This window comes from Massilia sp. TWP1-3-3 (genome assembly GCF_049897805.1).
In the GTDB taxonomy this organism is placed as follows: Bacteria; Pseudomonadota; Gammaproteobacteria; order Burkholderiales; family Burkholderiaceae_D; genus Telluria_A.
Genome location: NZ_JAFCWX010000006.1, coordinates 170,179 through 266,566, shown reverse-complemented (window position 1 = coordinate 266,566; position 96,388 = coordinate 170,179). Strand labels below are relative to the sequence as shown.

General features: G+C 64.0%; 65 protein-coding genes (1 of these 65 cut by a window edge). 36 read left to right on the top strand and 29 right to left on the bottom strand.

The window, feature by feature from the left end; all coding sequences use genetic code 11:
• Positions 1 to 149 precede the first annotated feature (149 nt).
• Together ACP7D4_RS08440 and ACP7D4_RS08435 are read right to left on the bottom strand one after the other, a co-directional pair.
• Entirely contained in the window at positions 150 to 1,517 is a 1,368-nt protein-coding gene (locus ACP7D4_RS08440) for a type II toxin-antitoxin system HipA family toxin (protein WP_426208614.1), read from the bottom strand.
• Complete coding sequence (locus tag ACP7D4_RS08435) at positions 1,517 to 1,855, bottom strand: helix-turn-helix domain-containing protein (RefSeq protein ID WP_426107924.1); 339 nt, start codon at positions 1,853 to 1,855, stop codon at positions 1,517 to 1,519. The genes ACP7D4_RS08440 and ACP7D4_RS08435 overlap by 1 nt, the downstream gene beginning before the upstream one ends.
• Before the next feature lie 262 nt (positions 1,856 to 2,117).
• Here ACP7D4_RS08435 and ACP7D4_RS08430 point away from each other — a divergent pair, with 262 nt between their 5' ends.
• Positions 2,118 to 2,678, top strand: a complete 561-nt coding sequence (locus tag ACP7D4_RS08430; protein ID WP_426208612.1) for a DUF883 family protein — start codon at positions 2,118 to 2,120, stop codon at positions 2,676 to 2,678.
• A gap of 136 nt (positions 2,679 to 2,814) precedes the next feature.
• Positions 2,815 to 5,229, top strand: coding sequence for a catalase (locus tag ACP7D4_RS08425; protein WP_426208610.1), 2,415 nt, complete (start codon positions 2,815 to 2,817; stop codon positions 5,227 to 5,229).
• Between the two features lie 49 nt (positions 5,230 to 5,278).
• Here the strand turns inward: ACP7D4_RS08425 and ACP7D4_RS08420 are convergent, their stop codons facing one another.
• From ACP7D4_RS08420 to ACP7D4_RS08400, 5 genes are all read right to left on the bottom strand, one after another.
• Positions 5,279 to 6,052, bottom strand: coding sequence for a PEP-CTERM sorting domain-containing protein (locus tag ACP7D4_RS08420; protein WP_426208608.1), 774 nt, complete (start codon positions 6,050 to 6,052; stop codon positions 5,279 to 5,281).
• A 201-nt stretch (positions 6,053 to 6,253) separates the two neighbouring features.
• Positions 6,254 to 9,388: an efflux RND transporter permease subunit gene (locus tag ACP7D4_RS08415; protein ID WP_426208607.1), complete on the bottom strand. Its 3,135-nt coding sequence runs from the start codon at positions 9,386 to 9,388 to the stop codon at positions 6,254 to 6,256.
• A 10-nt stretch (positions 9,389 to 9,398) separates the two neighbouring features.
• Positions 9,399 to 10,526: an efflux RND transporter periplasmic adaptor subunit gene (locus tag ACP7D4_RS08410; RefSeq protein WP_426103409.1), complete on the bottom strand. Its 1,128-nt coding sequence runs from the start codon at positions 10,524 to 10,526 to the stop codon at positions 9,399 to 9,401.
• Between the two features lie 53 nt (positions 10,527 to 10,579).
• Entirely contained in the window at positions 10,580 to 11,962 is a 1,383-nt protein-coding gene (locus tag ACP7D4_RS08405; protein ID WP_426103408.1) for an efflux transporter outer membrane subunit, read from the bottom strand.
• Positions 11,959 to 12,684, bottom strand: coding sequence for a CerR family C-terminal domain-containing protein (locus ACP7D4_RS08400; RefSeq protein WP_426103407.1), 726 nt, complete (start codon positions 12,682 to 12,684; stop codon positions 11,959 to 11,961). The genes ACP7D4_RS08405 and ACP7D4_RS08400 overlap by 4 nt, the downstream gene beginning before the upstream one ends.
• A 152-nt stretch (positions 12,685 to 12,836) precedes the next feature.
• On the opposite strand from ACP7D4_RS08400, the gene ACP7D4_RS08395 reads away from it, so the two are divergent.
• Together ACP7D4_RS08395 and ACP7D4_RS08390 are read left to right on the top strand one after the other, a co-directional pair.
• Positions 12,837 to 14,240: a DUF1800 domain-containing protein gene (locus ACP7D4_RS08395; protein WP_426208605.1), complete on the top strand. Its 1,404-nt coding sequence runs from the start codon at positions 12,837 to 12,839 to the stop codon at positions 14,238 to 14,240.
• 13 nt (positions 14,241 to 14,253) lie between these two features.
• On the top strand, positions 14,254 to 15,492 hold the full coding sequence (locus ACP7D4_RS08390) for a DUF1501 domain-containing protein (RefSeq protein WP_426208603.1): 1,239 nt from the start codon (positions 14,254 to 14,256) through the stop codon (positions 15,490 to 15,492).
• A 184-nt stretch (positions 15,493 to 15,676) separates the two neighbouring features.
• On the opposite strand, the gene ACP7D4_RS08385 is transcribed toward ACP7D4_RS08390, so the two are convergent.
• The 5 genes from ACP7D4_RS08385 to ACP7D4_RS08365 form a co-directional block, all read right to left on the bottom strand.
• On the bottom strand, positions 15,677 to 17,026 hold the full coding sequence (locus ACP7D4_RS08385; protein ID WP_426208601.1) for a hybrid sensor histidine kinase/response regulator: 1,350 nt from the start codon (positions 17,024 to 17,026) through the stop codon (positions 15,677 to 15,679).
• A 42-nt stretch (positions 17,027 to 17,068) separates the two neighbouring features.
• Positions 17,069 to 17,845 carry a 2OG-Fe dioxygenase family protein gene (locus ACP7D4_RS08380; protein ID WP_426103403.1) on the bottom strand — a complete coding sequence of 259 codons (777 nt, stop codon included), beginning with the start codon at positions 17,843 to 17,845 and terminating at the stop codon, positions 17,069 to 17,071.
• A 49-nt stretch (positions 17,846 to 17,894) separates the two neighbouring features.
• Positions 17,895 to 18,389, bottom strand: coding sequence for a DUF6702 family protein (locus ACP7D4_RS08375; RefSeq protein ID WP_426208599.1), 495 nt, complete (start codon positions 18,387 to 18,389; stop codon positions 17,895 to 17,897).
• A complete protein-coding gene (locus tag ACP7D4_RS08370; RefSeq protein WP_426208597.1) occupies positions 18,386 to 20,746 on the bottom strand; it encodes a M1 family metallopeptidase in 2,361 nt (786 codons plus the stop codon). Before ACP7D4_RS08370 ends, ACP7D4_RS08375 begins: the two co-directional genes overlap by 4 nt.
• 67 nt (positions 20,747 to 20,813) lie before the next feature.
• On the bottom strand, positions 20,814 to 23,156 hold the full coding sequence (locus ACP7D4_RS08365; protein WP_426208620.1) for a M1 family metallopeptidase: 2,343 nt from the start codon (positions 23,154 to 23,156) through the stop codon (positions 20,814 to 20,816).
• A 154-nt stretch (positions 23,157 to 23,310) separates the two neighbouring features.
• Between ACP7D4_RS08365 and ACP7D4_RS08360 the strand changes: the two genes are divergently transcribed.
• A complete protein-coding gene (locus ACP7D4_RS08360) occupies positions 23,311 to 24,402 on the top strand; it encodes an HD-GYP domain-containing protein (protein WP_426208595.1) in 1,092 nt (363 codons plus the stop codon).
• A 179-nt stretch (positions 24,403 to 24,581) separates the two neighbouring features.
• Positions 24,582 to 26,828, top strand: coding sequence for a CHASE domain-containing protein (locus tag ACP7D4_RS08355; protein WP_426103416.1), 2,247 nt, complete (start codon positions 24,582 to 24,584; stop codon positions 26,826 to 26,828).
• Between the two features lie 144 nt (positions 26,829 to 26,972).
• Here the strand turns inward: ACP7D4_RS08355 and ACP7D4_RS08350 are convergent, their stop codons facing one another.
• The 4 genes from ACP7D4_RS08350 to ACP7D4_RS08335 form a co-directional block, all read right to left on the bottom strand.
• The gene (locus ACP7D4_RS08350) at positions 26,973 to 27,812 is read right to left on the bottom strand and encodes a phytanoyl-CoA dioxygenase family protein (RefSeq protein ID WP_426103399.1); all 840 of its coding nucleotides are present in this window, start codon (positions 27,810 to 27,812) and stop codon (positions 26,973 to 26,975) included.
• A 178-nt stretch (positions 27,813 to 27,990) separates the two neighbouring features.
• Positions 27,991 to 31,272: a carboxypeptidase regulatory-like domain-containing protein gene (locus tag ACP7D4_RS08345; RefSeq protein WP_426208594.1), complete on the bottom strand. Its 3,282-nt coding sequence runs from the start codon at positions 31,270 to 31,272 to the stop codon at positions 27,991 to 27,993.
• Between the two features lie 137 nt (positions 31,273 to 31,409).
• Complete coding sequence (locus ACP7D4_RS08340) at positions 31,410 to 32,468, bottom strand: hypothetical protein (protein WP_426208593.1); 1,059 nt, start codon at positions 32,466 to 32,468, stop codon at positions 31,410 to 31,412.
• 81 nt (positions 32,469 to 32,549) lie between these two features.
• A complete protein-coding gene (locus ACP7D4_RS08335) occupies positions 32,550 to 33,146 on the bottom strand; it encodes a pyridoxamine 5'-phosphate oxidase family protein (protein ID WP_426208591.1) in 597 nt (198 codons plus the stop codon).
• Between the two features lie 211 nt (positions 33,147 to 33,357).
• Here ACP7D4_RS08335 and ACP7D4_RS08330 point away from each other — a divergent pair, with 211 nt between their 5' ends.
• The 6 genes from ACP7D4_RS08330 (at position 33,358) to ACP7D4_RS08305 (ending at position 42,268) form a co-directional block, all read left to right on the top strand.
• The gene (locus ACP7D4_RS08330) at positions 33,358 to 34,836 is read left to right on the top strand and encodes a hypothetical protein (RefSeq protein ID WP_426208589.1); all 1,479 of its coding nucleotides are present in this window, start codon (positions 33,358 to 33,360) and stop codon (positions 34,834 to 34,836) included.
• A complete protein-coding gene (locus ACP7D4_RS08325) occupies positions 34,833 to 36,329 on the top strand; it encodes a hypothetical protein (protein ID WP_426208587.1) in 1,497 nt (498 codons plus the stop codon). The genes ACP7D4_RS08330 and ACP7D4_RS08325 overlap by 4 nt, the downstream gene beginning before the upstream one ends.
• Before the next feature lie 36 nt (positions 36,330 to 36,365).
• Positions 36,366 to 36,803 (top strand): hypothetical protein, encoded by a 438-nt coding sequence (locus ACP7D4_RS08320; protein ID WP_426208586.1) that lies wholly within the window; start codon positions 36,366 to 36,368, stop codon positions 36,801 to 36,803.
• A gap of 28 nt (positions 36,804 to 36,831) precedes the next feature.
• Complete coding sequence (locus tag ACP7D4_RS08315; protein ID WP_426208584.1) at positions 36,832 to 40,563, top strand: tubulin-like doman-containing protein; 3,732 nt, start codon at positions 36,832 to 36,834, stop codon at positions 40,561 to 40,563.
• A gap of 5 nt (positions 40,564 to 40,568) precedes the next feature.
• Positions 40,569 to 41,705, top strand: coding sequence for a hypothetical protein (locus ACP7D4_RS08310; protein ID WP_426208582.1), 1,137 nt, complete (start codon positions 40,569 to 40,571; stop codon positions 41,703 to 41,705).
• Between the two features lie 89 nt (positions 41,706 to 41,794).
• Complete coding sequence (locus ACP7D4_RS08305) at positions 41,795 to 42,268, top strand: hypothetical protein (protein ID WP_426208581.1); 474 nt, start codon at positions 41,795 to 41,797, stop codon at positions 42,266 to 42,268.
• A gap of 56 nt (positions 42,269 to 42,324) precedes the next feature.
• Here the strand turns inward: ACP7D4_RS08305 and ACP7D4_RS08300 are convergent, their stop codons facing one another.
• Positions 42,325 to 44,544 carry a molybdopterin-dependent oxidoreductase gene (locus tag ACP7D4_RS08300; RefSeq protein WP_426208579.1) on the bottom strand — a complete coding sequence of 740 codons (2,220 nt, stop codon included), beginning with the start codon at positions 44,542 to 44,544 and terminating at the stop codon, positions 42,325 to 42,327.
• Positions 44,545 to 44,666: 122 nt separating this feature from the next.
• Between ACP7D4_RS08300 and ACP7D4_RS08295 the strand changes: the two genes are divergently transcribed.
• Positions 44,667 to 44,996 carry a hypothetical protein gene (locus tag ACP7D4_RS08295; RefSeq protein WP_426103389.1) on the top strand — a complete coding sequence of 110 codons (330 nt, stop codon included), beginning with the start codon at positions 44,667 to 44,669 and terminating at the stop codon, positions 44,994 to 44,996.
• A gap of 62 nt (positions 44,997 to 45,058) precedes the next feature.
• Here ACP7D4_RS08295 and ACP7D4_RS08290 read toward each other — a convergent pair whose 3' ends face one another.
• Positions 45,059 to 47,107 carry a diguanylate cyclase gene (locus ACP7D4_RS08290; RefSeq protein ID WP_426103388.1) on the bottom strand — a complete coding sequence of 683 codons (2,049 nt, stop codon included), beginning with the start codon at positions 47,105 to 47,107 and terminating at the stop codon, positions 45,059 to 45,061.
• A 341-nt stretch (positions 47,108 to 47,448) separates the two neighbouring features.
• On the opposite strand from ACP7D4_RS08290, the gene ACP7D4_RS08285 reads away from it, so the two are divergent.
• From ACP7D4_RS08285 to ACP7D4_RS08275, 3 genes are all read left to right on the top strand, one after another.
• Complete coding sequence (locus ACP7D4_RS08285; protein WP_426208578.1) at positions 47,449 to 48,315, top strand: ABC transporter ATP-binding protein; 867 nt, start codon at positions 47,449 to 47,451, stop codon at positions 48,313 to 48,315.
• Positions 48,312 to 49,874 (top strand): hypothetical protein, encoded by a 1,563-nt coding sequence (locus tag ACP7D4_RS08280; RefSeq protein WP_426208576.1) that lies wholly within the window; start codon positions 48,312 to 48,314, stop codon positions 49,872 to 49,874. Before ACP7D4_RS08285 ends, ACP7D4_RS08280 begins: the two co-directional genes overlap by 4 nt.
• Before the next feature lie 76 nt (positions 49,875 to 49,950).
• Positions 49,951 to 51,240, top strand: coding sequence for a hypothetical protein (locus tag ACP7D4_RS08275; RefSeq protein ID WP_426103385.1), 1,290 nt, complete (start codon positions 49,951 to 49,953; stop codon positions 51,238 to 51,240).
• 15 nt (positions 51,241 to 51,255) lie between these two features.
• Here the strand turns inward: ACP7D4_RS08275 and ACP7D4_RS08270 are convergent, their stop codons facing one another.
• From ACP7D4_RS08270 to ACP7D4_RS08260, 3 genes are all read right to left on the bottom strand, one after another.
• Positions 51,256 to 53,046: an ABC transporter ATP-binding protein gene (locus ACP7D4_RS08270; protein ID WP_426103384.1), complete on the bottom strand. Its 1,791-nt coding sequence runs from the start codon at positions 53,044 to 53,046 to the stop codon at positions 51,256 to 51,258.
• Positions 53,036 to 54,787, bottom strand: coding sequence for an ABC transporter ATP-binding protein (locus ACP7D4_RS08265; protein WP_426208575.1), 1,752 nt, complete (start codon positions 54,785 to 54,787; stop codon positions 53,036 to 53,038). Before ACP7D4_RS08265 ends, ACP7D4_RS08270 begins: the two co-directional genes overlap by 11 nt.
• A gap of 109 nt (positions 54,788 to 54,896) precedes the next feature.
• Positions 54,897 to 55,703: a phasin family protein gene (locus ACP7D4_RS08260; RefSeq protein ID WP_426103382.1), complete on the bottom strand. Its 807-nt coding sequence runs from the start codon at positions 55,701 to 55,703 to the stop codon at positions 54,897 to 54,899.
• A 198-nt stretch (positions 55,704 to 55,901) separates the two neighbouring features.
• Here ACP7D4_RS08260 and ACP7D4_RS08255 point away from each other — a divergent pair, with 198 nt between their 5' ends.
• From ACP7D4_RS08255 to ACP7D4_RS08220, 8 genes are all read left to right on the top strand, one after another.
• Complete coding sequence (locus ACP7D4_RS08255; RefSeq protein WP_426208573.1) at positions 55,902 to 57,176, top strand: amidohydrolase family protein; 1,275 nt, start codon at positions 55,902 to 55,904, stop codon at positions 57,174 to 57,176.
• Positions 57,177 to 57,181: 5 nt separating this feature from the next.
• Entirely contained in the window at positions 57,182 to 57,703 is a 522-nt protein-coding gene (locus ACP7D4_RS08250) for a GNAT family N-acetyltransferase (protein ID WP_426208572.1), read from the top strand.
• A 123-nt stretch (positions 57,704 to 57,826) separates the two neighbouring features.
• Positions 57,827 to 58,693: an STAS domain-containing protein gene (locus ACP7D4_RS08245; protein WP_426208571.1), complete on the top strand. Its 867-nt coding sequence runs from the start codon at positions 57,827 to 57,829 to the stop codon at positions 58,691 to 58,693.
• A gap of 5 nt (positions 58,694 to 58,698) precedes the next feature.
• Complete coding sequence (locus ACP7D4_RS08240; RefSeq protein WP_426103378.1) at positions 58,699 to 59,055, top strand: STAS domain-containing protein; 357 nt, start codon at positions 58,699 to 58,701, stop codon at positions 59,053 to 59,055.
• 28 nt (positions 59,056 to 59,083) lie between these two features.
• The gene (locus tag ACP7D4_RS08235; RefSeq protein ID WP_426103377.1) at positions 59,084 to 59,500 is read left to right on the top strand and encodes an anti-sigma regulatory factor; all 417 of its coding nucleotides are present in this window, start codon (positions 59,084 to 59,086) and stop codon (positions 59,498 to 59,500) included.
• A complete protein-coding gene (locus ACP7D4_RS08230) occupies positions 59,497 to 60,516 on the top strand; it encodes an ATP-binding SpoIIE family protein phosphatase (protein WP_426208570.1) in 1,020 nt (339 codons plus the stop codon). The genes ACP7D4_RS08235 and ACP7D4_RS08230 overlap by 4 nt, the downstream gene beginning before the upstream one ends.
• Complete coding sequence (locus ACP7D4_RS08225; RefSeq protein ID WP_426103375.1) at positions 60,513 to 61,919, top strand: ATP-binding protein; 1,407 nt, start codon at positions 60,513 to 60,515, stop codon at positions 61,917 to 61,919. Before ACP7D4_RS08230 ends, ACP7D4_RS08225 begins: the two co-directional genes overlap by 4 nt.
• Positions 61,920 to 61,927: 8 nt before the next feature.
• Positions 61,928 to 63,451, top strand: coding sequence for a response regulator (locus ACP7D4_RS08220; protein ID WP_426208568.1), 1,524 nt, complete (start codon positions 61,928 to 61,930; stop codon positions 63,449 to 63,451).
• Between the two features lie 19 nt (positions 63,452 to 63,470).
• On the opposite strand, the gene ACP7D4_RS08215 is transcribed toward ACP7D4_RS08220, so the two are convergent.
• From ACP7D4_RS08215 to ACP7D4_RS08200, 4 genes are read right to left on the bottom strand one after another with little or no spacing between them, the layout of a single operon-like run.
• The gene (locus tag ACP7D4_RS08215; protein ID WP_426103373.1) at positions 63,471 to 64,541 is read right to left on the bottom strand and encodes an alpha/beta hydrolase; all 1,071 of its coding nucleotides are present in this window, start codon (positions 64,539 to 64,541) and stop codon (positions 63,471 to 63,473) included.
• Between the two features lie 14 nt (positions 64,542 to 64,555).
• The gene (locus ACP7D4_RS08210) at positions 64,556 to 67,312 is read right to left on the bottom strand and encodes an esterase (RefSeq protein WP_426208567.1); all 2,757 of its coding nucleotides are present in this window, start codon (positions 67,310 to 67,312) and stop codon (positions 64,556 to 64,558) included.
• Positions 67,309 to 69,612, bottom strand: a complete 2,304-nt coding sequence (locus ACP7D4_RS08205) for an amylo-alpha-1,6-glucosidase (protein ID WP_426208565.1) — start codon at positions 69,610 to 69,612, stop codon at positions 67,309 to 67,311. The genes ACP7D4_RS08210 and ACP7D4_RS08205 overlap by 4 nt, the downstream gene beginning before the upstream one ends.
• Complete coding sequence (locus ACP7D4_RS08200; RefSeq protein WP_426103370.1) at positions 69,609 to 71,468, bottom strand: glycoside hydrolase family 13 protein; 1,860 nt, start codon at positions 71,466 to 71,468, stop codon at positions 69,609 to 69,611. Before ACP7D4_RS08200 ends, ACP7D4_RS08205 begins: the two co-directional genes overlap by 4 nt.
• A gap of 565 nt (positions 71,469 to 72,033) precedes the next feature.
• Here ACP7D4_RS08200 and ACP7D4_RS08195 point away from each other — a divergent pair.
• The 5 genes from ACP7D4_RS08195 to ACP7D4_RS08175 all read left to right on the top strand — a co-directional run bounded on the left by ACP7D4_RS08195 (position 72,034) and on the right by ACP7D4_RS08175 (position 78,556).
• Positions 72,034 to 74,880: a TonB-dependent receptor gene (locus ACP7D4_RS08195; protein ID WP_426103369.1), complete on the top strand. Its 2,847-nt coding sequence runs from the start codon at positions 72,034 to 72,036 to the stop codon at positions 74,878 to 74,880.
• Between the two features lie 124 nt (positions 74,881 to 75,004).
• The gene (locus ACP7D4_RS08190) at positions 75,005 to 76,513 is read left to right on the top strand and encodes a tryptophan halogenase family protein (protein ID WP_426103368.1); all 1,509 of its coding nucleotides are present in this window, start codon (positions 75,005 to 75,007) and stop codon (positions 76,511 to 76,513) included.
• Between the two features lie 20 nt (positions 76,514 to 76,533).
• Positions 76,534 to 76,662: a hypothetical protein gene (locus tag ACP7D4_RS08185; RefSeq protein WP_426103367.1), complete on the top strand. Its 129-nt coding sequence runs from the start codon at positions 76,534 to 76,536 to the stop codon at positions 76,660 to 76,662.
• 21 nt (positions 76,663 to 76,683) lie between these two features.
• Positions 76,684 to 77,676, top strand: coding sequence for a hypothetical protein (locus tag ACP7D4_RS08180; protein ID WP_426103366.1), 993 nt, complete (start codon positions 76,684 to 76,686; stop codon positions 77,674 to 77,676).
• 16 nt (positions 77,677 to 77,692) lie between these two features.
• The gene (locus ACP7D4_RS08175; protein ID WP_426103365.1) at positions 77,693 to 78,556 is read left to right on the top strand and encodes an alpha/beta hydrolase family protein; all 864 of its coding nucleotides are present in this window, start codon (positions 77,693 to 77,695) and stop codon (positions 78,554 to 78,556) included.
• Here ACP7D4_RS08175 and ACP7D4_RS08170 read toward each other — a convergent pair.
• Both ACP7D4_RS08170 and ACP7D4_RS08165 read right to left on the bottom strand, forming a co-directional pair.
• The gene (locus ACP7D4_RS08170; protein ID WP_426103364.1) at positions 78,553 to 80,067 is read right to left on the bottom strand and encodes a tryptophan halogenase family protein; all 1,515 of its coding nucleotides are present in this window, start codon (positions 80,065 to 80,067) and stop codon (positions 78,553 to 78,555) included. The two genes, ACP7D4_RS08175 and ACP7D4_RS08170, sit on opposite strands and share 4 nt — an antisense overlap.
• A gap of 204 nt (positions 80,068 to 80,271) precedes the next feature.
• Complete coding sequence (locus tag ACP7D4_RS08165) at positions 80,272 to 80,757, bottom strand: hypothetical protein (RefSeq protein ID WP_426103363.1); 486 nt, start codon at positions 80,755 to 80,757, stop codon at positions 80,272 to 80,274.
• Between the two features lie 251 nt (positions 80,758 to 81,008).
• On the opposite strand from ACP7D4_RS08165, the gene ACP7D4_RS08160 reads away from it, so the two are divergent.
• From ACP7D4_RS08160 to ACP7D4_RS08150, 3 genes are all read left to right on the top strand, one after another.
• Positions 81,009 to 82,898, top strand: a complete 1,890-nt coding sequence (locus ACP7D4_RS08160; protein WP_426103362.1) for a DEAD/DEAH box helicase — start codon at positions 81,009 to 81,011, stop codon at positions 82,896 to 82,898.
• Positions 82,899 to 83,107: 209 nt separating this feature from the next.
• Positions 83,108 to 83,452, top strand: a complete 345-nt coding sequence (locus ACP7D4_RS08155; RefSeq protein ID WP_426208563.1) for a low molecular weight protein tyrosine phosphatase family protein — start codon at positions 83,108 to 83,110, stop codon at positions 83,450 to 83,452.
• An 85-nt stretch (positions 83,453 to 83,537) separates the two neighbouring features.
• A complete protein-coding gene (locus ACP7D4_RS08150; RefSeq protein ID WP_426208562.1) occupies positions 83,538 to 87,287 on the top strand; it encodes an ATP-binding protein in 3,750 nt (1,249 codons plus the stop codon).
• Positions 87,288 to 87,638: 351 nt separating this feature from the next.
• Here ACP7D4_RS08150 and ACP7D4_RS08145 read toward each other — a convergent pair whose 3' ends face one another.
• Positions 87,639 to 88,916 (bottom strand): MFS transporter, encoded by a 1,278-nt coding sequence (locus tag ACP7D4_RS08145; protein WP_426103359.1) that lies wholly within the window; start codon positions 88,914 to 88,916, stop codon positions 87,639 to 87,641.
• A gap of 176 nt (positions 88,917 to 89,092) precedes the next feature.
• Here ACP7D4_RS08145 and ACP7D4_RS08140 point away from each other — a divergent pair, with 176 nt between their 5' ends.
• From ACP7D4_RS08140 to ACP7D4_RS08125, 4 genes are all read left to right on the top strand, one after another.
• Complete coding sequence (locus ACP7D4_RS08140; RefSeq protein WP_426208561.1) at positions 89,093 to 90,421, top strand: MFS transporter; 1,329 nt, start codon at positions 89,093 to 89,095, stop codon at positions 90,419 to 90,421.
• A gap of 57 nt (positions 90,422 to 90,478) precedes the next feature.
• Entirely contained in the window at positions 90,479 to 92,110 is a 1,632-nt protein-coding gene (locus tag ACP7D4_RS08135; protein ID WP_426208559.1) for an alpha-D-glucose phosphate-specific phosphoglucomutase, read from the top strand.
• A gap of 22 nt (positions 92,111 to 92,132) precedes the next feature.
• Entirely contained in the window at positions 92,133 to 93,803 is a 1,671-nt protein-coding gene (locus ACP7D4_RS08130; protein ID WP_426208558.1) for an alpha-amylase family glycosyl hydrolase, read from the top strand.
• An 87-nt stretch (positions 93,804 to 93,890) separates the two neighbouring features.
• Positions 93,891 to 95,741 (top strand): glucokinase, encoded by a 1,851-nt coding sequence (locus tag ACP7D4_RS08125; RefSeq protein ID WP_426103355.1) that lies wholly within the window; start codon positions 93,891 to 93,893, stop codon positions 95,739 to 95,741.
• On the opposite strand, the gene pulA is transcribed toward ACP7D4_RS08125, so the two are convergent.
• Positions 95,742 to 96,388 carry the end of a pullulanase-type alpha-1,6-glucosidase gene (gene pulA, locus ACP7D4_RS08120; protein WP_426208556.1) on the bottom strand. Its footprint extends 2,056 nt past the window's final position, so the window shows 647 of its 2,703 coding nt (coding positions 2,057-2,703); its start codon lies beyond the right edge, outside the window — the gene reads right to left on this strand; the stop codon is at positions 95,742 to 95,744.

Sequence of the window (96,388 nt, the reverse complement as noted above, 5' to 3'; positions counted from 1 at the left end):
AGAATTCGATGCATAGGCCGGTCCCGATGGTATGTGTGTTGCGTGAGAACTTCACACGATATCAGAGGAGTACTGGCCTATCTTTTTTGCATGACGTCCCACGCTGCCATGGGTGAAAGTTTACTGAACGCCCTCGAAGAGCCCGGGATTTAGCGCCCCGGCGAGCCTAGGATTTCAAAGGACGTAACAATGCGTCTCAGGCGTTCGCTTTGATGGATGACTCCTCCCAGGATGGCATCTGCCAGATCTTTGGGAAACTCTAGCGGCAGCCGGCGATACACGGCGGCCACCACATCGCCCGCCACAGTAACGAGCTCGTCAATGATCGTTTCGGCCGCGGCCGCCCCCAGCCCTGCCAGAAGCGCATGGCGTGTCCAGTGCCGCCGCTGTACCTGTTGAAGATGATAGTGATTTTCCACACCGCGAACCGCCATGGCCAGTTTGGCGCGCTGGACAGCGACATGGTTTGGCCCGCTACCCAAGACAGGATGCGCGGACAGCACATCGTAGAGAGGCGTCGCCGTGAAGCGGCTTTGCGGCAGGTGGAAAATGCTGAAATTTTTGGCATGCCCGTCAGTTGCAGCGAGTAGCCAAAACACGATCTGGGTTTTGAAGAACTGGACTCGATCGACCTTCGCATTCTCGGAGCCCAGAAGTATGTCCATGACCTTTGTGATGCCGGGGCCGCCGTCGGCCTGGTATTTTCGCAGCGGCGACGTGCCGGTGGCCTGGCAAAAGTCTTCTTGGGGCAAGCGCACAATCCAACTGGCGTCGTTGGCAAGCCGACGGTCGAAGCGCTCGACGATAAGCACCTTTACCCCGTCGAACCAGGCGATCTCGCAGGGCGCAATTGGCAAGCCGAAAGCGTGCACGAGCTGCGCGCACAGCCACTCGTTTTCGACGGACGTGCGCATGTCGGCCCGCATCGCGCCCACCAGGCCCATGGGTAACTTGAAGATGTGCGTGGTTGGCGTGCTGCCCGTCGGCCGGTGCCACTGCCCCTCGTGCTTTAATAGCGCGCTTTTCTCCTGTGCCCCGGCAATTGACAGGCGAAGGTCGATTTCGTCATCGTGTTGTCCCAGGGGACGCTCCGATGTTGCATTCCTGAGGATGGCGGCGACCTCGCCTTCGGACAAGCTTTCGCCCGTGATCGAAAACAGATTCTGCGGCACTTCGTCGCCTGGTAACAGCTGGATGGCACCCACGCAATCGCGTCCTATGGCCGCGAGCAATTGATACGGTTCGATGCCATCGGTATTGAAGTGCCGGGCAATTCTCCTGCGGATCGCTTCGCTATCGGGAAGCAGGTTGTCAAAGTAGTTGCCGACCACGGCGCCATGATGGCTCGCGTTTTGCGGTGTAACAGGCAGCGAAAGCGACAGTGGGCGTACTTGCTCATCGGCCAGCCACTCATCAAAGTAGGACAAGGCATGGCGGCCATGCGACGTTTCCCAGTACCCGACCGGAATGCCGTTAAGCCAGATAGTGAGTCGTTGCGCGTGGGATTTCCGGCCCATTACCAGCTCTCCGTCTCTTTGGACGGAGGAATCAATTTTGCGGGAGCTGGAGATGCCTTTTTGCTGTTGTTTCCGGGCGCCTCGCTTGCCCGCTTCAAGGAAGAGGCCGAAGGCTCTGCTGGCATCCGGTCACTCAGGATGAGGTTTCCGCCGAGTAAGCTCACGATTTTGAACAGCCGTTCGACGCTCGTCGTGGGCGGATGCAACTCGATCTTGGCATAGCTTTGCTGGGATACGCCCAGCAAAGCGGCGAGCGCCGCTTGGGACAGGCCAGCCTGCTTCCTCAGACCAACAAGTATGGGCCGCAGTTGCTCGAGAGTTTTGATCTGATAGTCCATGGCAACCCCTTATACCGAACCTACAGTGTAGAACGTGTAAATCCTAATTACAATCCATGGCTTGTAAATATTCAATACAACGTGTAATACGTAATTTTGTTATACACCGCTTGAGTTGTAGGGTGGAGTGTTCCCGGCGGCCTTGACAGCTCTGTTAGTTAACGCACAGTGAGCGCAAGGTAATCGTTATATTTTTTGTATTCGCTACATCGCTTCAGATGAAGCACCCGCGCTGGATTACAAAACTTATAGAGGAACGATCATGGACACTCAAAAACCGCAGCAAGGTAATGGCAGCAACGTTGGCAATGAAGGCTCGGGCAGCAGCATGGGCAAGGATCTGAACAAGGATATGGGCGGCAACGACCATGTCAGCAGCAAGACCGTTGGCTTCGGCAATCTCGACAACGGTATCGACAAATCCCACGACAAGTCGCTCGACAAGGCCCAGGACAAGTCGCAAGACAAGTCCTTCGACAAGTCCCTCGACAAGTCCCTCGACAAGTCGCTCGACAAGTCGCTCGACAAGTCGCTCGACACCAGCGCCTCGCAAATGCACCAGACCATTGACAAGGCAGCCGATGCCGCCAAGCCAATGGCCGACCGCATCGCCACCACCGCCCACGCTGGCGTCGAGAAACTCTCGTCCGCGCTGACCGATGCTGGTTCGCGTTTCGAAGACAGATCTAAGCAACTTAGCGAAGCTTACGGCCGCTTTGCGGACACGGGCCGCGAGTATGTGCGCACCAGCCCGGCAAAGTCGGTACTGATCGCGCTGGCGGCCGGCTACACGCTGTCCAAGCTGCTGGGACGCCGCAATTAATCACTACGCGACACGGTTTGTCGCCCGTGCGCCGGATGGCTTGCCGCCGACCGGCTGTACAGGCGCGTCTGTATCGTAAATTTTGCAGAATAGACATTTCTGCCTTGTCATCCCTTTCCCAAGTTCGAGGTGTTTAATGGTTACACGTAAGAAATCCGGCCAATCCGACGAGGGCGCCGGCTCCATCCTCAGTACGGTGTCCGGCCCTTCCAATGCGCCGCCGCCCTCTACTCTTGGCAACATGAATCCCGTCTCGGAACGCTTGTTGGAGAAAACCGTTGCTGGCCAGCAGCTCGCCGCAGCGATGCCTTCCAATGAAAACAAGGCCGCCGAACACGGCGACGCCGCACGCACGCCCCCTGCAGGGCAGACGCGCACGCCATCGTCGCCGGCCGCTACCGGCAGCACCAGCAGCGAAATCATCACCTCCGACAAGGTGGGCGCAGGCATGCCGCCACCGGGATCGAATCCTACCGTCGACCCGCTCGACCGTGTGCGTGTTGACGGCGGCGGGCAGCGCCTGACCACCAACCAGGGCGTGCCGATCGCCGACAACCAAAACTCGCTCAAGATCGGCTTGCGCGGCCCGACCGCGCTGGAAGACTTTATCCTGCGCGAAAAAATCACCCATTTCGACCATGAGCGCATTCCCGAGCGCGTGGTCCACGCGCGCGGTTCAGCTGCCCATGGTTACTTTGAAAGCTACAAGGACTTGAGCGAACTGACCCGCGCGACCGTGTTTGCCGAGCCAGGTAAGCGCACACCGGTCTTTACCAGGTTTTCGACCGTCGCCGGCGAACGAGGTTCCTCGGACACGGTGCGCGACGTGCGCGGTTTTGCCGTCAAGTTTTATTCTGACCAGGGTAACTGGGACCTGGTTGGCAACAACATCCCCGTCTTCTTCATCCAGGACGCGATGAAATTCCCGGACCTGGTGCACTCGGTCAAGCCCGAGCCGCATCACGCGATGCCTCAAGCATCCAGCGCTCACGATACCTTTTGGGACTTCGTCTCGCTGATGCCCGAGTCGACCCACATGCTCATGTGGCAAATGTCGGACCGCGCCATTCCGCGCAGCTACCGCACCATGCAAGGCTTCGGTGTGCACACCTTCCGCCTGGTCAACGCTGCCGGCGAATCGCGCTTTTGCAAATTCCACTGGACGCCGCTGCAGGGCACCCACTCGCTGGTCTGGGACGAGGCCGCCAAGCTGATCGGTGCCGATCCCGATTACCACCGGCGCGACCTGTGGGAGGCGATCGAAGCGGGCGCCTTCCCGGAATGGGAACTGGCGGTACAGGTCTTTACCGAAGAGCAGGCGGACGCTTTTGAGTTCGACGTGCTCGATTCGACCAAGCTGGTGCCCGAAGAATTGGTGCCGCTCACGCCCATCGGCAAGATGGTATTGGACCGCAACCCGGATAACTTTTTCGCGGAAACCGAGCAAGTGGCATTTTGCACCGCCCACATCATTCCCGGCATCGACTTCACCAACGATCCGCTGTTGCAAGGGCGTATTCATTCCTACCTGGATACGCAGATCAGCCGGCTGGGCGGCCCGAATTTCCACGAAATCCCCATCAATGCGCCGGTGGCGATGGTGCAGAACAATCAGCGCGAAGGCATGCACCGGCAGGCCATACACCGTGGGCGCGTCAATTACGAACCCAATTCGCTGGGCGGGGGCTGTCCGTTCCAGGCGGGTACGGCCGGCTTTACCAGCTTCCCGCAGCCGGTCGCAGCCGACAAGGTGCGCGGCAAGCCGGAACTGTTTGCGGACCACTATTCGCAGGCGCGCCTGTTTTTCCACAGCCAGTCGCCCGTCGAGCAGGCCCACATTGCTGCCGCGTTCCGTTTCGAGTTGACGCGGGTGCAGACCCCGGCCGTGCGCGAGCGCGTGCTGTCGCTGCTCGCCAATGTCGACATCGCTCTGGTGAACGCAGTGGCCTCAGGCCTGGGCATGGAAGTGCCGGCGCCGCAGCCGATGGCCACCACGCTGCCGCTGCCCGAGTACGAGCCGTCGCCGCCGCTGTCGCTGCTCAGCCGTCCGGGCCAAACCGGTATCCAGACGCGCAAGGTTGCCATTTTGGTTGGCAATGGGGTTGACGGCGTGATGGTACGCAAGATCTACAGTTCCCTGCTGGCCGATGGCGCCGTACCGCGCCTGGTGGGTAGCCAGTTGGGCAAGGTGCAGTCGAGCGACGCCAGCGTGCTGTTTGTCGAAATCACGCTCGAAGCGGGGCCTTCGGTGCTGTATGACGCGGTCGTCGTGCCCGACGGCGAAGCAGCCGTCAAGGCGCTGAGCCGCGACGCGCATGCGCTCGACTTCATGCGCGAGCAGTACCGCCATTGCAAGCCGATCATGGTCGTGGGCACGGCTGCGGCGCTGCTCCAGCAGGCTGGTGTGCCGCCGGCCTTGCCGGACGGCTCGCCCGATCCCGCCCTGATCGGTACCGACAATGACGACCTGGCGGCCGCCGTCGACGCCTTCAAGCAAGCCCTGGCCTCGCACCGCTCGTTCGCTCGCGAGACCGATCCGCCGATGGTGTAAGCGAAAAAAAACGCCAGCGTTGAGCTGGCGTTTTTTTTGGTGCATGACATCAGGTTTGCTTGCGGCGGCGCCCCATGAATCCCATGACGCCAAGGCCCAGCATCAGCATGCCCAGCGTGGCAGGCTCGGGCAGGTCGACCGCAGCGCTGTCGTCCGGTGGCCTGGGCGTTGGCGTTGGTGTCGGCGTGGGTGTCGGCGTTGGTGTTGGTGTTGGCGTAGGCGTGGGTGTCGGCGTAGGCGTTGGTGTCGGCGTTGGTGTCGGCGTCGGCTCTTTCGCAGTCAGCAGCATGCCGCTTCCGAACAGCGTCAGATTCGAAAAGTCGCCGGCGTTCTTGCCATTATTGAGCATGCGCTGAACCCACGATCCGTTCAAGGTGGTGCCCGCCAATAAGACTTGATCGTCAAACAGCCATGCGCCACTACCGCCGCCGGTATGCATGGAAAATACCAGGTCAAGCGTGATGTCGGTATCCTTGAGCGTGTTCGTGACCGACCAGGTACCGTTTTTCATGTCGGCGCCAAAGGCAAAACCGAACTGAAGCGGACTGTTGACCTGGCCATGGGCGAGCGTCGCCTTGCCGCCACTGCCAAAGGCGCCGATAGCGCTCCAGTTGCCCGCGTACTCGTCGGCGAACGGCGTGCTGCCCTGCACGCCCTGCGTGTTGACCTTGCCGAGGTAGTCGAAGGTGTCGGCAGCGCTCAGCCCAAGCTGCACATCGTTTCGCGAGGCCGCAATCGTCGGAGCCTTGACCGGGCCGGCGCTGGCCGCAGTGGCCAGCAGTGTCAGGGAGCATAGGGCAGCGCTGGGAATGAAATTTTTCACGATGTTTTTCCAGAAAGATTGAGGAGCTGAGGAAAACACAGTGCGAAGCTTGGGCAGAGCTTTCCTAAGGGCAAATTCTACCTCAAAATCTCGGGAAATGCATAGTTGCCAACACAAGTTACAAAAATACATCTGTTCGTTACTTAACATAAGATGAAAAAAAGCCAGCGATTGCGCTGGCTTTCCTGGTTTTTCACCTTGCTATTTCGCGTTATTGAGCTTCGGAATGACTGTTGGCGGCGTCGGCGCCGGATGCTTGCGCAGGCGCTGTACCGCCCGCCGTAAGAGATGCTCAAGATCATCAATGTAGGTGAAACCGGCCGGCACCACCAGCAAGCTGAGCAGCGTGGAGGTGATCAGTCCGCCGATCACGGCCACCGCCATCGGCGAACGGAAACTCGGGTCGGCGCCCCAGCCCAGCGCCAGCGGCATCATGCCGGCGCCCATCGCAATGGTGGTCATGATGATCGGGCGGCTGCGCTTGTGGCAAGCGTCAACCAGGGCATCAAAACGGCTCATGCCCGCTTCGCGCGCCAGGATGGCATAGTCCACCAGCAGAATCGAATTTTTGGTCACGATCCCCATCAGCATGATCAGGCCGATCATCGACGGCATCGACAAGGCCTTGCCGGTCACCAGCAGCGCAACAAAGGCGCCGCCGATCGACAGCGGCAGCGCCAGCAAGATGGTAATCGGCTGCATGAAGTCCTTGAACAGCAGCACCAGCACGCCATAAATACACAGCACGCCGATCAGCATGGCCACGCCAAAGCTGGCAAACAGCGCCTGCATTTCCTGGGCGTCGCCCAGTTCGGCGATTTTCACCGAGGCGGGCAAGGCCTTCATCGATGGCAGCGCGCGCGCCTCGGCGTTGACTTCGCCCAGCGAGCGGCCCGACAGTTCCACCTCGAGCGTCACGTTGCGGCTGCGGTTGAGGCGGTCGATTTGCGCCGGACCGCTTTCCATCGTGATGCTTGCCACGTTGGCCAGCATGACCGGCCCGTTCTTGCCGGGCACCGTCAGGCGCGCAATCGCAGCCAGGTCGGCGCGCACGGCGTCGGGCAGCTTGACTCGGATCGGCACCTGGCGTTCGGCCAGGTTCATCTTGGTCAGCGCCTGGTCGTAGTCGCCGGCGGTGGCCACCCGCACCGTTTCGCCGATGGACGCGGCGGTCACGCCCAGGTCGGCCGCTTTTGAAAAATCGGGCCGTACGATGATCTCGGGGCGCACCAGCGAGGCGCTGGAACTGACGTTGCCAATACCCTTGAGCGTGCGCAGTTCGCGCTCTACCTTGCGCGCCGACTCGACCAGCGCCACCGGGTCTTCGCTGCGCAGCACCAGCTGCATCTTCACGCCAGTGTCTTGCGGGCCGACGTTAAAGCGCGCGCCGGGAATCTGGTCGAGCCGGGTGCGGATCTGGCGTTCGACCTGGTCGAGCGAGTCCTTGCGCTTGTCGCGGTGCAGCGTGGTCAGGGTCAGCACGGCGCGCCGCGCTTCGGCCGCAGCGCCTGGGGCAAACGCGTCGCCGCTGGAGCCGCCGCCGATGGAGCTGAAAATGCTGGTGACGCCCGGCACCTGCATGGCCGCCAGGCGCGCCTGTTCGGCTACCACGCGCGTTTCGGCCAGCGTCGAGCCGGGGGGCAGTTCGACGTTGATCATGGTTTGCGCGCGGTCGGCCGGCGGCACAAAGCCGGTCGGCAGCAAAAACACCAGGCTGATCGACACCACGAAAAACACCAGCGAACCGATGGCCGTCACCAGGCGGTGGTTCAGGCACCACTTCATGGCGCTGATGTAGCGCGTCATCAGCCAGCCGTCTTTTTCTTCGCCGTGCGGCAGCGGCTTCATGATGTAGGCCGCCATCATCGGCGTGAGCAGGCGCGCCACCACCAGCGAGGCCAGAATCGCCAGCACTGCGGTCCAGCCGAACTGCTTGAAAAACAGGCCGGGCACGCCGCCCATGAAAGCGGTTGGGAGGAACACGGCCACCAGCGCAAAGGTGGTCGCAATCACCGCCATGCCGATTTCGTCGGCCGCTTCCAGCGCCGCCTGCATCGGGGTTTTACCCATGCGCAGGTGGCGCGAGATGTTCTCGATCTCGACGATCGCGTCGTCCACCAGCACGCCCACCACCAGCGCGAGCGAGAGCAGCGTGACGGTGTTCAATGTGTAGCCAAACCAGTACTGCCCCAGGAAAGCGGGAATCACCGACAGCGGCAGCGCGGCGGCGGCCACCAGCGTGGCGCGCCAGTCGCGCAGGAACCAGAACACCACCAGCACCGCCAGGATCGCGCCTTCATAGAGCAGCTCCATCGAGCCGGTGAAATTTTCCTCGACCGGGCGGGCGTTGTCGATCACTTCCTTGAGCGCCACGTTGGGGTGGGCTGCCTGCAGCTCGGCGATCGCGGCGCGCGCGCCCTTGGCGACCGCGATTTCGCTGGCACCCTTGGTGCGGAACACTTCAAAGCCCACCACGCGCTTGCCGTCATGCTCGGCGATCGAGCGCGGCTCGGCCACGGTGTCGGTAATTTTCGCGACCTGGTCGAGGCGCACGCGCCGTCCGCCGGGGATGGGAATATCCATCGCCGCCAGTTCGGCCGCCGTTTTGACGGTGGCGATGGTGCGCACCGACTGCTCGGCGCCGCTGACGTCGCCACGTCCACCCGGCACTTCGCGCTGCACGCTGCGCAGCTGGCGCGAAACGTCCACCGCGGCCACCTGCAAGGCGGCCATGCGCTGGTCGTCGAGCTCGACGCGGATTTCGCGAAACACGCCGCCCACGCGCTTGACCGCGCCCACGCCCGGCACGCTGAGCAAGCGCTTGGCGACCGAATTGTCGACAAACCAGCTCAGTTCCTGGTCGTCGAGCGGCACGCCGTTGGCGCCAGTGCTGCTGCCAGCGGCGGCGGCCGTAAAGGTCATGATCACGCGCCCGGCGGTCGACGCTTTCGTCACGGTCGGGTCGCGCATTTCAGAAGGCAAGTCCGACTTGATGCGGGCTACCGCGTCGCGCACATCATTGACGCCTTCGGCGATATTTTTCTCGAGGACGAATTCAACGGTGACGGTGGCCACGCCGTCGAGCACGCGCGAATAGATATTTTTCACGCCTTGCAGCGTGGCGACGGAGTCTTCGATCTTGCGCGCGACTTCCGTTTCCAGCTGGGCCGGGGCGGCGCCGTCGAGGACCGCGGTCACGGTCACGATCGGCAGTTCGATGTCGGGAAAATCCTGCACCGCGTTGGCGCGGTAGGCCATCAGCCCGGCCAGCGTGAGCAGCACGAACAGCATGATGGCCGGGATCGGGTTCTTGATTGACAGGGCGGAGAAATTCATCGCGCGCTCCTTATTTTGCCGGCGGCGGCGCGGCGGCGGCTACGCGCACCACATCGCCTTCATTGAGAAAGCCCGCGCCGCTGACGGCCACCGTCGCGCCCGGGGCCAGGCCCGACAGCACTTCGATGCGCTCGCCCAGGCGCCGGCCCGCCTGCACCTTGACCTGGCTCACGCGGTTGTCGGGTTTGAGCTGGAATACATAGCTAAAGCCGTCGCGCACCACCACCGCCTGCTGCGGCACCGTCATCGCGCTCGACGTGCCCAGTTCGAACTGGCCGCTGGCGAACATGCCGGCCTTGAACGGCGCGTTCGCGCCCACCGTGCCGGGCAAGTCCACATACACTAGCGCCGAGCGGGTCTGGGCGTCGATGGTCGGGGCGATCATGCGCACCTTGCCCGTCAGTTCGCTGCCATTGGCCGCCTTGACCTGTGCGCTGGCCCCTGGCCGGATCTGCGCCAGTTCGGATGCGGTCACCTCGGCGCGCCATTCAAGGCGCCCCTTGCGGATCATGCGGAACAATTCGGTGCCCACGCCCACCACCGAGCCGACCGTGGCCTGGCGCGCCGAGATCACGCCGTCGTCGGGCGCGAGCACCTGGGTGTAGCGCAGGCGCAGCTGCTGCGACGACAGCGCCGCCTTGGCCGACGCGATGCGCGCGCGCGCCGTCATTTCGCCCGTCATGTACTGGCTGATCTGCTGGGCCGACAAGGCGCCCGAGCTTTTCAAGGTTTGCGCGCGGGCCGCATTGGCCACCGCTTCGGCGGCATTCGCCTCCGCTTCCATCAGCGCCGCGCGCGCCTGCGCCACGTCGGCGTTCACGCTGTCAGCCGAAAACACGGCCAGCACGGCGCCCTTTTTCACGACGTCGCCCACATTCACGCGCACCTCGGTCAGGCGCAGGCCGCCCGACTCGCTGCCGATGATCGCTTCCTGCCACGCCGCCACGTTGCCGTTGGCGGCCAGTTTGATTGGCAGCTGCGCCGGCGTGGCCTGCGTGGTGGTGACGGTCAGCGCCGCCTTGACCGGCGCGGCGACCTTGTCGGCGGCTTTCGGTTTATTAAGGAAAAACACGCCGGCGCCCACCAGGGCGGCCAGCACGCCGACGATCAAAACAGGTTTGAGGATACTTTTTTTCATGTTGTTTTCCAGATGCGGTTCGATGTGGTCAGATGGCACTTATCGGGGGATACTTAGCTGCCAGCACGGCTCCAGCCGCCGCCGGCGGCGCGGTACAGCGCAATCCAGGCGGCGCTGCGTTCGCGCTGCAGCGTGACGATGGCGTTTTCGGACGCGAGCCGCGTGCGGCGGGCGTCTTCCAGTTCGAGCAGGCTGCCAAGGCCGTTCTTGTAGCGGTCTTCGGCTGCCACAAAGGCGATCCGATAGCCTTCCAGCGAAACCTGGGCGTCACTGCTGCGCGCCGTGCTGCTGTTCAGGTTGACGAGCGCCTGTTCCACTTCGCGCACCGCGTCGCGCACCGTTGCGCGGTAGGTGATAACGGCGGCCTCGTAGCGCGCCTTGGCAGCGTCAACGTTGGCGCGGCGCACGCCGGCGTCAAAAATCGGCAGGCTCACGGCCAGCGGGCCGATAGTCCAGGTGTTGGTTTGCAGGTTCTCGCCGCCGGAACGGAAATTGGCCGCGCCAATCGCGCCCGAGAGCGACAGGCGCGGAAAGCGCTGGGCCTGCGCGCTGCCGATGTCGGCGCTGGCGGCGGCCACTTCGCGCTCGGCCGCAAACACGTCGGGACGCTGCGCCAGCAGCTGGGCCGGGAGCGTCGTGATGGCAATCGGCGGGGCCGCGACGGGGCCGCCGGCGGCAAGTTGCGCGCGCAAGGCCGGCTCCTCGATTGCGGCGAGCGACACCAGCGTTTTGATGTCGATGTCGCACAGGGCGCGCTGCAGCGTGGCGCGGCTGTTGCCTTCAGCGGCGCTGGCGCGCGCCAGGGCGGCGCTGGCGGGGGCCTGAAAGCCCGCGTCCGCAGTAAGCCTGGTCAAGCGCGCGGTGTCGGCGCGCGAAGCGGCGTCCTGCTGCGCCACGGCCAGCAACTGCTCGCAGGCGCGCAGGCTGTAATAGGTTCCCGCCACTTCGGCGGCCACCGCCACGCGCGCTGCATGCCATTGGGCGCTGGCGCCGGCCAGGCGCGCCTGGGCCGCATTGCGCGCGGCGACGCCGCCACCGAACAGGTCAATTTCCCAGGCCGACTGCAGGCCTGCGTAGCTGGTGGTGCCGCCCGGCTGCAAGCTTTGCTGGTTGGCGCGTGAGATGCTCGCGCCGGCGTCGAGCGTGGGCAGCAGCGCGGCGGTGGCGGCCGTGCGCTGGGCGCGCGCGGCGGCAATGCGGCTGGCGGCGGCGGCAATGCTCGGGCTGGACACCTGGGCCGAGGCGATCAGTTGCGCCAGCAGCGGGTCGCCCTGTTGGCGCCACCAGCTGGCCAGGTCGGTCAGGCTGCCATTGTGCGGCAGCGGCGCCTGCCACTGGGCGGGCGCGGGCAGGGCTACGCTGGCCGGCGGCGCCAGTGCGCACGCCGACAGCGCCAATGGCAGCAGGGTGCTGCCCAGGATGTGCAAGCTCTTCATGCTTTTTTCTTTCGTGGCGGTGGTGTGAGCGCTGGTGTGAGCGGTGACGCGAGTGCGGCCCGGCGTGCCTGTTCTGCATTGACGATGGCTTCGGCGTAGTCGACCAGGCGGTCCATCCAGGTGTCGATCGCCGCGCTGGTGTCCAGCAATTGGGGACGGATCTGGTCGACCACGTCGCGCACCAGCAGCATCTGCAGCGCCATGCCGGCCACGCAAAAGGCCACCCGGGCCAGGTCGTCGTCAGCTTCTGCTACGTGCATGTGGCGCCCGATCACCAGCATCAAGCCCGCATGCGCCGGCTTGATGCCATTGTCGATTTCCTCGCTCCACAGACCGGTCGGCTCGAGCATCTCGCGAAACCACAGGCGCATGCACAGGCGCGCCAGGTCGCCCTCCTTGAGGGGGCCGAGCAGCTGCGAATAGAACTCGCGCAGCGACTCGCGCAGCGTGGCCTCCGGCCTGGTGAAGGCGGCGATGTCTTCGCGCGCATGCGGCGCCGGCTCGGTGAAGGCGGCGCGGTACAGGCCCGCCTTGTCGCCAAAATAATAGCTGATCGAGGCGATGTTGGTGCCTGCGGCGAGCGCGATTTCGCGGGTCGAGGTCTTGGCGAAGCCCTGCTCGGCGAACAGGCGCATGGCGGCCAGGACCAGCCGTTCGCGCGACTGGACTCCGTCCGAGCGCGACTTGCGCGCCTCGTCGTTAGGTAAGTGTGGTTTTTCCATGGTGGCGATTAGACCATAAAAATCAAACGATTGATATAACTTAATCACTTGCTTAAATTAAATTGCTTTAATTCAATTGGAACTTTTTATCCTTTGCTGCGCAATACTATCGATGGGCCCGTCTTGCGGCCCTTGTTCAAGAGGCTGAGCTCATGAGATTGCCATTTGCCACCGTCGCCGCCGTGCTGCTGATATTGTCCAGCTCAGCTAACGCGGCTCCCAGCGCCGCCGAGCGCGACGCGCTGCACGTACTGAACCGGGTCGCCTACGGTCCCGCGCCGGGCGACGTGGCGCGCGTAGCCCAGATGGGCGTGCAGCGTTACATCGCATCCCAGCTGGCACCCCAGCAGATAGCCTATCCGGCGGCGCTGGCCGAACGGCTGGCCGCGCTTGACATCCCCAACCGCAGCAGCGGCGCCGCGCTGGCGCAATTGACCGAACTGCGGCGCGACGTGCGCGACGGCGACGAAGGCGCGAAACAACGGCGCGCGCTCGCCTACAAAGACATGGCGCGTGAAACGGCCGAGGCACGCCTGCTGCGCGCGCTCTACAGTCCTCGCCAGCTGGAGGAAGTCATGGTCGACTTTTGGTTCAACCATTTCAACGTCTTTTCGGGCAAAGGCATTACCCGCGCGCTGGTGGCCGGCTACGAGCGCGACGCCATCCGGCCTAACGTATTCGGCTCGTTCCGGGCCATGCTGGGCGCCACCGCGCGCCATCCGGCCATGCTGTTTTACCTGGATAACCACCTGTCAAAGGCGGGCGCCGTCAACGAAAACTATGCGCGCGAACTGATGGAGCTGCACACGCTGGGCGTGGACGGCGGCTACACGCAAAAGGACGTGACGGAGCTGGCGCGCATGCTCACCGGCTGGACTTTTGCGCCGGCGGCGCTGGCGCGCGAGAACCAGGCATTTCGCTTTGACGCGAAGCGCCATGACCAGCAGGGCAAGACCTGGCTAGGCAGCGTGGTGGCGCAAAAGGGCGAGGCCGAAGGCGAGTACGCGCTCGACGTGCTGGCGCGCCATCCGGCCACGGCACGCCATATCGCCTACAAGCTGGCGCAGTACTTCGTGCAGGACGAGCCGCCGGCGCCGCTGGTCGAGCGCCTGGCGCGCAGCTTTCACGACAGCGACGGCGACATTCGCAGCGTGCTGCGCACCCTGTTCGCCAGCGACGAATTCATGGCCCCGGCGAGCGTCGGCGCCAAGTTCAAGACGCCGTACCGGTATGTAGTGTCGGCCGCGCGCGCCGGTGGCGGCCAGATGGCCGACATGATGCCGCTGCTGCGCTCCCTGAACGAGCAGGGCATGCCGCTGTACGGCTGCGCCACGCCGGACGGCTACAAGAATACCGAGGCGGCCTGGCTCAACCCGGCCGCGCTCACGCGCCGCATCGCCTTTGCCGGCGCCACCGGCGCCACGCTCGACGCCGCAGCGCTCGAGGACAGCATCGGCGTGGGGATTGGTGCGCACACGCGCGCCATCGTCGCGGGCAGTCCGGTGCGCCTGCGCGCCGCCATGCTGCTTGGCAGCCCGGAATTCATGCAGCACTGACCAGGAAACCGCTATGAACCGCAGACATTTTTTGGAACAGATGACGCTGGGCGCGGGCCTGGTGCTGCCGCTCGGGCGCCATGCGTGGGCGGCGACGGCGGTCAAGCCGACGCGCCGTAAATTGATCGTGGTGATGCTGCGCGGAGCAGTCGACGGCTTGAACGTGGTGGCACCGGTGGCAGACCCGAACTATGCGCGCCTGCGCCCCACCATTGCGCTGGGCGCGCCGGGGCAGGACGGTGGCGCCCTCAGGCTTGATAACTATTTCGGCCTGCATCCGGCGCTCGCGCCACTGCTGCCGCTGTGGGAGCAAAAACGGCTCGCCTTCGTGCACGCCAGCGGTTCGCCCGACGCCACGCGCTCGCACTTCGACGCCCAGGATTACATGGAGTCGGCCACGCCGGGACGCAAAAGCACGCAGGACGGCTGGATGAACCGCTTGGCGACGCTGCTGCCGCTGCTGCCTGGCCCGGCGAACCCGAGCCGCGCGCTCAGTATCGGCCCGCTGATGCCGCGCATCCTCTCCGGCCCGGCGGCGGCGATGAACCTGCCTAATGGCGCGGCGGCCACCCGCGCCGACCTGCTGGACCGCCCGCAGGTGGGCGCCGCGTTCGACCAGCTGTATGCGGGGCACGCCCGCTTTGGCAAGGCTTACGCGCAGGGGCGCGAATCGCACCGCGACGTGATGCAGTCGGCCAGCGCCGAGATGCAGGCAGCCGACAATGGCGCGCCGCTGCCGAACGGCTTTCCGGCCGACGCGGCGCGCCTGGCAAATCTCATGCGCGGGAACGACGCCATTGAGCTGGCCTTCGTCGCGCTCGGCGGCTGGGACACGCATGCGCGCCAGGGCGGCGCGAGCGGACAGTTGGCCGGCCGCCTGGCGCCGCTGGCAACCGGCCTGGCGACGCTGGCCGAACGGCTCGGCCCTATGCTGCAGGATACGGCTATCGTCGTGATGTCCGAATTTGGGCGCACCGCGCGCGAAAACGGCAGCGGCGGCACCGATCACGGTCACGGCAACGTGATGTGGGTGATGGGCGGCGCGGTGGCGGGCGGCAAGGTGCTCGGCGACTGGCATGGCGTGGGGGACGCCGCGCTCAACGAAGGGCGCGACTTGCCCGTGACCACAGACTTTCGCGCTGTACTGGCGCAGCTTGCACAGCGGCATTTGCGCCTGCCGGACCAGCGCATGGAAACGCTGTTCCCTGGCTGGACCGCGCGCGAGCCAGGCTTCCAATTGTTCCCCGGATAGAAATCGCGCTGGGGAAGACAGTACCGTATTTCTACGGTATTGCAGTGCAACATAAATCGCGTTATATTGGAATTGTCTCCTCCAAACCTTCTTCGAAGCTTGGATTGCCGCCCGCCCACCGCAAGGTCTGCGGGCGTTTTTTTGCGTTTTCGCGCCCTCACCGCCTGAGGTTGTGGAAATGGGGCTAGGGTTTTTCGGGCAGCGTCAGTGTGAAGGTGCTGCCGTGGCCGTATTGGCTGGTGAACGACAGCGCGCCGCCCAGCAGGTTGGCCAGGTTCTGGCACAGATACAGCCCCAGGCCCGCCCCTTCGGCATGCCGGGTCGAGGTGGAGTCGAGCTGCGAAAACGCCTGGAACAGCTTGTGCTGGTCCTCGGTCTTGATGCCCACGCCCGTGTCGGCCACGCTAATGCGCGTCAACAGAACGCCGTCCACCAGCGCGTGGGCGAGCGAGACCTTGATCTCGCCGGTCTCGGTAAATTTGATGGCGTTGTTCACTAGGTTGATGATCACCTGCGTGAGCGCGCGCCGGTCGGTGTCGACCAGCATCGGCTCGGCCGGCAGCTGAAACGACAGCGCCAGCCCTTTTTGCGTCGCGAGCGGGCGCAGCGTGTCGACCGTCTGCGCCACCAGCGCCTGGCAATCGATGCTCTCGACCTGCAGCGTCACCTTGCCAGCCTCGATCTTGGCCACGTCCAGGATATCGTTGATCAGCGAGAGCAGGTGGCGCGCGCTGGTGCGAATCGTGTTGAGCTGCTTGTCCTGGTCGGGCGTGAGCGGCCCGGGCAGCTTCATCAGCAAAGCGCCGGTGAAGCCGATAATGGCATTTAATGGCGTGCGCAGTTCGTGCGACATGTTGGCGATAAAGGCGGACTTCATGCGGCTGGCCTCGGCCAGTTCCAGGTTTTTGCCGGCGATCTCGCGGTTGATGATTTCCAGTTCCCCCGCGTGACGCGCCAGGCGCATGTTCAGTTCAATGACCTGCCGTTCGCGCGCCTGCAGTTCGCCATTGACTTGCACCGCCTGCTCGTAGGTGGAAATGAGCAGGTCGAGGATTTGCTGGCGCCCGGCGTGGATGAAGTGCTTCTGGTTGCCCAGGTACAGCGCGATGCCCTCGGTTTCGGACGTTTCGCGCAGCTTCTGGTTGACCAGCATGTGGCTGATCCGGCTAAGCAGGTAGTCTTCGGCATACGGCTTGCGCACGAAGTTGTCGGCCCCGCATTCGATGCCGCGGATGATGTCCTTGGCGTCGTTCAGGGTGGTCACGAGGATCACGGGAATGCTGCGCAGCTCAGGGTCGGATTTGATGGCGCTGCACAGTTCATAGCCGTTCATTTCGGGCATGATGATGTCCGACAGGACCAGCTGCGGGCGCCGTTCGCGCAGCATGGCCAGCGCCAGGCGCCCATTGGCGGCCACCCGCACGCGATACGACTGCGATTCAATCAGCCGGCGCAGGCGCTCGGCCTGCGTGGGACTGTCCTCGACGATCAGGATTTCACATTCTTCTGGGAGGATGACGTACGTCGAGTCCACGGCTTTGCTCCTTGCACCGATGCTGAGGTGGCTACGACTATATCATGCATCTTCGCCCTGGAAAGCCTTCGCACGCCAGGTCAGCACCAGCGTGTCGCGGTGGCCGTTTTCGCCCAGCGGCTGGATCGGAGTCGACTCGTGGATCACTCTTGCGTCGTCGAGCAGCAGTAAGGTCCACGGTTCAAGCAGGGTGAAACGCTTCCCATCGGGACCGTCGGCGTCGAATACGCGCGTCTCGCCGCCCTTGACGTTGCTGCGGCCAACCAGCAGCACGGCCACGAAGTCGACGCCGTCGCGGTGCGCGCCTTCCGGCGTAGGCCGGCCGATGCCGCCCAGCGTGTCGATCCTGAACTGGTGCGCCTCGACGAACCAGGGTTCCACGTTCTCGATGTCCCGGCTCTGCGGCCCTTTCACGCGCCGGCACGCGCTCGATAACGCGCGCACCAGGCGCGCAAAAACCGGATGGGCCAGCGTGGCCGGCTCGATCGGTTCGAACAGCCGGTGCATGCCGCCGTGCAGGGCGTTGTACTCGATCGGCTGCCAGTGCGCCCGATGCGCCGTTTGCGTCAGCTGCGCGCCGTCGTCGATAAAACAGGAATGGCGGCGGCGCCGGTAGTGGCCGCCGTCCTTGAGGTAGGCGTCGGGCGCCAGCGCATTCCAGCTGGCGGCCAGCGCGTCGAGTTCGGCCAGCGCGCACCCGGCCAGCGCGCACACGTCAGGCGGGGACAGCAAGGCGTAGCCGGCCGTGCGCAGCGCGCCAGTCAGGTGGGCGAGATCGGTAAAGGGAGGTGCGTAGGTGGGAGGTGCGTAGATTGTCATTTTGCTAGCGTAGCATTTTTACGCCAGGCCGTCCGGGCATGGCCGGTTTTTACTTCAGGCGCCGTTCCTGCGTGGTGCTGTCGAAGGAGAGCGATTCGGTCACGCCGCCACGCGTGATGTTGACCGTGTTGGCCTGGCGCGGCATCACGTCCATCAGCACCGCGTCATGCACCTGGGCGATGCGCGAGAGCGGCGTGGCGGGCAGTTCGCGGTAGATGATGACGCTGTCAACGCCCACCGTGATGCCCACCCACTGCAAGGGCAGGCGCGCCTTGTCCTTGTCCAGCAGGTAGAAGCGCTCCTCGATGTACTTGCGCAGCAGCGCTTCGTCCTCGGACCGGGTCATGTCGACCGCTCGCCCGGCCTGCGCGGCGAGCAGGGCGTCGAGATCGTGCGCCATATAGGTGTGGACCACTTCCACGCTGCCGCTCTGGGGGTTGAACGCGATGTCGGCCAGGCCCGCATGGAAGCGGTGCGCCCACGCCGGTGCGCCGGCGCCGCACAGGGCGCAGGCCAGCAGCAGCGCGCTGGCGAAGCGCTTCACTTGCCATCCTTGGGTTTGGCCAGCGGCGTATTGAAGTCTTTCATCAGGTCGTCCTTGCCTTTTTCAGTCTTGAACAGCTCCAGGCGCGACGGCGTGATTCTGCGCGGCCAGGCGTTGTTGCTGGTGTCGATGTCGGCCGTCTCCCAGTACGGGTCTTGCGTCAGGCTCACCATCGGTTCGTCCGTGACGATCAGCTTGGTGATCTTCTTGCTCGAATAACGCCACACTTCGGCCGGAATGCGCTCGATATATTTTTTGCCGGATTTAAGTTCAATTTCCAGCACCAGCGGCGTCACCAGGCCGCCCGAATTGGAAAAGTCGACCAGGTACAAGTGCTTGCCCTGCTTGAGCAGCGCCTTTTCCCATGGGTCGAGCTCGGCCATCGCTTCCTGGTACTTGTTGCGGTCCTTGTTGGTGACGGTGAATTCGTCATGCTCGTTATAGAAGTCCTTCAGTTCCGGATGGGCGTCGACGCGGCGCGCCATGCCCTTGTTGCGCTGGGCCGAGAGCGACTGCGGCTCGGCGTCGCGTTGCGCTTTTTTCCAGGCCTTTTCAACGACCGGGTCCTTGCTGCTCACGCCATATTCGGTGATGCCGTCGATGCCCACGTCGACCGCGTCGGTGGTGTAGAACCAGCCGCGCCAGAACCAGTCAAGGTCGGTGCCCGAGGCGTCTTCCATGGTCCTGAAAAAGTCGGCCGGGGTGGGGCGCTTGAACTTCCAGCGCTGCGCATATTCGCGAAAGGCGTGATCGAAGGCGGCGCGCCCGAGCACGGTCTCGCGCAGGATGTTGAGCGCCGTGGCCGGCTTGGCGTAGGCGTTGTTGCCGCGCTGGGTGACCGAGTCCGAATTGGTCATGATCGGCACCTGGTTCTTGCTGCGCATGTAGTCGGTGATCGCGCGCGGCTCGCCGGTGGTGTCCGGATAGTTCTCTTCCCAGGCGCGCGTGGCGAGCATTTCGAGGAAGGTATTCAAGCCTTCATCCATCCAGGTCCACTGGCGCTCGTCGGTGTTGACGACCATCGGAAAATAATTGTGGCCCACTTCATGGATGATCACCGAGATCAGGCCATACTTGGTGCGCTTGGGCCAGGTGACTTCGCCGGTCTTTTTGTCGCGCGTGGGGCGCGGGCCGTTAAACGAAATCATCGGGTACTCCATGCCGCCCACCGGTCCGTTGACCGAGATCGCCACCGGGTACGGGTAGTCGAAGGCGTACTTGTTGTACTGCTCGATAGTATGCACGATCGCCTGGGTCGAGTACTTTTCCCACAGCGGGTTGCCTTCCTTCGGGTAGTACGACATGGCCATCACGTCGGTCGCGTCCTTCTTGAACCCTTGCGCGTCCCACAGGAACTTGCGGCTGCTGGCAAAGGCGAAGTCGCGCACATTGGCGGCCTTGAAGTGCCACGTCTTGGTGCCGGCGGCGCGCGTTTTTTCGGCCGTTTGCGCTTCCTGCTCGGTGACGATGACGACCGGCTTGTCGCTCGTTCTGGCCCGCGTCAGACGCTCGCGCTGCGCCGCCGTCAATACCGCCTCCGGATTTTGCAGCACGCCGGTGCTGGCGACGACATGGTCGGCGGGAACCGTCAGCTGCACGTCGTAGTCGCCAAATTCGAGCGTGAATTCGCCGTCGCCGATGTACTGCTTGTTCTGCCAGCCGGCCACGTCGTAGTAGGCGGCCATGCGCGGGAACCACTGGGCGATCTCGAACAGGTCGTTCTTGTCGGCGTCGTCGAATTTTTCGTAACCGTTGCGCCGCCCCAGCACGTTCATTTCGGGGATGTTGTAGTTCCACGCCACCTGGAACGCGAAGTGCGCGCCCGGTTTCATCGGCTGCGGCAGGTCGATGCGCATCATGGTCTTGTTGACCGTGTACTTGAGCGCATTGCCGGCCGCGTCCTTCAAGGCGGTGATGTTAAAGCCGCCGGCAAACGTGCGGCTTTCCAGCAAAAAGCGCAAGCCTTCGAACTTGACGCCGTCAGCGGCGCTGCCGCGGCCCCACGCCTCGCGCGAGGGCAGGGTGGCGCTGCTTAGCCGGTCGGAGTCGCTGCCGCGCACCATGTTCTGGTCCAGCTGCACCCACAGGTAAGAGAGCGTGTCGGGCGAGTTGTTATGGTAGGTGACGGTGCCTTCGCCCGTGATGCGGCGCTGCGCCTCGTCGAGCGTGGCGCGCAACTGGTAGTCGGAGCGCTGCTGCCAGTAGGCGTGGCCGGGCGCGCCGGACGCGGTGCGGGTGTCCGACGGCGTGGGCAGCAGTTCGTCGAGCTGGCGGAACTTGTCTTCAAACGGCTCGGCCGCGTGGGCCGAGAGCGTGATGCAGGCGGCCAGGCTGGCCAGCAGGTGCTTCTTGAACATGACGACTCCGATTACTCTGTTTACCAGGTGACTACTGGGTGACTGCTGGGTGACGACTGGGTGACGATTACTTCGTGGCTTTGAGCGGGGTGCGGAAGTCCTTCATCAGGTCATCCTTGCCTTTTTCGGTCTTGAACAGCTCCAGGCGCGACGGCGTGATTTTCCGCGGCCAGGCGTTGTTGCTGGTGTCGGTGTCGGCCGTCTCCCAGTACGGGTCTTGCGTCAGGCTCACCATCGGCTCGTCGGTGACGATCAGCTTGGTGATCTTCTTGCTCGAATAGCGCCACACTTCGGCCGGAATGCGCTCGATGTATTTTTTGCCCGACTTGAGCGTGATCTCCAGCACCAGCGGCGTGACCAGCCCGCCCAGGTTGGAAAAATCGACCAGGTACAGGTTCTTGCCCTGCTTGAGCAGCGCCTTTTCCCAAGGCTCCAGTTCGGCCATGCCTTCGTTGTACTTGTTGCGGTCCTTGTTGGTGACGGTGTAGTCGTCATGCTCGTTGTAGAAGTCCTTCAGTTCCGGATGGGCATCCACGCGCCGCGCCGTGTCCTTGTCGCGCTGCTCGGACAGCGACACCGGCTCGGCATCCTTCTGCGCCTTTTTCCAGGCTTTTTCAATTTCCGGGTTCTTGCTGCTCACGCCGTATTCGGTGATGCCGTCCACGCTGACGTCGACCGCGTCGGTGGTGTAGAACCAGCCGCGCCAGAACCAGTCAAGGTCGGTGCCCGAGGCGTCTTCCATGGTTCTGAAAAAGTCCGCCGGCGTAGGGCGCTTGAACTTCCAGCGCTGCGCATACTCGCGAAAGGCGAAGTCGAACAGCTCGCGCCCCAGCACCGTTTCGCGCAGCACCGTCAGGGCGGCCGCCGGCTTGGCGTAGGCGTTGTTCCCGAACTGCAGCAGCGACTCCGAATTGGTCATGATCGGGACCTGGTTCCTGCTGCGCATGTAGTCGGCAATCGCGCGCGGCTCGCCCCGGCCTTTTGGATAATTCTCTTCCCATGCGTCGGCGGCCAGCTTTTCGAGAAAGGAGTTCAAGCCTTCGTCCATCCAGGTCCATTGGCGCTCGTCGGAATTGACGATCATGGGAAAATAATTGTGGCCCACTTCGTGGATGATGACGCTGATCAGGCCATACTTGTCGCGCTTGGACCAGGTCAGCGCGCCCGTCTTTTTGTCCTTGGTCGGGCGCGGACCGTTAAACGAAATCATCGGGTATTCCATGCCGCCGATCGGGCCGTTCACTGAAATGGCGACCGGGTAGGGATAGTCGAACGCGTACTTGTTGTACTGTTCAACGGTGTGGATGATGGCCTGGGTCGAATACTTTTCCCACAGCGGATTGCCTTCCTTGGGGTAGTAGGACATGGCCATCATGTCGGTGCCGCCCTTTTTGTAGCCCTGCGCATCCCAGATGAACTTGCGGCTTGACGCAAAGGCGAAGTCGCGCACGTTGGCCGCCTTGTAGTGCCACGTCTTGGTGGCGCTGGCGCGGCTCTTCTCGGCGTTGGCGGCCTCCGCCTGGCTGACGATGATCACCGGTTTGGAACTGGTCTTGGCCTGCTGCAAACGGTCGCGTTGCGCCGCGCTCAACACCGCTTCCGGATTTTGCAGCACGCCGGTGCTGGCCACGATGTGGTCGGCCGGGACGGTGATCTGCACATCGTAGTCGCCAAACTCAAGCGTGAATTCGCCGGCGCCCAGGAACTGCTTGTGCTGCCAGCCATACACGTCGTAATAGGCCGCCATGCGCGGAAACCAGTGGGCGATCTCGAACAGGTCGTTCTTGTCGCCGTCGAAGCTTTCAAAGCCCGTGCGTCCGCCCTGGATCTTGGCGTTGTTGATCTTGTAGCTGAAGTCGACCGCGAACACCACCTGCGCGCCCGGCTTCAAAGGCTGGGGCAAATCGATGCGCATCATGGTCTTGTTAATCGTGAACTTCAAGATCTGGCCGTCGGCGCCCTTGACCGCGGCGATGTTAAAGCCGCCGTCGAAGCTGCGGTTTTCCAGCAGCGAGCGCATGGTCTCGAAGTGCACGCCATCATCCGCGCTGCGCCCTTTGTCCCAGGCATCGCGCGCGGTGATGGTGGACGAGGTGCGCGCATCGGCGTCGGGCGCGAACACATTCTGGTCCAGCTGCACCCACAGGTAGCTGAGCGTGTCGGGCGAGTTGTTATGGTAGGTAACGGTTTCGGTGGCGCTGATGGCGCGCTTGGCTTCGTCGAGCGTGGCGCGGATGGCGTAGTCGGCGCGCTGCTGCCAGTAGGCGTGTCCCGGCGCGCCGGCCGCGTTGCGCACGGCATTGCCGGTCGGGATCAGTTCGTCGAGCTGGCGGAACTTGTCGTCGAAAGGCTCGGCGCCAAAGGCTGAAAAGGTAAGGCACAGGGCCGCGAGGCCGATCGGCAAACGCATCATAAGTTACCTGACTCTATGGAAAATTTCGATCAAGCATTCTAAACGTACCTATTAAGCAATTGACTCGCGGAATTGTAAAAAAGCTGAAACATCGCACGGCCGGGCGCGTTATGATCGCTGTGGAATATGCATATATGGGCAAGGGGAATGGATGGATAGTGATTTCAAGGCAACGGTGCTGGTCGTCGATGATGCATCCGACAAGCTGTTGCAAATGGAGCAATTGCTGCGGCAACGCTACCACGTGAGGCTCGCGCACAGCGGCGCCGACGCCCTCCACCTGGCCCGGCAGGCGCCCCATCCGGACCTGGTACTGCTCGCCATGGACCTGCCCGACATGGATGGCTTTGCCGTCTTGCGCGGCCTGAAGAGCAATGTCGCGAGCGCCGATATTGCGGTGATGTTCCTCACCGCCGGCGAGCCAGTGCGCGACGACGAGGCGCGCGCGCTGCGCGAGGGCGCGGCCGACATCATGGCCCGTGCGTCGGCGCCCGGCACGCTGCTCGCGCGCGTGGACACGCACGCCGAACTGCGCGCCGCGCGCCGCATGCTGGGCGACCGGCAGCGCCACCTGGCGCACTTGGTCGCCGAGCGCATGCGCGAAGCGGACCAGATGCAGGACGCGATCATCATCGCGCTCGCTTCGCTGGCCGAGTCGCGCGACCTTGACGCCGGCAACCACATCCGGCGCACCCAGCATTTCGTGGCGGCGCTGGCGCGCGAACTGCGCTTTCATACGTGCCACTGGGCCGAGTTGTCGGACGACAATATCGCGCTGCTGTTCAAGGCGGCGCCGCTGCACGACATTGGCATGGTGGGCGTGCCCGACGCTATCGTGCGCAAGAGCGGCAAGCTGACCGGCGCTGAATTTGAACAAATGAAACTGCACACTGTGTTCGGGCGCGACGCCATCGCCGGCGTTGCGCGCACGCTCGGCGCGAGCAACGCTTTCCTGCGCTACGCCGGCGAAATCACCTATTCGCACCAGGAGCACTGGGATGGTTCGGGTTATCCGCAGGCGCTGGCGGGAGCGGCCATTCCCCTGTCGGCGCGCCTGATGGCGGTGGCCGACGTGTACGACGCCTTGATTTCCGAGCGTCCTTACCGGCCCGCCTTTACGCATGAAACGGCGGTCGAACTGATCCGCCAGGAGCGCGGCGAACACTTCGATCCCGATGTCGTCGACGCCCTGCTGGCAATTGCGGAAAGCTTTAAAAGCATCGCGCTGCAGTTCCAGGCGTAGCGGGGCTGAACTGGTGCGCCGCCACCGGGCGGATGAGATTTCTGAAGGTCAATATGCTATAGTCATTCTGCATGGTCGGGCGCTGCCTGGCTGCCAGGAAAGGTGGAGCGCGACAGATGCGGACACAAGGGTTTCTCGCGTTTATAGTCGGGATTTGCCTGACCGCATGGACGTGCGTGATGGTCATGGATGCGCAGCAGGCGGCCGTTCGCGCCACGTTCCAGCGCGACACCGAAAAGGTGGCCAGCGACACCAATGTGCGCCTGCAGATTTACTTCGACATGCTGCTCAGCATCAAGGGCACCTTTGTCATCAACGAAACGATGGACCGCGCGCAGTTCACCAGTTTCGTGCGTGAACTTAACCTTGCCCAGCGCTATCCCGGTTTCCAGGCGATCCAGTTCGTGCGCCACGTGCCGGACGCCGACCTGGCGCGTTTCACCGCCGCCGTGCGGCGCGACAAGTCGCTCGACCCGGGCGGCTATCCCGAGTTCACGATCCACCCGCCGTATCCCGGCGGCGAACACTACATCATTGAATACACCGAGCCCTTGAAGGGCAATGAAATTGCCTTCGGCCTCGATTTGGCGGCTTTGCCGCCGCACCGCGCCGCGCTCGAATCAGGCCGCGACAGCGGTTTGATCGTCGCCACCGAAAGGATCACGCTGGTCCAAGACGCCGCCCGCCAGCCCGGCTTTGTCGCGCGCGCGCCCGTGTACCGCAAGAACATGCCGCTCGACAGCGTGGCAGCCCGGCGCGCCGCGCTGGTGGGCTGGGTCGCGATCGTCTTCAAGGTCAACAACTTGATGCAGGAAGTGATCGATCCGGCGCTGCTGGACCAGCTCGCGTTTCGGATCCACGATGCGGGCGACCTGGCCGACGGCGCCAATATGCCGGCGCGCGAGGCCAATCTGATGTTCGACAGCACCGGCGCCAGTGCGCCGGCCATTGCCGGCCTGGTGGCTGAAAAGCGGCTCAATGTGGCGCAGCGCCAGTGGGTGGTGCGCTTTACCGCCCTCGCAGGCGGGCGCTACGGACGCGACCTGACGCCAGTGTTGATGATTGCCGCCTGCGGCCTGCTGGTCAGCGCCCTGATCGGCGCCTTGCTGATCGCTTCGCGCCGCAGCCGCGATCTGGCCGCGCAGGTGCGCGTCACGCTCGACGAGCAGCGCGCCTTCCAGGACAGCGCCAGCGTGGGCATCGCTTTGTTTGCCGGTGGCGTGATCGTGCGCTGCAATCGGGGCATGGAAGAGATGTTGGGATACGCGCAGGGCGAACTGGCGGGCCGGCCAACGGCGGTGCTGAGCGGGACCGCGCCGCCCGCCGCCGACGCCTTTGCGGCCAGCGCCGCCAGCCGGCGCTGGCAAAGCGAAGCGGAACTGGTGCGCAAGGACGGCAGTGCAATCTGGTGCCTGATCAACGGCAAGGCGGTCGACGCCGCCAACCTGGCCGAAGGCGGCGTGTGGGTGATCCAGGATATCAGCGACCGCAAGAGCACGGAAGCGGCGCTGGTGGACGCGCGCGACGGCCTGCAGCACAGCCTGACCGAACTGGCGCGCCAGAAGGCCAATGTGGAGTCGGCCCACGGCGATTTGTCGACCGTGCTGGCCACGCTCAAGCAGGCGCAAACCAACCTGATCACCTCCGAAAAGATGGCGTCGCTGGGTTCCCTGGTGGCCGGCATCGCGCACGAATTGAACACCCCGATCGGCAACAGCCTGCTCACGGCAACGGCGCTGGACGACATGGTCGCCGACTTCGAACGCAAGTATGCGGGCGGGGGCGTGAAGCGCTCGGCGCTCGAGGCGCTGCTGGCCGACAGCAAGCTTGCCTGCGGCATCATGACCAGTTCCCTGCGCCGCGCGGCCGACCTGATTACTTCGTTCAAGCAGGTGGCGGTGGACCAGACCAGCGACCAGCGGCGCCGCTTCGATTTGTCCGAAGTCATTCGCGATACGCTGGCCACGTTCCACGCGCAGCTGCGGCGCGCCAACTGCGAGACCCGGGTCGAGTGCGCCGGCACGCTGGTGATCGACTCGTATCCGGGCGGCGTGGGCCAGGTGCTGTCGAACCTGATCAACAACGCGCTGCTGCACGCGTTTGAAGGCCGCGCCAAAGCGCTGATGGTGATCACCGTGCGCGCCACGCCCGACGACGAGATCGTACTTGTTTTCAGCGACGATGGCGTGGGCATGCCGCCCAAGATTTTGCACCAGGTGTTCGACCCATTTTTTACCACCAAGATGGGGCAGGGCGGGTCCGGGCTGGGAATGAATATCGTTTATAACATTGTCACCGGCATGCTGGGCGGGAGCATCGAAATCGAGTCATCGACCGAGCGCGGGACCAGCGTCACGATCAGGATGCCGAGGATGGCGCCGGATCGGGAGACGGACGGGGCGGAGTTGAATTTGCTGTTGATGTAGACGAGATTCACGCCGGCGCCTTGCAACGGGTACTGTTGATATGCTGCGCACTGGCAGGGACGTAGGTCGGAAAAGCGGGCCGCCCAGGCCTTCGCTTTTCCGACCTACGGCAGTTAACTCTTTTGCGCCAGCATCGCCGCGACCTCACATGAAACCGCGCACCGGAAAGGCAATGTCGCGCTGGATCCAGTTTTGCGGCGAGTAGGCCGCGCCGGCGTCGGTCGCATGCAGCGTGTAGGCGTGGCGCGACACCGCCGAGCGGTTCGGCGCGCTGTAGTGCGGCAGCAGGCCGTGAAAACACACCAGCGTGCCGGCCGCCGCTTCCAGCGCGCGTGCGCGCGCCGTGTCGGGCCAGGGCGTGCTGTCCAGCTTTTCCATCCGGATGTCGTCGCCGTTGCGCACGAAGCGCTCGCGCATCGGGCTGCGGTGCCCGCCCGGCTCCACCCACAGGCAGCCATTGTCGACGGTGGCGTCTTCAAGCGCGAACCAGAAGGTGGTGACGGTCACCGGATCGGTGTCGAAAAACGTCGCGTCCTGGTGCCAGCCCACTTCGCCGCCAATGCCTGGCTGCTTGAAGATGTACATCGACTGCCACACCTGCGCATTTTTCAAGCCCAGGTCGCGCGCCACGGCAGCGAGCCTGGGGTCGCGCGAAAAGGTCTCGAAGACCGGGTCCAGGTCGTGCAGCGCGTGGCCGATTTTATTAATCGAGAGCGACTTGTCCTGGCGTAGCGCGCCTTGGGCGTCGAAGGCTTCCTCTTCGAAAAAGCAGCGGATGGTATTGTCGGAGCGCAGAAAATAATCGTCCGTACTCTTGAGCTGGTCGCGCGTGGTGAAAATCGAACGGTGTTCGGTGGGGTCGAAATCGTCGACGATCTCGGCCGCGCGCCGGCGCAGCGCGGCGATGGCATCCATGCTCTTAAAGCCGGGAATGACGACATAACCGTCGGCCTCGAATTGGGCGCGTTGGTCGGGACTGAGCATGTGGTGTACTCCTGGAGACGATCATACTTATATTGTAGGCCGGCGATCAGTGCATTGCAATTAGCCAAACGGTTGACATATTGTCGCCATTTGGCTGATGATCGGCGCGATTGCCAGGTCGAGCAATACCAGGGCGGGCCGCCCTGGTACGCCGCGCCGGGCGACCGATGGCCATCCTTTATGGCAAGGCGATCTTGGTCATGCCCGGCTGGTCGGTCTTGATCAGGTAGCTGACCACGCTGTAGTTGTCCTGCTTGGTGGGATCCATGATGTACTGGCTCAGCACGCCGGTCTGTCCCCACGCCGTCAAAAAGCCGAACGACAGTATGTTGGTCAATGGCACGTTCGGCAGCGTAATGGCGCCATACGTGATGCGCGCCGCGCCAGTGGCAGCATCATAGCTGCGCACCGTGCTGCCCTCGAGAACCATGATGGCATCGCAGGCCAGGAACGCGCTGTCGACGGCTGCAATTGGCTTGTGGACGCAAGCAATCAGCCTGCCCCCGGTCAAGGTTTGCACGCTGCTGCCATCGCTGTTGAGCGAGACGACAGAACCATTCACGTCAAGCCACAAGCGCTCGCCACTGCGCTGCGCTGCGTACGCGAAACCGCCCTGCGGCGTCGTGTAGATCAGCTGCGGCGTGCCGCCGGTGAGCGGCACCGACAGCAGCGCTCCCAGCGCGCCGTTCAGCACCACGCGCGTTGGCGTGACCGTTTTGGCACTGGTCATGCCGTTGACCGTGGCAACCGCGTTCACGGCTTTGGTGCCGGTCTGGTAGCGCAGCAGGCGGGTTGACGTGGCGCCTGAGATGGCGATGACGACATCTTGCTCATTGGCGTAGGTGGTGCTGCCCAGTGTTTCCCCATCGGCCAGCGTGGCGACCGTGGTCAGCGCCACCGGCGCGGCAGCGCCGAGGTCGACCGCGTAGACCTTATTGCCCGAGGCAAAAATCCAGTGGTTGGCCAGCGTGGCGTCGTCATCAAACTCAAGGTCATTGCCAGGCAGTGCGAACAGCGGGACCGGGTTGGTGAAGTTGGCATTCAAACGCTGCATCTGCACGCCATTGCGTACGATCCAGCCGGTCAGGGCGCCGGTCGGCGAGTGGACGGTGGCAACCGGCAGCAACACTTCCAGCGGCGCTTCCAGCGGGCCCATGTTGGTGCGCACGGCATAGTACTTGTCGTCTTCGGTGCCGCACGCAGCATCGGGGCCGCGCTTTTGGTAAATATGCCAGGTCAGGTTGACGTCGGTGACGTCGCCGCCGGTGGAGGCGTAGCCGGACCTTCCATCGCACAGGTCGACAGACGTGATTGACGAGACGCGCACTTCCGCCGGCAAGCCGGTGACACCGATCAGGTCGCGCCGGACCAACTGCTGATTCTTCCAGAACAGCATGCCGCGGACGTGGATGTTGCTCACCAAGTTGTTGTTCAGTTGCCCCTGCATCAAGTAGTCGGCAACCTCGCCGGCGCCTGCCGGCCAGAACGGAACCGCTGCCCCGCCGCCAACAGGGATCGCGCCGTAGCCAACCTGGCCGTTCACGGTGATGCCCGTCGGGAACGCGAGGTGCAGGCCGGCCACCGAGGAAGCCTGGCTCACCGTCAAGGTGGCCGCCGCGCTCAATACCGTGCCTTTGGCATTGGTGATCCGGACCGTATAGCTGGCGCCATTGTCGGCCAGCGTGGTGGCCGGCGTCTGGTAGGTGGCGGCGGTGGCGTCGGCAATCGCGCTTGCATTGCGCAGCCACTGGTAGGTGAATGGCGCGGTGCCGGTGGCAACCACGGCAAAGGTGCCGCTCTGGCCGACCGCCACCGAGGTGCTGGCTGGCTGCACCGAAATTGCCGGTGCGACCGCTTCGGCCGTTACGTGCAGCACGGCGTTGCTGCTGACCAGGGTGCCGGCGCCATTTTTGATGCGCACGCTGAACAGCGCGCCGTCGTCGAGGGCGCTGACCGGGCCGAGCATCAGCTTGGGCCCCTGGGCGCTGGCGATTTCAACGCCGTTGCGCAGCCATTGGTAGGTGAGCGAATCGCCCTGTGCCTGCACGGCAAAGCTTGGCGTGGCCCCGGTCAGCACGCTGACTTCTTGCGGCTGCGCCGTGATGAAGGGCGCAATGACTGCCGGCGCCACCGTGACGGTGACGGTGGCGCTGGTCACGCTGCCGTGGGCATTGCTGACAATCACGTAGTAGCTGCCACCGGCGCTCGCGTTGCCATACAGGGTCAGGTAGCGCGAGTCGGTCTCGACCAGCGTGCCATTGTGGTACCACTTGTATTGGGCGGCGTTGTTGGCAATCACGCTCAGCGTCGTCATGCTGCCGGGCGCCAGCGTCAGGCTGGTTGGCTGCACCACGATCACCGGCGGCTTTTGCGCGATGACCAGGCAAGCTGGCAATGTCAGGTCGGTCACGCCGGTGGCGACAGTGACGCTGTCGCCGTCCGCGCCGCTTGAGGCGCCCACCTGTACCTGGCTGCTGCGCCGCGCCGCCACCGAAAATTTGCCGTCGGCAGTCGTATGCGCGTAAGCGGTGCCGAAGTAGTCGATGCCTTCGGAGAGCACGCTGGCGTCGATCGGCTGGCCGGCCGAATTGACCACGCAACCGTGGATCATGACGGTGTCGTAAGGCATGTCGGCATTCCACGTCGAAAAGTGCGACACCTGTCCCTCGTAATACTGCTGCGGCAAGTTGCCGGCCAGCGCAGCGGTCCCTTCGCGCACCCACAGGCCGCTCGATTCCTTGAAGTAGTACAGGGGAATGGACAGCGGCGGGCTCTTCGCACCTTGTGGCACGGGAATGCGGATCGTCGCGCTCTTGCCGGGCGCCAGGTTCAGCATGGCGCCGGCGGCGTCGCGCAACGCCACCTGCAAGGCGCCAAAACTTTCAATCGGCGCCGCTTCGCCTTGCGCGCGGTAGTTGCCGGGCATATTGAGCGCACTGATGCCCGGGTCAATCGGCGTCATTTCGACCGAGACCGTGCCGCTGACGGGCGCGCCGGTGGCGGCGGTCACAAAACCGGCAGCGGGCAGCTGCACTTGCGCGGCCGAGCCGGCCAGCACCACTGTGCCGCCCGTTGCCGCGTTGATGTCTTGTTTGGCGGCCACTTTTGCCAGGCGCCGGTCGGCGCTGCTGGTCTTGCCGTTTGCCACGTCGACGGTCGCGAAGTTGGCCGCGTAGTTTGCCTTGGAAAATTGCACGACCACTTGCGTGCCCAGCGGCACGCCGGCCAGGCTGTAGGCGCCGTTGGCGTCGCTGGTAACTTTGAGGCTGCCGATCTTGACGTCGACGCCGGCAATTGCCGCACCGGTTTGCGCATCGGCCACGTGGCCGCTGACAATGCCGGCGTTGGCTTGCCCGGACGGCGTATCGTTATGGTTGCTGCCGCCGCTGCAGCCGCTGACGGCAAACAGGACGGCGCTGGTGAGCGTCAAAGCACGCAAGGCTGTCGTAAATGTAGGCATGGGAAAGTCTTTTCGATGTCGCGTTATAGGATCTGTTTGAAGGGAATAATCAAACAACACCCGAATCTTAATATCAAGATTAACTTTTTTGCAACTACAATCGAAAAATAGTGGTATGCATGTCTATGGGCGCGGACTTACGCGACGCACCAGCCGCCGTCCTTGTACACCAGCTCGTCGTCCAGATACACCGCATCGGTCACCGCAAACACATCGACGTGATAGCGCGCATCTTTGCGCTTGAAGCCGCTCTTTTGATAAACGCCGTGCTTGGCGCCCAGCGACAAGTGAATGCCGCACATGCGTTCGTAGGTGCCGATATCGTTGACCCTGCGCTCGCGCGTAAAAGCGCGGTTCATGCCAAAGCCCAGTTCGCGCACCCAGACTTCGCCTTCGTCGGCGGTGATGATGTCAAGGAGTTTGTCGAATTCGGGCGTGGCATCGATGGCGCGCACCACGCGCCCGCGTTCGATGACCAGCGTGATGGGTGTATCCGGCCGGTTGACCAGGTACGCGGTGTCGCCAAACACATGCACTTGCACGCGCCCGTTGACCGCTTCCAGGTCTTGCGCCTCGGTGAACACTTCGCCGATCGGGAACTGGCCGCCGACATTGTGCATGCCGCTGTAGTGGCCGATATTGAGCTTGGCCGGTTCCAGCGCCGAAGCAAACACCAGCACTTCGCCGCCGCCATGCACGCGTGCGCTCGCGGCCGCGTCAATGCGCACCTTGAGCGCCTGGCCCACGCCGCGATAGTAGGCGCTGTCATAGGCGAGCGCCTCGATGTAATGGGCGCCCTGCGCGCCGGGCATGCGCGACAGGTGGACATGCTCGATCACTTTCAGACCGAGCTTGAACAGCTCGACCCGGATGCGAAACGCTTCAAGGCGAAAATTGGTCGACTGGATCAGCACCACCAGGTCGTGCGCCTGCATGCGCCGGAAGGCGGCCAGCACCTCGGTGGGCGCGACGGTATCGAAGTCGATGAACTGGCCGTGCGGCAGGTTGCGCCGATAGCCTTCGGTGAGCGCGCGCGCCAGGTCCGAGCGGGTGTCGTAGACGACCAGCGCGTTGTGCGCCGGCCCATGTTCGACCACGGTGTGGAGCACGTCGCGCAAGTGGCTGGCGGCAGAGTCGACCGCTTGCGCGTCGATGTCGCCCCAGTGGTCGTGGGGTGCCTGGGCGGGCAAAGTCATGGGGAGGACGGCGTGGATGAATGAGCCATCCATTATACGTGCGTTACACGTGCGTTACACGTGCGTTATATGTGCTAGCTGCTACAGGTCGCTCGCATAGCGCGCTTCCATCTCCTGCTGCGTTTCCAGCGTCTGCATGCCGGTATGGTCATTGAGCATCTGGCCCATGGTCGGCAGCACGCTGCGCATCTGGCTGCTGGCCGGGTCCCACAGCTTGGCGCGCATCAGCGCCTTGGCGCAGTGCAGGTAGGCTTCGGTGACGGCGACCTCGATCACCAGGCGCGGCATGCGCTTTTCCTGCGCAAAGTGCGCCAACAGCGGCGCCTCTTGCGACAGGCTTGCGCGCCCGTTCACGCGCAGCGTTTCATCGCCCCCGGGGATCAGGAACAGCAGCCCGATCTTGTCGTTCTCGACCAGGTTGGACAGCGAATCGAGCCGGTTATTGCCGGGAAAATCGGGCAGCAGCAGCGTGCCGGCCGCCGTCACCTTGACAAAGCCGGGCGGCCCGCCGCGCGGCGAGGCATCCATCTCGCCGCTGGCGCCGGTGGCCAGCACCACAAAGGGCGCCAGCGCAATAAAGGCGATGCAATGGTGGTCAAGCCGGCTTAACTGCTTGGCCACGCTGCGTCCGTGTGCGGGAGGGTAGCGCTCGCGCAAAGCTTCAAGGGTATCGATCATGGAACCCATTATGCCACTAAAATGTTAGACAAAACATCACATGAGAATGTGACCGAAATTCCCCTCGGCATCTCTTCGCGCCCCCGGGCGTTCCACGAAACGGTACCGGGCAATAAAACTGCCCGCCCAAGCCAGTTGCGCTATGATTTGAAAGGCAACAGCGGCCCAGTAACGCGGGACTGCTTTTTATACATATATGGTGGCTAGCAAGATGGCATACAGATGGGAAACGCCGGCCAGTGTCTGGCTGGAAGACGAACACAGCGCCCAGTTCGAACTGAGCTCAAGCGAGGGCTTGAGCCGGATCGACTGGCAGGAGCAGGTGCGCGGCCGCCTGCCGGACGTGGCGCACCTGCTGGGCGCGTCGCTGCCGTCGAGCTGCGCCTGCGCGCCAATTTATCCGGAGGGGTTTGCCTTTTGCCCCACCTGCGGGCGTCCCTTGACTAAACTGGCGGGGCGCGCCAAGGCGCGCGCGGACTGGTGGGGGCCGTGGTCCGACCAGTCGCTGCCGCGCCATGTGCCGCATGGCTTGCCGGTCAGTTCGCTGGCGCTGGGCGAGAGCCTCGAGGAGCGGCCCGCCGCCCCCAGCGTGGGCCGCGCCGAGCTGGCCATGCCGGTGCCGCCCAATGCGCAGTGCGCCTTTGCCGCGGGGGCGTTCGGCTTTCCGGTACAGCGCCTGATTGCGCTCGCGCCCGCCCGCGGCGTGCTGCAGTACTGGGATCCGCTGGCCGCGCTGTGGCACGTGATGGCGGCCGAAGAGCATAGCGCCGACCTGTCGTTTACTTCTTCCGATTACGCGTGGCTGCCGGTTGCCCCCGGGCGCCGCGGCGAAGTGGCGCTGGTGCCCACCGACCGCGGCCTGCAACGCCTGTGGATCAATCCGGTCAGCGAAACCTACCGCACCGAGGCGGTGTTTGACGCAGCCATTGTCGGCGCGCCGGGCGCGATGCGGCGCCACGTGGCCTGCCTGTTCAATACGTCCGCCGGCACGCGCCTGTGGAGCGCGCTGTCCGACCTGACCGGCGTGGTGCTGTACGACTGCGGTGCGCCGGCCAGTGGCTGGTCGCGTCCGATCGGCTACGACTCGCGCCTGTTCTGGCTGCACGCGCAAGGCCAGTTGATCTGGCAGCCGGGCGCGCCGCCGCAATGGATGCCGTGGCCGGCCGGCTGGTCGCCGCGGCTTGAATTTGGCGGCCCCACGCAAAGCCGCGACGGCCGCCTGTGGCTGATCGGTCACGCCGAGCAGTCGTACAGCTTTCTGGAACTGGGCAGGCAACACCCGCAGGTGGAGCCGATCAGCGGCGCGCGCCTGGGCTTTGCCAGCCTGCTGTTCCGGCGCGGCCACGCGGTGGTGGGCGAGCCGTGGGACAGCGAGCAGGTCGAAGACCCGCACGAAGAAGACTCGCTGGTGCTGCCGCTGCTGCGCGGCTTTAACAATAACCGCAGCCAGCCGAGCGGCCTGGTGCTGCGCTTTCATGCCTACACCGGCAAGGCCGAAGACGCGCTGGCCGAGCGCATCATCGCGCGCACCACGGTCGAATGGATCGGCAAGCGCAATGTGATTCTCGACGAGATCGCGCGCCTGTCCCGCCCGCTCGAATGCGTGCCCTTCGTGTACGACAATTGCCTGTGGCTGCACCATCCCGACTGGAATCAGGTACGCGGCTGGCGCCTGGAAGAATTGACGTGAAGCGCGCCCTGGCATGCCTGGCGCTGCTGGCCCAGTCTATGTCGGCGCCGGCGCCGGCGCTGGCGCTGGGTGTATCGCACGTGTTCCTGGTCCAGAACTCGGGCTGGATGGAGCCGTTCTATACCGATCCGCAGTCGCGCTACAAGCCTTTGATCACCGAACTGGTGATGGCGGTGGCGCAGCCGGGCGACCCGATGGTGCTCGCTGCGTTCAACCAGGCGCTGCCCGGCGCGCCGTCGCCCAAGGCGCTGCTCTCGTTCAAGTTCGACGCCAAGTCTTCGCGCAAGCAAGTCGGCGGCGCGCTGGCCGCGCTCGAGGTGGCGCGCAAACCGGGCAGCTTGGCCTACGCCGATACCGACCTCAATGAAGCCGTCGGCACGGCGATTCGCAGCGCGCTGGGCGGCAAGAGCGGCCTGGTATGGCTGGTCACGAACAACCGCAACAGCCCGAACAACGACTTGCAGACGGCGCGGCGCAACCGCGAATTCTATGAGCTGATCCACAGCGGCAGCGCCATCACGCGCGCGCTGGCGTTTCCGCTGCAAATGCCGGTGCAAGGCGCGCACTACCACGCCAACGGCCTGATGATTTACGTGTTTGCGGTGGGCGACGAAGGTGCGCGCCAACTGAAAACGCTGGTGGCCTCGGGCGCCATCGCCAAGGTCATCACCGAACCGGCGGCGCGCTTGAAACCGCTCGACCAGGACCTGGTGCGCCTGGTGCCGCGCAAGGTGAGCGACGCGCCCGGCGTGGCGTTTTCCATGACGCCGACCGGCATGCTGCGCGCCGACGTCAATGCGCAGGCGCGCTCGCCCGCGGCCAGCATCGAATGGCATCTCGAGAACACGATCTATCCGTACACCATCGCCAGCGCGCAGATCAGCGCGCGCTCCAAGGTTGGCAGCGAAGAGCGGCCCATCAGGCTGGCCAGCAGCAGCGTGACGGCGCTCGCTCCCGGCAAGAGCGCGCCGCTGTCCTCGACGATGGCGCTGCCGGTGCGCGAGCTGCCGGGCAAATGGTCGATGGCGGCGGTCGGCAGCGCAGGTTCGGCCTATGTGATGCCGGGCCAGATCGAGCTGCAGCTGACGAACCAGCGGCTCGAACTGTCGCAGGCGTTCCGCCAGCGCATGGCCAGGCTGTTCCCGGGCGACCCGCTGCCCGAGATTTTCACGCCGCCATCGCACATCAAAAGCTCGGTGGCCAAGCTGCCGCTCGTCGTGCGGGTGCACTACGGGGTCGCTCCGCTGGTGGCACTGATTGCCGGTGCGCTGGCGCTGCTCGGCGCGCTGGGCGCGGCGGCGCTGGCCTTTGCGCGGCCGCGCAAGGCGCTCGTCACGGTGGAAGACGAACTGCGCACCATGCACGCGCGCGCCGGCAGCACGCAGCCGATCTTCGACAAGGCGGGCAACAAGGTAGCGCAACTGAAAACCACGCTGTTCGGCCACCAGCTGCTTGACCTGCGCGAAGGCGCGCAGGTGCGGCTGGGCCGCTAGAATTTTTCATCTCTTAAAATAAAACCAGGACCACGCATGCAAACCAACCAGCCACCACAACCCGACCCAGGCTTCAAGCTGCCCGAGGACGACAAGGCATCCAAAGACCCGTTGCCAAAAACGCCCGACAGCAATGCCAACATGCCGGTCGAAGTGACCCCGGTCGCCGGCGCGCCCGTCACCGACACCTCGTCGCGCGACCTGGCTATCGGCGGTGCCGTGTTCATGGTCTTGTTGATCATCTACTTCTTTGTGCGTAACGCCTACGTGCACCACCTCGTGGTCAAGCGCGTGGCGCCGTCTTCTGCCGGCAGCGCCGGCTGGCTGCTGTTCGTCGGCCTGTCGTTCGTTAGCGCCGCGGCGGTGCTGGCCATTATCAACGCCAGCAAGTTCCTGACCTTCGCGGTCACCGCGCCGCTGGTCATCGTCGGCCTGGTTGCATTGGTTGCGGCGCTGTTCGTCGGCCGTCGCTGAACCTTATTGAAAAGATCGAGAAGAGAATATGGCAGAGTTTCCCAACACTGGTAGCGGCAAAAAGGAAGAACTGAAGATCGACCTGCGCCCCACGCTGTTCATCGGCGCCGGCGGCACCGGCATGGAAGTGATGCTGCGCATCCGGCGCCGCATCCTGTCGGAAGTGTGGAACCGCCACAATCCGACCCGGGTCGAAGCGATCGGCCAGTTTCCGGTCGCGCGCTTCCTGCACTTCGACCTGGACAACAACGCCATCATCGACGAGGGAAAATCCCAGCGCAGCGACCCGTGGTTCGAGCTGGTCAAGCTGACCGACGAAGAGCGCCTGATCGAGCCGATCGACCTGCAGCAGTATCACGAGTCCGACGACAGCCTGTCGCGCTTTCCGCTGATCGAATCGTGGATGCCGCTGCGCCCCAAAAAACTGCGTTCGCTGGGCATCGATCCTTCCAAGGGCGCCGGCCAGATTCGCGCCGTGGCGCGCCTGTACCTGTTCGACAAATACCCCAAGCTGCGCGGGCGCATCAAGGGCGCGCTCAATTTCTTGAGCAGCAATGCCGGCAACGAGCGCAAGGAAACCTACCAGCGCCTGGGTTTACAGGTCGATACGTCCAAGTTCCGCATCGTCGTCATCGCTTCGTGCGCGGGCGGCACCGGCGCCGGCACGGCGATCGACCTGGGCTGGATCAGCAAGGCCATCGCGCGCCAGGAAGTGTCGGACAACCAGGTTGACCTGGTGATGTTCATGCCCGCCGGTTACGCCAAGGCCAACAAGGAACGCACCGAGGCCAACGCCTACGCCACGCTGATGGAGCTGGAAACGACCATGCGCGACATGAACGCGCAGGTGCGCTGGGCCGAGCCGGACAGCTTGGTGGGCAAGGGCGCGCCGTTCGACGACGTGTATTTTGTCGACACCGCCAACCTGGCCAACAAGGCCACGCAGGACATCAAGGACGTCTACCAGATGGTGGCCGACACCTTGTTCGAAGACTTCGCCTCGGCCGATTTTGCGAATAAAAAGCGCTCGATCGCGGTCAACCAGCAGCAGCACAAACTGGGCCCGTTCAATCCGCGCGTGCCCGAGCAGCGCTTCGGCGACATGCGCCTGTCGTACTCCAAGGTGTATTCGGCCTTCGGTCAGGCGGTGCTCGACACCCAGCAAAGCCTGCGCGACGATATCCGCGCCTACGAACTGGCCGCGCTGATGGTCAAGGCCTTCTTTGGCCTGATCGGCAGCGACGGCACGGCCGCGCGCCGCGCCGGCGACCAGGAACGCGACATCTTCATGCGCGAGCAGATGTCGATGAGCGAAAGCCCGTTCGATGAATTTCCGGACTTTCGCAAGGGGACGGTCGACGTCACGCCGTTCCAGGAATATGCGCTCACCGGCCAGCTGTTGATGGACAAGGACCAGCGCTCGCTGCTTGAGCGCGTCGAAAGCAAGGTGCAGCACGAGATGGACCGCATCATGGCCTCGTTCGACCTGGGCCTGTGGCGCGAAAAGGTGGCCGAACTGCTGCCGCACCTGGAGCGCGATGCGATCCGCGAAGCCGGCGCCACCGCCGAAACCAGCGAAGACCGCATCAAGCGCCACACCGTGGAACTGATGACGCGCCTGAAGGGCCGCGCGCGCGACCAGCTGTATGCGCTGCTGGACGACCGCAAGCAGGGCGGCCTTGAATTCGTGCTCTCGCTGCTTGAACAGATCAAGGCGCGCCTGCTGCAGCGCGACCTGGGCAACGCCGAACGCAACGGCAAGCGCTACCGCGACATTCGCGACGCGCTGCGCACGCGCCAGGTCGAGGAGTCGCTCGGCAACTTGGGACAGGCGGCCGGAAAACTGTTCGGCAAGGATGCGCAGGCGCGCGAAATCATGGCCCACCTCAAGCGCGACATCGCCGACTATCTGCGCTTTCACATGCTCGCCGTTGCCTCCGGTCAGGCCGTCGAAGTCATGCGCGGCATGTCGGCCTGGCTGGGCGACCCGCTCTCGACCGACGACACCGGCCAGGCCGAATGGAGCGGCATTGCCGGCGAATTCCAGGAAGGGCGGCGCTGCGTGCAGGCCATGCTCGGCGCCGTCGACCAGCGCATCGACCAGCTGCGCGCCGACGCGCGCCACGAACACGCCACCTATATCAAATTGGCCAGCGACGTGCTGCCCGAGCCGGTGAAACTGACCGGCGACATTCAAGGCTGGAGCGAAGAAGTGCTGCTTGAATTCGGCGGCTCGTCGCGCCTGTTCCCGCAGTTGGGCGACGACCGCCTGCGCGCCAGCTTGCTGCTCAAACTGTTCAGGCGCGCGCAGACCCAGTTAAGCGTCGAGCAATTGGCCGGCGAGGAACCGGTCGACCCGCTGCTCGAACGCCTGGGCGCCATGTCGCCGCAGGAGCGCCAGCGCATTTTCAATGAATGGATCAAGAGCGCCATGCCGTGGGTGAACGCACGCTTTTCGGCCGAGTTCACCCCCAAGGCCGACCAGTTCAAGTGCTTCATTGGCGTGGGCGACGTCAACGCCTGGCGCAAGCTGGAAGATGAAATCAAGGCGGCGGTGCCGACCGGCTCCTTCCACGGCGACCTGGTCTCGATCGTCAACACGGGCATCAGCGGCAAGGCCGTGTGCTACATTGAATTGTCAGGCTACCCGATGACGGTGCTGCGCGGGCTGCCGACCTGGCGCACCTCGTACCAGATCGAAAACCCGAAAATCCCGACTCACCTGCATTTTGATGCGACGCGCTTTCGCCATCCGATTTCACCGTCGATGGAAGAACTCAATCGCCTGGCCGACGACTACGAGTGGTTCTTGCAGGCCAATGCGCTCGGCGTCATCCGGCGCAAACCGGACCTGGCCGACCGCGAAGCGTCTTTCCAGCCGCGCGGCCAGTATCTGTTTGAAGTGGAACCCGGTTCGGGCGAGTGGCTGCAGATCGGGAACGAGTTTGCGATCCGCTCGAACGGCTTGCCCGCGTATTACCGCGAGCAGGTCGTCACCGCCGTCCAGCAGCGCCTCGCCAACCTCGGGCCCAGCCAGCTCACGCTGCTCACGGCGCTGATGCGCCACTATCAGCAGCGCGTGTACGAGCCGAAGCTGGAAGTGGACGAAACCGGCGCCCAGCTGCCGTCGCCGTCGCTGCCCAACATTACCGCGCGCCGTCTGTACGAGGACTGGTTCCGGCGCGCGCGCAGCATGACACCGAGCCTCACCACGCGCGACATCGACGCCGCCGCCGCCAGCATGCTTGCCTGGACCGACCTGGTGCCCAATTCGGCCAGCGACGCCTATGCGTGGGAAGTGGAGCGGCCGGTGGACAAGCGGGTGATCAAGCCCGATGTGCTGGCCAGCGAGGCCGAGGCGGCCGTCGCGCTGCAGGAACGCAAGGAGGTTGCGCCAGCGACGTTGGCGGCAGGTGCGGCGTTGGGTGCAAATGCGGGTACAAGTACGGGTGCAAGTGCGGGTGCAAATGCGGGTGCAAGTACGGGTGCAAATGCGGGTGCAAGTACGGGTGCGGGTATGGCCCCGGCGCCGGCGCGCTTCAAGGTATTTTTGAATGGCGCTCAGCATGGTCCGTATTTGCTCGATGAAATCGCCTTGCGCATCGCGCGCGCCGAAATCGGCCCTGCGACTAAAGTATGGCATATGCAGTGGAATCCCAAGGCCGACAAGTGGAAGGCAGCGGGCGACATGCCAGAACTATCTGAGCTGTTCGACAGCGCCATCCCCGACCCTGACAATGACATCCCCGATCCGGAATGACGGCAATGAACCTGCAAGACCAAGTGATTTATCGCTGCATCCACGCGGCCTGCGCGCGGCAGCTGCCGCGCAGGGTGAATTTTTGTCCCTGGTGCGGCACCGGCCAGCACGACGGCGTCGTCAATCCGTCTCATGTGGCGCGCCCGGTGCAGGCCGAGTATCTGGTCGAGCGTCAAACTGAGGGCCAGGGCGGGCACCAGGTTGAGTACCAGGCCGCCTACGAATCGGAGCGTGCCGTCGAAGCGGACGAAGCGGCAGTGGTGCCGGAGATGGCTGCCGCGCCGGTCATTGTCGTGCCGGAGGCGCTGCCGCCTGCCGCGTCCCCACCGCCTCCCGCGCCCCCACCGCCTCCCGCGCCCCCTCCGTCCCCGCCACCTCCCACGCCGCCACTGGCCAAGCCCGCCCCCATGGGAGCTGCAGCCCCGCCAAGGCGCGAACCGGTGCGCCTGCGCTGGTGGCTGGTCGCGGTGGCGGCGCTATGGCTGATCTGGATTTACGCCAAGCCGAACGCCGCCAAGAAAATCGAATCGCGCATTGAAAGCGCGATGACCGCCAGCGCCGAATGCCGCCTGAACGACGCACAGTCCGAGCTCATCGCACTGCGCATGACGCGCGCCACGCCCGCGCAACTCGAGCGCCTGCAGTCGGCCATCAGCACGGCGAGCGCCACCTGCGGCAAGAAAAAGCAGCGCGACAAGGCCTGGGGCGACACCACCAACGCGGTCGAAAGCGCGCTTGCCGAAGGCGATTTCGGTCGGGCGCAGGCGCGCCTGTCGCAGTTCACCAAGCGCTGGAACGAGGATGAGGAATCGCGCAAGCTCAAGGCGCGCATCAATGAACGGCGCGCGGCCGCGCCGCCGCTGGCGCCGTTGCCGCTGCCCGAAGTGATCGAGCGTTCGCGCCCGGTGCTGCCCGCGCCGGCGCCGGGACAGTCCGCGCGCAACCTGATCGACGAAGCGGAACGGGCGCTGCGCGCCGGTAATTACCGCGCCGCCGTCGACAAGCTCGAAACGTGCATCACCATGGTCGATGAAGGCAACCGCGAATGCGCCGCGTTCAAGGTGCATGCTGACCGCATGCTGCGCGAGCGCGAGCGCTGCGTGGCGGCGGGGCGGGTGTGGGTGGAGGATCGCTGCATTTAAGCGGAAAGTATCGTCTTGTAACTTTTGCGCCGCACGCACCGAAACCGGCGTAAGGTGGCCTCTCAATCCTATCCTGACAGGAAGATGCCATGAACCAAGCGAAACCGCTGGCATTGTTCGCGTTGCTGCTGATGTCTGCCGCTGTTCAGGCCGCTGCTCAGACTGCTGTTCAGGCCGCTGTTCAGACCGCTGCTCAGGCCGCTTCTAAGGCTGACACGCAGGCTTGCGCCGCGCCCGTATTTCCGAACTATTCCACCTCGAACCACGAGATTCGCCGCGTCGCGCGCGAGGTCAAGCATTTTCGCGCATGCCAGGATGCGGCGGCGCTCACGGCCGACGTGGCGCAGATTAATCGCCAAACGGCGCAGGTGGAAGCCGGACTGGAAACCTGGCTGGCCGCCACGCTCGATTATTCGCAAGGCCAGCGCGCGCTCCAGCGCCCCTTAAGTTTTGTCGATATCGACCGGATCGAACGCGGGCAGGCGCCGCGCGCAGAGCCGCGCCCAATGCGGCGCCTGCGACCGGCCGCAAGGTCGGATCCGCCGTCGGCGCCGACATTCTGATAGCGCAGCACGGCAGAATAAGCCGCGCGAGGACGATGCCGGTTTGGGCTTTTGAATTACCCCAGCGCCTGCATCTTGATCGCGATCCCCGACAGCACCGCATTGCCCGACAAGGGATCGCGCAAATTCTCATCGAGCAGCGCGTTCAAGTTCACGCCCGGCCGCTCGGCCGCCACGCCCAGCTGCGTGCCCGGCAAATCATGGCCCCAGCCGTGCGGCAGGCTCACCACGCCCGGCATCATGTCGTCCGACACTTCTACCTGCGCGACGATCTGGCGCGCGCCATTGCTAATTTGGGCCCGGGCGCCGTCGGCCAGCCCGAGCCGCGCGGCGTCGTGCGGGTGCACCAGCGCCGTGCAGCGGTAGGCGCCCTTGGCCAGCACCGGCAGATTGTGCATCCAGCTGTTGTTTGAACGCAGCTGGCGCCGCCCGATGATGACCAGGTCCGGCACCGGCGAGGCCAGGTCGGCCTGCACCCGCGCCAGGTCGTCTAGCAGCATCTGCGGCGCCAGTTCGATGTTGCCCGATGCGGTGCGCAGCGCTTCGGGAATGCGCGCGCCCATGGGACCCAGGTCGATCCCCGAAGGCGCGGCCTTGAGGCGCGCCAGCTTCAGTCCGCCCGGCTGCGCGCCGAACTGGTCGCCATACGGACCGCTGCGCAGCGCCAGTTCCAGCTTGCGCTCGGCGCCCTTGAGCGGCGCCAGCGCGGCCAGCACGGCGGGAGCAGCCGCCCCCATCGTCTTGTGCACCTCCTGCTCGAGCGCGGCGTCGTCCAGCGCGCCGATGTCGGCCTGCGCGCCCAGTCCCATGGCGATGGCCGCGATGCGCAGCATGCTCTCCCATTCTTCGGGCTGGCCGGGCGCGCGCGCCAGCACGGGCGCACTGTAGCGCGCATGGTTGTGATGCGAGAATTGGGTGAAGGTGACGTCGTAATGGGCTTCTTCCAGCGGCGACAGTCCCGGCAAGATCACGTCGGCGTGGCGCGAGGTTTCATTGAGGTAGATGTCCATGCTGACCATGAAGTCGAGCCCGTCGAGCGCGGCAGCCAGGCGCGCGCCGTTCGGCGCCGACAGCACCGGATTGCTGCCAATGGCGATCAGCGCCTTGATCTGGCCGGGGCCGGGCGTGTCGATTTCTTCGGCCAGGCAGGTCAGCGGCAGTTCGCCGAGCATTTCGGGCACGCCCGAGACGCGCGAACGATAGCGGCCGCTGACAATGCCGCGCCCGGCGCCCGGCGCGCCGCGCGTGTTGGCGGCAAAGGCAGCCGCCTTGGGGAACATCGCACCGCCTTCCTCGTCCAGATGGCCCGAGAGCACGTTGATGACGTCGATCAGCCACGAACACAGCGTGCCAAATTGCTGGGTGCAGGTACCGATGCGCCCGTACACGGCGGCGCGCGGCGTGGCCGCAAGCGTGCGCGCCAGCTCGCGCATGGTGGCCGCGCCAATGCCGCAGCGCCCGGCCATGGCCTCGGGTGCGAAGGCGCGCAGTGCCGCGCCCAGTTCGGCCACGCCGGCAACGTGCCCGTCCAGCCGGCCCAGGCGCACCAGCTGCTCGTCGAACAGCGTGTGTGCGATCCCGAGCAGGAAAAAGACGTCGGCCCCGGGCCGGATAAAGTGGTGGACGTCAGCCACGGCCACCGTTTCGGTGCGGCGCGGGTCGATGACGACAATCTGGCCGCCCCGCGCGCGCAGCGCCTTGGCCTTGCCGCGAAAGTCGGGCACCGTCCACAGGCTGCCGTTCGAGACCATGGGATTGGCGCCCAGCATGAGTAGAAAATCGGAACGCTCGATGTCGGGTACCGGCACCGACATCCAGCTGCCGAACATCAGGCCGCACGCGAGCATCTTGGGGATCTGGTCCACGCTCGAGGCCGAGAACATATTGCGCGTGCCAAGTGCGCGGGCTAGAGGCGGAAAGTAGAGCGACAGGCCCATCTTGTGCGAGACCGGGTTGCCGAGCACGGTGGCCACCGCGTTCGGCCCGCCGGCGGCGATGATGGAAGGCAGGCGCCGTTCAATTTCGGCGTAGGCTTCTTCCCAGCTCGCTTCCATAAAGACGCCGGCGCGCTTGATGAGGGGCGTACGCAGGCGGTCCGGGTCGTCGTGCAAGTCTTTCAGACCGATCGCCTTGGGGCACAAAAAGCCGTGCGAGAACACGTCCTTCGCGTCGCCCCGGATGCGCACCACCTTGCGCTCTTCCAGATCGAGTGCGAGGCCGCAGGCGGCTTCGCAAAATGGACAAATCCGGTGCGCGCTGGCAGTGTGCAAGGTCATGGCGGTCTCTTTCTCTGAAAATCGAACGGTCGTTCTATTGTCAGGATTGCAGCAGCAACTGTCAACCGTAATCTCGTGCGCGGGTGTATGCTACAGGGCAACCACAACCGTATGAGGGCACCATGAACACGACTATTTTTACCCGCAGCGCCGTCGCGCTTGCCATGCTCGCAGCGCTGGGCGCCTGTACCAAGCCGGGCGAGCCGGTAGGGCCGGCGCAAAAGGCGGGCGCCGCCCTCGACAAGACGGGCGACCAGATTGCGGCCGAACTGCACAAGCCGATCGACAAGGCCAATGAAGCGCAAAAGGCGATGAAGGACGCCGCGCAGCAGACGCGTTCAAATATTGAGGAAGCCACTGCCGACGCCAGCCGCGGCATCGACAAGGCGACCGTCGAAGTGGGCAAGAAGGTCGAGCAGGCGGGGGAGAAGATCCAGGAAGCGGGCAAATAGGACGACAAGGCGACGGCAGGGCGCCTTTGGCGGGCGCCTTTCGGCAAGCTGGCTCGCCGCCCTTACACGCGCGCGCGCTGCTCGGGCGCGCCGGCAGTGCGCGGCAGCGGCGGCGCACTGCTCCCGCCCAGCACGATCGACAGGTCGACGAAGCCTGCGCGCCAGGCGCGCTCCAGATCCTGTTCGATCGATTCCATCGAAGTTTGCTCGAAGTTCGAAAATCCGCGCACACCGTAGGCGCGGTTGCGCCCGTGCGCCTTGGCCAGATACAGCGCCATGTCAACCAGGTTGACAGCGCGCTCCCATGGCAGCGCGTGGGTGCCGGGCACCAGCGGAAACGGCGCAAAGCCGATCGACACATCCACCGCAATCTTGGTGTCCTGGTACTCGATCACGGTCGATGAAATGCCCACCAGCAGGCGGCGCGCGATTTCCTCGACGCCGCTGCGCGGAATGGCCGGCAAGAAGGCGAGGAACTCTTCGCCGCCCCAGCGTACGATCATGTCGGTCTCGCGCAAGATGTCGCGCATGCTGTCGGAGATCATTTTCAGCACGGCGTCGCCGGCGGCGTGGCCGAAGGTGTCGTTGACGTGCTTGAAATGGTCGACGTCGAGCAGGAACAGGGCGCCCACGATCTCTTCGCCGGAGGTGCCGGCGCCGCGCTTTTCCACCTGCAGGTGGGTGCGCATGAATTCCTGGAAGTGGCGCCGGTTGTACAGGCCCGTGAGCGGATCGCGCGAACTTTGCTGCTTCAGTTCCAGGTTCTTGACCTTGAGCTGGGCGTTCGCGTGGCGCACCTTGCGGTACAGGATGCCGACGATGCCGGCGGCCAGCGCAAAGACCACGGCTAGCAGCCACCAGACGCGCTGCTGCAGGCGGCGGTTGTCGATCTCGGTGGTCTTGAGCTGGTTCTCGCGGCTGAGCAGCTCGATCTGGCGCTGCTTTTTCTCCGCTTCGTACTTTTCCTGCAGTTCCCAGGTGGCCTTTTGGCGCCGCTTTTCGAACAGCTCGTTGGAGATTGCGCGCTCGCGGTGATAAGCCTTGACCGCGCCCGCGTAGTCGCCCGCGCGTTCCAGCGCGGCGCCGTACTCGATCAAGACATCTTGCAGCTCCGGCTTGTTGCCCGATTTTTCATACCAGGCCAGGCCTTCCTCGAAGTTCTTTTTTCCTTCGGCCATGCGGCCCTGGCCCAGAAAGGCCTGGCCCAGGTTCAGGCGGCCGGTGGCGATGGTATTGTCGTCGTTGATTTTCTGCGCTGCGGCGATCGCCTGCAGCGCGTAATCGATGGTGCGCTGGTAGTCGCGCTCCTTCAGGTAGCTGTCCGACAGGTTGACCAGCGAGGACGCCATCATGCCATCCGCGCCGATCTGCTTTTCGTATTCGAGCCCGGCCAGCAGCGCGCGCAGGCCGCGCTGCGGCTGGTTGGTCTGGATCGCCAGGCCGTATTCGGTCGATTTCAGCGCTGACATGCGGCCAGGCGAGTTGGTCTTTTCGGCGATCGCCGTCGCTTCGGCCAGCGTTTCGAAACCTTTGTCAAACTCGTGCATCTGGCCGTACAGCGTGGCCAGCGCATCGAGCGCGGTGACCACCAGGCGCGGCTTGCCCAGCTCGCGCGCCAATTTCAGGCCGACCTGGATCTTGCCCAGCGCAGCCGGAAAATTGCCGTCTTCGACATACGCATCGCCCGACGAGAGCGTGGCGCGCGTGCGCAGCTGCAGGTCGTCGGTCAGGTTGGCGACCCGCTCGCCTTCCCACACCAGCTGGTGCGACAAAGTTTTTTCATTGTTTGCAAAGGCCGAATAACCCTTCGTCATCAGGGCCATGGCCAGCGTGCGGTTGTCCTTGCTCGAGCGCGCCAGCGCCATCAATTCGTCGGCAACCGCAGTGCCGGTCTTGTTGTCGCCATTGGCTCGGTGCGACCAGCTGAGTAATTCAAGGTAGTCTGCCTTGTCGCGCAGCGGCGCGCTGCGCGACTCGGCGTCGAGCTTGAGCAGCAAGGCGCGCGCCCTGGGCGGCACGAAGCGCTCTTCGGCCACTTGCTCGAGACGGTCATGAATGGTGGGCGGCTGGGCCAGGGCGAGCGACGACAGCAGGCATAGCGGTGCCAGCATGCTGCGGCTCTTGCGAGCCCACGAATTGTCCGATGACCTAGCCAACATCCGGTTCCCATTGCAAATGATTAATAGTCTTGTGGAGAGACTACGGCGGTAATTATATTCTTGTTGCAGCATGGAAATCTCAACCAGTATCGAAATTTTCTCGTGATGTGCACAAATACAGAATGTGTTGGATAAAATGCATGTCTGTTTAATATTGATTGGCAGCTCAGGTGACGCATCGGCCCGATTCGCCTTCTATGCCGTGATTCCTGCGCTTTGTCCGATTGCCCCCAACGGCGCGCTCGCTCTGCCTTACATTGCCTACATACCAACCCTCCAGACCAGGAATCGCCATGCTTGAGATCCGCAACGTCGTCAAACAATTCGGCAAGAACGTCACTGCGGTGAGCGACGTGTCGCTCACGCTCGAGCGCGGCGTAGTCGGTCTGATCGGCCACAACGGCGCCGGCAAGACCACCTTGATGCAGATGATCGCCACTTTGATGCGCCCGTCCAGCGGCCAGATCGTCTTCGACGGCGTCGACATCGTCAAGAAGCCCGACCACATGCGCCGCCGGCTTGGCTTTTTGCCGCAGGACTTTGGCGTCTACCCGAATCTGTCGGCGCTCGAATTCATGCAGTACTTCGCCGCGCTCAAGGGCGTGCGCGACCCGGCCCGCATCCGCTACCTGCTCGAGCTGGTGAACCTGCACGACAAGGCCGACCGTCCCGCAGCCGCGTTCTCGGGCGGCATGCGGCGCCGCCTCGGCATCGCGCAGGCGCTGCTGAACGACCCGGAGATCCTCGTGGTCGACGAGCCGACCGCGGGCCTCGACCCGGAAGAGCGGCTGCGCTTTCGCAACCTGCTGGCCGACCTGGGCTTCAATAAGCTGGTCATCATCTCGACCCACATCGTGTCCGACGTCGAGACCATCGCCGGCCAGCTGGCCATCATGAACAAGGGCAGCCTGGTAGTGTGCGACACGCCCGAAGCGATCCTGGAGCACGCGCGCGGGCGGGTGTGGGCGGCCAGCGTCGAGGCGGCCGACTACGACGCGCTGCGCGCCAGGGTTCACGTGCTGCACGCGCAGCGCCAGGGCCAGACGGTGGCGCTGCGCATCACCCACGGTCAATCGCCGTGCGCCGGGGCGCAGCTGGTTGAGCCGAGCCTGGAAGAAGCGTTGATGGCGCAGCGCCAGGCACTCCAGGAGGCCGCGTGAACTTCGCCGCCTTCAAGGCGCTGGCGATGAATGAAGTGAGGCTGCGCCTGCGCCGCACCTCGACCCTGGTCGCGCTGCTGGCCGTGTCCATCATCAGCTGGGCCATGATGGGCGACCCGGCAAGCGGCGACGCCGTCATCGTCATCAACAATACGCGCGTGCTCTATACCAGCAACGTGATCGCCATCGGCAGCGCGTCGCTGGCCTGTATCCTGTTTGGCCTGGGCGGGTTTTACCTGGTGCGCGGCCGGGTCGCTGAAGACGTGCGCAGCGGGATCGGCAGCGTGATCGGCGCCACGCCGGTTGGCAATGCGCTGTTTCTGGTAAGCCGCTGGGCGGGCGGCGTGGCCTACCTGGGCGCGCTGATGGTCGCCTTCATGTGCACCATGCTTGCCTTGCACCTGGTGCGCGGCGACGGGCCGATCGCGCTGCTGGTTTACCTGCAGATCTACGCGCTGCTGCTGTTGCCGATGCTGTTCTTTACCGTCAGCTGCGCGATCCTGTTCGACAGCGTCGCTTCTCTGATGGGCAAGGCGGGCGACGTGCTGTACTTTTTTGTCTGGTGTTTTCAGCTGAGTGCGGCCATCGCCGTCACGGCGGGCGTGTCGCGCCACGTGCCGCTGGTGACGATGTTCGATTTTTCCGGCATTGGCGCAGCCATGCTGCTGATTCGCCAAGGCTTCGACACGACCAATATTTCGCTCGGCGGCGGCTCGTTCGACGCGGCACTGGCGCCCTTGACGCTGCCGCACTCGCTATGGTCGGCCAGGCTGGTCGCCATGCGCTGTGCGTCAGGCGCGCTGGCCTTGCTGCCGCTGCTGCCGGCGGTGCTGCTGTTCCACCGCTTTTCGCCCGACCTGGTCAAGATCTCGAGCGCGGCCAAACGCCGCTCGCCGCTGGACGTGCTCGATGGGATGCTGCGCCCGCTCGCCAAAACCGTGCAGCCGCTGTTTCGCCTGGCCGCCAGGCTGCCCGGCATGGCGGGCCAGGTACTGGCCGACATCGCGCTCACGTTCGTCACTTCGCCGTCCGCGCTCGTCGCCGTGCTGGGCATCACGCTGGCCGCCATGGTGGTGCCAGCCAAGGCACTCGGTCCGCTCCTGATGTTCTCGGCGGCGCGTTGGGGCATCCTGGTGTGCAACCTGAGTACGCGTGATATGGAAGCTGATACGCAAGAGATGACGGGCGCCGTGAAAGGGGGCGTCATCCGGCGCTTCGTGCGCCAGTACGCGGCCACGGCGCTGCTCGGCTTCATGTTCATGGGCATGGTGGCGCTGCGCTTTTCGCTCACGCAGCCGGTGCGCGCCCTGGCGCTGGTGGCCGGGGTGCTGTGCCTGTCGGCGCTGGCCAGCTTGTTCGGGCGCTGCGCCGGCACCTCGCGCCTGTTCCTGGCGCTGTTCTTGTTTGGCCTGTACGTCGCCGTCAATGTCGTCACGGTGCCGATGATCGATGCCTTTGGCTTTAACGGCGTGGCCAACGCGCATTCGGCGCTCGCTTACCTGGCCGTCGGCGCGCTGGCGCTGGTTGGCGGGTATTGGTGGAACCGGCGCGCCGCCTGAACGAACAGGACTTGACCAACAGTCGCGTTTGCCGCACACTAGAACGTTAATTTAAGAGCAATATAGAATCTTATTCATGTTCACACAAAATTCCACGCGCGGTGTACGGCGGGTCCGGGTTGTGCTGGCAGTGAGCATTGGCGCCATGTTGGCGGGCTGCGCCGCGCCCCCGGCGCCGGCGGTGGAGGCCAGCGCGCCGGTCGTGGTTGCACCTTTCATGGCGCAAGTGGTCGGCCTGCAGTGGCTCAACCCCCTGCAGCGGCGCGACTATCCGGTCGAATGGCAACTGCTGTGGACGCTGGGACTGGTCCAGCCGAACAAGACCGACACCAAGCCCTTACCCAAGAAATATGCCTCGGTGCAAGCGCTGAACGCCATTGCCAAGGGCAAGGCAGGCAAAACCAAGTTGGCCTCCTACCATCAAAAATACGTGCGGGAGTTGACCGGGCAATTTCACGAGAATTATTTTTCAAGCTCCCAGTATTTCTATAACGCTTACTCGCTGCAAGACAAGAGCACCTGGCGCGAACTGGCCGGCATCCATGTCGAGTACGCGCTGCCCAAGAGCGGCCTGGATGCGGCCACGGCGGCAGCGTTCACGCGCGACAGCATCACGGCCCGCTTTGAAATCGGCAACAAGTTCGCGCCCACGCTGTGGACGCGCGCCACGCCGCCGGACGTGCAGGTCACGCTCGGCGGGGCCAATGCCGGCTTCGCGTCGCTGTCGGCGGCGCTGGCCTACCTCGAGGCGCACCCGGACCAGACAGTGTGGGTCATGAACTGGGACGCACCGAGTTTTCCGCCCAAGGAAAAGCAAATCAACGAGAACATGGTGCTGCTGATGCTGGCCGGCCCCGCCTACAAGACCGAGCGCGCGCCGCTGGCCTGGCTGGCTTATCCGGCCACCCGCAAGGCCGGCGCGACGTGGCCCGCCACGCTGGCCGAAGCGACGCGCAATGCGGGCCGGCGGCCAGCGGACATCGGGTACGTGATTCACGATGCGGGCAACCAGAGCGCAACGTCGGCGCCGCGCCGTGCCAGCCTGGCGGCGGCGCTGGGCACGGTCGACTTTACGAAGCAGGCCTTCGATACGCCGGCGCTGCTGGGCGAGATGGGGGCGGGCACCGCGCTGACCAATGTGGCGCTGGGGATCGCGTACGCCAATCACTTCGGCAAGCAGGTGCTGGTAGCCGGAACCACGGCGCCGGACGACACCACCGCGATGCTGGTGTCGCCGCCGGCCGTGGTGCGGCCGATTGACGCCAACGCGCCCTGGCACCGGGCGCGCGTTGGCAATCTCGCCTTCAAACCATGGTGGGGCTTGCGCCATGATGCGAAGCCGGCGCTGCAGGGGTTCTCGAACTAAACCCTCGGCGCGCTCTTACACGGCCAGCTGCTGCAGCAAATACAAGCGCTGATACAGGCCACCGTCGATCTGCATCAGCGCATCATGCGGTCCCGATTCCTCGATCCGGCCGTGATTGAGCACCACGATCTGGTCCGCGTCGCGGATGGTCGACAAGCGGTGCGCAATGGCGATGATGGTTACCTTGCCGCGCAATTCATTCATTGCCTCCTGCACGACCTGCTCGGTCTGGCTGTCGATGCGCGACGTTGCTTCGTCCAGCAGCAGGATGCGCGGCTTGCCGGCCAGCGCGCGCGCAATGGCGATCAGCTGCTTTTGTCCGCTCGACAGGCGCGAGCCGCTTTCGCCGAGCGAGGTCTCGTAGCCATGTTCGAGCGCCATGATGAAACCGTGCGCATGCGCCGCGCGCGCCGCCTCTTCGATCGCCGCGTGCGGCAAGCCGCGCCCCATGTCGATGTTTTCGCGCGCGGACGCCGCCAGCAGGAACGGATCCTGGGGCACCAGCCCCACGGCAGCGCGAAAATGTTCATTGTCGATGGCGTCCAGCGGCCGCCCGTTGATCTCGATACAGCCTGGCGGCGACGGGTAATAGCGCAGCAGCAGCGAGAGCAGCGTCGACTTGCCGCTGCCGGTATGCCCGACGATTCCGAAAAACGCGCCCTGCGGCACAGCCAGGCTAAGCTGGTGCAGCACATCCTGTCCGGGTGCATACGCAAACGTCAGGTTGCGAATTGCCACCGCCGGCGCGCCGGCCACCGGCCCCGCCCCCTGTGCTGCAGCGCCCTTGCCGGCATCGTGTTCAGGCGCGCCCGCTTCGTCCAGCAAGGCCGACACGCGCGCCGTTGCCACCACTGCCTGCTGCAAGCCGCTGAACTGCATGGTGATCTGGATCAGCGGCTCGATTACGCGCGCAATGTAGCTGATAAAGGCGTACAGCACGCCCACCTCGATCGCATTCATCTCGCGCTGGCCAAAGCTGTAGATCACCACCGCCAGCAGCACCACGTTCAAAAAGTCGAGCGCGGGCCGCAGCAAAAACGCGTTGGCCCGCAGTTCGGCCAGGCGCGCCTTGTAGTGGCCGTGGTTGGTGGCGGCGAAGCGCTCGGCAAAACGCGATTGCGCATTATTGGCCTGCAGGACGCTCATGCCGCTGATCGATTCCGCGATCTGGCCATTGATCTCGCTGCGCAGCGCGCGCGCGCGCGTGACGGCCGGCGCCGACAGGCGCTGGTACAGGAACACGATGGCCACCACCGCCGGCACCAGCGCCAGCACGATCAGCATCAATCGCCAGTCCAGCCACGCCATGGCGATCATGGTCCCGATCAGCACGATCAGACTGTCGAGAATGGCAAACAGCACCTGGATGTACAACGTCTTGACCGCTTCGGTGTCGTTGGTCACGCGGCTGATCAGCTGGCCCGTCACGGCGCGGTCGAAAAACGCCATCGGCAGGCGCAGCACATGGCCGAACACCCATTCGCGCAGGCGCTGCACCGAGCGCATCGCCAGGCCCGACAGGCGCACCAGCTGCAGGTAGCGCAGGCCGGACGCGATCCAGCCGGTCAGCAGCATGGCGCCCAGCAGGGTGGCCATGCGCGGCCAGTCGAGGTGGCGCGGCAGCAGATGTTCGTCGATCAGCGCCTTACCAAGGATCGGGCCGATCACTTCCAGGCCGGCGGCCAGGATCAGCCAGAAGGTGGCCCAGCCCAGGTGGCGGCGGTCGGGATGGGCGGCGCGCCGCAACAGGGCGAAGGCTTGCGCCGCCTGCGCGCGCATCGCCTTGGGCGTGGTATCAGAGTGCATCGAGACTGGCCTCCAGTTGTTGGTAGCGCCACTGGCTGGCGTACCAGCCGCCGTGCGCGAGCAGTGCGTCGTGGGTGCCCGATTCGGTGATGCGTCCGCCCTTGAGCACGACGATCAGGTCGGCGCCCACCACCGCCGACAAGCGATGGCTGGCGATGATGGCGCTGCGCTGCCTGGAGCCGCGCCGCAGTTCTTCAAGATGCTCGAGGATGCGCGTTTCGGTGCCGGTGTCGACCGCCGAGAGGGCGTCGTCCAGCAGCAGCAAACTGCTGTCGGCCAGCAGCGAGCGGGCAATGGCCACGCGCTGGCGCTGGCCGCCCGACAGGGTGATGCCGCGCTCGCCCACATGGGTTTCGTAGCCGGCCGGGAAACGCAAAATGTCGTCGTGGATCGCCGCCATGTCGGCTGCATGCTCGACCTGGGCGCGCGTGGCGAGCGGCCGGGCCAGTGCGATGTTGTCGGCAATGGTGGCCGAAAACAGGAACGACTCCTGCGGCACCCAGCTCATCGCGCGGCGCAAGGTTGCCAGCGTATAGTCGCCCAAGGCATGAGCGCCCCACGAGGCGCTGCCTTGCTGCGGCGTGACCTGGCGCATCAGCACCTTGAGCAGCGTGGTCTTGCCGGCGCCGGTGGGCCCGACCAGGCCGAGCGTCTGGCCCGGCTGCAGCGTCAGTGAAATGCCGGCCAGCGCCGGCGTGGCCTGGCCCGGGTAGGCGTAGGTGACGGCATCAAGCACCAGAGGGCCGCTCGCGAGCGCGCTCAAGGTGCCGTCATCGTCCACCGACAGCGGCGCGTCCAGCAGCGGCTGCACGCGCGCCAGCGCGGCGCGCCCCCGTTCGATGAGCGAGAGCACCCAGCCGGCCGCGAACATGGGCCAGATCAGCTGGCCAAGGTACATCGTAAAACTGGTCAGTGAACCGATGCTGAGTTCACTGTTCCACACCAGGTAGCCGCCCAGGCCGAGCGTAAGCACGCTGGCGGCGGTCAGCGTCCAGCCGACTGCCGGCTCGTAGGCCGCTTCCCACTTTTGCGCGGCCAGGCTGGCGTCGGCAGCGCGCGCGGCAAGCTCGCCGAACTGTTTTGCGCTGTGCTGCTCCAGCCCCAGCGCGCGCAGCGTACGTACGCCCGTCAGCGCTTCCTGCACATGGTCGTTCAAGGCCGAGAAGCGCTTGAGCGAATCGGTTGCTGCCACATGGATGTGGCGCGAGATGCGCCAGAACGCGAACGCCATCAGCGGGAACGGCAGCAGCGCAATGCTGGCCAGGCGCCAGTCGACGCCCAGCATCATAATCCCCAAGACCATCACCAGTGTCAGCGAGCCGTCAAAGCCGGCCAGCATCGCTTCGCCGGCCGCCATTTCAATGGCGTCGATGTCGTTGGTGGCCAGCGCCATCAGGTCGCCCGTGCGCTGCTGCTGATAGAAGGCCGGACCCTGGGCCGACAGGCGTGCGTAAAAGCGGGTGCGCAGTTCGACGCCCAGCTGGTAGGCGGCGGCGAACAGGCGCAATCGCCAGCTCACGCGCAGCAGGTAGATCGCCAGGCCCATGCCGAGCAGTTGCGCGATATCGAGCAGCAAGGCGTGCGCGCCCAGCGTGTGCGCGGCCAGGCCGTCGATCATGGCGCCCACCTTGCGCGGAATGAGGACGGTAAACGCGGCCACGCCGATCAGCATGGTGCCCGACGAGACGTAGGAAGGCCAGTGGCGACGCACGAAATTGAAGACGAGCCGCGATAAAGTCATTCCCCACCCTATTGATGCGGCCAGAAACAATTAACGGGCCGAAGCCCGTCAATTTACTACTTCTGGCCCATCGGCGCTGAGCGCGCCTGATTGTGGTCTTGTTTCTTCTTTATTTCTTCTTCTTGGATTTGGCCGTCGGCAAGTCGAGCTGCTGCTGGGCGACGACCGGTTTGCCCGACACGGGCGCTGGCGGTGGCGACGCCTCGACCGGCTTGATGCCGGTGACAACCAGCGGCTTGGTGGCGACTGCAGGCACCGGCGCGGCGGCCGGCGTGGCGGCCACGGTACCGTGCGCGACCTTGCCGAGCGCCTTGGCGATGGGCTTGGCTTTCGCGTCAAGCGGGGCAGCCGGGGTGGCGACCGCTACCGCAGGGGCAGCGGCTTGCGGCTCGGCGACCGGAGCGATAAATTCAACCGCTGCCGGTTCCGGGCTCAGCTGCGCGTTCAGCTCGGTTTCCAACTGCGCGTTCAACTGCGCCGGCGGCACAGCTTCCGGTTCAGCTTGCGGCGCAGCTTCCAGTTCAGCTTTCGGCTCAGCTTCCGGCTCAGCTTCCGGCTTGACCAGGGCCAGCCCTGGCTGTGGCGCTGCCGGCTTCGCGTCGGCAACCGTGTCGGCCAGCACCGCGCCGGCGCCGGTGGCAATGGCCATCAATTGGCGGTTGTAGGCCAGCAAGCCGTCAATACTTTCCTGGGTCCGATTGGTCAGCGCGAACAGATCGCGCGGATCCTTGGCGGCCAGCAGTTCGACCACGGCGGCCGACGATTTCTCCATCGACGCGCGCGAAACGCTCAGGTTCAGGGCGACGATTTTCTGCGCGCTCTCGAGTGCCCTTGCGGTAAAATTTTGAAAGAAATTCATCTGTGCTTCAACTTGCGACTTGCTCGCAGCGGAAAACTGTTCCGGAAGAGTGCTCATGGGATGTCCTTTGGATGTTTGTGATGCGGTGCAATATTCCTTAGTCTATCCATGATTGCTGGTGTTGAAAAGAACTTTCTCCAAGATTGGCGCCAATAAATATTGCAATGCAGCATGCATGATTGACAAAGATAATTCGCTTAGACGCATATCCGACTCAAGCACTACAATCAGGATTCCCCCAGCACAGGAGCGGTTATGGATTTCGTGATTCGCAATGCCAGCCTGCCCGACGGCCGGCGCAACATCGACATCGCCATCGACGGTGGAACAATTGCCGCGGTAGCCGAGCGCCTGCCGCTGCAAGGCGCGCGCGAATTTGACGCCGAAGGCGACTTGGTCACGCCGCCTTTCGTGGACGCCCATTTCCATATGGATGCCACCCTGAGCGTCGGCCTGCCGCGCGTCAATGCGAGCGGCACGCTACTGGAAGGCATCAGCCTGTGGGGCGAACTGAAACCGAGCCTGACCCAGGATGCCTTGATCGAGCGCGCCATGCAGTACTGCGACTGGGCCGTGGCGCGCGGCTTGCTGGCGATCCGCTCGCATGTCGACATTTGCGACGACCGCCTGCTGGCCGTCGAAGCGCTGCTGGAAGTCAAGCGCCGCGTCGCGCCCTACCTCGACCTGCAGCTGGTGGCCTTCCCGCAGGACGGCATTTTGCGCAGCCCGGGCGCTTTCGCCAACCTGAAGCGCGCCATCGGCATGGGCGTGGATGTGGTGGGCGGCATTCCCCATTTCGAGCGCACCATGCAGGAAGGCGCCGCGTCGGTCAAGCTGCTGTGCAAGTACGCCGCCGAGCAGGGCTTGCGCGTGGACATGCATTGCGACGAATCGGACGACCCTTTGTCGCGCCATATCGAAACGCTGGCATACGAAACGCAGCGCCTCGGTTTGCAGGGCAGGGTGGCGGGCTCGCACCTGACCTCGATGCATTCGATGGACAATTACTATGTCAGTAAATTGCTGCCGCTCATTGCCGAGGCGGGCGTTGCGGCCATTGCCAACCCCTTGATCAACATTACGCTGCAGGGACGCCACGACAGCTATCCCAAACGGCGCGGCATGACGCGCGTGCCCGAACTGATGGCCGCCGGCGTCGACGTCGCCTTTGGCCACGACTGCGTGATGGATCCGTGGTACAGCCTGGGGTCGGCCGACATGCTCGAAGTGGCGCACATGGGCCTGCACGTGGCGCAAATGACGGGCCAGGAAGCGATGCACCGCTGCTTTTTGGCGGTCACCGAAACACCGGCCAACATCCTGGGCTTGACCGGCTATGGCATTGCGCCCGGCTGCCACGCCGACCTGGTGCTGCTGGACGCCGGCAGCACGGTCGAGGCGATCCGCCTGCGCGCCGCGCGCCGCCTGGTGATGCGGCGCGGCGCGGTGGTAAGCGAAGCGCCGCGCGCCAGCGCGACATTGAACTTGCCGGGCCGGCCCGGTCAAACAGGCTTTCGACTGGGACGCTGACTGCCATGGCCATGCACATACTCGATACCGAACGGCTGCGCCTGCGCACCATCGACGAGGAGGATGCGCCGTTTTATCTGGAACTACTCAACAGCGAACCGTTCATTGCCAATATCGGCGACCGCGGCATCCGCACGCTGCCGGCGGCGCGCGCGGCGATTGCCGCCGGCCCCGTGGCCATGCAACAGACGCACGGCCATTCGATTTACCTGGTTGAGCTGCTGCACAGCGGCGAGCCGATCGGCATGGCTGGTCTCATCAAGCGCGCTGCGCTCGATGATGTGGACCTGGGTTACGGCTTGCTGCCGCCGCATTTCGGGCGCGGCTACGCCACGGAAGCGGCGCGCGCGCTGCTGGTGCACGCGCGCGAGGCGGTCGGCTTGCGCCGCCTGCTGGCCATCACCTCGCCGCACAACCATGCCTCGCATGCCTTGCTGCTCAAGATCGGCATGCGCTACCAGGGCGTGCTGCAGCTTGACGACGGCCCCGCGCGGCTGTACGCCATCGGGCTGGCCTCAGGCGCCTGAATCAGGCCATGTTGTTTGTCGATCATTTTCGATTCGTGCGCGGCAAATAAATTGCACTCTGTATATATAATGCCCGACTGATCGCGTATTTTTTGTTCTTCTACGCCACTATCAAAGGATCCAATGTCCAACCATAAAAGTTTGCAGCTTGCAAAGATTATTACCAAGTATGAGGCCGAATTGCTGGAAGTATGGCTGTCAGGCTTGATGACACGAATGATTCGCCGCGACAAGAACGCCGAAGCCGAACTGCGCCAGCAGGCGGCGCGCTTCCTGCCGCTGCTGGTGCAGGCGATCGAACGCGGCGCCACCACCGATATCGAAGCGGCGCCCTGGGACGACACGCGCCACATGCTCACCGAGATCTCGCAGGCGCGCGTGCGCCAGGGCTTCTCGTCGATCGAGACGGCCAGCTTCATCTTTTCGCTGAAAGACCCGCTGTTTACCTACCTGCGCACCGAGCTGGCCAACGATCCGCTGCTCCTGATCGAAGAAACCGCCGCCACCAGCAGCCTGTTCGACCGCCTCGGCCTGTTTACCGTCGAGGTGTACCAGAAGGCGCGCGAGCAGATCATCCTGCGCCAGCAGCAGGAACTGCTCGAGCTGTCCACGCCCGTGGTGCAGCTGTGGGACGGCGTGCTGGCGCTGCCGTTGATCGGCACGCTCGACAGCGCCCGCACCCAGGTGGTGATGGAAAGCCTGCTGCAAAAAATCGTCGACACCGGCGCCTCGATTGCGATTATCGACATCACCGGCGTGCCGACGGTCGACACCCTGGTCGCGCAGCACCTGCTCAAAACGATTGCGGCGGCGCGCCTGATGGGTGCGGACTGCATCATCAGCGGCATCCGCCCGCAAATTGCGCAAACCATCGTGCATCTGGGCGTGAACCTGGAAGACGTGGTGACCAAGGCCACGCTGGCCGACGCCTTTGTCGTGGCGCTCAAGCGCACCGGTTCGAGCATCACCCGTCCGCAGAACGCGGCTTAACAGCCATGGATCGCATTCCCATTCTGAAGATCGGCCGCCTGCTGCTGGTCACCATCCAGGTCGATATGCACGACCGGCTGGCCATGACGCTGCAAGACGACCTGACCGCGCGCATCGTCAAGGACCGCGCTACCGGCGTATTAATTGATATTTCGGCGCTTGACATTGTCGACTCCTTCATCGGGCGCATGATCAGTAATACGGCCGCGATGGCCAAGATCCTCGACGCGCGCACGGTGCTGGTCGGGATGCAGCCGGCGGTGGCCATCACGCTGGTCGAACTTGGCCTCACGCTCGAAGGCGTGCGCACGGCGCTGAACATCGAACGCGGCCTGGACTTGCTCAGGCAGGAACCGGAATGAGCGCGCCGGTGGCCAAGCGGGGCTGCCAGTGAGCGCGGCGGGCGAGGGCGCCGTGCGCGCGAGCCTGGTGACCGATGAAGACGTGGTCAGGCTGCGCAAGATGGTGCGCGACGATATGGTCACGCTGCGATTTTCGCTGACCGACCAGACCAAGATGGTCACGGCGGCAAGCGAACTGGCGCGCAACGTGCTGCGCTACGGCGGCGGCGGCTACGCGCAACTGGAACTGCTGACCGAAGATGGCGTGCCCGGCGTGCGCGCCACGTTTGTCGACGAGGGACCCGGCATCGCCGACCTGGACCTGGCCATGACGGACGGCTATACCAGCGGCGGCGGCATGGGGCTGGGCCTGTCGGGCGCGCGCCGGCTGGCCGACGAATTCGATATTGATAGCGCCCCGGGCAAAGGCACCACCGTCACGATCACGAAATGGAAGCGCTTTTGAATAAACTGGGCAGGCAGGTCTCCCATCACATCGGGGAATCGAGCGAGATAGCTGCAGCGCGCCGGGCCGGCAACGAGCTCGCGCGCCGGGTCGGCTTTGATGAAGTGCGCGCCGGCCAACTGGCGCTGGTCATCACGGAAGCGGCGACCAATATCGTCAAGCACGCGCGCGAGGGCGAGATTTTGCTGCGCACGCTTGCCGCTGACGGCAAGTTCGGCGTCGAAGTCATTGCCCTGGACCGCGGGCCCGGCATGGCCAATATCGCGCTGCGCATGGAAGATGGCGTCTCCACCGCCGGCACCTATGGCGTGGGCCTGGGCGCCATCCGCCGCCTGTCGCAGGAGTTCGACGTCTATTCGACCGAGGACCTGGGCACGGTGCTCATGATGGTGGTCTGGGGCGACGGCGTGGGCGCTGCGTCTTCCGACTGGCAGGTGGGCGCGGTGTGCTTGCCGGTCGCCGGCGAAGAAGCGTGCGGCGACGCGTGGGACATCGGCATGGGCCGGTCGAGCGTGGCCATCTGCACCGCCGACGGCCTGGGCCACGGCCCGGATGCCGCCTTGGCATCCGACCCGGCGGTGGTGCTGGCCTCGCAGCGGCCGGACCTGAGCGCAACGTCGCTCATCGCCTTGGCGCACGAAGCGCTGCGCGGCACGCGCGGCGCGGCGATGGCCATTGCCGTGATCGATGAAGAAAAGGGCCAGCTCGGCTTTGTCGGCGTAGGCAATATCGCCGGCTGCATTTTTACCGACGGCGCGCGGCGCCACCTGATGTCGCACAACGGCATCGTGGGCAGCAACCTGCGCAAGGTGCAGGAATTTTGCCATCCGTGGGAGCCTGGCGCGATGGTGATCCTGGATTCGGACGGGATCGCCACGCGCTGGGACCTGGACAGCTACCCCGGCCTGGTGTTTCGCCATCCGAGCCTGATCGCCGCCGTGCTGTACCGCGATTTTGCGCGCAAGCGCGACGACGCCATGGTCGTCGTGGTGCGCCAGCGCAGCACCCACGCATGACGTTGCGGATACTGAAGCTGGCAGTCGGCACCGAGCTGGACGTGATTGCCGCGCGCCAGCGCGCGCGTGAAATCGCGGTCCACTGCAACTTTGCAATGCAAGACCAGGTACGCATCGCCACCTCGGTCTCCGAGCTGGCGCGCAATGTCTACAACTACGCGCAGGGCGGGCGGGTCGAGTTTTCGATCTGCGAAGTCGATGGCAACCAGGTCCTCGAAATCAGGATCGAAGACCTGGGGCCGGGCTTTGGCCACCTCGACGAAGTGCTCGACGGCGGCTACAAGTCGTCCACCGGCAAAGGCCTGGGAATTTTGGGCGCCAAGCGCCTGATGGACCGTTTCGACATCCGCACCGCGCTCGGCTCGGGCACCCAGATCATCATGCACAAACTGCTGCCGCTCGACTGCGGACGGATGACGGCGCCGATGGTGGGCGACCTGGGCGAGCGACTGCGCGCGCGCCTGCCCGACTCGATGCTGGCGGAAGTGCAGCAGCAAAACCACGAACTGCTCAGCACCATGGCCGAACTCAAGGCGCGCCAGGAAGAACTGCTGCAGTTGACGGGCGAACTGGAAGAGACCAACCGCGGCATGGTGGCGCTGTACGCGGAGCTCGACGACCGGGCCGCCAACCTGCACCGCGCCGACCAGATGAAGTCGCGCTTCCTGTCGAACATGAGCCATGAATTTCGCACCCCGTTAAGTTCGATCCGGGCGCTGGCCAAGCTGCTGCTGGCGCGCACCGACGGCGAGTTGTCGCCGGAACAGGACAAGCAGGTCAACTTCATCTTGCAGGGGACCGTGTCGCTGGGCGACATGGTCGACGATCTGCTCGACCTGGCCAAGATTGAAGCGGGCAAGGTGGTGGTCTATCCCGACCATGTGGACATTGCCGACATGTTCAGCACCCTGCGCGGCATGCTGCGTCCGCTGCTGGTGAACCCTGCGCTGGCGCTGGTGTTTCGCGCGCCGGCGCCCGGCCTTGCCATCTATACCGACCAGGGCAAGCTGGCCCAGATACTGCGCAATTTCGTCTCGAACGCGATCAAGTTTACCGAGTCGGGCGAAATCCTGGTACAGGCCGTGCTGCGCCCGGGCCACGGCGAGATCGAGTTTTCCGTCGCCGATACGGGCCTGGGCATCGACGCCGACCACCTCGACATGATCTTCGAAGAATTCAACCAGATTGAAAACCGCCTGCAGGCCAAGGTCAAGGGCACCGGGCTGGGGCTGCCGCTGTGCCGCAAGCTGGCCGCGCTGCTCAATGGCAGCGTGCATGCCAGGAGCGTGCTGGGCGCCGGCTCGGTCTTCACGGCGGCGATCCCACTGGTGTACATCGCACCGCCAGACGCCGCCGGCACCTCTTCAAACAGCAAGCAACCAGATAGCAACCAACCGATTTAGGGTATCCCATGACGTCCATGCCATTTTCCGACTCCGTCATCCTCAACGTGGATGACAGCGAAGCTGCCCGCTACGCCAAGACGCGCATCCTGACCCACGCCGGCTTCAAGGTGATTGAAGCGGCCAGCGGCAGCGCAGCGCTGTACCGGGCGCGCGAAGACAAGCCGGACCTGGTGCTGCTGGACGTCAAACTGCCCGACATCAACGGGCTCGAAGTATGCCGCCTGCTCAAGGCCGATCCGGCCACGCGCGCGATCCTGGTGCTGCAAATGTCGGCCTCGTATATCGGCGTGGCCGACAAGATCCGCGCGCTCGAAGGCGGCGCCGACAACTACCTGTTCGAACCGATCGAGCCTGAAGAACTGATCGCCAATGTCAAGGCGCTGCTGCGCCTGGGCCGGGTCGAACGCGAACTGCGCGACGTCGACCGCCGCAAGGACGATTTTCTGGCCACGCTGGCGCACGAACTGCGCAACCCGCTGGGGCCGATCCGCACTGCGGTGGAGCTGCTGTGCCGCCTGGACCCTGAAGTGCCGCCGCGCCAGGACCAGGCGCGCAAGACGATCTTGCGCCACACGGGCCACCTGGTGCGGCTGGTGGAAGACCTGCTTGATGTAGCCCGCATCTCGCGCGGCAAAATCACCTTGCACCAGGAACGGGTCAAGGTGCGCACCTTCATCGACAGCGCCTGCGAGTCGGTGGCGCATATTGTGGAAATGCGCGAGCAGCAGCTGAGCGTCAAGCTGCCCGAGCGCGAAATCTGGATCGAGGGCGACAATGTGCGCCTGACCCAGATCGTCGGCAACCTGCTGCACAACGCCGTCAAGTTCACCGCGCCCAAGGGCGCGATCGGGCTCGATGTCGAGGTGGACGGGCGCGAGCTGCTGATCCGCGTGAGCGACAACGGTATCGGCATCGATGCCGGTAAACTCGACATGGTGTTCGACATGTTCACCCAGGACGGCTTTGCCGACGACCGCGTGCAGGACGGCCTGGGCATCGGCCTGTCGCTGGTGCGCACGCTGGTGGGAATGCACCACGGCAGCGTGACCGCGTCCAGCAAGGGCGAAGGCAAGGGCAGCACGTTCGAAGTGCGGCTGCCGATCTTTGCCTTCGACCGCGGCGACGACCAGGGCGCGGCCGAAGTGCCCGATGAAGTGGTGGCCACGCGCATCCTCGTGGTCGACGACAACGTGGACGCGGCCGACATGCTGGCCGAACTGCTCACCATCGACGGCCATGAAGTCAAGGTGGCCTACAGCGGCCAGCAGGCGCTAGATCGCGCGGCCGAGTTCCAGCCGGCGTATGTGTTCCTCGATATTGGTTTACCCGACATGAGCGGCTACCAGGTCGCCACCAGGATGCGCGAGATCGCGGGGCTGGAAAATGCGTTCCTGATTGCGCTGACCGGTTACGGCCAGACACGCGACCGCGAACTGGCGATGAATGCCGGCTTTGACGAGCATGTCGTCAAGCCGATGGATTTCGCCAAGATCAGTTCACTGAAGCTGAACGCGCGCCACTCAAGGTAATAGCCACGCAATAGAAAAGTTACTGCCTGGTGCTCCCCCACGGGAAGAACCAGGTCAGCGGCCGGTCCACCCGCGCCGCCCACGATGCTTCATTGTGGATGCCGCCCTCGGCGGCAAAAAACCTCAGGTCGGCATCGAGCCGGTAGCCCTGTTTGAGCATGGCGTCGCGCATCGCCTCGGTGCCTTCCAGGCCATCGTCCCTGGTGCCGGCGTCGAGATAGAACTTCACCGGCACCCGCGCCGCCGGCTTGGCGACCATGCTCCCTTCATTCCACCAGAACGAACTCGATACCCCGCCCGCCTTGGAAAACACGTGCGGCCGGTGCTGCGCGATGGCCACCGATGCGATGCCGCCCAGCGACGAGCCCATGATCGCGGTCGTCTCGCGCCCCGGCAGCGTGCGCCAGGTGCGGTCCACATAGGGTTTGACGGTGTCGATTACAAAAGCTTCATAGGCGTCCAGCATGCCGCCGCCATGCTTGGGGTCGCAGCAGGGCGTGTACTCGGGTATCCGGTCGGGCGTGTTGTCGATGCCGACCACGATGATTTCGTCCATTGCGCCGGCATCAATCAAACGGTCGGCAGTTTCGTCGATGCCCCATTCAACGCCATACGCCGCCGCCTTGGCGTCGAACAGGTTCTGGCCATCGTGCATGTACAGCACCGGATAGCGCTTGGCCGCGTTTTCGCCGTAGCTGGGCGGCAGGTAGATGCGCAGCTTGCGGCTGTTTTTCAATTGGGGCGAGGCGATGGCGTCGACAATCGTCACGCGTCCGGTCGCCACGCCAAAGAACGGGTAGATGTCTTCGGTGGCGCCGGCCTTGATGCGATACGCGCCCCCCGTCGAGACCTGGTCCTTGCCCAGGGCCGGCTTCATGGTGACGTCGCCTAGCCGGTCGGGCCAGGTGTAGGTCCACACCTGGCCCGGCCCCGCCAAGGCGGGTGCGCCCTTGGTCCACGACATCGGTCCCTTGTCGCCGCGCAGGAAAATCGCGCGCTGGCCCGCCTCGTAATGGATCCGGACGGTGGTGGCGCCGGCGCTATTGGCCAGCATCGCGGCGGCCAGGGCCGCAAGGGTTGGTAGTCGCATGCATTCTCCGTAATTTATTTGGTGCGCAGGATGCGCACCGCGTGGATGTCGGCCGTGTTCAACGCTCCGGCGGCGCCGCCGGCGGCGCTGAAGGTGCTGTTGGCCTGCAGGTAGCTCATGTTGTAGAAGTCGGTCAGCGCAATCGTCACCGGACCGGCGGGCAGCTTGGCCGCGAGCGGCGTGGAATACACCGTTCCCGCCTCGCGCCGGGTGTGGGGCATTTGCACGACGCCTTCTGCCAGGACGCGGCCGGCGGCGTCTTTCACGCTCATCCATTTGACCGCGCCGCTGACACCGAGGTTGATCTGGTTGGCGGTGTTGGCATAGCGTAGCTGGACCTGGTAGTTGCCCGCTTGCGCAATGTTCGCTGCAAGGCCTGGCGCCACTTCGAACACGGCGCCGCGGCAGGTTGAAGGGCTGTGATGGCTGCGGTTGCCCGAGCCGGTAAATTGCGCTTCGATGGCGTAGCAGGCATTCGCGTGGCCCGCGCGGTCGGTCCATGCGCTGGCGCGAATGCCGGACGCCGCCAGTTGCCCGTCGCGATAGACGTTGTAGACAATGCCTTTGCCGGGCGCGGAAAACGTCAATGTCGCCGCGCCCGCAAAAGTCGGCGGCGCCGGATCGGGCGGCGCAAAAACGCTGCTCGCCCGCGTGTAGGGCCCGGCGTGCACGCGATGGAGTTGCTGGTCGCCGCTTTGCAAACCACCCAGCGTGATCTCGATCCGGCCGTCGGCGGGCAGCACGTCCCACCGGATTGCAGGGCCAACGGCTGCCTGGTTCAGAGTGATGGAGCCGATTGCATAGTAGCCGTTCGCGCGGGACGCCTTGGGCAGCCGGATGCTCACCGACAGGCGCTTGCCGTGCAACGGCAGATCGTGCAAAGCAATCAAGTCGGTCGCGCCAAAGACGTCGCGCCGCAGCTTGGCCGTGATGAAGGGCTTGATGGTAATGCCGTCGGCCGTGGTCGCAACGCCAAACACGTTCCCGATCACCATGCCGAGATAGGCGCCGACAGACCACAGCTGGCGCTTTGAATTGATGACCGGTCCGATCAGCTCGGGATGCTGCTCGTCGAGCAGCAGCGGCTGCCCGGAGAGCCACTCCAGGTTTTCCATGTTCGACAAGTTGAGCGCGGCGGCGCGGATCAATGTGTCGTACGCGGCGTCGGCCACGCTGACGTTGCCGGACATGGCGGCCGCCTTCAAGCCATAGGCGGTGACGAAGGGCCAGATGGCGCGGTTGTGATAAACCGGCACGCCTTGCTGCTGCGGGTAGATCACCGGCGCGCCCATCGGGCCGTGCGGATAGTGGGACAGGATCTTGCGCGCGCGATCTTCATCGGCCACGCCGGTGACGATCGCCAGCGCCTGGCCCAGCCAGTCGAACTTGTACATCGGCGCGCCGTCGAAATGGGGCGCCGTCAGGCTGCTGTATATATTGGCGTCGTTAAGCCACAGGCGCTCGTTGATGGCCACTTTCAGCGCGAGCGCCCAGGCGGCATATTTTGCCTCCTGCGCATGGGCGCCCTGTTCGCGCGCCAGGCTGGCGGCCAGCGTCAGCGCCTTGTAGTGCGCCACGTTGGTTGACAGGGCTTTGGAACTGGCCAGCGCCGCCAGGTCATTGACGATCCACGAGGCGTAGCTCTGGTCGCGCCAGTCGAGGAAGGATTGCTCGCCCGCGTACAGGCCAGAAACGGCGTCGAAGGCGGCAAGGCGGTCGTTCTCGATCGTGTTCGACAGCGCCTTGAAGGCGCGCGGCACAAACCCGGCGCGCTCTTGCGCCGGCAGTGACTTGAGCACCTGTTCGGCGCCAAAGGCCCAGCTCACGCGGTCGGTGCTGACCGGCCAGCTGCCGCCGCTGCCGGTGTCCTGGAGGATCTGCAGGCCGTCAACGCTGCCAGCCACCTGCGGCGCCTTATGCACGCCGTCGCGAAACGGGGAGAGCTTGAAGTCGAGCGAAAGCATCACGCGCTGCGGGTCCAGCATGGCCAGGCCTAGGTCGGCCGCGTACGACAGGTCGCGCGTCCACACATAGTGCCACTTCTCGCCCGTCTCGAAGCAGTCGCAGGCGATCTGCTTGCCGTCGTTGTAGTTGCCGTCCTTGATCTGGGCGACCGAGTCGAGCTTCATTTCGGCGCCGGCCAGCGCGAACAGGGCGTCGAACGCCAGGCTGCCGCTGCGCACCGTGGGCAGCGCTGCCGACTCGGCGTAACTGACATATTGGGGGCCGGGGTCGCGCAACTGCAATGTGCTCGACTGCGAGTAGCTGCGCCGCGCCGCGCGCGCGTCGGGCGACGAAAAGCGCGCGCTTTCACGCTTGCCGTCGTAAGTGGCAAACGAGAGCGACGCAGTGTCGCGCCGGCCCTGGTGCGGGTCGTTCGTTGCAACCGGCGGCGCCTCAATGCGCGCCACGCGCAGCAGGGGAGCGGTTGGCTCGGACAGGTCGAGCCGAAAGGTGTAGTCGGCCGTCCTGCGCACGAACAAGTGGCCATCCCGGCCCTTGTCGGCGACCATCCGGTAAGCCCGGCCCGCTGTTACGCCGGCGCCGGCATCGCGCGCGACGGTCAGTTCGGTCGACCAGTCGCCGCTGCCCACCTTGAACGCATGGTTGCCCGGGCTGAGGGTGACGCGCGCTTCGTACACGCCGTGGCCAAGCGGGACCAGCAGATTGTCCGTGCCCCAGCCATTGAAGCCCCCGCGCACATACATGTCGCCTGCAGCGGCGCCGCTTGACAGCAGCACGCCAACAATGAGCCCGAGGGTCTTGATCATTTGTATTCGCTCCGTTCGACGATGCCCTTGAGGACATCCTTTGATTGCAGCATGGGGAAGTGTTGCGTACGGTAGGCCCTCGGCGTTTGAAAGCGCAGCGTGCCGATGGTGCTGGCGAACGAGGCTTGGCGCGGGCTCACCGCGAGCGGCTTGCCGTCCAGCGTCGCAATGCCATTGGCAACTGCCAGCAGCGCCGTCTGGCCGGGTGCGAGTTTGAACGCCGTCTGTGAGCGGCTTTTGTCGCGGTTCAGAAAATCAAAACTGACGGTGCGCGCAACACTGCCGTCAAGGTGCAGCGACCAGCGCTGCACGGGGCCGCGCCGGGTGAAGCGGATGGTCATTTGTTCGCCCGCGCCAAACGGCAGCACTGCCTCGAACCTGGTCCATGCCGACGGTATCGCCGGGCTCAATGCCAGGGTATTTTCAAGCAGGTCGGGCTTGAACCCGACAAAGTCCTGGTAGCCGTTGCGCGCGTATTCGGCCACGCTCCACGATTGCGCGTACGTGCCAGAGGGTTTCAGGCGGCCGCCTTCATGGGGCAGGGCGTCGAGCAGTTCGCTCATGTTGCCCAGCGTGCCCAGGCCCAGGATCTGGCGGCCCAGGTTCTGCGCCAGCGGCCAGGCCAGGTCCTGGTAGCCGAACTTGTTGAGCGCGGTGACGGTGTAGCCGGCGTTCCAGCCCCAGATGGTGCCCTGGTGGTAGGCGGCGTCCTTGTGATGAAACAGCGGGTTTTCGTGGCGCGGGTGAAAGTAGGCGTCGTTCTGACTTAGCGACGCGATCCCGTAAGGGTAGAGCAGTTCGGATACGGCATTGCGCAGCACGCGCGCCTGGACCTGCGCGGGCACGAAATCGTCGAAGGGGACCGAGACCAGCATCAGCTGGTTGGGGCGCACCTTGGTGTCGGCGCTGGCGTCGGCGCGCAAGCGGTCGGCCATCACGCTGCCATTCCAGTACAGACGCAAAAAGCGCTGTTTGGCGCGTGCGGCCAGCGCCTGCCAATCGGCCGCCTTTTGCTGGTCGCCCGCTTCGAGGGCGAGGCTGGCACCGGTTTGCAAGGCGGTGTACCACAGCGCCTGGATCTCGACCGCGCGCGGGCCGCGTGCCGACCAGGGCTGCTTGTTTTCGATGCGCGCGTCCATCCAGGTGTCGGCCGAGTCGTGCGCCAAAAGGCCATCCTGGTCCATGTAGTTGGCGATGGCGCCGTCGAAATAGGCAAGCGCCAGCTGGTACATCTGCCGAGCGAAGGGCTTGTCGCCCGTGTAGCGGATATACTCGAGCGCTTCGCGCAGCATCCACGGCGTGCCGTCGACCGTGTTGTAGATGATGCTCTCGCCGGCCGCCACGCGGTTCGGGATGCGGCCATATTCCTTGTCGCCCCGGTTGAGGTTCTGGTAGCGCGCAAAGTTGGACAAGACTGCTTTGGCGTCGTCAAACTGGCCCGACACCAGTAGCGTGCCGGGCAGGGCGATGAAGGTGTCGCGGCCCCAGTTGTCGCGAAACCAGGGAAGGCCCGCCCAAATGCCGGCGCCGAACTCCTCGACCACGAACATGCGGCTGGCAGCCTTGGCCCAGTTCAGCGCCTTGTTGTATTGCCTGTCGCTGGTGGCGAGGTAGCTTTTGGTCAGCGCCTGGTACAGCTTGCGCCGCTCGGCCAGGATCGGGTCGGCCGCGACCAGTGCCAGCGCGCGCCGGCGCGCTTCCTCGGCACTGGGCGCGAACGCGGCCACCACCAGCAGGGTTCTGGCGGGCGCGCTGGCCGTGAGCGTGAAGTCGTCGTCGAGCGTGAACGGCTGGTCGGCGGCCAGCGCGGCGTACAGCGTCTGGCCGGCGCCGGGAGCGATTATCGCCAGATTGCCGGCGCGCGTGACGGCGCCCGTCTGTTTCAGCAGCGGGCGAATCGCCAGGCGCGCAGCGTCAATGCTGGTCACGCGCATGGCGATGGCCTGCTGTTTTGACAGCAGCGCCATTTCCTCGCTGGCGCCGTTCGCGTAGCGCACCTGGTGGCCGTAGGGCAGCACCTGTTCGCGGGAAGCGGCGCGCACGTTGGGCGCGTTGTCGGCAAAGCTGGCGTAACCCTGGAACACCGCTTCGTTTTTGATCAGGTAGCCGGCGCCGCGCGCGCTGGTTTGCGTATAGCCTTCATAGTAGCCGGCGATGTTGTCGCCGGCAACGAACTGCGCCTGCCGGCCCGGCGCGACCTTGATCGCCATCTCGCTGAAAAAGGTGTCGAGGTCCGGCTTGTGCGCCGAGGCCAGCGGCAGCGCCAGCGACAGCGCAGCGGCAAGCACGCGTGTTTTCATTGCAGCTCCAGGATCACTGTAGCGCGCGCCGGCAGCGTCAAGGCCGCATCAAGCGCAAAAGTCTCGCCGCTGATGACGTCCACACCCGAGCGCACGCCGGTCAGCATTTCGCTAAAGCGCCCCACCGGCAGCACCGCCGGGGCGGTGTTCTTGTGCAAGGCGACTATCACCTTTTTTTTGCCGTCGTAGCGGAAGTAGACGTAGGTACCGTTTTCGGCGCCGTAATGCATCATCTTGCCCGAGTGGATAACCGGCTGCGTCTTGCGCCAGGTGACCAGCCTGCGCACCAAGGCTTGCGCGTCGCGCTGCTGCGCCGTGAGGCCCGTGCCAGTAAAGGCATCGACCTTGCCCCCAGTCCAGCCGCCCGAAAAATCGCGCCGGTAGCTGGCGTCGTCGCGCGCGGTGGTGGAGCTGGTCATCTGGATCTCGGTGCCGTAATACAGCTGCGGGATGCGCGGCATGGTCAGCAGCCAGGCCAGGTTCATCGTGTACAGGTCGATGTCTTGGCCGACCACGCTGAACATGCGCGCCATGTCGTGGTTGCCTTCAAACAAGACCAACTGGCCGGGGTTGGGGTACAGGTAGTCGAGCGACAGCGTCTCATGCACGTCGGTAAAGCCCGCCTCCGGCGCCTTGCTGGCGAGCGCGGCGCGCATCACTTCGCTCATCGGGACGTCTATCAGGCTTGGCAGGGAGCTGACGTAGCCGTCGAAGTTGCGCTTGCCCTTCTGCCAGCGCGACACCACCGCCGGCGACTTGTGCCACTCTTCGCCGACCATGTTTAGGTGCGGATACTCGGCCATCAGACGGCGCGTGTACTGCGTCAAGAAGGCGCCGTCGGAGTAGTCGTAGGTGTCGATGCGCAGGTCGGACAGGCCGGCATACTCGATCCACCATATATTGTTTTGGATAAAGTAGTTCGCCACCAGCGGGTTGGTCTGGTTCAGGTCGGGCATGGCGCTGGTGAACCAGCCGGTGGTGAAGTTTTCACGGTCGTCTATGGCGCCATACGGATCCTGGGCCGAGACCCGGTGATGGCGGGTGGGTACAAAGGCGCCGCGGTGCTTGGTCCAGTCGGGAAAGGGCATGTCCTTCATCCACCAGTGACCGCTGCCAATGTGCGAGAGCACCACGTCCTGGGGGATGCCGGTGCCGGTGCCGCGCTTGCGCGCTTCTTGCGACAGGTGCCGAAAGTCCTCATTGCTGCCGTAGCGCGGGTCGATACGATAATGGTCGGTGGCGGCGTAGCCGTGATACGAATAGGACGGCATGTCGTTTTCAACCAGCGGCGTGGGCCAGAGCTGGGTAAAGCCCATGCCGGCGATGTAATCGAGATGGCCGATCATGCCCTGGATGTCACCACCGTGGCGAGCGCCGTCGCCGGCGCGGTCAGCTTTGTCAGCCATGCCGGCCACGCTGTCGTTGGCCGGGTCGCCGTTGGCAAAGCAATCCGGCATGACCTGGTAAATCACATCCTTGCTGGAAAAACCTTGGCGCGCGGCCGAGCCTTTGCCGCGCGCCAGCAACTGGTAGCCGTGACGCAGCGCATCCGCCCCGCTGCCAAACCGGATGTCGAACTTGCCCGGGCGCGCAGCGGCGAGCAGCTGCAGGTCGATGAACAAGTAGTTGGGATTGGCCACCCGCGTTACTTTGGCGATGCGCACGCCGGGATAGCTGAGCGAGGGCGCAAGCTTGCCGATGGAGGCGTCGTGCACCATCAGTTGCACTGACTTGTCCTGCATGCCAGTCCACCAGAACGGCGGCTCCAGATGGTCGATCCGGGGAGTCTGCGCCTGGGCCGAGCAAATCGACAAGGCGGCTGCGGCCAGCAGTACGCGGGGAAGAGTGGACGTCATCAAGTTGTCTCTTATTGTCACATTCGGATTCGCCGGCATTCATCACGGTAAAAATTGTAGTTCCACTACAATTTTTTTGCGCGAAACCAGCATACTACACTCCGAAATTCCCATCTACGACGGTGCAGATGGCGCAGATGTTCAACTAGTTTGGGTACAACGCAGCGAATTTGCCGTGGCAGCACGCGCAATCAGCTGAATTATTCGCTGTGGGTAGATTCCTGTAGCACGGCGACCATGCTAAGTTATGGATACCCAGAGCAACTTGCACCGACGCGGTGCAAATTCAACATCTTTTTGATTAGTTACAGAGATAATGTAGTCGTACTACAGCATTGGCCTGAGCTTGATGTGGCCGAAATACAACGACGTAGCCCTTCAGATTGGTAAGTTTGCGTCAAATTTTCCGATTTGCGTAGTCTGATGCAACTGTCGTTGACAGTGCATCTAGTTTTAGTACAAAATTCCTATCAGGGCGTCTTAGAACGCACGGCTAAAGGATCCCGGAAAGTCGCTGTAGGCTGGTTACTGGGAATTGTGAAGTACTGATGAAATGAGGGGACACATGAACATTTTGAACAAACGCCGCAGCGGTTACTACCAGCTCAAACCAGTTGCGGCAGGCTGCGCAATCCTGTTGAGCGCCATGACGACCAGCGCCTTCGCCCAGCAAGCCGACGTCGTGCCGGTACCGGCGGACACCACCAAGACGGTCGCCAAAACGGACGAAGCACCAGGAACCCAGACCGTGGTTGTCTCCGGTATTCGCCGCGGTATTGAAGCGGCTATCTCGATCAAGAAAAATTCCAGCTCGATCGTCGAAGCGATTTCTGCGGAAGACATCGGCAAACTGCCTGATTCAAGCGTCGCCGAGTCGATCGCCCGTTTGCCAGGCGTGACCACCCAGCGTAGCCGCGGCACCGGCAAGCCGTCCGAGATCAGCGTGCGCGGTCTGGCGCCAAGCTTTAACGGCACCCTGGTCAATGGCCGCGAGCAGGCTTCGACGGGCAACTCCCGTAGCCCCGAATTCGATCTGTTCCCCGCCGAACTGATTGGCAGCGCCGTGATTTACAAAACCCCCGATGCAAGCGTGATCGGCCAGGGCCTGGCCGCCACCATCGACCTGCGCACCGTGCAGCCGCTGGACTTTGGCAAGCGCGTGGTTGCCGTCAGTGCTCGCAAAGAGCGCACCGGCATCAACACCCCGTCGCCTGAAGGCAGCGGCCACCGTTATTCCTTCAGCTACATCGACCAGTTCGCCAATCGGACCATTGGTGTGGCAGTTGGCTTGACTACCTACAAGAGCGTCGGTGGTGGCCAACAAAAGTTTGAAGGCGGCGGCACCGGCAAGAGCGACTACAACGGTCAGTCAGTGACCACCCCTAGCGGCTTCAAGGCCGATACCGAAACGTCGACCTATGACCGCAAGGCCGCTTCGCTGGCTTTGCAATACCGTCCAAACCGTGATTTCAAGACCACCTTGGATGTCGTTCACTCGGAAGGCTCGAGCGCGCTGAAAAAGACCGGTCTGGAAGGTTCGATCAGCGGTTCTTGGGGCGGTTACGATCCACAGGGCATGTTGACCAATGCCACTATCGCCAACGGCGTAGCAACCTCGGGTACGTTCACCGGGTACAAGGGTGACGTGCGCAACCACATGGAAAGCGCGGACGACAAGCTGACCTCGATCGGCTGGAACAGTTCGCTCGACGCCGGCGGCTGGAAGCTCGGTTCCGACCTGTCAAGCTCGAAAGCGACCAAGAAGGCCCAGCGTTTCGAAACCCTGGCAGGTCAAGCCGGCAACACGCCTGCAGGTCAGGTCAGCTCGATCTCCTGGACGGGCTTCAATGGTTCCGACTTGTCGGCCATGAAACTGTCGACCAGCCACGATTTCTCTAACCGCGCTACCACGTTCCTGACCGATACCACTGGCTGGGGCGGTGGTCCGCAGTCGCCACAGGCCGGTTACGTGGCGTATCCGACTGTCGACGACAAGATTCTCAGCCTGCGTCTGACGGGCCGCAAGGAAATCGAATGGGGTGTCGTCAACGCGGTGAGCGTGGGCTTTAACTCGACCAAGCGCGACAAAGAGCGTGTCGGTGCCGAAGGCCGCCTGGCGGTCATCGGCGCCGGTGGCGGCTACGCCACCGCGACCGTGCCTGGCACGGCGATCGCCACCGCCGGCACCACGGGCATTCCAATCGTCTCGTTCGACCCAACCGGCACTGTTGGCTCGATCTACGAATTGGCACGCTGGGTTGATGCAACGACCCTGGCCAAGGATTGGTCGGTTTCCGAAAAAGTGAACACGATGTACGCCATGGCTGACATGGACGGCAAGCTTGGCAGCCTGCCGTACAAAGGTAATGTCGGCTTGCAAGTTGTGCGCACCACGCAATCGACCGTTGGCAACAAGGTTGACCTGGCAACCTGTAAAGGCATCACCGAGGCAACCTGCCCATCGAGCAAAATTCATAATGGCACCAGCTATACTGATTTCCTGCCTAGTGCAAACGTGACCTTCGATCTCGGCCGCGACCAGGTCATCCGTGTCGCAGCGGCCAAGGTGCTGGCCCGTGCCAATCTGGACGATATGCGCGCAAGTTCGTCGTTTGGTGTTGACACCACCGACAACAAGATGCCGATTCTCTCCGGTAGCGGCGGTAACGCCAAGCTTGAGCCGTTCCGTGCCAAGGCACTGGACGTGTCGTACGAAAAGTATTTCGGCAAGAAGGGTTATATCAGCGCAGCCGTGTTCTACAAAAAGCTCGATACTTACATCCTGCGCTCGCCACGCGCCTTCGACTTCGGCAGCCAGGTGAGCGCGAATACGCCTTTGCCGCAGAGCGGCCCGTTCAAGGGTTCGACGGTGGGCGTGTTGACCACCCCAACCAATGGTGATGGTGGCAATATCCGCGGTGTTGAAGTAGCAGTGAACGTGCCGTTCTCGTTGTTTACGCCTTACCTGGACGGCTTTGGCGCTTCGCTGAACCATTCGGATACCACGAGCGGTATCGATCTGCCGGCAGTCGGTTTTGCCACCATAAACGTCAGTCCAATCCGCATCCCGCTGCCAGGCTTGTCCAAGCGCGTCAGCAACCTGCGCCTGTACTACGAAAAAGCCGGCTTCCAGTTTGCCTGGGCAGCACGCAAGCGTTCCGACTTCCTCGGCGCGATCAGCGACTACCAAGACAACAGCCAGCTGACGTTCGTCAAGGGGGAAACGGTCATCGACCTGCAAGCGTCGTACGAAGTCCAGGCCGGTCCGTTGAAAGGTGTCAGCGTATTTGCAACGGCTAACAACTGGAATAACACGCCGTACCAGGAATATAATGGCGTGGACCGCAATGCGCCATCATACAAGACGACCTACGGCCGCACTTACCAGTTCGGCGCGAGCTACAAGTTCTAAGCCGCATGCGGAGGTCTTGACCTCGGCGTGATTGACAACCCCGGCCGCTCAGGCGCCCGGGGTTGTTTTACGTACCACCTGCGCGTTTTACCTATCAACCTTGGATTCCAGCCAGGACATCACCATGCCAACTTGCGTCATCAAAAACATCGTCATCGTCGGCGGCGGCACTGCCGGCTGGATGAGCGCCGCGGCACTGTCGGCCGTGCTCAAGGATCGCTACACGGTGCGGGTCGTCGAGTCCGACGAGATCGGCATTGTCGGGGTGGGGGAAGCGACCATTCCAATGATCAAGCGCTTCAACCAGGTCGTGGGCATCGACGAAGCGCACTTCCTGCGCGCCACCCAGGGCACCTTCAAGCTGGGCATTGAATTCGTCAACTTCGGCAAGCTGGGCGACCGTTACCTGCACGGCTTTGGCACCCTGGGCCAAGACCTGGCCACCGTGCCTTTTGACCAGTACTGGCAAAAAATGCGGCGCCTGGGCAAGGCCAAGGATCTGGATGCGTATTCCATCACGCGCCAAGCTTGCAGGCAGAACAAATTCATGCCGCCGCGCCACGACGCACCGAATTCGCCGCTCAATGACATCGCTTACGCCTACCATTTCGACGCCAGCCTGTATGCGCGCTACCTGCGTGGCGTGTGCGAACAACGCGGCGTGACGCGCATCGAAGGCAAGATCGTGCACGTGTCGCAGCGCGAAGGCGACGGCCATGTCGACGCGGTCGTGCTGGAAAGCGGCCAGCGGATCGAGGGCGATCTGTTCATCGACTGCTCCGGTTTTCGCGGCTTGCTGATCGAAGGCGCGCTTGAGACCGGCTATGAAGACTGGAGCGCCTATTTGCCGTGCGACACGGCGGTGGCAGTGCCGTGCGAATCGGCCGCTGAGCTGCTGCCCTACACCCGCTGCACTGCGCACACGGCCGGCTGGCAATGGCGGATCCCGCTGCAGCACCGGATCGGTAACGGCTACGTGTATTGCAGCCGTTTCATCAGCGATGATGAGGCGCGCGCCACCTTGCTGGCCAATCTGGACGGCAAGCCGCTGGGTGAGCCGCGCATCATCCGCTTCAAGACCGGCATGCGCAAGCTGGGCTGGAACCGCAATGTGGTTGCCATCGGGCTGGCCAGTGGTTTCCTGGAGCCGCTCGAGTCAACCAGTATCCACCTGGTGCAAGCTGCGATCGGACGACTGATCAATTTCTTTCCCGACCAGGGCTTCAACCAGACTGACATTGACGAGTACAACCGCCAGAGCCGTTTCGAATACGAGCGCATCCGGGATTTCATCATCTTGCACTACAAGCTCAACCAGCGAGACGACGCGCCGTTCTGGCAAGCCTGCGCCGCCATGCCCATCCCGGAGACATTGGAGCGCAAGATGGCCTTGTTCCGCGCGCGCGGGCGCGTGGTGCGCCTTGATAATGAACTGTTTGCCGAAGTCGGCTGGCTGCAGGTGCTTTACGGACAGAATCTTGCGCCCGAAGGCTACAACCCCCTGGTCGATCTGATTGGGGAAAACGAAACTGCCGAGTATCTCGACAATGTCAGCGCCGTGATTGCCGCCTGCGTCGACGTGATGCCGTCGCATGCCGAGTATGTTGCCCAATTTTGCGCCGCGCCGCGCTAGACTTTTACCAGGAATTGCCCATGCATTTTTCAGTATCGCGCCTCGCCTTTCCAGCCCGCGCAGCCATGATCGCGTTGGCGTTGGCTTTGGCAAACCTGGCGGTGGCGGCAAGCGCCGCTGCGCTGCCACCGGCCACGCAATTTTTCTAGGCACCGCAGCTGTCCGGCGCCGTGTTGTCACCCGACGGACGAGCGCTGGCATTTCGCCAGCCTGGTCCCGACGGCAGGTTGCGCCTGGTCGTGCTCGACCTGCTGAGCTTCAAGCCCACGGTAGTGGCATCCTATGCCAATGACGACGTTGACCGGATCGCATGGGTCAATGACCAGCGCCTGGTGTTTACCCTGAAGGTTGAATTGACCGGACCGAACCGCACCGACACCGGGCCCGGCCCCGGCCTGGTTGCCGTCAACCGCGACGGCGGCAGCTTGCGCGCCCTGGTCGAGCGCACCCGTTATTTCGCTTCCAGTGGCGCCACATTCGACAAGTTGCAACCTATTAATACCTTTCTGGTCCACGCTATCGGGGGCCAACGCGGTGACGAGGTGCTGGTGGCAAGTCCACAGGCGATGGACGAAAAACAGGTCGACTATATCGAATTGGGCAGTCTGAATACCGTCACTGGCCGCTTGCGCAATCTGGACACACCCTTGCATTCGGACTACTGGCTGCGCGACCTGCACGGCAAGCTGCGCGTTGCCATGTCCGTCGAGGGCGCCACGCGAACCATGCATTACCGTAAGCCGGACGGCGATTGGAAAAAGCTTGCCCAGTTCCCCCGCTTCGATCACAACGCGATTCACCCCTTGTTTATTGACAATGCCGCTCGCCTGTACGTCAGCGCTGTCCAAGGCGACAAACGGGCGGTCTTCACCTTCGATCCGGCCACGGGAAAGCTGGGCGCCAAGCCGGTGCTCGCTTCGGCCGAGTATGACATCGATCCCCAGTTCATCGCCACCAATGACAAGTTGCTCGGCATGCGCTACCACATCGATGCCGAGGTCACGGCATGGCTCGATCCAGCCATGCAAGCAGTTCAAGCCAGCGTCGACACGCTGCTGCCTGCCACCCGCCAACTGCATCTCGGTGCCGGCCCATGCCGCCACCAATTTCGTGCTGGTGGAATCGTTTTCCGACGTCCAGCCGCTGCGCTATGCACTGTATGACACCAAAACCGGCTAATTGACCATCATTGGCGCTTCACGGCCGGCCTTCGATCCGCAGCAGCTCGGGGTGATGGACATGGTGCACTACAAGGCGTGCGACGGCTTGCCGATTCCCGCCTATCTGACGCTGCCGCCTGGCGGGGTCAAGAAAAACCTGCCCTTGTTGGTGTTTGTGCATGGCGGGCCGTGGGTACGCGGCGCAACCTGGGGCTGGGATAGCGAAGTGCGGTTCCTTGCCTCGCGTGGCTACGCAGTGCTGCAGCCGGAATTTCGCGGCAACCGGGGTTTCGGGCGCCGTCATCTTGAAGCCGGCTTCAAGCAATGGGGCCTGGCAATGCAAAACGACCTGGCCGACGGCGTGCGCTGGGCGATTGCCGAAGGCATTGCCGACCCCAAGCGTATTTGCATCATGGGCGCCAGCTATGGCGGTTACGCGACCATGATGGGTCTGGTACACGCCCCGGACTTGTTCCGCTGCGGCGTCAACTGGGTGGGCGTGACCGACATCGATCTGATGTATGGCGTGGGCTGGAGCGATCTGTCCGATGACTACAAGCGCTACGGCATGCCAGCGCTGGTGGGCGACCGGGTCAAGGATGCGGCCCAGTTCAAGGCAACCTCGCCGGTGGCCAGGCTGCCCGCATCACCCAGCCGCTATTGCTCGCCTATGGCGGCTTCGACGTGCGCGTGCCCATCGTGCACGGTGAAAAACTACGCGACGCGGTCAGGGCGCGCAACAGCAATGTCGAGTGGGTCGTGTACCCGCAAGAAGGGCATGGCTGGCACAAGCCGGAAAACCAGGTCGACTTCTGGACCCGCGTCGAGAAATTTTTGGATCGCAACCTGCGCGCGGCCAAGTAATCTGGCGCGGCGGTGTTAGCCCGGAGGCGCGGCCTTGCAATTGGCGGCGATGAATTCTTCGTGGCTTGGCATGGCTTGCGCGCAGTTGCGGATCACCTGCTGTACATCGCTCAGGAAGCTGGCGATCTGGGCCTTGCTGCGCTGGTCCACCAGCGGGTTGTAGCCCTGGGCCCGCATGCCTTGCCCGTGCATCACCTGCAGCCAGCTGGTCTCGGCGAACAAATCATCGCTGTCGCGCACAATGCGCCCGTTGCTGCGATACAGATCCATCTTTGCCTGCAAGGTAGCGGGGATCTCCATTTCCCGGCAGTAATCCCAGAACGGCGAACCGGTGCGCTCATTGGCCTTGTAGTGCAGGATCAGGAAGTCGCGAATGGTGGTGTATTCGCGATCGCTCTGCGCATTGTAGGCGTCGATGTCGGCCGTATCGAAGCGCGCATGCGGAAACATCATCATCAAGCGGGTAATCGCCGTTTGCACCATGTGGATGCTGGTTGATTCGAGCGGCTCCATGAAGCCGCCCGACAAACCAATCGCCACGCAGTTCTTGTTCCACGCTTTTTTGCGTTTGCCGGTGGTGAACTTGAGATGGCGCGGCGACGCCAGTGGGGCGCCGTCAAGGTTGTTCATCAACGTAGACTCGGCTTCGTCCGCGCTCATGAACTTGCTGCTGTAGACGTGTCCATTGCCGACCCGGTGTTGCAGCGGGATGCGCCATTGCCACCCGGCCGCACGCGCGGTCGATCGGGTGTACGGCAGCAAGGCGCCATGCGATTCGCAGGGAACGGCAACGGCGCGGTCGCACGGCAGCCAGCCGCTCCAGTCCTCGAAGCCGGTATGCAGCGCCTTTTCAATCAAGAGACCGGCCATGCCGGAACAGTCGATGAACAGGTCGCCGGCAATGCGTTCACCGTTTTCCATGATCAGCGCTTGAATAAAGCCGTCGCCCTCGCGCAGCACGGTCCCGACGATCTTGCCTTCGGTGCGCGTGACCTGCGCGGCCTCGGCGCGCTGGCGCAAGAATTTGGCGTACAGGCCGGCATCGAAATGGTAGGCGTAAGCAATGTCTGCAAGGGGAGAGTCGCTGCAGTCATACGTGCCGCGCATGAACTTGCCCATGCGCGGCGCCACGGTATTGAGCGAAAAATGTTCGAGCTCGGGTGCTTCACCAAGCTGGTACAGCTTGAGCCAGTATTGATAGAACTTGGCCAGCATCTGGTCGCGTCCGATGCTGCCAAAGCCGTGGATATAGGAGTCGCCCTGCCTGCCCCAATTGACAAACTCGATGCCAAGCTTGAAGGAACCCTGGGTGGCGCGGATGAATTCGTTTTCGTCTATCCCCAGCAAATCGTTAAAACCACGGATCAGGGGGATGGTCGCCTCGCCTACGCCGATGGTGGAGATTTCGTTCGATTCGATCAGGCGGATGCGGTAGTCTTCGGGCATCAAATGCGATAGCGCGGCAGCTGTCATCCAGCCTGCGGTACCGCCACCGACGATGACGATGTCGTTTATTAGCTTGATAGTCAATTATCGCTCCATCCTGGACTGCCGTCCGTCAACAATAGTTCGAAAGACTGGCCGAGCTGCCAGCGAAGGCAAGCTGCTTTGCCCTTTGGCAATATAACATTTCAGCGTTAACTATTCAATCTCGGTAGGCGCGGCGCGCGCAACACAGTCTCGCGCCTACAACGCCGCCGGCACGCGCTTGTCCATCGCGCTCGGAAGTGATTTTTATGAGGCGCAAAGGCGGGCGCGAATGCGCCGCAAATTGGCGACCGGGCCCGTCAGCACCAGCGTATCGCCATCGCGCGCCACGTGGATATTGCCCTCATCCCAGCGCAGCAGGCGCGGCAAGTTCTGGCGATACACGATGGCGTTCCCGCGCGCGCCCACTTCGATATAGCGCGCGCACTCCACTTCGGTGACCACGCGCCGCACCGCCGCTTCCGACGCCGGCGACACGCTAAAGCGCGCCTTCATCACCATCAGCACCGAGATCAGCGCGCCCACCGCCAATCCGGCGAGCAAGGCGCCCAGCGGCATGACGCGCGCGCCGGAAGCGATTGCCAGGCCATGAATGGCCAGCGTGCAAGCCAGTACGATAAGCAGATACGATTGCAGCTGCGTCCACGATTGAAACAGCATCCAGTAGCGTTTCGCTGGCAGCGGATACGTGATGGCCGAGACGGCAAGCTTGGCTTTGACTGATTCAGGCATGGGTAGCAATAGCATCATGAAAGCGCGCATCCTACCATGACAAAATAGTTTATTTTGCCGCGTGTGGCGTGCAAAATCAGTGACAGCAGGTGACAGGAAAGGGGGGCAGCGACCCCACGCGCATGAAATACTAGCAGCATTCCCCCAGCAATTTGATACGGAAATCGTGGTTTTGGCACATAAAAATCGCCAACAGGGTAAACTACAGGGTGCTTTCCCGTCGGGATGGCAAGTCTAATTGCGAGTGTCCTATGTCTGAATCCCCTGTACTGCTGTTTTCCGAACTCAATCTTTCCGCCCAGGTGCTGAAAGTAATGAAGGAGGTCGGTTACGAAACCCCTTCGCCGATCCAGGCAGCCACCATCCCGCTGCTGCTGGCCAATCGCGACGTGTTGGGACAGGCCCAGACCGGTACCGGCAAGACTGCCGCCTTTGCGCTGCCTATCCTGTCGCGCATCGACATCAAGCAGCAAACGCCGCAGGCGCTGGTGCTCGCGCCCACGCGCGAACTGGCGATCCAGGTGGCCGAAGCGTTCCAGAAGTACGCCACCCACATCAAAGACTTCCACGTGCTGCCGATCTACGGCGGCCAGAGTTACGGCCCGCAGCTGTCGGCCTTGCGCCGCGGCGTGCACGTCATTGTCGGTACCCCTGGCCGCGTCATCGACCACCTTGAAAAAGGCTCGCTCGACCTGTCCAAGCTGAAAACGCTGGTGCTCGACGAAGCCGACGAGATGCTGCGCATGGGCTTTATCGACGACGTCGAACAGATCTTGCAAAAGACGCCCGAATCGCGCCAGACCGCGCTGTTCTCGGCCACCATGCCCTCGGCCATCAAGCGCATCGCCAAAACCTACCTGCGCGACCCGGCCGAAGTGACCGTGGCCGCCAAGACCGGCACCGCCGACAATATCCGCCAGCGCTACTGGATGGTGAGCGGCATGCAAAAGCTCGAAGCGCTGACCCGCATTCTGGAAGCGGAACCGTTCGACGGCATGATCATCTTTGCCCGCACCAAGCTCGGTACCGAAGAACTGGCCACCAAGCTGCAGGCGCGCGGCTTTGCCGCCACCGCCATCAATGGCGACATGCAGCAGACGCAGCGCGAGCGCACCATCGAGCAGCTCAAGAACGGCAAGATCGACATTCTGGTTGCCACCGACGTGGCCGCGCGCGGCCTGGACGTCGAGCGCATCAGCCACGTGATCAACTACGACGTGCCGTCCGACCCTGAAAGCTACACCCACCGCATCGGCCGCACCGGCCGCGCGGGCCGCAGCGGCGACGCGATCCTGTTCATTACTCCGCGCGAGCAAAGTCTGTTGAAGGCCATCGAACGCGCCACGCGCCAGCCGGTGGCGCCATTGACGTTGCCTACGGTCAAAGCGGTCAACGACGTGCGCATTGCCAAATTCAAGGACCAGATCACGGAAGTAATCGCCGCCGGCGGCCTGGACGTGTTCCGTTCGCTGATCGAAGAATACGAGCGCGAGCAGAACGTGCCCGCGATCGAAATTGCCGCGGCGCTGGCCAAGCTGGCGCGCGGCGACGTGCCGCTGCTGCTAGAAAAACCGAACCGCGACGCCAAGTCGGCGCCATCGTGGGCCGCCACCGAAGCGCCGGGCGCGCGCGCACCGCGTTCCGATTCGCCGCCGCGCGCGTTTGTCCCTAGCGAGCGCGGCGAACGCAGCGAGCGTCCGGACCGTGGCGGCGAAGCACCGGCCTTCAAGCCGCGCGAGCGCACCATGAAGCCGCAGGAAGAGGGCATGGGCACGTTCCGCATTGAAGTGGGCCACGCGCACGGTGTCAAGCCGGGCAATATCGTCGGCGCGATTGCCAATGAAGCGGGCATCGAGTCCAGGTACATCGGGCGCATCGAGATCTACGATGACTACAGCACGCTTGATCTGCCGTCGGACATGCCGCCTGACTTGATCGATCACCTCAAGACGGTGTGGGTTGCGGGCCAGCAGCTGAACATCACGCGTGATGGTGAAACGCCGCCGCCGAAAAAAGCGGGCACGCCGTTCGTCAAGAAAGCGGGCGACCGCCGTTTTGAAGAGAAAAAGCTCGGACCCAAAAAGCCATACGACGCGACCAAGAAGAAAGAGCACCGCAAAGGCCCGGTAAAGCCTGAGTAATTTGACGCGATGGCGGATCGTATCCGCCCTACGCAAGCCGTGCGAGCAGCGGTCCGTAGGGCGGATGCATTCGGCCACGCTCCGCTAGCGACTTCTATCCGTAGGGCGGATGCAATCTTCCATGAGCCGCTCATGGCTTCTCGCTCATGACTCCTCGCTCATGACTTCTCGCTCATGACTTCTCGCTCACGACTTCTATCAGTGAGTTCATGCCCCAACCCGACAAACACCACGTCCTTTTCATCTGCAGCCGCAACCAGTGGCGCAGTCCCACCGCCGAGCAAGTCTGGCGCAAGCATCCCCTATTGTCCGTGCGCTCCGCCGGCACCAGCCCCAACGCGCGGCGCCAGGTGTCCGCCGACGATATCAGCTGGTCCACCGTCATCATGGTCATGGAAGAAAAGCACAAGTCGCGCCTGAAAGCCGAATTTTCCCGCTTGCTGGAAGGGCGCGTAATCCACGTGCTCGACATCCCCGACGACTACAAATACATGGACCCCGAACTGGTGGAGCAAGTCGAGCAATCGGTGGCTTCGCTGCTGGACCTGGAATAAACTGTCGGGTTTCCTATCGGAACGTCCCTTCCGTCCGATTTGTTCTATGATTTCATCAACGACAATGCCGTCGATTGAGAGGAATATGGATAGTCTCTTGGCCAGCGATACCAGCTTTTTGAATGGCAGCGGCGAGATGGCCGCCTTGATCCGTTCCCTGGACTGGTCCGGCACGCCCCTCGGTCCCGTGCAAACGTGGCCGCAAAGCTTGCGCACCATGGTCAGCCTGTGCCTGGCGTCGAGCTTTCCCATCAATATCATCTGGGGGCCGGCCAACACCCAGATTTACAACGACGGCTACCGCGCCATGTACGGCGCGCGCCATCCCGGGGCGCTGGGCATGGATTACACCGAATGCTGGGCCTCCGCATGGACCGGCGTGGGCGAAGCGTTCGAGCAGGCGCGCAAGGGCGGCACCTCCTTCCGCGAAAACGAGCGGATGTTCCTGTTTCGCAACGGCTACCTGGAAGAGACCTTTTTCACGTTTTCCATGAGCCCCGTGCGCGACGAGTCGGGCGGCATCGGCGGCGTGTTCCATCCCGTGACCGAGACCACCACCAGCACGCTGGCGGCGCGCCGCACGCGCGCCTTGCGCGACCTGACGGCGCACCTGGCCGAAGCGAAAACTGCCCACGACGTGTGCCGCCTGGCCATCGAAACGCTGGCCGGTTACGCGCTCGACCTGCCTTTCGCGCTGCTGTACTGCCTGGACGCGGACCGCGGTGCCTACCGGCTGTTCGGCAGCGCCGGCGTCGACGAGGGCACGGCGATCAGCGCACCGGCCATCGCGGCGGACGCCGGCGGCGTATGGCCGCTGGCGCGCCTCGAACGCGACGCGCCGACCTTGTGCGTGGACGGTTTGCGCGCGCGTCTGGGCTCCGTCCAATGCGGTCCCTACGACGAGGCGCCCGAGTGTGCCTTCCTCATGCCGGCCTGGCGCGACAACGGCAAACTGCCGGTGGCGCTGCTCATGGCTGGGGTCAGCGCGCGATTGCCGCTGACCGACGCCTATCGCGACTTTTACGCGTTGCTGGGCGCCGCCTTTGGCGCCGCGCTCGCGCGCGTGGCCGCAGCCGAAGAAGCGCGCCTGCGCCTGGACATGCTGACCGCCATGGACCGCGCCAAGACCGAATTTTTTTCCAACGTCAGCCACGAGTTCCGCACGCCGCTCACCTTGCTGCTTGGCCCGCTGGAAGATGCCGCGCACGATGCGGCCATTCCCCAGGCCCAGCAAGACCGGCTGGAGATGGCGCACCGTAACGCGCTGCGCCTGCTCAAAATGGTCAATTCGCTGCTCGATTATGCGCGCATCGAGGCGGGGCGCGCCGTGGCGCGCTTTGTCTCCGTCGACCTGGCCGCGCTGACGGCGGACCTGGCCAGCGGCTTTCGCTCGGCCTGCACCAATGCCGGCATCGCGTTGAACGTCACCGCGCCGCCGCTTCAGGAAGCGGTCTATGTCGACACCGAGATGTGGGAAAAAATCATCCTCAACCTGCTCTCGAACGCTTTCAAGTTCACGCTGGCCGGCAGTATTTCGCTCACGCTGCGCCGCCATGGCGACGCCGTGCAGCTGACGGTGGCCGACACGGGCGTGGGCATCCCGGCCGCGCAACTGGGCAGCGTCTTTGAGCGCTTTCACCGCGTGCAGAGCCAGAAGGGCCGTTCGGTGGAGGGCACCGGCATCGGCCTATCGCTGGTCAAGGAGCTGGTGCACTTGCACGGCGGCGCGATCGCTGTCGACAGCGTCGAGGGCGCCGGTACTACTTTCACACTGTCGATCCCGTTCGGCTGCGTGCACCTGCCGCCCGAGCAGGTGCACGCCAGGTCGGCCTGGCCGGCGCGCGCCTGGCGCGGCGGCGAATATGCCGAGGAAGCGATGCTCTCGCTGCGTCCGGACGCGGCGAGCGTCGCGCCGATCTTCATGCCGGGCGCGCCGCGCATCGTGCTGGCCGACGACAACGCCGACATGCGCGCCTATATCCAACGCATCCTGGTCGACGCCGGCTACCAGGTCGATGCGGTGGGCGATGGCGCGGCGGCGCTGGCCGCGATCCGGAGCAGCCCGGCACCCGACCTGGTGCTGACCGACCTGATGATGCCGGGGATGGATGGTTTCGAGTTGCTCGGCCAATTGCGCGCCGACGCGGCCACCACGGGTCTGGTGGTGATGCTCATTTCAGCGCGCGCCGGCGAAGAAGCGCGGCTCGAAGGCTTGGCCGCGGGGGCCGACGACTACATCGTCAAACCGTTCAGCGCGCGCGAACTGCGCGCGCGTGTGGACGGCGCCATTGCGCTTGCGGGGCATCGGCGCAAGGCCGACGAGCGCGTCAGCGCGCTGCTGGTGGAAATTGAGAAGGAGCGCGGCCGCGCGGCGCTGCGCGAGACCGAGGCCCACGTGGCGTCGTTCTTTGAGCAGAGCGCGGCCGGCGTGGCCGAAGCCGACCTGGCAGGGCGCCTGATCCGCGTCAACGAGCGCTATTGCGAGATCGTCGGGCGCACCCGCGAGGCGCTGCTGGGGCGGCCCGGCGACGGCTTCGACCTGGCGCAGGGCGGCCTGGATGCGTTCGAGGCCGACCGCCGCTACGCGCGGCCCGACGGCAGCGCGGTCTGGGTCAGCATGGCCGTCACGCCGATCCGCAACGCAGCCACCGGCGTGGCCGAAGGCGCGCTGGCCGTGGTGCTCGACATCACGGCGCGCAAGCTGGCCGAAGAGGAAGTGATCGAAGCGAGCCACCGCAAGGATGAATTTCTGGCGATGCTGGCGCACGAACTGCGCAACCCGCTGGCGCCGATCAGCGCCGCCGCCGAACTGATGGCCATGGTCCAGCTCGACGAAGCGCGGCTGAAACGCACCAGCGCCATCATCACGCGCCAGGTGCGCCACATGACCAGCCTGGTCGATGACTTGCTTGACGTCTCGCGCGTCACACGCGGCCTGGTGGCGATCGACCGCAGTCCCCAGGACATCGGCCGCATTGTCGCCAACGCGGTCGAACAGGTCACGCCGCTGATTGAAGCGCGCCGCCACCAGCTCATTACCGACCTGGCCGCGCAGGACGGCGTGGTGCTGGGAGAGCACAAGCGCCTGGTGCAAGTGCTGAGCAACCTGCTCAACAACGCGGCCAAGTACACGCCCGATGGCGGCGTCGTCACCTTGCGCACGCGCCTGGAAGGCGGGCGCATTGCGATCAGCGTGGAAGACACCGGCATCGGGATCGCGCCCGAACTGCAGGGGCGCGTGTTTGACCTGTTCGCGCAGGCCGAGCGTACGCCGGACCGCTCGCAGGGCGGGCTGGGTCTGGGGCTGGCCCTGGTCAAGAGCATGGTGGAGCTGCACGGCGGCACGGTGGTGTGCAGCAGCGAAGGCCTGGGCAAGGGGAGCTGCTTTACGGTCAGTCTGCCGCTTTTGGAAGAAGCGGGCAGGGATGGTACTGCCGGGGAGCCCGCGCCGCTGGTGCAGTGCGCAGGCACGCTCAGGATCATGGTCGTGGACGACAATGTGGACGCGGCGATGATGCTCTCGCTGCTGCTTGACGCGTCAGGCTATGAAGTGATGGTGGAGCATGACTCGACCAAAGCGCTGGCGATGGCAAGCGCGCGCCGGCCCGATATCGGCATTCTTGATATCGGTCTGCCCGATATGGATGGCAATGAACTGGCGCGGCGGCTGAAGGCGGGCGCGGCCACCTCGCACATGGTGCTCATTGCCGTGACCGGGTACGGGCAGGAGAGCGACCGGGCCAAGGCCATGGCGGCCGGGTTTGACCATTACCTGGTCAAGCCAGTGGATACGGCGCGGCTGATGGATATTCTCAACGGCTTGCGCCGGGCGTAATTGGGCGTAATCGGGTTCAAAGCCGAAGCCGCCGATTTACCAGAGCGCCGCCCACCCGGCTGCGGCACCAATGCCATGCAGCCGAGCCGGCATCGGGCGTTTCGACGGCGCTTGGCGCAATGCGGGCGATGCCCTTTTCCGCCCTACGTAAGGCCGAGCCGTCAACTTGCGTAGGGCGGAAAAGCGAAGCGCATTGCGCCATGGGGCCGCCTGCGGCATCGGGCGTTTCGACGGCGCTTGGCGCAATGCAGGCGATGCCCTTTTCCGCCCTACGCAGGGCCGAAGCCGTCGACTTGCGTAGGGCGCAAAAGCGAAGCGCATTCCACCACGGCGCCGCCCGCGGCTTCAACCTCAATGCTGCGCCGCCAGCGCCCCCACCGGCATGGCCGCCCCTTGCTTGTCCTTCACCAGGCACCACAACGCGGCCGACACGGCCAGCGAGGTCCCGCAGATCACATACAGCAAACTGTTGTTCCCCGCGCCCTTGAGCACATACCCCACGCCCGTCGACATCAGCTGCGGCACCACCACCGACAAGTTGAACAAGCCCATGAAAAAGCCCATGCGGCTCTTGTCGACCTTGTCGCTCATGATCGCAAACGGCAGGCTCACGATCGCGCTCCAGCCAATGCCCACCACCGCCATCAGCGCATACAGCATGGCCGGCGTGCGCGCGAACGAGGCGATCATGAAGTACCCGCCGGCCATGATGGCAATGCACAGCGCCTGCGTGTTCACGCGCCCGATGCGCCTGGCGACGGGCGCTAGCACCAGCGCCGGCAGCAAAAAGCCCACGGTGTTGAGCACCGCGAACGAGTACGCGATGATCTGCCCGCTCTGCGCGTTGGCCGCAGCCTGCGGCAGGCCGGCCGGAATGATATGGGTCTGGATGAAGCCATACGTGAACACGAACATTGACTGCACGCCCAGCCACGAAAAGCCATGCGCGATATAGATGCGCCACAGCTGGCCCCAGTCGGCCTTGGTTGCCGTGGCCGCCTCGGCCACCGTCACCAGTTCGCGCCGCTCTTTGATGAAGAACATCGGCACCACCGAGAACGCGAACACGACGATGGCGCCCAGCTGGATCAGGGCATCGTTACCAAGCGTGGCCCCGACGATGTAGGCGAGCACGCCCCAAAAGCCGGAGATGGTCTGCATCCACGTGTACCCTTTGGTACGCGCCTCCCCTTCGGGAGTGAGGTCGGCGATGATGGCGCGCGTGGGGTTGAAACTGATATTGATCGACAGGTCGAGCACCACCACGATCACTACCGCCACCATCAGCAGGTTGCCCACGCCAAGCGCCTGGTTGACGATGTCAATGCGCGGCAGCAGGAACACCATCAGTGCCGCCAGCGTGCCGCCAATGAGGATGAAAGGCCGGCGCCGGCCGCCCCAGAACCAGGCCTTGTCGCTGACCAGCCCGATCAACACCTGGCCCAGAATGCCCGCAGTCGGGCCGGCGGCCCAGACAATGCCGATCTGGTGGATCTCGAGCCCGAAGCGGGTGCTCAAGATCCAGCTCAGCGCCGAAATCTGGATGCACAACGCAAAACCCATTGCCGTCGAGGGCAAACTAATCGTCGCGTAGAAAAAATTACTCAAGCGCTTTTGCATATCCAGCATGGTGTCTCCGTCCAATTCTGTTATTTGACTACAATTTCTATTGTTTTTATTTGATTGCTACCTTAATTCTACTATGGAACGGTTTGGATTGACACGTAGAAATCGCCATGTTACTTTGCTACAAATGATGAAAATAAGCCTGGCATGTTGCGCGGGCGACAAATTTGGGGACACAGATGCAAATGCAACTCTCGGCAATCAAGCCGCGGCTGACCTTCTGGCAGCTTTGGAACATGAGCTTCGGCTTTTTTGGCATCCAGTTCGGCTTTGCGCTGCAAAATTCGAACAGCAGCCGCATCTTCTCGACCCTGGGCGCCTCGCCCGACGACTTACCCTGGTTCTGGCTCGCCCCGCCCGTCACCGGCCTGCTGATACAACCGATTATCGGCTACTTGAGCGACAACACGTGGCACCACAAGTGGGGCCGTCGCCGTCCCTTCTTTTTTGGCGGCGCCATCCTGGCCACGCTGGCCATGTTTATGATGCCCAATTCGACCGCCATCTGGATGGCCGTGTTCGCGCTGTGGATCATGGACGCGTCGATCAACGTGGCGATGGAGCCGTTTCGCGCCTTTGTTGGCGACAAGCTCGATCCGGCGCAGCAAACGTCCGGCTTTGCGATGCAGACCTTCTTCATCGGCTGCGGTTCGGTGATCGCGTCCTTGCTGCCGTCGATCTTCGAGCACTTCGGGGTGAGTAACTCGGTCATCGACGGGAACATCCCGCCGACCGTACGCTACTCGTTTTATGTAGGCGGCCTGGCGTTCATCAGCGCCGTTGCGTGGACGGTGTTCAGCAGCACCGAACTGCCGCCGGCCGACCTGGAGGCTTTTCGCGCCGAACGCGCCAAGCGCAAGGGTGTCGGCCACGCCTTTTCCGAAATTTTCAGTAGTCTGGTAAAGATGCCGCTGGTGATGCGCCAGCTGGCTGCGGTTCAGTTTTTCTCGTGGGCCTCGCTGTTCATCATGTGGGTCAATACGACCAACGCCGTCGCCGCCAATGTGTTCGGCACCACGGATGCCAAGTCGGACGCCTTTCAGGCTGCCGGTACCTGGGTGAGCATTATGTTCGCGGTCTATAGCGGCGTCTCGGCGCTGGCTGCCTTCATTTTGCCGGTCATCGCGCGCAAGACCAACCGCAAGGTGCTGCACATGATCTGCCTGTTCATCGGCGGGGCCAGCCTGGCCAGCATCATGTTCATCACCCAAAAGGAAATGCTGCTGCTGCCGATGGTCGGCGTGGGCATCGCGTGGGCCAGTATCCTGACGGTGCCGTTTGCGATTCTTGCCGGTTCCGTGCCACCGGAAAAAATGGGCTTTTACATGGGCGCGTTCAACTTCACGGTCGTGGTTCCCCAGATCGTCATGGTACCCGTGCTGCCATTCGTCCTGAGCCACTTTTTGGGCGGCCGGGTCGTGGCCACGCTGGCCTTCAGCGGCGCCTGCATGGTCATCGGTGGCCTGTGCACGCTGCTGGTAAAAGACACCGTGGTCGTCAGCGCTTAACGTGGCGTCAGGATCGCACTGCTTGTCATATCATATTGATAATTGACAGGAGAAATAATGACCATCCAGACCATTGCAACAACACCATTTGCCGGGCAAAAGCCCGGCACGTCGGGACTTCGCAAAAAAGTGGCCGAGTTCCAGCAGGGCGGCTACCTTGAAAACTTCGTGCAGTCGATCTTCGCCACCCTTGGCGACTGTGCCGGCCAGAGCCTGGTCGTGGGCGGCGACGGGCGCTTTTTTAACCGCCACGCGATCCAGGTCATTTTGCGCATGGCTGCCGCGCACGGTTTCGCCAAGGTGCTGGTCGGGCGCGCGGGCATCCTCTCGACGCCGGCGCTGAGCTGCGTGGTGCGCAAGCATGGGGCGCTGGGCGGCATCGTGCTCTCGGCCAGCCACAATCCGGGCGGCCCGGATGGCGACTTCGGCATCAAGTACAACATCGGCAACGGCGGACCGGCACCCGAGCGCATCACCGACGCCATCTACGGCCATACCCAGGCAATTGCCGCCTACCGCATCAGCGACGCGCCCGCTACCGATATCGACCAGATCGGCCAGGCGCACATCGAGCAAATGGTCGTCGAAGTGATCGACCCGGTGCGCGACTACGCCGACCTGATGGCGCGCCTGTTCGACTTTGCGGCCATCAAGGCCTTGTTCGCAGGCGGCTTCACGATGCGCTTTGACGGCATGCACGCGGTGGGCGGACCGTATGCGCAGGCCATCCTTGAAGGCATCCTGGGCGCGCCCAAAGGCACCGTCATCAACGGCGCGCCGCTGGAAGACTTTGGCGGCAAGCACCCCGACCCCAACCCCGCCAATGCGGCCGACCTGATCGCTTTGATGGCCGCGCCCGACGCGCCGGACCTGGGAGCGGCCACCGACGGCGACGCGGACCGCAACATGATCGTCGGGCGCGGCATTGCCGTCACGCCGTCCGACAGCCTGGCCATCATCGCCGCCAACGCCGGCGTGGTGCCCGGGTACCGCGCCGGCATCACGGGTATCGCGCGTTCGATGCCCACTTCCACCGCGCCCGACCGGGTAGCCGCGGCGCTCGGCGTGCCGTGTTACGAAACGCCGACCGGCTGGAAGTATTTCGGCAACCTGCTCGACGCCGGCCTGGTCAACCTGTGTGGCGAAGAAAGCTACGGAACGGGGTCAGACCACATCCGCGAAAAAGACGGCCTGTGGGCGGTACTGTTCTGGCTCAATATGGTGGCTGCCAGCGGCCTTTCGGTGGCCGACATCGTCGAGCGCCACTGGGCCCGCTTCGGGCGCAATTACTACTCGCGCCACGATTACGAGGCGGTCGATGCCGCTGCCGCCGAAGCCATGATGGCGCACCTGCGCGGGCAGCTTGGCGCGCTTGGGGGCACCGTCCACGACGGCTACACCGTGGCGCTGGCCGACGACTTTGTCTACACCGACCCGGTTGACGGCTCGGTCGCGAACAGGCAGGGCGTGCGCATCATCATGAGCGACGGCTCGCGCATTGTTTTCCGCCTGTCGGGAACCGGCACCGAGGGCGCCACCGTGCGCCTGTATCTTGAAAAATACGAGCCCGGTCCGGCCCGCCACGCTCTGGAAGCGCAAAGCGCCCTTGCGGGCCTGGCGCGCATCGCCGACACGCTTTCGCAACTGAAGTCACGCACCAAGCGGGCAGGTCCCACCGTCATCACCTAAATTTTTCACCGACAGGAAGTACATGAAACGTTCCGCATTAGCTGCCGCACTCGCACTTGCACTCGCCTCTGGCGCCGCATCGACTCCCGCATTCGCGCACGGAGCGAATCAGCCTTTTGTGTGGGAGGGCGCGACGGTGTACTTCCTGTTGACGGACCGGTTTAGCAACGCCAATCCCGCCAACGACCTGGCGTACGGGCGCAAGCGCGACGGGGCCGTCCTACGCAGCTACATGGGCGGCGACCTGGCCGGCGTGACCGCCAAGATCAAGGAAGGCTACTTCACCACGCTGGGGGTCGACGTCATCTGGATTTCGCCGCCGGTGGAGCAAAACCACGCCAGCACGGACGAAGGCACGGGCACCTCGTACGGCTTTCATGGCTACTGGGCCAAGGACTTCACCAGTGTGGACGCCAACCTTGGCACCGAAGCGGACGTCAAGGAACTGGTCGATACCGCGCACGCGCACGGCATCCGCGTGCTGCTCGACGTGGTGATGAACCATACCGGCCCGGTCACGCAAGCCGACCCGGCGTGGCCCAAGGAATGGGTGCGCCTCGACCCGGTGTGCACCCACCAGGATACGGCAACGACGGTCGACTGCGCGCTGGTCAAGAACCTGCCCGACATCCGCACCGACAATAACAAGGCGGTGCAGCTGCCGCCGACGCTGGTGGCCAAGTGGAAGCAGGAAGGGCGCTACGAGCGCGAAGTCAAGGAGCTCGATGCTTTTTTCAAGCGCACCGGTTTTCCGCGCGCGCCGCGCTATTACGTGATGAAGTGGCACGCGGACTGGGTGCGCAAGTATGGCTTTGACGGCTTTCGGGGCGACACGGTCAAGCACACCGAGCCTGGCGTATGGAAGGACCTGAAAAAGGTCGCCAGCGAAGCGTACGAAGACTGGAAGCGCGCCAACCCGGCCAAGCGGCTGGGCGACGACAAGTTCTTCATGACAGCCGAAGTGTTCAACTATTCGGTCAATCATGGGCGCATGTTCGACATGAACGGTGGCAAGTACGCGGACTTTTTCGCCAACGGTTTTGACAGCCTGATCAACTTCAGCATGGTGCGCGACGCGAAACAAAGTTACGAGCAGCTGTTCAGCGGCTATTCAAAGGCGCTCAACGGGCCGCTGAAAGGTTATTCGGTCCTCAATTACATCAGCTCCCATGATGACGGCAACCCCTTCGATCCGCTGCGCACGCGTGCGTTCGAAAGCGCGACCAAGCTGATGCTCGCACCCGGCGCGGCGCAGATCTATTACGGCGACGAGACGGCGCGCGTATTGAAGGTTGACGGCGCGGTGGGCGACGCAACACTGCGTTCGTTCATGAACTGGGGCGACCTGGCCGACAACGCGCAGCGCGCCGGCTACCGCGTTAGCGACCTGCATCTGCACTGGAGCCGGCTGGGCCAGTTCCGGCGCGCGCACCCGGCGGTGGGAGCGGGCGTGCATGAGCAACTGGAAAGCAGTCCCTACACGTTCGCCCGCAAGTTCGAGCGCGCCGGCGTGCGCGACAGCGTGGTGGTGGCGCTGGACCTGCCGCCCGGCAAGCCAACACCGGTCAGCGTGGCGGGCGTCTTTCTGGACGGCCAGACGGTGCGCGATTACTACTCCGGTAAAACGGCGCTTGTCGCCAACGGCAAAGTGCAGTTCGACACCGGCAATTCGATGGTGCTGATCGGGTTCTGAACGCAACATTTCCTGACCCCGGGGGAGATTTTGGTGCATTTCGTACAATAGGGTATGCTACACGCGATCCAGCCCCTATTTATTGCGATGACCAAAGAAACCGACTCCGAACAGAAATACAGCCGTACCGCCTATGCGGACGGTCCACGCCTGCTTGCCGACATCGGCGCCACCCACGCGCGCTTCGCACTTGAAACCGCGCCCGGCGTGCTGCGCTCGGTTCGCGTGCTCAAGTGCGACGATTTCAGCGGCATCGTGCCGCTGCTGCATTGCTACCTGGCCGACCATAAAAACATCCGCCTGAACCACGCCGCGTTCGCGCTGGCCAATCCGATCAGCGGCGATACGATCCGCATGACCAACCGCGACTGGACTTTCTCGACCGACGAAGTGCGGCGCGAGCTCGGCCTGAACACGCTGCTGATCGTGAACGACTTCACGGCGCTGGCAATGTCGCTGCCCGGCCTGTCCGGCGCGGATCTGATGCAGGTCGGCGCCGGCGCCCCGGCGTCGAACGCGGTGATCGGGGTGCTGGGGCCTGGCACCGGCCTTGGCGTCTCCGGCGTCATTCCCACCGTCGACGGCCTGGTTACGCTGGGCAGCGAAGGCGGCCACGTCAACTTCGCGCCGGCCGACGAGCGCGAGTTTGCGATCCTGCAGTTCGCCTGGAAAGAGTGGTCGCACGTGTCGAACGAGCGCTTGATTTCCGGCCCCGGCATGGAAATCATTTATCGCGCGCTGGCTGAACGCAACGGTCAACAGGTCGCCGCGCGCTCCTCGCCCGACATCATCAGCGGCGCGCTTGACGACAACGATCCGCTGTGCCTGGAAGTGCTCGAATGCTTCTGCAACATGCTGGGCGGCGCGGCCGCCAACCTGGCCGTGACGCTGGGCGCGTTCGGCGGCATTTTCATCGGCGGGGGCATCGTGCCGCGCATGGCCGAATTGTTCGCCAAGTCGGGCTTTCGCGCGCGCTTTGAGGCAAAGGGCCGCTTCACCGAGTACCTGGCCCAGATTCCGACGTACGTGATCATGACGCCGAACCCGGCCTTTTACGGCGTGGCGACGATCCTGTCCGAACACCTGCGCGGGCGCAGCGGCGCCAACACGCTGATGGAGCGCGTACAGCACTTGCAGCACGAACTCTCGCCCGCCGAGCAGCGCGTCGCCACGCTGGTGATCGAGCATCCGCGCAAGGTACTGGGCGAGCCGATCGCCGAAATTGCGCGCCTGGCCGACGTCAGCCAGCCGACCGTGATCCGCTTTTGCCGCTCGCTCGGTTTCCTGGGCCTGGCCGACTTCAAGCTCAAGTTCGCCAGCAGCCTGACCGGCACCATTCCGGTGCGTCACAGTCAGGTGCGCACGTCCGACAGCACGCACGACTTGTCGGCCAAGGTGATCGACAATACCGTGTCGGCCATCTTGAAATTCCGCGACCAGCTCGACGTGCAGTCGATCGACCGCGCCATCGAGCTGCTGCGCAATGCCAAGCGGGTGGAGTTCTATGCGATGGGCAATTCGCGCGTGGTGGCGCTGGACGGGCAGCACAAGTTCTTCCGCTTTCGCATTCCGAGCGCGTCGTATGGCGACTCGCACCTGTTCAAGCTGGCCGCAGAACTGCTCAATCCGGGCGACGTGGTGATCGCGATTTCGTCATCCGGCCAGATGCCGGAACTGCTGGCGGCGGTGGATGCGGCGCGCGCGGTCGGGGCCGACGTGATCGCGATCACCAGCAGCAAATCGGCGCTGGCGAAAAAGGCGACGGTGTGCCTGGCGGTCGATCACAGCGAAGACGGTACCTACTTCCTGTCGATGATCTCGCGCATGCTGCAGCTGCTGCTGATCGATATCATGTCGGTCGGGATTTCGCTGGGCGTGCAGGGCGACGACAGCGAGGCCGAGAAAAAGCGCATGCTCATCTCGCACCTCGATATCTGACTACTCCACAAACACGACAGCGGTGCGCGGCGGGACATGCAACATCCCCGTTGCGCGGTCGTAGGCGGCATCTGCGGCGCGCCGGTCGGCCGCCCCAGATGCCGCATGCACCGGGTGGAGCCGCATGCGCTGCCCACGTTCGCGCTCCACGGCCACGCCGTGCGCCACCTTGTCCACATTGATGAAGTAATTGACGGCCTTGAAGTGCGCGCCGGGGTAGCCCTTGCCGTCGATGCGCGCGGCAATCACGGTCGGGGCGGCGCTGTCGTAAAAGCGCAGCCGCGCGTTTATGTCGGCCGCTGTGCGCAGGCGGAACAGGGTGGAGCTGGCGCGAATTGCCAGCAGGTCGCGAAAGGCGTCGCGGGCATAGGCGATGTCGGCCGGCGCCGGTTTTAATGCGGCGTTGGCCAGCAGCGGCTTGAGGAGGGCATAGTCCTTGCCGTTGTCCTGCGCCGGCGGCAGACCGGTGCCGAAGTAATTGTCCTGGTAGCTCCAGTCGATGCGGTTGAACCAGTCGCCCGAATTGAAGCTGTTGCGGTCCAGTGACTTGGAGCGCAGCGTGTCGATGCCGGCGTGGTAGTACGCCACGCCCTGGCTAAAGGCGTTGATGGCCGCGCCCAGCATCTGCACCCGCGCGCGCTCGGCGC

Bases quoted from the DNA above. Each gene is read 5' to 3' on its own strand.
- ACP7D4_RS08440 (WP_426208614.1), bottom strand. From the start codon at position 1,517: ATGGGCCGGAAATCCCACGCGCAACGACTCACTATCTGGCTTAACGGC.
- ACP7D4_RS08435 (WP_426107924.1), bottom strand. From the start codon at position 1,855: ATGGACTATCAGATCAAAACTCTCGAGCAACTGCGGCCCATACTTGTT.
- ACP7D4_RS08430 (WP_426208612.1), top strand. From the start codon at position 2,118: ATGGACACTCAAAAACCGCAGCAAGGTAATGGCAGCAACGTTGGCAAT.
- ACP7D4_RS08425 (WP_426208610.1), top strand. From the start codon at position 2,815: ATGGTTACACGTAAGAAATCCGGCCAATCCGACGAGGGCGCCGGCTCC.
- ACP7D4_RS08415 (WP_426208607.1), bottom strand. From the start codon at position 9,388: ATGAATTTCTCCGCCCTGTCAATCAAGAACCCGATCCCGGCCATCATG.
- ACP7D4_RS08410 (WP_426103409.1), bottom strand. From the start codon at position 10,526: ATGAAAAAAAGTATCCTCAAACCTGTTTTGATCGTCGGCGTGCTGGCC.
- ACP7D4_RS08405 (WP_426103408.1), bottom strand. From the start codon at position 11,962: ATGAAGAGCTTGCACATCCTGGGCAGCACCCTGCTGCCATTGGCGCTG.
- ACP7D4_RS08400 (WP_426103407.1), bottom strand. From the start codon at position 12,684: ATGGAAAAACCACACTTACCTAACGACGAGGCGCGCAAGTCGCGCTCG.
- ACP7D4_RS08395 (WP_426208605.1), top strand. From the start codon at position 12,837: ATGAGATTGCCATTTGCCACCGTCGCCGCCGTGCTGCTGATATTGTCC.
- ACP7D4_RS08390 (WP_426208603.1), top strand. From the start codon at position 14,254: ATGAACCGCAGACATTTTTTGGAACAGATGACGCTGGGCGCGGGCCTG.
- ACP7D4_RS08380 (WP_426103403.1), bottom strand. From the start codon at position 17,845: ATGACAATCTACGCACCTCCCACCTACGCACCTCCCTTTACCGATCTC.
- ACP7D4_RS08370 (WP_426208597.1), bottom strand. From the start codon at position 20,746: ATGTTCAAGAAGCACCTGCTGGCCAGCCTGGCCGCCTGCATCACGCTC.
- ACP7D4_RS08365 (WP_426208620.1), bottom strand. From the start codon at position 23,156: ATGCGTTTGCCGATCGGCCTCGCGGCCCTGTGCCTTACCTTTTCAGCC.
- ACP7D4_RS08360 (WP_426208595.1), top strand. From the start codon at position 23,311: ATGGATAGTGATTTCAAGGCAACGGTGCTGGTCGTCGATGATGCATCC.
- ACP7D4_RS08355 (WP_426103416.1), top strand. From the start codon at position 24,582: ATGGTCATGGATGCGCAGCAGGCGGCCGTTCGCGCCACGTTCCAGCGC.
- ACP7D4_RS08350 (WP_426103399.1), bottom strand. From the start codon at position 27,812: ATGCTCAGTCCCGACCAACGCGCCCAATTCGAGGCCGACGGTTATGTC.
- ACP7D4_RS08345 (WP_426208594.1), bottom strand. From the start codon at position 31,272: ATGCCTACATTTACGACAGCCTTGCGTGCTTTGACGCTCACCAGCGCC.
- ACP7D4_RS08340 (WP_426208593.1), bottom strand. From the start codon at position 32,468: ATGACTTTGCCCGCCCAGGCACCCCACGACCACTGGGGCGACATCGAC.
- ACP7D4_RS08335 (WP_426208591.1), bottom strand. From the start codon at position 33,146: ATGATCGATACCCTTGAAGCTTTGCGCGAGCGCTACCCTCCCGCACAC.
- ACP7D4_RS08330 (WP_426208589.1), top strand. From the start codon at position 33,358: ATGGCATACAGATGGGAAACGCCGGCCAGTGTCTGGCTGGAAGACGAA.
- ACP7D4_RS08320 (WP_426208586.1), top strand. From the start codon at position 36,366: ATGCAAACCAACCAGCCACCACAACCCGACCCAGGCTTCAAGCTGCCC.
- ACP7D4_RS08315 (WP_426208584.1), top strand. From the start codon at position 36,832: ATGGCAGAGTTTCCCAACACTGGTAGCGGCAAAAAGGAAGAACTGAAG.
- ACP7D4_RS08310 (WP_426208582.1), top strand. From the start codon at position 40,569: ATGAACCTGCAAGACCAAGTGATTTATCGCTGCATCCACGCGGCCTGC.
- ACP7D4_RS08305 (WP_426208581.1), top strand. From the start codon at position 41,795: ATGAACCAAGCGAAACCGCTGGCATTGTTCGCGTTGCTGCTGATGTCT.
- ACP7D4_RS08300 (WP_426208579.1), bottom strand. From the start codon at position 44,544: ATGACCTTGCACACTGCCAGCGCGCACCGGATTTGTCCATTTTGCGAA.
- ACP7D4_RS08295 (WP_426103389.1), top strand. From the start codon at position 44,667: ATGAACACGACTATTTTTACCCGCAGCGCCGTCGCGCTTGCCATGCTC.
- ACP7D4_RS08290 (WP_426103388.1), bottom strand. From the start codon at position 47,107: ATGCTGGCACCGCTATGCCTGCTGTCGTCGCTCGCCCTGGCCCAGCCG.
- ACP7D4_RS08285 (WP_426208578.1), top strand. From the start codon at position 47,449: ATGCTTGAGATCCGCAACGTCGTCAAACAATTCGGCAAGAACGTCACT.
- ACP7D4_RS08275 (WP_426103385.1), top strand. From the start codon at position 49,951: ATGTTCACACAAAATTCCACGCGCGGTGTACGGCGGGTCCGGGTTGTG.
- ACP7D4_RS08270 (WP_426103384.1), bottom strand. From the start codon at position 53,046: ATGCACTCTGATACCACGCCCAAGGCGATGCGCGCGCAGGCGGCGCAA.
- ACP7D4_RS08265 (WP_426208575.1), bottom strand. From the start codon at position 54,787: ATGACTTTATCGCGGCTCGTCTTCAATTTCGTGCGTCGCCACTGGCCT.
- ACP7D4_RS08260 (WP_426103382.1), bottom strand. From the start codon at position 55,703: ATGAGCACTCTTCCGGAACAGTTTTCCGCTGCGAGCAAGTCGCAAGTT.
- ACP7D4_RS08255 (WP_426208573.1), top strand. From the start codon at position 55,902: ATGGATTTCGTGATTCGCAATGCCAGCCTGCCCGACGGCCGGCGCAAC.
- ACP7D4_RS08250 (WP_426208572.1), top strand. From the start codon at position 57,182: ATGGCCATGCACATACTCGATACCGAACGGCTGCGCCTGCGCACCATC.
- ACP7D4_RS08245 (WP_426208571.1), top strand. From the start codon at position 57,827: ATGTCCAACCATAAAAGTTTGCAGCTTGCAAAGATTATTACCAAGTAT.
- ACP7D4_RS08240 (WP_426103378.1), top strand. From the start codon at position 58,699: ATGGATCGCATTCCCATTCTGAAGATCGGCCGCCTGCTGCTGGTCACC.
- ACP7D4_RS08225 (WP_426103375.1), top strand. From the start codon at position 60,513: ATGACGTTGCGGATACTGAAGCTGGCAGTCGGCACCGAGCTGGACGTG.
- ACP7D4_RS08220 (WP_426208568.1), top strand. From the start codon at position 61,928: ATGACGTCCATGCCATTTTCCGACTCCGTCATCCTCAACGTGGATGAC.
- ACP7D4_RS08215 (WP_426103373.1), bottom strand. From the start codon at position 64,541: ATGCGACTACCAACCCTTGCGGCCCTGGCCGCCGCGATGCTGGCCAAT.
- ACP7D4_RS08210 (WP_426208567.1), bottom strand. From the start codon at position 67,312: ATGATCAAGACCCTCGGGCTCATTGTTGGCGTGCTGCTGTCAAGCGGC.
- ACP7D4_RS08205 (WP_426208565.1), bottom strand. From the start codon at position 69,612: ATGAAAACACGCGTGCTTGCCGCTGCGCTGTCGCTGGCGCTGCCGCTG.
- ACP7D4_RS08200 (WP_426103370.1), bottom strand. From the start codon at position 71,468: ATGACGTCCACTCTTCCCCGCGTACTGCTGGCCGCAGCCGCCTTGTCG.
- ACP7D4_RS08195 (WP_426103369.1), top strand. From the start codon at position 72,034: ATGAACATTTTGAACAAACGCCGCAGCGGTTACTACCAGCTCAAACCA.
- ACP7D4_RS08190 (WP_426103368.1), top strand. From the start codon at position 75,005: ATGCCAACTTGCGTCATCAAAAACATCGTCATCGTCGGCGGCGGCACT.
- ACP7D4_RS08185 (WP_426103367.1), top strand. From the start codon at position 76,534: ATGCATTTTTCAGTATCGCGCCTCGCCTTTCCAGCCCGCGCAGCCATG.
- ACP7D4_RS08165 (WP_426103363.1), bottom strand. From the start codon at position 80,757: ATGCCTGAATCAGTCAAAGCCAAGCTTGCCGTCTCGGCCATCACGTAT.
- ACP7D4_RS08160 (WP_426103362.1), top strand. From the start codon at position 81,009: ATGTCTGAATCCCCTGTACTGCTGTTTTCCGAACTCAATCTTTCCGCC.
- ACP7D4_RS08155 (WP_426208563.1), top strand. From the start codon at position 83,108: ATGCCCCAACCCGACAAACACCACGTCCTTTTCATCTGCAGCCGCAAC.
- ACP7D4_RS08150 (WP_426208562.1), top strand. From the start codon at position 83,538: ATGGATAGTCTCTTGGCCAGCGATACCAGCTTTTTGAATGGCAGCGGC.
- ACP7D4_RS08145 (WP_426103359.1), bottom strand. From the start codon at position 88,916: ATGCTGGATATGCAAAAGCGCTTGAGTAATTTTTTCTACGCGACGATT.
- ACP7D4_RS08140 (WP_426208561.1), top strand. From the start codon at position 89,093: ATGCAAATGCAACTCTCGGCAATCAAGCCGCGGCTGACCTTCTGGCAG.
- ACP7D4_RS08135 (WP_426208559.1), top strand. From the start codon at position 90,479: ATGACCATCCAGACCATTGCAACAACACCATTTGCCGGGCAAAAGCCC.
- ACP7D4_RS08130 (WP_426208558.1), top strand. From the start codon at position 92,133: ATGAAACGTTCCGCATTAGCTGCCGCACTCGCACTTGCACTCGCCTCT.
- ACP7D4_RS08125 (WP_426103355.1), top strand. From the start codon at position 93,891: ATGACCAAAGAAACCGACTCCGAACAGAAATACAGCCGTACCGCCTAT.